Source organism: Catalinimonas locisalis (genome assembly GCF_038039535.1).
Lineage (GTDB): Bacteria > Bacteroidota > Bacteroidia > Cytophagales > Cyclobacteriaceae > Catalinimonas.
In genome coordinates, this window is the sequence record NZ_JBBPHP010000010.1 from 1 (window position 1) to 115,343 (window position 115,343).

Annotated in this window: 102 protein-coding genes (1 of these 102 running past the window's edge); 31 read left to right on the forward strand and 71 right to left on the reverse strand. The window is 41.5% G+C overall.

Annotation, left to right across the window (positions count from 1 at the left end; genetic code table 11):
- Positions 1-105: 105 nt before the first annotated feature.
- Positions 106-1,497: an alanine/glycine:cation symporter family protein gene (locus tag WJR50_RS14480; protein WP_445223466.1), complete on the forward strand. Its 1,392-nt coding sequence runs from the start codon at positions 106-108 to the stop codon at positions 1,495-1,497.
- Between the two features lie 159 nt (positions 1,498-1,656).
- Here WJR50_RS14480 and WJR50_RS14485 read toward each other — a convergent pair whose 3' ends face one another.
- Positions 1,657-2,229: a TlpA family protein disulfide reductase gene (locus WJR50_RS14485; protein ID WP_341294013.1), complete on the reverse strand. Its 573-nt coding sequence runs from the start codon at positions 2,227-2,229 to the stop codon at positions 1,657-1,659.
- Positions 2,230-2,324: 95 nt separating this feature from the next.
- Between WJR50_RS14485 and WJR50_RS14490 the strand changes: the two genes are divergently transcribed.
- Positions 2,325-3,965 (forward strand): M1 family metallopeptidase, encoded by a 1,641-nt coding sequence (locus WJR50_RS14490; protein WP_341294014.1) that lies wholly within the window; start codon positions 2,325-2,327, stop codon positions 3,963-3,965.
- Here the strand turns inward: WJR50_RS14490 and WJR50_RS14495 are convergent.
- The gene (locus tag WJR50_RS14495; RefSeq protein WP_341294015.1) at positions 3,952-4,668 is read right to left on the reverse strand and encodes a DUF92 domain-containing protein; all 717 of its coding nucleotides are present in this window, start codon (positions 4,666-4,668) and stop codon (positions 3,952-3,954) included. The genes WJR50_RS14490 and WJR50_RS14495 overlap by 14 nt on opposite strands.
- Positions 4,669-4,887: 219 nt before the next feature.
- Here WJR50_RS14495 and WJR50_RS14500 point away from each other — a divergent pair, with 219 nt between their 5' ends.
- Complete coding sequence (locus tag WJR50_RS14500) at positions 4,888-5,706, forward strand: Calx-beta domain-containing protein (protein ID WP_341294016.1); 819 nt, start codon at positions 4,888-4,890, stop codon at positions 5,704-5,706.
- Between the two features lie 46 nt (positions 5,707-5,752).
- Here WJR50_RS14500 and WJR50_RS14505 read toward each other — a convergent pair whose 3' ends face one another.
- Both WJR50_RS14505 and WJR50_RS14510 read right to left on the reverse strand, forming a co-directional pair.
- The gene (locus tag WJR50_RS14505; RefSeq protein ID WP_341294017.1) at positions 5,753-6,691 is read right to left on the reverse strand and encodes a hydroxypyruvate isomerase family protein; all 939 of its coding nucleotides are present in this window, start codon (positions 6,689-6,691) and stop codon (positions 5,753-5,755) included.
- A 119-nt stretch (positions 6,692-6,810) separates the two neighbouring features.
- Complete coding sequence (locus tag WJR50_RS14510; protein ID WP_341294018.1) at positions 6,811-8,424, reverse strand: S8 family peptidase; 1,614 nt, start codon at positions 8,422-8,424, stop codon at positions 6,811-6,813.
- Between the two features lie 133 nt (positions 8,425-8,557).
- On the opposite strand from WJR50_RS14510, the gene WJR50_RS14515 reads away from it, so the two are divergent.
- A complete protein-coding gene (locus tag WJR50_RS14515; protein ID WP_341294019.1) occupies positions 8,558-10,792 on the forward strand; it encodes a S9 family peptidase in 2,235 nt (744 codons plus the stop codon).
- Positions 10,793-10,795: 3 nt separating this feature from the next.
- Here WJR50_RS14515 and WJR50_RS14520 read toward each other — a convergent pair whose 3' ends face one another.
- On the reverse strand, positions 10,796-12,211 hold the full coding sequence (locus WJR50_RS14520) for a high affinity choline transporter 1 (protein ID WP_341294020.1): 1,416 nt from the start codon (positions 12,209-12,211) through the stop codon (positions 10,796-10,798).
- 270 nt (positions 12,212-12,481) lie between these two features.
- Between WJR50_RS14520 and WJR50_RS14525 the strand changes: the two genes are divergently transcribed.
- Both WJR50_RS14525 and ggt read left to right on the forward strand, forming a co-directional pair.
- On the forward strand, positions 12,482-12,667 hold the full coding sequence (locus WJR50_RS14525) for a hypothetical protein (RefSeq protein ID WP_341294021.1): 186 nt from the start codon (positions 12,482-12,484) through the stop codon (positions 12,665-12,667).
- Between the two features lie 99 nt (positions 12,668-12,766).
- On the forward strand, positions 12,767-14,452 hold the full coding sequence (gene ggt / locus WJR50_RS14530; RefSeq protein ID WP_341294022.1) for a gamma-glutamyltransferase: 1,686 nt from the start codon (positions 12,767-12,769) through the stop codon (positions 14,450-14,452).
- 40 nt (positions 14,453-14,492) lie between these two features.
- Here ggt and WJR50_RS14535 read toward each other — a convergent pair whose 3' ends face one another.
- The 3 genes from WJR50_RS14535 to WJR50_RS14545 form a co-directional block, all read right to left on the reverse strand.
- Positions 14,493-15,413, reverse strand: a complete 921-nt coding sequence (locus tag WJR50_RS14535; protein WP_341294023.1) for a YihY/virulence factor BrkB family protein — start codon at positions 15,411-15,413, stop codon at positions 14,493-14,495.
- Positions 15,414-15,510: 97 nt separating this feature from the next.
- A complete protein-coding gene (locus WJR50_RS14540; RefSeq protein ID WP_341294024.1) occupies positions 15,511-15,684 on the reverse strand; it encodes a Lacal_2735 family protein in 174 nt (57 codons plus the stop codon).
- Between the two features lie 25 nt (positions 15,685-15,709).
- Entirely contained in the window at positions 15,710-16,444 is a 735-nt protein-coding gene (locus WJR50_RS14545) for a tetratricopeptide repeat protein (RefSeq protein ID WP_341294025.1), read from the reverse strand.
- A 54-nt stretch (positions 16,445-16,498) separates the two neighbouring features.
- Here WJR50_RS14545 and WJR50_RS14550 point away from each other — a divergent pair, with 54 nt between their 5' ends.
- Positions 16,499-17,329 carry a CvfB family protein gene (locus WJR50_RS14550; protein WP_341294026.1) on the forward strand — a complete coding sequence of 277 codons (831 nt, stop codon included), beginning with the start codon at positions 16,499-16,501 and terminating at the stop codon, positions 17,327-17,329.
- Positions 17,330-17,364: 35 nt separating this feature from the next.
- On the opposite strand, the gene WJR50_RS14555 is transcribed toward WJR50_RS14550, so the two are convergent.
- From WJR50_RS14555 to WJR50_RS14580, 6 genes are all read right to left on the reverse strand, one after another.
- Positions 17,365-18,198: an ion transporter gene (locus WJR50_RS14555; protein ID WP_341294027.1), complete on the reverse strand. Its 834-nt coding sequence runs from the start codon at positions 18,196-18,198 to the stop codon at positions 17,365-17,367.
- Positions 18,199-18,213: 15 nt separating this feature from the next.
- Positions 18,214-19,308: a mechanosensitive ion channel family protein gene (locus WJR50_RS14560; protein ID WP_341294028.1), complete on the reverse strand. Its 1,095-nt coding sequence runs from the start codon at positions 19,306-19,308 to the stop codon at positions 18,214-18,216.
- 63 nt (positions 19,309-19,371) lie between these two features.
- Positions 19,372-20,520, reverse strand: a complete 1,149-nt coding sequence (locus WJR50_RS14565; protein WP_341294029.1) for an amidohydrolase — start codon at positions 20,518-20,520, stop codon at positions 19,372-19,374.
- A 100-nt stretch (positions 20,521-20,620) separates the two neighbouring features.
- On the reverse strand, positions 20,621-21,691 hold the full coding sequence (locus WJR50_RS14570; RefSeq protein ID WP_341294030.1) for an alanine racemase: 1,071 nt from the start codon (positions 21,689-21,691) through the stop codon (positions 20,621-20,623).
- A gap of 6 nt (positions 21,692-21,697) precedes the next feature.
- Positions 21,698-22,138 carry a GNAT family N-acetyltransferase gene (locus WJR50_RS14575; protein WP_341294031.1) on the reverse strand — a complete coding sequence of 147 codons (441 nt, stop codon included), beginning with the start codon at positions 22,136-22,138 and terminating at the stop codon, positions 21,698-21,700.
- 3 nt (positions 22,139-22,141) lie between these two features.
- Positions 22,142-23,608, reverse strand: a complete 1,467-nt coding sequence (locus WJR50_RS14580) for a sodium:solute symporter family protein (protein WP_341294032.1) — start codon at positions 23,606-23,608, stop codon at positions 22,142-22,144.
- Between the two features lie 147 nt (positions 23,609-23,755).
- Here WJR50_RS14580 and WJR50_RS14585 point away from each other — a divergent pair, with 147 nt between their 5' ends.
- Together WJR50_RS14585 and WJR50_RS14590 are read left to right on the forward strand one after the other, a co-directional pair.
- Positions 23,756-24,736, forward strand: a complete 981-nt coding sequence (locus tag WJR50_RS14585) for a YheT family hydrolase (protein WP_341294033.1) — start codon at positions 23,756-23,758, stop codon at positions 24,734-24,736.
- Positions 24,737-24,868: 132 nt separating this feature from the next.
- A complete protein-coding gene (locus WJR50_RS14590; protein ID WP_341294034.1) occupies positions 24,869-26,023 on the forward strand; it encodes a pyridoxal phosphate-dependent aminotransferase in 1,155 nt (384 codons plus the stop codon).
- A 157-nt stretch (positions 26,024-26,180) separates the two neighbouring features.
- Here WJR50_RS14590 and WJR50_RS14595 read toward each other — a convergent pair whose 3' ends face one another.
- The 4 genes from WJR50_RS14595 to WJR50_RS14610 form a co-directional block, all read right to left on the reverse strand.
- Positions 26,181-28,895 (reverse strand): S9 family peptidase, encoded by a 2,715-nt coding sequence (locus tag WJR50_RS14595; RefSeq protein ID WP_341294035.1) that lies wholly within the window; start codon positions 28,893-28,895, stop codon positions 26,181-26,183.
- A gap of 143 nt (positions 28,896-29,038) precedes the next feature.
- The gene (locus WJR50_RS14600; protein ID WP_341294036.1) at positions 29,039-30,358 is read right to left on the reverse strand and encodes an amidohydrolase; all 1,320 of its coding nucleotides are present in this window, start codon (positions 30,356-30,358) and stop codon (positions 29,039-29,041) included.
- Between the two features lie 153 nt (positions 30,359-30,511).
- The gene (locus WJR50_RS14605; RefSeq protein WP_341294037.1) at positions 30,512-30,967 is read right to left on the reverse strand and encodes an RES family NAD+ phosphorylase; all 456 of its coding nucleotides are present in this window, start codon (positions 30,965-30,967) and stop codon (positions 30,512-30,514) included.
- The gene (locus tag WJR50_RS14610; RefSeq protein ID WP_341294038.1) at positions 30,967-31,392 is read right to left on the reverse strand and encodes an Xre family toxin-antitoxin system antitoxin; all 426 of its coding nucleotides are present in this window, start codon (positions 31,390-31,392) and stop codon (positions 30,967-30,969) included. The genes WJR50_RS14605 and WJR50_RS14610 overlap by 1 nt, the downstream gene beginning before the upstream one ends.
- 169 nt (positions 31,393-31,561) lie before the next feature.
- Between WJR50_RS14610 and WJR50_RS14615 the strand changes: the two genes are divergently transcribed.
- Together WJR50_RS14615 and WJR50_RS14620 are read left to right on the forward strand one after the other, a co-directional pair.
- On the forward strand, positions 31,562-31,951 hold the full coding sequence (locus WJR50_RS14615) for a hypothetical protein (protein ID WP_341294039.1): 390 nt from the start codon (positions 31,562-31,564) through the stop codon (positions 31,949-31,951).
- A gap of 101 nt (positions 31,952-32,052) precedes the next feature.
- Positions 32,053-34,260, forward strand: a complete 2,208-nt coding sequence (locus WJR50_RS14620) for a M28 family metallopeptidase (protein WP_341294040.1) — start codon at positions 32,053-32,055, stop codon at positions 34,258-34,260.
- Positions 34,261-34,310: 50 nt separating this feature from the next.
- On the opposite strand, the gene WJR50_RS14625 is transcribed toward WJR50_RS14620, so the two are convergent.
- The 6 genes from WJR50_RS14625 to WJR50_RS14650 all read right to left on the reverse strand — a co-directional run bounded on the left by WJR50_RS14625 (position 34,311) and on the right by WJR50_RS14650 (position 41,040).
- A complete protein-coding gene (locus tag WJR50_RS14625; protein ID WP_341294041.1) occupies positions 34,311-35,111 on the reverse strand; it encodes a YoaK family protein in 801 nt (266 codons plus the stop codon).
- Between the two features lie 3 nt (positions 35,112-35,114).
- Complete coding sequence (locus tag WJR50_RS14630) at positions 35,115-35,570, reverse strand: hypothetical protein (protein WP_341294042.1); 456 nt, start codon at positions 35,568-35,570, stop codon at positions 35,115-35,117.
- Positions 35,567-36,088: a hypothetical protein gene (locus tag WJR50_RS14635; protein WP_341294043.1), complete on the reverse strand. Its 522-nt coding sequence runs from the start codon at positions 36,086-36,088 to the stop codon at positions 35,567-35,569. The genes WJR50_RS14630 and WJR50_RS14635 overlap by 4 nt, the downstream gene beginning before the upstream one ends.
- A gap of 327 nt (positions 36,089-36,415) precedes the next feature.
- Positions 36,416-37,780: a HAMP domain-containing sensor histidine kinase gene (locus WJR50_RS14640; protein WP_341294044.1), complete on the reverse strand. Its 1,365-nt coding sequence runs from the start codon at positions 37,778-37,780 to the stop codon at positions 36,416-36,418.
- A 39-nt stretch (positions 37,781-37,819) separates the two neighbouring features.
- Positions 37,820-38,518, reverse strand: coding sequence for a response regulator transcription factor (locus WJR50_RS14645; RefSeq protein WP_341294045.1), 699 nt, complete (start codon positions 38,516-38,518; stop codon positions 37,820-37,822).
- 344 nt (positions 38,519-38,862) lie between these two features.
- Entirely contained in the window at positions 38,863-41,040 is a 2,178-nt protein-coding gene (locus WJR50_RS14650) for a DUF5916 domain-containing protein (protein ID WP_341294046.1), read from the reverse strand.
- Positions 41,041-41,241: 201 nt separating this feature from the next.
- On the opposite strand from WJR50_RS14650, the gene WJR50_RS14655 reads away from it, so the two are divergent.
- From WJR50_RS14655 to WJR50_RS14665, 3 genes are all read left to right on the forward strand, one after another.
- Positions 41,242-42,126, forward strand: coding sequence for a hypothetical protein (locus tag WJR50_RS14655; RefSeq protein ID WP_341294047.1), 885 nt, complete (start codon positions 41,242-41,244; stop codon positions 42,124-42,126).
- Between the two features lie 150 nt (positions 42,127-42,276).
- Positions 42,277-42,822, forward strand: a complete 546-nt coding sequence (locus WJR50_RS14660; protein ID WP_341294048.1) for a hypothetical protein — start codon at positions 42,277-42,279, stop codon at positions 42,820-42,822.
- 271 nt (positions 42,823-43,093) lie between these two features.
- Positions 43,094-44,215: a transporter gene (locus WJR50_RS14665; protein ID WP_341294049.1), complete on the forward strand. Its 1,122-nt coding sequence runs from the start codon at positions 43,094-43,096 to the stop codon at positions 44,213-44,215.
- A gap of 162 nt (positions 44,216-44,377) precedes the next feature.
- Here WJR50_RS14665 and WJR50_RS14670 read toward each other — a convergent pair whose 3' ends face one another.
- Complete coding sequence (locus WJR50_RS14670) at positions 44,378-44,578, reverse strand: DUF1059 domain-containing protein (RefSeq protein WP_341294050.1); 201 nt, start codon at positions 44,576-44,578, stop codon at positions 44,378-44,380.
- A 431-nt stretch (positions 44,579-45,009) separates the two neighbouring features.
- Between WJR50_RS14670 and WJR50_RS14675 the strand changes: the two genes are divergently transcribed.
- Together WJR50_RS14675 and WJR50_RS14680 are read left to right on the forward strand one after the other, a co-directional pair.
- A complete protein-coding gene (locus tag WJR50_RS14675) occupies positions 45,010-45,678 on the forward strand; it encodes a DUF6090 family protein (protein WP_341294051.1) in 669 nt (222 codons plus the stop codon).
- A gap of 96 nt (positions 45,679-45,774) precedes the next feature.
- A complete protein-coding gene (locus WJR50_RS14680) occupies positions 45,775-46,302 on the forward strand; it encodes a DUF4943 family protein (protein ID WP_341294052.1) in 528 nt (175 codons plus the stop codon).
- A 370-nt stretch (positions 46,303-46,672) separates the two neighbouring features.
- On the opposite strand, the gene WJR50_RS14685 is transcribed toward WJR50_RS14680, so the two are convergent.
- On the reverse strand, positions 46,673-47,311 hold the full coding sequence (locus WJR50_RS14685; protein WP_341294053.1) for a PQLLE family protein: 639 nt from the start codon (positions 47,309-47,311) through the stop codon (positions 46,673-46,675).
- A gap of 908 nt (positions 47,312-48,219) precedes the next feature.
- Here WJR50_RS14685 and WJR50_RS14690 point away from each other — a divergent pair.
- The 8 genes from WJR50_RS14690 (at position 48,220) to WJR50_RS14725 (ending at position 54,958) form a co-directional block, all read left to right on the forward strand.
- Positions 48,220-49,359: an ATP-binding protein gene (locus tag WJR50_RS14690; RefSeq protein ID WP_341294054.1), complete on the forward strand. Its 1,140-nt coding sequence runs from the start codon at positions 48,220-48,222 to the stop codon at positions 49,357-49,359.
- Positions 49,360-49,448: 89 nt separating this feature from the next.
- Complete coding sequence (locus tag WJR50_RS14695) at positions 49,449-50,561, forward strand: hypothetical protein (protein WP_341294055.1); 1,113 nt, start codon at positions 49,449-49,451, stop codon at positions 50,559-50,561.
- A 250-nt stretch (positions 50,562-50,811) separates the two neighbouring features.
- Positions 50,812-51,171 (forward strand): hypothetical protein, encoded by a 360-nt coding sequence (locus tag WJR50_RS14700; RefSeq protein WP_341294056.1) that lies wholly within the window; start codon positions 50,812-50,814, stop codon positions 51,169-51,171.
- Between the two features lie 108 nt (positions 51,172-51,279).
- Complete coding sequence (locus WJR50_RS14705) at positions 51,280-51,810, forward strand: leucine-rich repeat domain-containing protein (RefSeq protein ID WP_341294057.1); 531 nt, start codon at positions 51,280-51,282, stop codon at positions 51,808-51,810.
- Positions 51,811-51,916: 106 nt separating this feature from the next.
- Positions 51,917-52,951 carry a hypothetical protein gene (locus WJR50_RS14710; protein WP_341294058.1) on the forward strand — a complete coding sequence of 345 codons (1,035 nt, stop codon included), beginning with the start codon at positions 51,917-51,919 and terminating at the stop codon, positions 52,949-52,951.
- A 44-nt stretch (positions 52,952-52,995) separates the two neighbouring features.
- Positions 52,996-53,463 (forward strand): hypothetical protein, encoded by a 468-nt coding sequence (locus tag WJR50_RS14715; protein ID WP_341294059.1) that lies wholly within the window; start codon positions 52,996-52,998, stop codon positions 53,461-53,463.
- 288 nt (positions 53,464-53,751) lie between these two features.
- Positions 53,752-53,964: a hypothetical protein gene (locus tag WJR50_RS14720; protein WP_341294060.1), complete on the forward strand. Its 213-nt coding sequence runs from the start codon at positions 53,752-53,754 to the stop codon at positions 53,962-53,964.
- Between the two features lie 166 nt (positions 53,965-54,130).
- On the forward strand, positions 54,131-54,958 hold the full coding sequence (locus WJR50_RS14725) for a copper resistance protein NlpE N-terminal domain-containing protein (RefSeq protein WP_341294061.1): 828 nt from the start codon (positions 54,131-54,133) through the stop codon (positions 54,956-54,958).
- Positions 54,959-55,020: 62 nt separating this feature from the next.
- On the opposite strand, the gene WJR50_RS14730 is transcribed toward WJR50_RS14725, so the two are convergent.
- The 6 genes from WJR50_RS14730 to WJR50_RS14755 form a co-directional block, all read right to left on the reverse strand.
- Positions 55,021-55,662: a PQLLE family protein gene (locus WJR50_RS14730; RefSeq protein ID WP_341294062.1), complete on the reverse strand. Its 642-nt coding sequence runs from the start codon at positions 55,660-55,662 to the stop codon at positions 55,021-55,023.
- Between the two features lie 611 nt (positions 55,663-56,273).
- Positions 56,274-57,230, reverse strand: a complete 957-nt coding sequence (locus tag WJR50_RS14735; protein ID WP_341294063.1) for an NAD-dependent epimerase/dehydratase family protein — start codon at positions 57,228-57,230, stop codon at positions 56,274-56,276.
- A gap of 265 nt (positions 57,231-57,495) precedes the next feature.
- Positions 57,496-57,900 (reverse strand): nuclear transport factor 2 family protein, encoded by a 405-nt coding sequence (locus WJR50_RS14740; protein ID WP_341294064.1) that lies wholly within the window; start codon positions 57,898-57,900, stop codon positions 57,496-57,498.
- Positions 57,901-58,063: 163 nt separating this feature from the next.
- On the reverse strand, positions 58,064-58,945 hold the full coding sequence (locus tag WJR50_RS14745; RefSeq protein ID WP_341294065.1) for a helix-turn-helix domain-containing protein: 882 nt from the start codon (positions 58,943-58,945) through the stop codon (positions 58,064-58,066).
- Positions 58,946-59,090: 145 nt separating this feature from the next.
- On the reverse strand, positions 59,091-59,498 hold the full coding sequence (locus WJR50_RS14750; RefSeq protein ID WP_341294066.1) for a nuclear transport factor 2 family protein: 408 nt from the start codon (positions 59,496-59,498) through the stop codon (positions 59,091-59,093).
- 79 nt (positions 59,499-59,577) lie between these two features.
- Positions 59,578-60,456 carry a helix-turn-helix transcriptional regulator gene (locus WJR50_RS14755; protein ID WP_341294067.1) on the reverse strand — a complete coding sequence of 293 codons (879 nt, stop codon included), beginning with the start codon at positions 60,454-60,456 and terminating at the stop codon, positions 59,578-59,580.
- A gap of 298 nt (positions 60,457-60,754) precedes the next feature.
- On the opposite strand from WJR50_RS14755, the gene WJR50_RS14760 reads away from it, so the two are divergent.
- The 4 genes from WJR50_RS14760 to WJR50_RS14775 all read left to right on the forward strand — a co-directional run bounded on the left by WJR50_RS14760 (position 60,755) and on the right by WJR50_RS14775 (position 67,074).
- Entirely contained in the window at positions 60,755-63,139 is a 2,385-nt protein-coding gene (locus WJR50_RS14760) for an ABC transporter permease (RefSeq protein ID WP_341294068.1), read from the forward strand.
- Between the two features lie 44 nt (positions 63,140-63,183).
- Complete coding sequence (locus WJR50_RS14765) at positions 63,184-63,909, forward strand: CPBP family intramembrane glutamic endopeptidase (RefSeq protein WP_341294069.1); 726 nt, start codon at positions 63,184-63,186, stop codon at positions 63,907-63,909.
- A 142-nt stretch (positions 63,910-64,051) separates the two neighbouring features.
- Positions 64,052-64,402 carry a PadR family transcriptional regulator gene (locus tag WJR50_RS14770; RefSeq protein ID WP_341294070.1) on the forward strand — a complete coding sequence of 117 codons (351 nt, stop codon included), beginning with the start codon at positions 64,052-64,054 and terminating at the stop codon, positions 64,400-64,402.
- Positions 64,345-67,074: an ABC transporter permease gene (locus tag WJR50_RS14775; RefSeq protein WP_341294071.1), complete on the forward strand. Its 2,730-nt coding sequence runs from the start codon at positions 64,345-64,347 to the stop codon at positions 67,072-67,074. Before WJR50_RS14770 ends, WJR50_RS14775 begins: the two co-directional genes overlap by 58 nt.
- 239 nt (positions 67,075-67,313) lie before the next feature.
- Here the strand turns inward: WJR50_RS14775 and WJR50_RS14780 are convergent, their stop codons facing one another.
- A complete protein-coding gene (locus WJR50_RS14780; RefSeq protein ID WP_341294072.1) occupies positions 67,314-67,946 on the reverse strand; it encodes a PQLLE family protein in 633 nt (210 codons plus the stop codon).
- A 742-nt stretch (positions 67,947-68,688) separates the two neighbouring features.
- The gene (locus WJR50_RS14785; RefSeq protein WP_341294073.1) at positions 68,689-69,096 is read right to left on the reverse strand and encodes a hypothetical protein; all 408 of its coding nucleotides are present in this window, start codon (positions 69,094-69,096) and stop codon (positions 68,689-68,691) included.
- Positions 69,097-69,240: 144 nt separating this feature from the next.
- Here WJR50_RS14785 and WJR50_RS14790 point away from each other — a divergent pair, with 144 nt between their 5' ends.
- Positions 69,241-69,810 carry a Crp/Fnr family transcriptional regulator gene (locus tag WJR50_RS14790; RefSeq protein ID WP_341294074.1) on the forward strand — a complete coding sequence of 190 codons (570 nt, stop codon included), beginning with the start codon at positions 69,241-69,243 and terminating at the stop codon, positions 69,808-69,810.
- 61 nt (positions 69,811-69,871) lie between these two features.
- Here WJR50_RS14790 and WJR50_RS14795 read toward each other — a convergent pair whose 3' ends face one another.
- The 6 genes from WJR50_RS14795 to WJR50_RS14820 form a co-directional block, all read right to left on the reverse strand.
- Entirely contained in the window at positions 69,872-71,278 is a 1,407-nt protein-coding gene (locus tag WJR50_RS14795; RefSeq protein ID WP_341294075.1) for a carboxylesterase family protein, read from the reverse strand.
- Between the two features lie 50 nt (positions 71,279-71,328).
- Complete coding sequence (locus tag WJR50_RS14800; RefSeq protein ID WP_341294076.1) at positions 71,329-71,553, reverse strand: hypothetical protein; 225 nt, start codon at positions 71,551-71,553, stop codon at positions 71,329-71,331.
- Between the two features lie 68 nt (positions 71,554-71,621).
- A complete protein-coding gene (locus tag WJR50_RS14805) occupies positions 71,622-71,861 on the reverse strand; it encodes a hypothetical protein (protein ID WP_341294077.1) in 240 nt (79 codons plus the stop codon).
- Between the two features lie 12 nt (positions 71,862-71,873).
- Positions 71,874-72,125, reverse strand: coding sequence for a hypothetical protein (locus tag WJR50_RS14810; RefSeq protein ID WP_341294078.1), 252 nt, complete (start codon positions 72,123-72,125; stop codon positions 71,874-71,876).
- Between the two features lie 216 nt (positions 72,126-72,341).
- Complete coding sequence (locus WJR50_RS14815; protein ID WP_341294079.1) at positions 72,342-72,557, reverse strand: hypothetical protein; 216 nt, start codon at positions 72,555-72,557, stop codon at positions 72,342-72,344.
- Between the two features lie 106 nt (positions 72,558-72,663).
- Positions 72,664-74,118: a Gfo/Idh/MocA family protein gene (locus WJR50_RS14820; protein WP_341294080.1), complete on the reverse strand. Its 1,455-nt coding sequence runs from the start codon at positions 74,116-74,118 to the stop codon at positions 72,664-72,666.
- 355 nt (positions 74,119-74,473) lie between these two features.
- On the opposite strand from WJR50_RS14820, the gene WJR50_RS14825 reads away from it, so the two are divergent.
- Positions 74,474-76,039 carry an alpha-N-arabinofuranosidase gene (locus tag WJR50_RS14825; RefSeq protein WP_341294081.1) on the forward strand — a complete coding sequence of 522 codons (1,566 nt, stop codon included), beginning with the start codon at positions 74,474-74,476 and terminating at the stop codon, positions 76,037-76,039.
- Positions 76,040-76,055: 16 nt separating this feature from the next.
- Here WJR50_RS14825 and WJR50_RS14830 read toward each other — a convergent pair whose 3' ends face one another.
- Together WJR50_RS14830 and WJR50_RS14835 are read right to left on the reverse strand one after the other, a co-directional pair.
- Positions 76,056-77,099 carry a toll/interleukin-1 receptor domain-containing protein gene (locus tag WJR50_RS14830; protein WP_341294082.1) on the reverse strand — a complete coding sequence of 348 codons (1,044 nt, stop codon included), beginning with the start codon at positions 77,097-77,099 and terminating at the stop codon, positions 76,056-76,058.
- A 323-nt stretch (positions 77,100-77,422) separates the two neighbouring features.
- Positions 77,423-77,818: a hypothetical protein gene (locus WJR50_RS14835; RefSeq protein ID WP_341294083.1), complete on the reverse strand. Its 396-nt coding sequence runs from the start codon at positions 77,816-77,818 to the stop codon at positions 77,423-77,425.
- A 115-nt stretch (positions 77,819-77,933) separates the two neighbouring features.
- On the opposite strand from WJR50_RS14835, the gene WJR50_RS14840 reads away from it, so the two are divergent.
- Positions 77,934-78,944: an alcohol dehydrogenase gene (locus tag WJR50_RS14840; RefSeq protein WP_341294084.1), complete on the forward strand. Its 1,011-nt coding sequence runs from the start codon at positions 77,934-77,936 to the stop codon at positions 78,942-78,944.
- Positions 78,945-79,061: 117 nt separating this feature from the next.
- Here WJR50_RS14840 and WJR50_RS14845 read toward each other — a convergent pair whose 3' ends face one another.
- The 29 genes from WJR50_RS14845 to WJR50_RS14985 all read right to left on the reverse strand — a co-directional run.
- Complete coding sequence (locus WJR50_RS14845; RefSeq protein WP_341294085.1) at positions 79,062-80,381, reverse strand: enolase C-terminal domain-like protein; 1,320 nt, start codon at positions 80,379-80,381, stop codon at positions 79,062-79,064.
- Positions 80,382-80,456: 75 nt separating this feature from the next.
- On the reverse strand, positions 80,457-81,380 hold the full coding sequence (locus WJR50_RS14850) for an amidohydrolase family protein (protein ID WP_341294086.1): 924 nt from the start codon (positions 81,378-81,380) through the stop codon (positions 80,457-80,459).
- A 159-nt stretch (positions 81,381-81,539) separates the two neighbouring features.
- Positions 81,540-81,818 (reverse strand): nuclear transport factor 2 family protein, encoded by a 279-nt coding sequence (locus WJR50_RS14855; protein ID WP_341294087.1) that lies wholly within the window; start codon positions 81,816-81,818, stop codon positions 81,540-81,542.
- Between the two features lie 38 nt (positions 81,819-81,856).
- Positions 81,857-82,984: a mannonate dehydratase gene (locus tag WJR50_RS14860; protein WP_341294088.1), complete on the reverse strand. Its 1,128-nt coding sequence runs from the start codon at positions 82,982-82,984 to the stop codon at positions 81,857-81,859.
- Positions 82,985-83,002: 18 nt separating this feature from the next.
- On the reverse strand, positions 83,003-83,881 hold the full coding sequence (locus tag WJR50_RS14865; protein ID WP_341294089.1) for a 2-hydroxy-3-oxopropionate reductase: 879 nt from the start codon (positions 83,879-83,881) through the stop codon (positions 83,003-83,005).
- Positions 83,882-83,936: 55 nt separating this feature from the next.
- Positions 83,937-85,367 (reverse strand): GntP family permease, encoded by a 1,431-nt coding sequence (locus WJR50_RS14870; protein WP_341294210.1) that lies wholly within the window; start codon positions 85,365-85,367, stop codon positions 83,937-83,939.
- Positions 85,368-85,369: 2 nt separating this feature from the next.
- Entirely contained in the window at positions 85,370-86,155 is a 786-nt protein-coding gene (locus tag WJR50_RS14875) for an HpcH/HpaI aldolase family protein (RefSeq protein WP_341294090.1), read from the reverse strand.
- Positions 86,156-86,244: 89 nt separating this feature from the next.
- Positions 86,245-87,774, reverse strand: coding sequence for a SusD/RagB family nutrient-binding outer membrane lipoprotein (locus tag WJR50_RS14880; protein WP_341294091.1), 1,530 nt, complete (start codon positions 87,772-87,774; stop codon positions 86,245-86,247).
- Positions 87,775-87,798: 24 nt separating this feature from the next.
- Positions 87,799-91,356 carry a SusC/RagA family TonB-linked outer membrane protein gene (locus WJR50_RS14885; protein WP_341294092.1) on the reverse strand — a complete coding sequence of 1,186 codons (3,558 nt, stop codon included), beginning with the start codon at positions 91,354-91,356 and terminating at the stop codon, positions 87,799-87,801.
- A gap of 76 nt (positions 91,357-91,432) precedes the next feature.
- Positions 91,433-92,476: a FecR family protein gene (locus WJR50_RS14890; RefSeq protein ID WP_341294093.1), complete on the reverse strand. Its 1,044-nt coding sequence runs from the start codon at positions 92,474-92,476 to the stop codon at positions 91,433-91,435.
- A 76-nt stretch (positions 92,477-92,552) separates the two neighbouring features.
- On the reverse strand, positions 92,553-93,137 hold the full coding sequence (locus tag WJR50_RS14895) for an RNA polymerase sigma factor (protein ID WP_341294094.1): 585 nt from the start codon (positions 93,135-93,137) through the stop codon (positions 92,553-92,555).
- A gap of 270 nt (positions 93,138-93,407) precedes the next feature.
- Positions 93,408-95,066 (reverse strand): sulfatase family protein, encoded by a 1,659-nt coding sequence (locus tag WJR50_RS14900; RefSeq protein ID WP_341294095.1) that lies wholly within the window; start codon positions 95,064-95,066, stop codon positions 93,408-93,410.
- Between the two features lie 92 nt (positions 95,067-95,158).
- Entirely contained in the window at positions 95,159-96,625 is a 1,467-nt protein-coding gene (locus tag WJR50_RS14905) for a sulfatase family protein (RefSeq protein ID WP_341294096.1), read from the reverse strand.
- A 68-nt stretch (positions 96,626-96,693) separates the two neighbouring features.
- The gene (locus WJR50_RS14910) at positions 96,694-98,187 is read right to left on the reverse strand and encodes a RagB/SusD family nutrient uptake outer membrane protein (RefSeq protein ID WP_341294097.1); all 1,494 of its coding nucleotides are present in this window, start codon (positions 98,185-98,187) and stop codon (positions 96,694-96,696) included.
- 16 nt (positions 98,188-98,203) lie between these two features.
- Complete coding sequence (locus WJR50_RS14915; protein ID WP_341294098.1) at positions 98,204-101,635, reverse strand: TonB-dependent receptor; 3,432 nt, start codon at positions 101,633-101,635, stop codon at positions 98,204-98,206.
- A gap of 134 nt (positions 101,636-101,769) precedes the next feature.
- The gene (locus WJR50_RS14920) at positions 101,770-102,795 is read right to left on the reverse strand and encodes a FecR family protein (RefSeq protein WP_341294099.1); all 1,026 of its coding nucleotides are present in this window, start codon (positions 102,793-102,795) and stop codon (positions 101,770-101,772) included.
- A gap of 145 nt (positions 102,796-102,940) precedes the next feature.
- Positions 102,941-103,555 carry an RNA polymerase sigma-70 factor gene (locus tag WJR50_RS14925; RefSeq protein WP_341294100.1) on the reverse strand — a complete coding sequence of 205 codons (615 nt, stop codon included), beginning with the start codon at positions 103,553-103,555 and terminating at the stop codon, positions 102,941-102,943.
- 195 nt (positions 103,556-103,750) lie between these two features.
- Positions 103,751-103,885 (reverse strand): hypothetical protein, encoded by a 135-nt coding sequence (locus tag WJR50_RS14930; RefSeq protein ID WP_341294101.1) that lies wholly within the window; start codon positions 103,883-103,885, stop codon positions 103,751-103,753.
- The gene (locus tag WJR50_RS14935) at positions 103,879-104,382 is read right to left on the reverse strand and encodes a PQLLE family protein (protein WP_341294102.1); all 504 of its coding nucleotides are present in this window, start codon (positions 104,380-104,382) and stop codon (positions 103,879-103,881) included. Before WJR50_RS14935 ends, WJR50_RS14930 begins: the two co-directional genes overlap by 7 nt.
- Positions 104,383-104,893: 511 nt before the next feature.
- A complete protein-coding gene (locus WJR50_RS14940) occupies positions 104,894-105,109 on the reverse strand; it encodes a hypothetical protein (protein WP_341294103.1) in 216 nt (71 codons plus the stop codon).
- 107 nt (positions 105,110-105,216) lie between these two features.
- Positions 105,217-105,441, reverse strand: coding sequence for a DUF433 domain-containing protein (locus WJR50_RS14945; RefSeq protein WP_341294104.1), 225 nt, complete (start codon positions 105,439-105,441; stop codon positions 105,217-105,219).
- Positions 105,442-105,610: 169 nt separating this feature from the next.
- Positions 105,611-107,422 (reverse strand): sodium:solute symporter family protein, encoded by a 1,812-nt coding sequence (locus WJR50_RS14950; protein WP_341294105.1) that lies wholly within the window; start codon positions 107,420-107,422, stop codon positions 105,611-105,613.
- Positions 107,423-107,550: 128 nt separating this feature from the next.
- Entirely contained in the window at positions 107,551-108,720 is a 1,170-nt protein-coding gene (locus WJR50_RS14955) for a phosphotransferase enzyme family protein (RefSeq protein WP_341294106.1), read from the reverse strand.
- 8 nt (positions 108,721-108,728) lie between these two features.
- Positions 108,729-109,646: a nucleotidyltransferase family protein gene (locus tag WJR50_RS14960; RefSeq protein WP_341294107.1), complete on the reverse strand. Its 918-nt coding sequence runs from the start codon at positions 109,644-109,646 to the stop codon at positions 108,729-108,731.
- A 78-nt stretch (positions 109,647-109,724) separates the two neighbouring features.
- On the reverse strand, positions 109,725-111,302 hold the full coding sequence (locus WJR50_RS14965; protein ID WP_341294108.1) for an arylsulfatase: 1,578 nt from the start codon (positions 111,300-111,302) through the stop codon (positions 109,725-109,727).
- Positions 111,303-111,383: 81 nt separating this feature from the next.
- Entirely contained in the window at positions 111,384-112,838 is a 1,455-nt protein-coding gene (locus WJR50_RS14970) for a hybrid sensor histidine kinase/response regulator (RefSeq protein ID WP_341294109.1), read from the reverse strand.
- Positions 112,839-112,847: 9 nt separating this feature from the next.
- The gene (locus WJR50_RS14975) at positions 112,848-113,306 is read right to left on the reverse strand and encodes a response regulator (RefSeq protein ID WP_445223467.1); all 459 of its coding nucleotides are present in this window, start codon (positions 113,304-113,306) and stop codon (positions 112,848-112,850) included.
- 12 nt (positions 113,307-113,318) lie between these two features.
- Entirely contained in the window at positions 113,319-114,800 is a 1,482-nt protein-coding gene (locus WJR50_RS14980; protein WP_341294110.1) for an ATP-binding protein, read from the reverse strand.
- A 28-nt stretch (positions 114,801-114,828) separates the two neighbouring features.
- A protein-coding gene (locus WJR50_RS14985) for a sigma-54-dependent transcriptional regulator (protein ID WP_341294111.1) crosses the window boundary here: on the reverse strand, positions 114,829-115,343 show its final stretch. Its footprint extends 844 nt past the window's final position; only the last 515 of its 1,359 coding nucleotides appear in the window; its start codon lies off the right edge, out of view; it ends in the stop codon at positions 114,829-114,831.

A 115,343-nucleotide genomic window follows, 5' to 3' on the forward strand; every position in this document is an offset into this window, starting at 1 on the left:
AGCTATTAAAACTGCCTTTGCCTATTTGAATGATATAAAGCAAGGATTAGGTATCAGCTTAGTTGCGTAACTTCAGTTATTAATTCTTTACTAAAAAAGTCCGAATTGAAATTTATAGAGCTATCCCTTTCAAAATTCAGTGAATATGCCTGGGGAACACATTTATTGGTTCTCCTTTTAGGTGGAGGTCTTTTTTTTATGCTCTATTCACGGTTTTTACCTTTCCGCTATTTGGGTCATGCAATTAATGTATTGAGAGGGAAATACGATGACCCAAATGAACCGGGAGAAATCAACCATTTTGAAGCTTTATCCAGTGCATTAGCAGCTACTGTCGGTATGGGTAATATCGGAGGAGTTGCTGTTGCCATTACCATGGGTGGTCCTGGGGCATTATTCTGGATGTGGGTAAGTGCTTTTTTAGGAATGGCAACCAAGTTTTTTACCTGTTCTCTAGCTATTATGTACCGCGGCCATGACAGCGCAGGAAAATTACAGGGAGGGCCGATGTATGTGATAGAAGAAGGCTTGGGCAAGAAATGGAAGCCTCTTGCTATATTTTTTGCTATTGCTGGACTTTTCGGTCCTCTACCGGTATTCCAGGCAAACCAGCTAACACAAATTTTTCGTGACGTTGTACTGATTCCCAACAATATCATAGCGGAAGAAACTTTCATTGTCAATCTCATTTGTGGACTTATCATAGCCGCAGTCGTGTCTGTAGTAATTTTTGGAGGGATAAAAAGAATAGCCAGAGTCGCCAGTCAGATGGTTCCAAGCATGGTTGTTATATATGTACTCTCTGTAGTGTATATTATATTTACTAATGTAGAAGCTGTGCCTGAATGTTTTGCATTAATCTTTACTGATGCATTTTCTGGAAAAGCAGTTCTGGGCGGATCTTTAGGAGCTGTCATAGTGATTGGTGCTCGCCGAGCAGCTTTTTCTAACGAAGCCGGTATAGGAACTGCTCCGCTTGCACATGGTGCTGCAAAAACTAACGAACCAGTACGAGAAGGCCTGGTGGCTATGCTTGGACCAGCCATAGATACATTGATTGTATGTACGATGACTGCTCTTGCCATTCTTATTACTGATGTATGGAGGACCACAGATGCTGATGGGGTTACCCTAACAGTCAATGCGTTTAACAAAGCTTTGCCAACCAATAATTTAGGCGGTTACTTGTTGGTACTCAGTGTATTAACATTTTCTTTGTCTTCACTTTTTACCTTATCATATTATGGTACTAAGTGCTTCTCCTACATTGCAGGAGCGCATAGAGCACATTATTTCAACTATTTTTATGTTTTCTCTATAGTACTGGGTTCAGTAGCTTCTATTTCTGCCATAATTAATCTTGTAGATGGAATGTATGGGTTAATGGCAATTCCAACTATGATCTCAGCACTTCTTCTGGCTCCCAAGGTAAGAGAAGCAGCTAAGAAATATTTTGACGATGTAGATCACCCAACACAAAAGAAGGTAACCAAATAAGACTTACTATTGCTCAAGCCAAAGTATATCTAAGTGCTATCTTGGCCTAAATGAAGCACGTGAATTCTTTGGAAAAGTAATTCAATCATCATTTAATATAATGCGGAGCAAGCCTGAAGTGTCTTACAAATAATCATATAGTTTGTATTTCAACACGAATTAGAGTTCTTCCAGGAAAGTTTTGAACTCTTCGGTATCATAATTGGCCATTCCTTCATGTTGATATACAATATTTCCTTCTGGAGAAATTACAAATGTGGAAGGTATGGACTGATGTGAAAATTCAGTAGGCAATTCCGAAGTTAGAAAGTATAGAGGAAGCTGAATTGATTGTTTTCCCATATATTTTACTGCTTTCTGCTCATCCTCATCCTGAGATATTGTCAGAAAAAGGATATTAGGGTTCTGCATTAATTTAGAATATAACGCTTGAATACTAGGCATCTCAGCCCGGCAGGGAGGACACCAGGTTGCCCAGAAATTGATAAAAATTGTTTTTCCTTCATAATCCTTTATCTGAATTTTATTCCCTTTTTCATCTGATAAGGTGAAGTTAAGATTTGCAGCGACATTCTCGTTTTCTTCATTTTCCCCACTGGCGTTAAACAGGCCTGTAACAAGTATTCCTCTTTGGATAAAGCCAAATACTTCAGCCTGCCATCCTCCTAAGTAAATTATAGAGATAAAGCTGATCAATACTACCCAGTCTATATTTTTTCTCAATTTCTTCAAAAGCATTGCAGTTGTAATTTTAGCGTCTCTATCAAACAAAATTCATTCTTTATGAAAAGGATTAATGCTTAACTTGAAGTCAAATTTATCTATTTGTGTTAAGTAAAAAACTACTATCATTATTCCTTATTGTTACTATTGGATCTTTTGCTTCCCTGGCTCAAGAATTAAATAGTTTAAATAAGATAGATGCCCTTCATTATACCTTTGAAGTAGAAATATCGGACTTCAATAATCAAATATCTGGTAATACTGACATACTGTTTAAAGTCAAACAAGCCAAAATTGACTCCATTATTTTAGACCTCATTCGTTCAGAACCAAATGGAGAAGGTATGAAAGTGCTTGAGGTTTACCTGAATGAAAGACCGTTAAACTACCGTCAGGATAATGAACACTTAATCATATTGTTAGAAGAGCCTCTTGATAAAGATTATACTGGTACAATGCACATTGGTTACCAGGGGATTCCCAAAGATGGACTTATCATTTCTGAAAATGAATACGGAGAACGCACATTCTTTGGAGATAATTGGCCCAATCGTGCTAGGAACTGGCTACCGGTAATAGACCATCCTTCTGACAAAGCTACCAGTGAATTTAAAGTAATTGCCCCTGCTCATTATAAAATTATAGCGAATGGATTATTAAGAGAAGAGTCCTCACTCGGAAGTTTTCATAAAGAACAGAAGAATATTACCCATTGGGTAAATGATAAGCCTATTCCTACCAAAGTGATGGTTTTTGGTGCAGCAAGATTTGCAGTTTCATATGATCATCCTGTACAGGGCATCCCTATCCAACACTGGGTTTATGCTGATAATCGTGAAATAGGTTTTGATGATTTTGAGGCAACTGCTAATGTTTTACACTATATGATCACTACCATAGGTGAGTATCCTTTTCAAAAACTTGCCAATGTAGAGTCAAAAACCAAATATGGAGGTATGGAAAATGCATCCAATATTTTTTACAATGAGCTGGTGGTAGATGGTAATAAAAACATAGAAAGTCTTATTGCACATGAAGTAGCTCATCAATGGTTTGGAAACGCAGTTTCTGAAAAAAACTGGGAACATATCTGGCTAAGTGAAGGCTTTTCAACCTATCTATCTCACATGTATATTGAGCATACTTACGGACCTGATAGTATGAAAAGTATGCTTAAAACTGACCAAAACAGAATCTTTTCATATTACAGAAAGTCACCAGACTCACCGATTGTGAATCCGGAACAAAGCAATCTATTTCAGCATTTGAACGCAAATTCTTATCAAAAAGCCTCCTGGGTACTGCATATGCTTAGGCAAAAAGTGGGAGATGAAACTTTTAAAAAGGGTTTGCGAGCCTTTTTTATAAAATATTGTAACAGAAGCGCAGAAACAGACGATTTCAAACAAATAATGGAACAAATTTCTGGAATTGAACTGGATCATTTTTTTCAAACTTGGATTTATTCAGCTGGTCACCCGATCATTGAAGGTGAGTGGAAGTATTCTACTTTTGGTAAAAAACTGAAATTTGAACTAAAGCAGTTACAGGAAAATAATATAATTTACAACCTTCCGATTGAGGTGGGTGTTTATTTTGCAGAAAACCAAAACCCTGAAATTTTTCACATAAACTTGAATAAAAAACAAGAGAACTTTGAGTTTAAGTTAAAATCTAGTCCGCTAAGTGTGGTTTTAGATCCTAATGTAAAAGTTTTAATGGATACTCATTTTACCAATAAATAGTACAGCCCAATGCGAATAATGCGGCTAATAATACACTCAGAAAGTTTACCGAATGATTATTTAGCCAACCTTTTCTCTGCAGTCCAGCTCCAAGCAAAGAATCTGTTAGGTTTCCAAAAATGCCTGAAAAGAAAATAATTACTGTGTAACTCATGTCTTGCTGAAAAATAAAGTAAAGTAGGGCAATGATCAGGCTTCCTAACATACCGTACATACTTCCTTCCCAGCTGATTACACCGTCTTCTCCTCTCACACCTTTTCTAAATGACAAGATATTAATAAAGCTTGTACCATATACATTTCCTAATTCAGATGAAAAAGTGTCTGATAAGGCTGATGCAAAACTAGCTGTAGCCATAGCCAATAATAAATCGGATAACTCTGGAATTATTAGTGCTAGTGTTGCAATCAAACCTGCTACTCCAGCATTACCCAAAACATTAGTGAAGTCTCTTTTGCCTTCATTCTTTTCTTCTAATTTGTTTCTCTTCTTATCATGATTTTTCCACATTGATGCAGCAGTACCAAATAGAAAAAATGTTGCGATATCAGCTACCCCGATTAATCCAAATGCTGTCCATAAAATTAAAGTGATAACCCCTCCTACAATTGCTCCCCTGATGGTGATTTTTTTTGTGAGAATAGCAAAGATCGTAATTAAAACAACCAGCAGTAAACGAATAATAAAATGATTTTTGTCCATCTAAATTCTGATCATTTAAATAAGGACTTATCTAAAATGAAATAAACTTCATTAGCAGGTAAAATAAATTGTAAGTAAATCTCATCAGAGATTAAATACATTCTCAAATAGCCAATTAAAGTTTGAAGTATTTATTACATATACTCATTGAGCAATAAATTTACTTGAATAGTATAATTTTTTATTTGAATTTTACAAAAAATGATAATCACTATTACCATGACTAAATATCGTTTTGTAAGATTCTTCTGCATAGGACTATATTTACTTCTGTTTCTTCCTGCTTGCCAAGAAGAAGATGTAGCTACGGGTGAACCATCACAGGTATCATTTCAACAAAGTGCAGGGTATAGCAATGAAAATGATGGAATCATAAAAATTCCTATTCAATTGGATATGCCTCAAAATGCTGAAACTCTGGTTCATTTTTCATTGGGTGGTAATGCAATACTAGCCAATCTAAATGTGCAGAATCCTGACTTTGAATTACTAACTGAGTCTCCTTTGACAATCAAGAAAGGCGAAAGTATAGCTTTTGTTGAAATAAAAATACTTGATGACAGTCAATTTGAGCAAGATTATGAAAACATAAATTTACAGCTTGAGAGAATTGTAAGTGGAAATGCAGTACTAAGTAATGATGTGAATCAATTAACTTACAATCATGAAATAGTTGAAAATGATTACAAACTCTATTTAGAGTGGGATGCTGCACAAACCGTAGACCTGAACATGTTCATTGAATTACCCAATAAAGAATTAATTTCGGCAAACAATACTAGCGGTTTTGAAGAAGTAACCGTAATCAATGTCAAAGACCAGGAACAATATTTTGTTGATATTTGGTACCAGGGTGAAGAAACACTGGTTAGCTTTGAATTGAAAGGCTTAAATGCAGGAGAGACAGAGAAAAAGTTATTATTAAATGGAAGTTTTAATAGTGACCTCAATAGTAAAAGCACACAAAATAAGAATGAGACTAATTATCAGAATTATCTAATGATTAAAGAAGGACATAATTTAAAAATTCTTTATTAAATTTTTGATGGTATAATAAGGGTTGTCATTGCTGACAACCCTTTTTTTATGCATTAAAACTATCAACTTCAACGTAAGCATTAATCAATTTCTGTTCACCTTCTTTACCCGGCATTGAGTTGCCATGTTCCATACCCATGATTCCGCGATATCCTTTATCGTAAATGTGTTTGAAAACATTTTTATAGTTAATCTCTCCCGTAGTTGGCTCTTTACGCCCCGGGTTATCCCCTATTTGGAAATATGCAATTTCATCCCAGGTTAAATCAATATTACGGATGATATGCCCCTCATTCTTTTGCATGTGATAAATATCATAAAGTATTTTACAGGAAGGACTATTAACAGCTTTACAGATGAGGTAAGTTTGATCTGAAGTACGAAGGTAGAGATCCGGCGTATCACTTAGAGGTTCAAGCACCATAACCAGACCGTGCGGTTCAAATATCTCAGCCCCTCTACGAAGAGCCTCGACTACATTAGCTGTTTGGATACCAATAGGTAAATTACGTTGAAAATTTCCCGGAACTACAGTCATCCATTTTGCATTCACACGCTTTGCCACATCAACGGCCCTTCGGCAACCCTCCAGAAATATGTCTAAATACTCTTGTTTGCCTTCAGTAAGAGAATTTTGAGAATTTCCACCTTTATCAATCACAAATACTCCCATGTCCATTCCGAGATTGGACATCTTCTCACCAATTTTGGTTTGCATCTCGGGAGTTCTTCCCATCATTCCATTATCCTCTAGGGCAGTAAAACCCGTGTCGGCCATAAACTGAAGCTGATCAAGTGGATCGTCTCCAGCATGGCTTTTGAACATACCAAAATGAGGGGCATATTTTAGTTTAAAGTCATGCTTTTCTGCTGGTGAAAAAGCTGAATTTCCCAATCGGGAGAATGAAGTAGCTGCTGCTGCAGTTCCGCTAGAAACAGCGGTTCCAAATGCTAAGCCAGATTTGACAAAATCTCTACGCTTCATAGGTTGTGTATCTATTATGTTTTGTAATTATTCAAAAACCTAAATATAGGGGATTTTGATAAAAGAAAAAGCCACCCCCTTCTCGGGAGTGGCTTAGTGTTAAATCATCAGTGTGGCTTTTATTTTCCTTCCATTTTGATCTGGTAAGATTCTGCTAGTTTAACAGCCTCATAAGCATTTACTACTCCACCTGTTGAACTCAAACTATCAAAACTTACAAGCTTACCTTCTTCACCAGGACGATTCACTTTTAGCTTATCAAATTTGACAGTAGAATCCAGGATAATTTTTCTGATTTGCTCTGCATCAAGATCTGGATAGTAAGAAATTAGTAGTGCAGCAATGCCAGCAGTCACTGGTGAAGCCATACTAGTACCACTGTTACTTTCATATTTCTGATTAGGAGTGGTTGAGTATAAATCAACACCGGGAGCAAATACATCTACACTTTTCTTTCCGTAATTTGAAAAGTCTGCTACAAATTGTTCCTCGCCCTTCCAGGAAGAAGCCCCTACCTCTATCCAGTTCTTGGCTTCTTTCTTAGATTCTGCATACTGACGCGTTGGAAAATTAGATACTTCGTCAATGTTATCACTGCTATTACCAGCAGCATGGATTAATAATACACCTTTAGACTCAGCATATTTCACGGCTTTATCTACCGCTTCTTTCTGAGGAGAGAATGATTTACCAAAACTCATGTTAATAACTTTGGCCCCATTGTCCACTGCATAATAGATTGCATTAGCTATATCTTTATCTCTTTCGTCACCATTAGGAACTGCACGGATTGGCATGATTACCACATTCTCAGCAATTCCTTCCATTCCTAACTTATTATCACGATTAGCGGCAATGATACCCGCTACATGAGTGCCGTGATTTGAATCAGGACCATCTACATCATTATTACCGTAGAACCTTTCATTTACATCATCATAATTATCTCCTACTATATGTCTAGGATCAAAGTCAGTGTTGTAACCATACTCAAGTGCGCTCAGGTAATACTCTTCATATTCTTCAAGTTGCTCTTTTGTAAAACCCATTGACAAGGCATATTCCATGATAGAAATGGAAGTTTGAACGACTTCGTCCTCTGTACTAATATCTTTCAACATATCAGCAGTAACTTCCTCAACATCAAGGTAGGCTTCCAGTAATTTGGAGGAGCGCAAATAGCTGTCTGCAAAAAATTCAAACCCAGAATACTGCTGCTCCATCTCTGCTCTTTTTTGCTCATAAGCATTCATGATCTCCTCGTAGTAAGCCAACTCTTTCTTAGGAATGTCTTCCAAAGCAATATCTGCATACTTTTCCTTAAGCCTTACATATTCGCGGGTAACTTCATAGGTATCATGGTCCACATTGGTGCCGTCTGTACCTCCGATGAAGTTCCACCCGTGCACATCATCCACATATCCGTTTCCATCATCATCTTTTCCATTTCCAGGAATCTCATCCTCGTTGATCCAGATTTTGCCTTGTAAATCTTCATGTTCAATGTCCACACCAGAATCAATTACTGCAACTACTACTTTTTCAGATTTACGTCCTTTCAAAAACTCATAAGCCTTTTCAGTGCTTACACCCTGCACATAATAATTTTCAGCATCCAGATTAAACCAATTAGTAGGTGCTGCTTCGAGTGAGTCTGTGACAGGATCAGTAGCTTGTGCAAAATAGGTTGTGAAGCTTAATACTGATACCAGAAATAAATGCTTGATCTTCATTCTTATAAATATTTTTTAATGCACAAAGTAAATAAAAAATTCGTCATTTTTTTTCAGCATGAAATTTTTGCCAGTAATTCTAAGTTTTTGGAATTAGCTTAGCAATTTACATGATGATAAAAGTGATCAACGCATGGTTAACATAAAAAAATATAAAAAGCTCTTAACTTACCTAATTATTTTTTTTCTGATCAGCCAGGAAAACCTGTTTGCTCAGAAAAAAAATTATCAAAATATCAGAGAAGCACTCTTCTCATCTACTCAACTCACTGGTGATAGTGGCCCCAAAAGTGTCAACTGGCTGGAGGGTGGAGAACGTTTTTCTTTTATTGAAACCACTCAGGATGGACATCAGTTAATCAAAACGTATGACCCTAAAAGTGGTGAAGAAGAAATTGTTTTTAATGCTTCCAACCTCATGTTTCCGGGAAGTAACGAAGCTTTTACTTACCGCTCTTTTCAGTGGACAGAAGATGCAAAATATATCCTGTTTCAAACGAAATTTAGGCCCATCTGGAGAAATTCCGGAAATGCTGACTACTATTATTACTCAATAGAAGATAAAAGCCTGAAACTGGTGGCAGAGGATGCTTTTACGGCTGAAGTATCACCCGATGGTAAGAAAGTAGCTTATGGACATGAAGGTAATCTATTTGTATATGACTTTGCTACAAATAAAGATACTCAACTCACATTTGATGCTGAAGGTCAAATCTTCAACGGCCGTTTTGGCTGGGTTTACGAAGAAGAATTTGGCCTTGTACAGGCCTGGAAATGGTCGCCGGATAGCCGCTTTATCGCCTACTGGCAATCTGATGAGTCTGAGGTTCCGATTTATCAGATATCAGATTATAGTGATCAACACCCTGAATACGATAAAATACCTTATCCTAAAGTAGGTGATCTAAATCCCATTGTAAAAGTAGGGGTAATTGACCTGCAGGATGATAGTCAGAAGTGGATGAAAGTTGACCTGGACGGAGGCTATATTCCCAGGCTGTACTGGACTGCTAATACCGGACAGTTAGCGCTTGTACATTTGAATCGTGCACAAAACCACCTAAAACTTTTCTTTCACGATGCCATCACTGGTGAAGGCAAATTAATTATGGAAGAAAAGTCAGAAGCTTGGATAGATGTCTTTGATTTCTTTGCTGGAATTATGGATCTCTTCTTTTTTCCAAAAGATGATGATGAATTTTTCTGGATATCAGATCGTGACGGATGGAGCCATTTGTACCGCTACGACTATGATGGAAATCTAATTAATCAGGTCACCCAGGGAGAATGGGAAGTAGTTTTGGTGCATGCTGTAGATAGCAAGTCTAAAAAGATTTACTACTCATCTACTGAAGATTCTCCCTTGCAGAGGCAGCTTTATGCGATCAACTTTAATAGTAAGAAGAAGCAAAAATTAACCAAAGTAAAGGGGAGACATAAGATTGATATGGCTCCCAATGGAAAGTATTATCTGGATACATATTCTAACGTGGATAGTCCTACCAAAATAGGCTTGTATAATCATGATGGTGAGCTGATCAAACCAATTGTTGATAATGCCACAGTTGAAGCTTTTGTCAAAAATCATTTCTATAGTCCCAGAGAGTTATTCAGTTTCACTACTGAAGAAGGAGTTAATTTGGATGGCTATATCGTGAAACCCAAAGACTTTGATGAAAGCAAAACTTATCCCCTGGTACTGAATATTTATGGTGGTCCCGGAGCACAATCTGTTTATGATGAGTGGGCAACCAATGGCTGGGAACAATACCTCGCCCAACATGGATATGTAGTTGCCAGCGTGAATAACCGTGGAAGCGGAGGCTATGGGAGTGCATTTGAAAAGGGTGTGTATAAACAACTTGGTAAACTTGAAAGTGCAGACTTTGTAGCAACTGCCAATTACCTGGCCCAAAAGCCCTGGATTGACGAAAGTAATATGGCGATTCGGGGTCATAGTTATGGTGGCTATATGGCTAGCTTTACCTCGGTGTACCGTCCGGGAGTATTCAAAGCAGCCATTATTGGTGCTCCGGTTACCGATTGGCGTTTGTATGACAGCATATATACTGAGCGTTATATGGGACTGTTGAGTGATAATGAGGATAATTATATCAGTAGTTCGTCAACCACATATGCTGCGGATGCCGAAGCCAAATTATTCATTGCCCATTCTATGATGGATGAAAATGTTCATACACAGAACACCTTTCAATTTGTGAAAGCACTTATTGATGCTGGAATTGATCATGAGCTTAGAATTTATCCTCCTGGAGCCCATGGTGTAGCTTATAATGGAGAAAGTTATGTTTTGCTATATCAGCAATACACTGACTTCTTGGATAAACATCTGAAACCTAAAATGTAAATTTTATGATCTCCGGACCTGCTCCGGAGATTTTTTTTCTTTATGCTGAAGGTAAATGATCAGATTGCCTAGAATCATACCTATGATACTTGCGATAAGTCCGGATAACAGACTGGGAAATTCAGTTCCGGCTATTTCAAAACAAATCCATATGCCCATCCCACCTACAATGGAAAGTATTGCTCCCAACTCAGACGCTTGCTTCCAGTACAATCCTGCCATAAGTGGCACAAATAAGGACACCAAACTTAAGGCAGAAGATTGAGCTACCAAATCATATATATTAGTTTGAATATTTGCCATGATAGTAGCAGCAATAGCTACAAGAATTACTGAAAACCTAAGTAACCTTAATAAATTCTGATCGCTCTGGTCATTGATATAGGGCCTAATCAAGTTTTCTGCTAAAATAGTGGCTGGTGCGAGTATTGCCCCACTGGTGGTACTCATAATCGCAGATAAGAGCGCTCCAAAGAAAAGTACTTGTATACCTACACCGGCATGCTTCAGGACTACCATGGGTATAAATAGCTGCATATCATTGATTTCATTCACCACCTCAGGATACACCTGAATAGCAGTCAGGCCGATTAGTAAAGGAATAAAACCAATGCTTAGATAAAGTAAAGCGGATAAATAAGAAGCTTTTACTGCTACCCTCTCACTTTTGGCAGCCATCACTCGCTGGAATACATCCTGCTGAGCGATTGATCCCAGCCCTATGGTAATCCAAGCAGCAAAATATTCTACGGATGCATGAAAATCAGGCGCTGGTAAGAAGCGGAAAAAACCATCGGGCGTTCTATTCAGTACTCTTTCTAAGCCTCCGGCTTCAACAGTCAGATCAAAAGCCAAGAAAAGCAATCCACCGATAATGATTATTGATTGAATAAAATCAGTAATAGAAATTGCCCACATACCGCCAATGTATGTGTATATTACTACTACTACTGCCCCTATCAGTATGCCTGCTGAAATTGAAATGCCGGAAATAGCATTGAAAATAATTCCTAAAGCTACCAGTTGTGCAGCTATCCAACCAAAATAGGAGGGCACCATGCACAGACTTGACAATATTTCTGTACGTTTTCCAAATCGGTCTCGGTAAAAATCACAAAAGGTTAGAATATTTAGCTTGTATAGCGGGCGGGCCACCAGCAGCCCTACCAGCAGTAAACATAAGGCCGCTCCGAATGGGTCTTCTACCACTCCTATCAATCCATGTTCAACAAACTCTGAAGAAGCCCCTAATACTGTCTCTGAACCAAACCAGGTAGCAAAAAGCGCGGATGTGGCGAGAACTAAAGGCAACTTTCTCCCTGCCAGCACAAAATCACTGGATGAGCGTATAAAGCGAGATGTAATAATTCCTACAACAAGGGTGAGCCCTATGTAGATGATAATAGAAGTTAGCAGCAATTGAAAGTATTATGTAGTGTATCCCAAATTATATAATAGCCCTTCAGGTTAGGAGCAAATAAAATTAAATAATCCTAAGTCTCATAATTCAGACTTTCACAAATCAACTTTCCTGTTCATCTCTGCACATTAATTGTTCGTTTTTGAACACCAGACTCAATTAAAAACCCTCAAAACGTTCATATTTAGCTTTTTTTTACTTTGGCACTGCACTTGTCAATAGTATTTATGAAACAACATTGACTTTTTTAACCCTAAAATTTATTAGCCATGACAACATTATCACAAACCATAGATCATTTGCTTATTGATGTAGAGAACATTAGAATCAAACTAAGTGATGAAAGCCTGCAAATCAATCAAATGAACATTCAGAGAAGTACTCAGCCTTTTTCTGATCTCAAAAATGGAAAATTTCGCCGCCTTTTCAACCGGCACAGTATTATTGAAAGATAAGCAATGAGCAGCACCCGCCACAAGCGGGTGTTTTTGTTTTTCATTTGTTCTTGCCTTTTCCTTTATTGCTTAACTTATGGACAAAAAAAGTTAAGCATCATGAAAAAACTACTACCTTATCTATTTTTAATATTTCCTTTGGGTTTATTCGCCCAGGACAGAATTACCGGCCATAATTTTGCTACTCGTTCTGAAGTTATTGCTCAGCATGGTATGGCTGCTACCAGCCAGCCTCTGGCTACTCAGGTTGCATTAGACATTCTCAAACAGGGTGGAAATGCTATTGATGCAGCAATAGCTGCCAATGCAGTGTTAGGACTTACCGAACCTACTGGCAATGGCATAGGCGGTGATCTTTTTGCGATCATCTGGGATGCAGAAAACAAAGAACTCGTCGGACTTAATGCCAGTGGCCGTTCTCCCTATAATTTGACACTAGATTATTTCAAAGAAAACGGATATAACAAAATACCCTCCCATGGTCCATTACCTGTATCTGTTCCCGGATGTGTAAGTGGCTGGTTTAGCATGCACGATAAATATGGCAGCCTGCCCATGACAACCATTCTCCAACCTGCTATTCAATATGCAAGGGACGGATTTCCTCTTACTGAAGTGATTGCATATTATTGGGGAAGAGGTGCCGAGTTCCTGAAAAAATATGATGGCTTTGCAGAAGTATATATGCCCAATGGAAAAGCTCCCAAAAAAGGTGAGATTTTTAAGAATCCATACCTTGCCAATACCCTGGAAACTATTGCGAAAGATGGTAGAGATGCATTCTACAAAGGGGATATCGCCCGAACAATTGCTGACTACATTAAGGAGCAGGGAGGTTTCCTCTCATATCAGGATTTTACTGATCATACGGATACCTGGGTGGAGCCAATATCAACCAATTACAGAGGATATGATGTGTACGAGCTTCCTCCCAATGGACAGGGTACCGCAGTTTTACAAATGCTGAATATTCTGGAAGGATATGATATTGCAGGTATGGGATTTGGAAGCACTGAATACATCCACACATTTGTTGAGGCTAAAAAACTCGCTTTTGAAGATCGGGCCAAGTACTATGCTGACCCTGAATTTGTTGATATTCCCTTGGATCAGCTCATCTCCAAAACTTACGCTGAAGAACGCAGAAAGCTTATTGACCCCGAGCAGGCTGGTATGGAATATCCCGCGGGTGAATTGGAGCAGGGAAATACAATTTATATGACCGTAGCAGATGATGCTGGAAATATGGTGTCATTAATTCAAAGTAATTACCGTGGCATGGGTTCTGGCATGACTCCTCCTGGACTAGGATTCGTCTTGCAGGATCGTGGAGAACTGTTTAGTCTGGAAGAAGGGCACAACAATGTCTATGAACCACACAAAAGACCTTTTCATACTATTATTCCGGCATTCATCATGAAGGATAATAAACCACTTATCAGTTTTGGGCTTATGGGTGGGGCAATGCAACCTCAAGGTCATACGCAAATCGTAGTTAACCTTGTTGATTTTGGCATGAATCTGCAGGAAGCAGGCGATGCGCCTCGTATTCATCATAGCAGTCCTTCTCAACCTACGGGAGGTAAGATGACAGAAGGCGGGGTACTCAATCTGGAATCAGGCTTTTCTGATGAAACGGTGATAGAACTGCTTCGTATGGGGCATAAAATTGAGCCTACCATTGGACCATTTGGAGGCTATCAGGCAATCATGTATGATGAAAAAAACGATGTGTATTATGGCGCATCAGAATCCCGAAAAGATGGTCAGGCTGCAGGGTACTAATGTAAATACAAAGGTCAGCCAATGAGCTGACCTTCTTATACTATTCTCCAGCTGTTACTTTTTCGTTCTTCCAGCGATATTCAGCAGTGCGCTGGGCATGGCTAGAAACTTTTACCGGATGATTGTGCCTCTGAGCGTAGACCTTAGTGAATTCTGCCCCGAAGAGAAAAATTAATCCTGAATAATTAACCCAAAGCAGAATCAGAATAAGAGATCCTGCCGCACCGAAGGCAGAGGCAGGATCAGCCTGTCCGAAGTATAAACCTAATGCAAATTTACCTAGTGTGAATAACAGAGCTGTTACAAAAGCCCCTATCCACACTGTTTTCCATACAAGTTGTACATCGGGTAAGATTTTATAAATCAGTGCAAATAAAACGGTAATGATACCTAGTGCTACAATCTCATTTGCAAAATAAAATACATAAAGTAAAAACTCGGGCAACATCTGACTTATCCAATCTCTTAACACTCCGATCAGCGCAGTGAGTAATAATGATACGATCATCAAAAAGCCAATTGCTAGTATCATACCAAGAGAAGTAGCGCGATCAATTACAATTTTTTTTATGCCTGCTTTTGGGTTGGCCTCTACATCCCAAACTGTATTTAATGACAACTGCAACTGGTAAAACAATCCGGTAGCACCAAATATCAAGGTAGCAATACCTGCAATGATGGCAAAGGTAGAATTGCCCTGCTGTGTACTGTTTTCCACTATGGTTTGAACCTGCTGTGCTGACTCTGGTCCGACAAATGAACTGATCTGACTGGAAATTTCTCCTCTGACTTTTTCCTGCTCATAAAAAAGGCCGGCAACATTCACGATGATGATGATTAATCCCGGCAGTGAGAAAATAGAATAATATGCAATTACCGCACTCTGACGGAATGCATCATCATTTTGCCACTCCAGATATGATTCTTTCAGATAAGAAAATAAGCTTTTAAGCCTGTTCATAGTTAAAAAAATTTAAAGTACTCATGATTAACCTTTTGAAGATCAAAAGGTTAATTTGTACAGTAATTTATTGTATGAATTGATATTCCAAATTTGCTTACTGCTGACTCCTTAACTTCTCAATTTTCTGAGCTACCTCTTCAGCATCTGCCATTTTCTGGTCACCTGCTTTACGGTCTCTTTGAGACAAGCTATGAGCTTCAGCCAGGAGTTTTTTATACTTATCCTGTAGTTTTTCTAATTCTGATTTCTTCTTGAATAGATTGAACATATTGAATATGATTTATTATTTCTAATCAATTACTTCTTCTGAACCTATTTCCCACATAGTCCATAAACTCTTTCCAGCCTTCTTTACTGGAAAACACAGAGCCAATTACTTTTACATATTCTTTAAACGCAGGTTTTCTATCTTCACCAGGAGACTCAATAATGATATTCGGGGATGAATCATGGTTTGCTTTCGCAGTTTTGGTAGTAGCCTCTAAAGCCTGTTTATGGGCTATCTCTTCTCTGGAAGGTATGGATAGTTCATCAGCGCGTTTGAAGTTTTTCTTCGCATTTTCCTGATAGCCAAGTTTCTCTTCCACCAGCCCACGGTTATTGTATGCTATCGCATCTTCGGGGTCCAGTTCTATGGCTTTGGTATAGTCATCAATGGCTCCCTGATAATCTTTCATCTGGTCTTTCACATAAGCTCTGCTTGAATAGCGATAAGGGTTTTCAGGCTCCAGCGCTACAGCTTTGTTAAAACTAATGATGGCTTTTTCATTTTGTCCTGAAAGGTGTAATGCTACCGCCCGTTCGCTCCAGAAGGTTGCATTGTCAGGTACCTGTATCACCAGTTGGTCAAAGTCACTGAGGGCTTTATCAAATTCTGAGCGTTTGAAATAACTCATCGCACGACCATACAGACTATTCATATCCTGCTCGTTTTCTTCCAGCGCAGACTGGAAGCATCTTAGAGCTTCTACATAATTTTCCTGATCAAAGTGATTTTTTCCTTGTCTATAGAATTTTTCTGCCGACATTGGGTTTGTAATGTTTACAATAGAACCCCAAAAGGCCCATAGAGTTTTTAAATAATGACAAATCTTAATATCGGCGAATATAATGAACTGGAAGCCACCAGAGTATCTCCCCATGGAATGTATCTTCAATCCTCTAAAGGGGAAATTCTATTACCCAACCGTTATGTAGGCGAGTTGAAGCCAGGAGATCACATCAGGGTATTTGTCTATACAGATTCTGAAGATCGCCTTGTTGCTATAACTGAACAGCCTAAAGCTACCGCTGGTGAATTCGCTAGTCTGTTGGTAAAGGATGTTACTACTGTGGGAGCGTTTCTGGACTGGGGGATCAACAAGGACCTGCTTCTACCCTACCGCGAACAATTACATCCTGTAAAAATCGGTGACCATGTGATTGTCAGGGTGATTACTGATCCGAGAACTGAAAGAGTTATAGCAATCTCCAAAATACAGGCTTTTATTGAGAAAGGTTTAGATGATCTTAGCGAAGGTCAGCAAGTGGAACTGATGGTCTATGATCAGACTCCCCTTGGATATAAAGTACTCATCAATCGTAAAAATGAAGGTTTACTTTATAAGAATGAGCTTTTTCAGGAAATTCAGTTAGGAGAAATCACTACTGGATTCGTCAAAAAAATACGTGAAGATGATAAGGTTGATGTAAGCCTTCAACAACAAGGCGTAAAAGGGATGAAAAATGCCAGAACCGATTTACTGGAAGCCTTACAGCAAGCCGGTGGTTTTCTGCCGATTCATGACAAAAGTAGTCCGGAAGAAGTACAGGCAGCTTTGCAAATGAGTAAAAAAGCCTTCAAAAAAGCTGCTGGCAACCTCCTCAAAGAAAAGAAGATAGAATTCACTGAAAAGGGAATAAAATTACTGTAGAAATATCCTGTTCAATTTTAGTCAACAGGTAAACTTTATTTATGCCGGGGTTCTATGGTTTTCCATACCAATCTTTGAGGGGTACATGCTTTTCTATCTGCCTTTACAAGTTTTACTTTACTTTTTTGCTTACGCATTTTAGTATCAGCTTTTGATATTTCTACGGATACTATGCCGGTTGGCACAGCAATAATGCCATAGCCTAAGATCATTACCACAGAAGCTAGTGTTTGACCGGCAATGGTCTGGGGAGCAATATCTCCGTAGCCCACTGTTGTCAGTGTAACAATTGCCCAGTAAATGCTTACCGGTATGCTGGTAAAACCATTTTCAGGTCCTTCAATCAGATACATTAAAGAACCCACAATAAAGATAAGAGTAACCACGGTGCCGATGAAAACTATGATTTTGGCAGCACTCTGGCGCAAGGCTTTCCCCAGAACTTCTGCTTCTCCTAAAAAATGATAAAGCTTCAGGACCCTGAATACCCTGAGCAAACGTAGTATGCGTATCATGAGGACATACTGGGTGCCAACTACTATCAAACTCAGATAGGTGGGTATGATGGAAATCAGATCCACAATGCCATAAAAGCTCCTGATATATCCGATACGGTTGCGGGCGCAGTAAATTCTTAAAAAATATTCAATGGTAAACATTACCGTAAATACCCATTCCAGTGTCCGTATGGTTGTTCCGTACTCACTGACTATACTGCTCACACTTTCCAGCATTACAGTAAGAACGCTGAGCAGAATGGCAATCAGCAAGGCTACATCAAAGGCTTTCCCAGGAGTTGTATCTGACTCAAAAATGACATGATACAGACGCTCTTTGGTGGTCAGCCCAGGTGGTAAATCTTTATTCAACTGACGATAATTATTTTATGATGATTTTTCTAACATAAACATCCGGTGCATAGGCAAAGCTTCAGGATATTTTTCTCTTACGAAATTTATTAATTTTTCTCTTACTATGCATCGCAAATCAAAAGCAGTAGGTGCATCTTTTGCACTAACAAGTACTCTTACCACTATACATTTTTCAGTGGTCTCTACTACCTGTATTACCTTAACCTTTCTATCCCAGAGTTTCTCCTTGGCAAGTATTCTATCTAATTCATTGCGTAATTCCTCTAATGGTAAGGTATAATCCAAATATAGCATCACTGGTCCCAGAAGTTCGGAAGAAGTACGCGTCCAGTTTTGGAAGGGCTTTTCAATAAAATAGTTGATAGGCAATACCAAGCGCCTCTTATCCCAAACCTTCACCACTACATAAGTAAGTGTAATTTCCTCTATCCAGCCCCATTCTCCCTCTACAATCACCGAGTCATCAATTTTGATGGGCTGAGTAATAGCAATTTGAAGCCCTGCCAGAAAATTAGCGATTGACTTTTGCGCTGCAAAACCAACGATAATACCTGCGACCCCGGCTGAAGTTAGCAGTGTAGCTCCGATATTTCGCACAGAATCAAATGTCAGTAATATTGCTGATAATACCAGCACTATGATGATCACCACCAAAACTCGCCTGATAAATTGGAGCTGTGTCTGTATTTTCCTGCTTTTGAAACTATCTCCTCTTTGTACACTGTAGTGTTCAAAAACCACTTCTTCCACTACTCTGACCAAACTCAACAGTACCCAACCAAAACCCAATATCAGCATAGCCTGAGAAACTTTCCTTATGATAAGGTCTGTAGTTTCATCTGGAAGTGTAATAAATAGTTGAGCAATATAGAACACCAGCAAGGGGAAGAAGACTTTTGTTCGGCTCGTCAGATTTCTTAATAAGGACTCAATCACCACACTGGGCTTAAGGCGATTGTAATTTTTAAGGAAACGAATAAATACCCACCGTATGGCTAAGCCCGCCAGTATAGATGCAAAAAAGACAATAACTACTGACCAATAAGGACGAAGACTGATATAGTCAAAAAGGACTTGTTTGAGATTAAGAAAAAAGTGTTCAGGCATAGCAATAACGGTTAAGAGAAGGCTCAATAATCTCACTTACTTAATGAAAACTTAGGATAAAATTTAACCTAAGATATTTCTGACTATGGCTGTAAAAACCTGAAGTCCGGTTTCAATAATTTCGTCTGGAAAATCGTAATTTTCATGGTGTAGGTCAGGTTTATTCTGTCCTGAGCCTAAACCAAAAAAACAAGTCTTACAGTCTCGGGTATAATATCCGAAGTCTTCAGACCAGCGAAAAGGAGTATCCAGCACCTGCCTGCTGACATTAAGACTATCCAAAGAGTCGCTCAAAATCTGGTAGGCTTCAGGGTGATTAATTGTAGCGGGAAAGACTTCCGAATATTGAAAATCATAGGATAAGCCTGCTGCCCTGGCTCTGTTTGCAATCACTTCCTCCGCCCAATGCTGGAGGGTTGACATATCCTCGTTTCTAAAGCTTCTTAAGGTAGCCCTCAACTCAGCTAATCCAGGTGTAATGCCAAAACTCGGTGTGCCTAATAAAGCATGGACTACCGTTAATAAAACAAAGTCATCATAGAATACATCGGCAGACTTGAACTCATGCAAATCCTGTATGATGTGACTTAGGGCCAAAGCAGGGCTTTTTGCCTGTTCTGGTCGCGCAGCGTGTGCAGTTGTGCCCCTTAGTGTTGCCTTCATGCCTTGTGATGCAGCAGCAAATATTCCGGGCTTTATCAATACTTTTTTTGCAGGAAAACCCGGCAGGTTATGGAGCGCAAACAAATAATCAGGCTGATTCTCTTGCCAGGCATCACTTTCAATCACCTGTAATCCACCTTCCCCTGTCTCTTCAGCAGGCTGAAAAAGCAGGCTTACCTTACCTTTGGCAGGTTTGAGCTCAGCAAAATAATAGCCTAAGCCTGCTAATATAGACATGTGCCCATCATGTCCACACAGATGTCCTCTTTCAGGATAGCGGGACCTGTAAGGTATTTCGTTTCTTTCTTCAATTCTCAAAGCATCCAGTTCTGCCCTGAACATCACATGAGGACCTGGCTTACCACTCTCATAAGTCATAATTACGCCATGCCCTCCTACGTTGGTATGAATCTTATCAGGCTGAGTGGGTTCCAGAAATTTCAGGATTGCATCCGCAGTGTTAATTTCCTGGCCGGATAGTTCCGGATGCTCATGTAACTCATGACGAAGTGGAATGACTTTATCAACAATTGGAGATAATTTCTCCATAAACATCAAATTATTTTATCAGATTTGCTCTTTTAAGGAAGGCTAAATCAATGAAAAAAATAGTAGAATGGCTAAAACCACTCTACATATTTTTTGGAATTTATTCTATACGTTTTTCAATATAATCCGAGTTTAAGAGCTGCAATGCCCCCATATACTTAAGACGAAAGCGTAACATATCTCCAACTTTTAACTTGGATTTATTTTTCTGTAAGTCAAGCACCAGCATATCAGAACTAGCTCCGACTACTTCAAAGTTTTCTTTGATTGGAATAATATATTTTGGATCAAGGTCCAGCAATCCTACATCCAGAATCGCACGATAATGTGTCTGCCCGTAAAGCGCTGAATCCACTTCCATCACATCACCCTGGGGATTCGCTCCCAGTTCTCCGATAGGTAACATAGGTTTCTCGGTGATTTCAATGATTTGCGCACCGAACTCAAAAACATCTTCTTTCATTCCTGGAATAAGCTTTTCTTCAAAAAGGTTAACCCCAAAATAAAGCGTCTCCCCTACCCTGAAATGATTCACCCCTTTGGGAATCTGCTTATTCATGATCAGGGGGATGGTTACTGATGTTCCGCCAGAAATCCAGGGAATCTGGCGGTTAAATTTGAGTTCAATAATCTGTTTGTACAAGCTTAGCTGAATCAGTTTATCCTGCGAAGGCATCACACCATGCAAACAATTCAGATTAGTACCTATCCCTATGATTTCAATGTTGGGTAATTCAAAAACCTTGGAGTAAAAATCAATCAGATGTTCACCCATTACCCCTTCTCTCAGGTCACCGGTCTCTATCATGATGATGACCTTATGCGTTTTGTTTTGCTTTACAGCCTCATCAGAAAGCCACTTGAGGGTATAGTACTCAGTATTCATGCTGACATCAGCATAGCTGATAATATCTTCAACTGCTTCTTTAGCCGGAGGCTTGATATAGACGGTTTGCACCTCCGAATTGATATTTTTTATTTTTTTTAGGTTACTGATACGGGAATCGTGAATTTCTCTCACTCCCATGTTGATCAGTTCTTTAAGAAAGAGCTCGTTACCGCACAATAATTTTGAAACCACTCCCCAATGCAATTTATTTGAATCAAACAAATCTTTCAGGAAATGGAAATTATGCCTGAGACTTTCTCGCTTCATTTTTATGTAAGCCATGATTTTTTATTTCTTCTCTAGTCTCATTTCTAAATACTTGTTAGTAAACCCTAGCTTTTCATACAATATCTTGGCAGGATTGTTTGGTTCTACATGCAGAGCAATGTTACCCTTAGCCATATCTATGGCTTTTTGCATGAGCTGTTTACCCAGGCCTTTCCCACGGTGTTCTTTGTGCACAGCAATGTAAACCAGCAGATTCTCAGGCACATAGCCTTCCATTCCTGTCTGACACATGATCACCGCACCAACAATTTGATCTTTTTCTTTTGCCAGTAAAGCAAATCCTCCCTGATGGGGGTAATTGCTGAGTGCATAATCCAGACATTTTTTGATATCCAGAATATTATCCCCGAACTCATCTAAATGGTTGTAAAGAAACTCAGCGATTTCATTCTTGACCAATATGGTAGCTCGGTCTATTGCTGTTATAAATTTAAATTCCATGAGTTATGAATATTTCAATGATTTATTTTCTGTTTTCTTATTAGGAACAACGTACGAAAGTATTACAAAGATTAGCACCGCACAGAATATTCCGAATACGTTTCCGTCCAGTCCCCATGGCATCTGCTCCTCAGGTATTGCCAACGATAAGCCAACGGTAACACATCCCCCCGTAATCATAGAGAAAAAAGCAGCTGTGGAGTTACCTCTTTTCCAGAACAAAGCGCCTAGCACCGGCACCAACAGGCCAGATACCAGAAAGGCATAGGAATACAACATCAGATTTAGAACGTTTGTCATTTTCCAGGCAAGTCCTACTGCCAGAACACCTAATATGAATGTAGTCACCTGAGAAATCAGCAAAAATGATTTACCTTCCTCGTTGATGTTAAATATCCGGCAAAGCAAATCTGAAACGATATTACCGGAGGCAGCCATCAGACAGCTATCGGCAGTGGAGAGTACTGCGGAAAAATACGCGGACATCACCAATCCCATAAGCCCCACCGGCAATACTGTTCTAAGCAGCATAGGTAAGCCAGTCTCGGGATCAGTTGCAGAAACATTTTCAGCTCCCAGATAATCAAACATCCCCTGATCTGCTCCCACTTTGGCAAGCAGGCCTAAAGCCACGCCCATAAAAGCCATAATAGGCCACTCAAACAATCCCGCTAAAAACCAGGCTTTACGTGCCGTCTTCTCATCTCGGGAAGCATAAATACGCTGGTACAAGGTCATAGCGACAAACCAAATAGGTATGATAGTGACTCCCCAGTTAACCAGATCCTGCCAGGTAATATTGGTGAAGCTAAGCATTTCTGGAGCTACTGTAGCAGTGATGGCTTCCCACCCTCCTACCGCAGTATAGGCGATTGGTAAGGCGATAAAGATTAATCCCGACATCAAGATGATCCATTGTACGGTATCTGTGTAAATCACTGCTTTGATACCGCCTAATACTGTATACACTACTGCTACTGCTCCCATGATCCAGAGCGCCATATTCATGTCCAGATCAACAAAGGTCCCTGAAGCCAATTTGGCCCCCGCCAGAATCTGAGAACTGGTGAAACCTGTATACCCTACAGCAGAGATCAATCCTGCCAGCAGGGCGGTTTTTTTATCGTAGAAATAGCCAAAAATCTGGGGGAAGGTGTAGAATTTTGCAAATGCTGGATTTCCCTTAATCAAAGGAATCAAAAAAACCGCTGCCAGCCAAGCTCCAATCAGTCCGGTGAATAACATCCAGGCTCCTGATAATCCCATTACAAAACCAAGGCCTCCCAGTCCAACAGAAAAACCACCTCCCACGTCGGTAGCCACTACTGACAACCCAATGTGCCAGCTACTCATATTTCTCCCTCCTACATAATAATCATCTGTGCCTTCGTTTTTGGAAAAAAAGAAAAAACCCACGCCCAACATGGCCACCATGTAGACTACAAAAATAAGGATATCTATAATGTGCATGCTTAATAATTAACAGGAAGCAGAAGTTAAGGTTTGGTTAAATTGAACTATTCAACCGATTAAAAATACTTACCTTGGCTATAATTTTTAAAAGCACAAAGTTATAAAACATTCTCTTTATCTGAAAAAGCATCAATTTCACCTAGCATGCCCTGGATTCAACACTCTGATTACCAAGCCCCTTACTGGCTTTTTAATGGTCATTTGCAAACCATAATTCCTTCTCAGTTTAGAAAAGTGCCGGATGTTTATTACCAAAGAGAGCGCTTTGCTACCCCCGACAATGATTTTCTTTTGCTGGATTGGTCGGAGGTTCAGTCCGATAAACTAGTCATTATCTCTCATGGCTTAGAAGGTGATAGTCATCGTCCCTACATTAAAGGGATGGTGAGGGCTTTTAACCGTTCTGGGTGGGATGCCCTGGCCTGGAACTTTCGGGGTTGCGGTGGAGAAATTAACCATACCTTACGGTTTTATCATAGCGGTGCCACCGATGATCTGGACCTTGTAATCTCGCACGTTCTAAATAACAAAAGGTATCGTAATATTGTGCTGGTAGGATTTAGCCTGGGAGGCAACCTTACGCTCAAATACCTGGGAGAATCAGGCCATCAATTACGACCCGATATCAAAGCAGGGATTGTATTTTCTGCACCTCTGGATTTACATTCAAGCGCTCAACAAATCAGCGAGCCTGCCAACTTCATTTATAATCGTCGTTTTCTGCGTAATCTTAAACTCAAAGTCAGTCAGAAAGTAGTCAACATGCCGGATGATATCTCCACCGAGCATTTTGATAAGATCAGAACGCTCAAAGATTTTGATGATTTTTATACTGCACCTCTACATGGGTTTAAAAATGCAATTGACTATTACAGCCGTTGTAGTAGCCTTTACTATCTGAATGACATCAGTATTCCTACGCTTATCGTCAATGCTCAGAATGATCCATTTTTATCAAACAAGTGCTATCCTACTGAGATGCTTTCTTCACATGAGCATGTTTTCCTGGAAGCACCTTCCAGTGGTGGGCATGTGGGGTTTATGCCCAGAGGGGTGCAGGCAAACGACAATTACTGGTCTGAAAAGCGTGCCGTTTCATTTGCCACTGAGTCAATATCGGCTTGAAACTATTGAAGATCATCAAATTTATTATTTTTTATTCTAAAATTATTTTCATTTACCAAATATTATTTTTCTATTTGTAATAACATCTTGATGATTAATTAATATTTACTTTCACCACCAAATTTCTTCACTATGTCAACCAATATTAACCGCCGTCACTGGTTGAAATCTAGTGCACTTATGGCCGGAGCATTTTTAGGTAATCCGTTTGAGTTTACACAACCTGCCAATGCTGCTTCTGTAAGTAAGCTTGCTCCTCCCAATGCATCTCCCTGGGATTTTGAAAACATGAAGGCACGACTAACATCCAACGAAAACCCTTTTGGGCCTTCACCCAAAGCTCAGAAGGTAATGATGGATGCGATAAAAGATAGCTGGATGTATGCCAAGTTGGGTAAAGACGAGCTGAAGAAAATGATCGCGGATATGTGGGGCGTCAGCGAAGATCATGTTATCCTTGGCGCTGGTTCTACTGAGCTTTTAATGGCTGCCGCTCAATATTATGGAAAGAAAGGCAACAAAATATTAGGGGCTGATCTGACTTATATGTCGCTGATTCGTCGTGCCTGTAATGATTACGGAGCTGAGTTGGTCACTGCTCCTCTTGACAGAGATCTTGACTATGATTTTAATCGCATGATGGATCAGGTGAGAGACGATATCAACCTGGTATACATCTGCAATCCTAATAATCCTACCGGTAGATTGACAGATACCGCTGCGCTCAAATCTTTCTGTACTGAAGCATCCAAAAAGAAGCCGATCTTTATTGATGAGGCTTATATTGATTACCAGAAAGACGCACCCGCAAAATCTATGATCAGCCTGGTAAAAGAAGGTAAAGATGTATTTGTAGCCAGAACTTTCTCCAAAGTACATGCCATGGCTGGTTTACGCATTGGTTACTGTATCGCCACACCTGAAAATATCAAAAAGCTTGAACTCTATGCGACTGATGGAAATGGCTTAGCTCGTCCTTCCGCTTATGGCGCGATTGAGACTTTGAAAGATGAAGCTTTCATGGATTACAGCCGTAAGATGAACGCTGAGTCAAAAGACATGCTTTATAAAACATTAACTGATGCCGGATACGAATATATTCCGTCAGATACCAACTTTGTGCTTTTTCCTATCCGTATGGATGGTGATCGTTTTGTAATGGAAATGATGAAAAGAGGGGTTGGACTGAAACGGGTTCACTTCCGCAATCAGCATTATTGCCGGGTAAGTATCGGGACCAAAGAAAATATGGAATTATTTGCAAACGCATTCAGCGAACTCTCTTGATATCAGACTGACTAAACTTTCTTACTCATTTTTTTCAGAAGAACCTGCTAAGATTTTGGCAGGTTCTTTTTTATAGAGGCTATAAAAAATAAAACCAATCAACCACTTGGTCAATTGGCTTTACGACACATAACATAACCCTAGATTGAGTCATGCATTATTGAGCTTCTTTTACGATTCTGAAACCGCAATTTTTTTGATCTGAATCTACCTTCGTATTGTTAGGATCTGCATAATCATATGCGCTATATCCGTAGGTATTTCCATCTGAATTATATTCAGACACATTTCCCCCAAGGTCATAAACTTCTGCTTTCTCCAGTTTGAGAGGAGGATGGCTTCCTACTGCCTTAAGCAATGAGGACTGTACTTGATCAATTTTTTGCTGAAGTTGCGTAACTTCTTCAAGCGTAATGTCAAAACCCGCCCAAAAGTTCAATGTGTTTTCTTTATCTGCTTCTTTTCGCACCAGTTCATGCCACTTTGTCGCCTCTTTGACATTTGGAAGACGATAAAGCTCGCCTGTCCATTCGCTAAGCCATTTCAGATATTCTGCTGCCTGCTCTTTACTTACGTTGTGAACAGGATAGTTGGATTCCATAGGATCAAATTTATGCTGAGTCTGATAAGCCTGGTACTGCGCATTGGTCACTTCAAAACGACCTACAGCAATGGTATCTTCACCCAATGCTACAACCTCAGGAACCAACTTACCTCTGTGCGTTTTACCATAAAGAGTACCTTCTTTTGCTACTTTATCCCTTTTTATAAGCATAGCCAATGGGCTTTCTTTCTTAAGTGCTACATTCTCCTGCTCATAAGTTTTGAAGAGATATTGATCAAACCAATCCAGTTCTTCGTTCATCTTCCTCAGCTGATGCGTGATCTTCTGTAAGCCGTGGGGCTGACCGGGAAACCAGACAAAGCGTACCGGAGCCTGATCATTCTGCTGCAAGGCACGATAATATTCCCATCCCTGATCACGTGGCACCGCACGGTCCTCACTTCCATGAAAAATGATGGTTGGCGTTTTCACCTTTTCCATTTCAAAAAGAGGGGACTTGATGATATAATTTTCATTGTAAAATTTACCATTCATATCGTCCCATGGTGCTCCACCAAAATAGCTTTGGTCAAAAGAAACGCCGAAGCGGCAGGTGCCAAAGTCAGAGGTCCAGTTTACATCACCGGCTCCGGGAGCGGCTACTTTGAACTTATCAGGGTAGCGAACGGTCAGCATGGTAGTAAGAATGGCTCCGTTGGACCAGCCCATAACTCCGAGTTTTTCTTCGTCCACCATTCCTTTCTCCACCAACTCATCTACTGCATTCATGATGTCCACCAGTTCAGGCTCATAATAATTCTTTTTGATAGACTCTACGAATTCCAGCCCATGATTGGAAGAACCATGATAATTGGGTTTGAGTACAAAAGCACCTCGCTGCGACATGATATTTGGATAAGTAGACCAGCGCTCGGTCCACAAATCCAGGTCTACACCAGAGGGGCCACCATGAATGGAAAGCACCAGTGGATATTTTTTACCTTCTTCATAATTTTCCGGATAGATCAGTAATCCATTAACCTCATCATCATTGTAACCTTTCCAGTGGTATACTTCTGCGCGGGCGATAGGCTTTTTCTGTAGTTTCTGGTTGAGTTGAACCAACTCATTGCGGTTAGCAAATACCGGATTATTCCTTTTGATCTGAATGTCAGCTACAAAGTATTTAGGCAATTGTGATGCTGTAGAATAATCAAATACCCATTTCTTACCGTCTTTTGAAGTTTCAAAAAAGCTCAGATGTTCTTCCATTCCATCAAGTGTGATCAACTGCTGGCTCCAGCTATTACCATCCTTCTGATAATAAGCCAGTTTGCGGGTAACACCATTGGCCAGATGAGCCAGCAATCCGTCAGAAGTCAAAGCATAATCACCCCCTAAACCCCATTCCCAATCTAAGTTTACTTTATCAAATGCCTGCTTATCCAATGAGTAGTAATACAATTCTGAAATGCCTGCTCCATTCCATTCAGGATCACTGGAATAATCGGCAGTAAAATAGAAGCCCTGATGATCAGGCGTAAATTTAAAATTACCAGGCGTCTGCAAACCTTCCAGGACTTTGGTCCTTTCTCCACTTTCCAAATCATAGAGACAATACTCTCCTTTGGGATGGGCATCAGCCGCGTAGTGCGGACTCATGAGCAGGCCAGTGATGAGCCAGCGTCCATCCCTGGACACTGCATATTGGCTTACCGGATGTTCATTGTCGGTTAGCCTCTTGATGCTCTTATCTTTCAGGTTGAAAGCATAAACTTTCTCCGTTGTCCAGTGCACTGTATCTTCCACGATGACTGTATTGTCTTTCTTTTCTTCCAGCTTTTGTTCGTGCAGCGTTTTGCCATCGTTTGAGATAAAAGCCAGTGTGCTGTCATTCAACCACTGAAGGTTAGAAATTCCATTCTCAAATTGATGCACCTCCTTGGGTTCACCACCATAGATACTCATGGACCATAGCTTTTTCCCTTCGTCCCGAGAAGAAAGAAAATAGAGCGTTTCACTGTCCGAAGAGAAGACTGGAGAGTGATCATTTTCCTCTCCATTGGTCATCGGTATGGTAAGGTATTTTCCATCCTTTCGTACATCCAATCGGGTGAGGTATATGTCGCTGACGAACTTATCTTTTTCTTCAACTCCTTTCTCTTTAGTCCAGACCACCAATTGGTTATCAGGAGAGATCTGTACCTCCTGCATACGTTCCGTATTGATAATGTCTTCGGGAGTCCAGCGATCTTCATCTGGCTCACTTTTTTGTGCCCACAGCCATCCCGCCGTAAAGCACAGCATCAGCGCTAATGTGTATTTCATTGAAGTGTAGTATGTTGATTTTAGGGGTTTGGGATTAGAGGTTAATGAGTATGTTAAGGTGTTAAAGAAACACTACTTTAAAAAGGGTACAGGATTTTGGTTCTAGAAATCATCTTATTATGTATTAAGTACCATAACACCCTTTAGTCTAGTAATTCCAAGGCTGCTGCGCTCATGGCTTTGATACCGGTTTTGATGGTTGGTTCAGGCAAGGGTGCAAAATTAGGCGAGTGCAGAGAAGGAAGAGATGTGCCATTTTCCTTCGCTGCTTTTACTTTTGCAGGATCAACTGCTCCTAACCAAAACATGCAGATCGGTACTTTCTGCTCCTGCAAACCAAAACGACTGAAATCCTCTCCTACCATATTGGGAGCTGTCTCCACCACATTTTCTTCTCCAAAATTCTGTCTGAAGACATTCACTAATCTTTCCGTAAGTTCCGGATCGTTGATGGTTGCAGGCGTCTGAGGGTCACGTATGCTTATTTCAGGATATTTGTCTTCAGGCAAACCTGCCATACTGGCCATATTTTTTGTGATGCGATGCAAAGCTGCTACCGTCTGATCTCTTACTTCCTGTGAATAAGAACGTAGTGTCAACTGCATTTTCACCTGGTCGGGAATGATGTTATGCACTGTACCTCCATGGATAGAACCTACGGTAACTACCGCTGGCTCAATGGGGTTAATCTCCCGGCTGACGATGGTCTGGAAGGCGTTGATCATCTCAGCACTGAGCACAATGGGGTCTTTGGTGGTATGGGGTGCGGCTCCATGTCCCCCTTCACCATGTACTGTGATATCCACCATATCCACACTGGCCATAAAATTTCCCGCACGATAACCTATGGTCCCCGCAGGTAAAGAAGCATTATCATGCAGGGCAATTGCATAATCCGGCAAAGGAATTTTATCATACAGATTAGCTTTGAAGAGCGCATCAGCACCAAAGCCGGTCTCTTCTGCCGACTGTGCTACCATTACCAGCGTTCCTTTCCACTGTTCTTTCATTTCAACCAACGCACGAGCGGTTCCAATAAAAACCGTCATGTGAATATCATGACCACAGGCATGCATCACTGATACCTTTTCTCCTGCCGGGTTGATGCCTTTTGCTGTGCTGGCATACGGCAGTCCGGTCTTCTCCTCCAGCGGCAGGGCATCCATATCCGCTCTGATCAGTACAGTTGGTCCTTCACCATTTTTGAACACACCGGCCAAATTGTGCATCCCTAACTTTTCCTGTACTTTAAATCCAAGGCTTTTGAGTTCTTCTGCAATCAATGCTGAAGTTTTCTCTTCTTTAGACGACAATTCAGGATTTTGGTGTAAGTGTTTGTAAAGCTGATCCAATGAGGCATAGTTTTCAGCCGTAAATTCTTCTACCTGAGCCACTGTTGATTTTTGTGCCTGGGTAGTGTGAATCAGGAATGTTATTAAGATTAGGGAATATAGCTTTCTCATAACAGAGATTAAAAATTACAAACGGTCGCCGCCGATTTTGCAGGGTTGCGATTTCAAATTTTTATAGACTTATTCTTGAGGAGGGGCAATCGCTCTCCGAAGTATTATTCATCATTTACTCTTCATTCATCATTATTCATTCACCATCATTTTTTACCGCATTAGTCGGTGGTCAAAACCAAAAGCTTTTTGCTCCACTACTTTTATTTTTCCAAATTCAGGATGACGGGGATTGAGCAGATAATTAAACTCGTCAGGTATATGCACCGATGGAACTTTAAAAATACAGCTTTCCGCTTTGTTCAGCCATTCTTCTCCCAGGCGGGCCACACTTTGTGGAGCAGGAAATTCCCACCATCCTTTGGGCAATTTTTTCACCTCAATAGTCTCTTTTTTAAGGTCATCAGGTACTTCAATTGTAAGCATTGTCAGCTCTCCCAGCTGCCGGTGATGCTCTACTCCCACCAAAAATTCCAGAGCTGCCAGGGCTCTGTTTTCCGCTGTATAGACTACAGCTTTGCCCGGTAAGTTCCAGCGCCCACCATACAAAAATGCTCCATATCCATCCAGGACGGTAAACTGCGCTTTACACAATCTATAGATATACATCAACGATATACTCCGTGTTCAATCTGTCCTAAAAGTTGTAATAATAACTCGGCACCCTGCCGGGTATCCAATAGATCGGCAGGTTTCACATTGCCCAACGCACGATTGGAGGTTTGCATCCAATGTTGAAAGACGGAAGGGCTGGCAAAAACTGATCTGCCAAAGAGCGCTACCTGCGCCCATTGTATAATCTGTTCGCTGACATGAGAAGGCAAATACTGCTGATCTTTATAACGCTGTAAGGTACGTTCACCGATAGGAAGTTTGGGAATCAACTCCTTGAGGGAGACACCCAATACCTGGCTTACAGTCTTGAGGGTATTACGGGTCACACCTCTCCGTGCCAGACGTACCAGATCGTAGGGGCTTTCAATCTTAGCCAGTTCGTCTAATTCAACAATAGAACTTAAGTCTTGTGCATACATAACTGTATATATAAAATAATACGCCAATTTACAAAATAAAAACGAAAAATGGCATATATAGTTAAAATCCTTATCCAAGCCTACTCATTTGTAGTTTTTGAATGGGATTGTAGACAATCATTTGGGGAAAAACTATATTGGAATTTCGTCTGAAGATAATCCTCTAACTATGAAAAATATTTTTCTACCCATCATATGCCTTTCATTAATTTTTACTTCCGGCTGTAACAACGATAATTATGATCCGCTTGGAGACTTAATTGTAAATCTGGTAAGATCTTCTTCGGTACCTCCAAACCCAGTATTCAATGAATTAAACATAGGTATATTCCCATCAGAAACGCTACTGACCAATGAGTTTACACCTGATTCTGCCTTCAAACAAGCAACCATAGATTTAGATGTAGACGAGGGTGAAACCCCCACCGCTGTGATCACTAATATTCTTCCCGGCACTTATGTACTGGCTTTAATAGGTTTTCCTTCTTCCGAAAACGTACCCAAACAAGTGATACAAATAACCGCTGATGATGTTACTGTAGTGGATTTTAATTTATAGCACTAAATATTTTAAAAAGACCTTCACGCAAAATATTTTTACTTCATTATCACTTACATTTTATTTTTATTGCTGCAATTCCCACAACTAACCAAATCATTATGGAGAAGAAATTTCTACTATGGATAGCTGCGATGCTATCAGTAAATACTTTATTGGCTCAACAGGAACCACTTATGGGTTTTACGACCGAAAGTGCAAAAGAGCAGTATGCTCTGGAAGAAAAATTTGACAGTTACCTGAATGCGCAAAACCTGGACGATTGGATGAAGCGTCTGGCCGCTCGTCCTCACCATGTAGGTTCGCCTTATGGAAAGGAAAATGCGGAATTTATGGTCGCTAAATTCAGAGAATGGGGCTTTGATGCCGAACTGGCAGAATATCAGGTGCTCTTTCCCACTCCTAGAATCAGGCTGCTGGAGATGACTTCACCCACCCGCTACAAGGCCAAATTGGAAGAGCCTGCACTAAAAGAAGATGCGACTTCTGGACAAAAGAAAGAACAGCTTCCACCATACAATAGCTTTTCGGCAGATGGAGATGTCACTGCCGAGCTGGTTTTTGTGAATTATGGAATTCCATCCGATTATGATGAACTGGAAAGATTAGGCGTGGATGTAGAAGGTAAGATTGTAATCGCCAAATACGGAGGTTCATGGAGAGGTATCAAACCCAAACTGGCTGCTGAAAAAGGTGCCATTGGCTGTATCATCTACTCCGACCCCAAAGACGATGGCTTTTACCGGGGCGATGTGTATCCGGAAGGACCTTTTAAAAATGAGCATGGAGTGCAAAGAGGCTCTGTGCTGGACATGCCACTCTATCCCGGTGATCCCTTAACTCCCGGTTATGCTGCCACAGAAGATGCTGAAAGACTAGACCGCAGCGAGGCTCCTACCCTGATGAAAATTCCTGTTCTACCGATTTCTTATGGCGATGCCCAACCTTTATTAGCAGCTCTTGAAGGTCCGGTAGCTCCTGAGGAATGGAAAGGTGCCTTGCCCATCACTTATCATATAGGTCCGGGGCCCGCCGAGGTACACCTCAAACTTGAATTTGACTGGCAGCTACAGCCCGCATACAATGTCATTGCTAAAATGGAAGGCAGCGAATATCCTGATGAATGGATCATACGGGGAAACCATCATGATGCCTGGGTGAACGGAGCAAATGATCCTATCAGTGGTATGGTAGCGGTGATGGAAGAAGCCCGAGCCGTAGGAGAACTGGTCAAAATCGGCTGGAAGCCTAAAAGAACATTGATTTACTGCGGCTGGGATGCCGAAGAACCGGGTTTGTTAGGTTCAACAGAATGGGTAGAAGATCATCTGAGTGAATTGAAAGAAAAGGCAGTAGCTTACATCAATTCCGATTCCAATGGCCGAGGCTTCCTATACGCAGGTGGCTCACATACCCTGGAAAAGTTCTTTGGAGCAGTAGCCCAGGATGTAGATGATCCGCAAACAGATCTAACAGTAGCAGGGAGAAGAAATGCCCGCCTCATGACCCAGGGAGGCGATGAAAGCGATGGCATAAAATTATCAGCACTAGGTTCAGGTTCTGATTACACTCCATTTATTCAACATGCGGGTATTGCTTCACTTAACATTGGCTTTGGAGGCGAAAATGCCGGAGGTGAATATCACTCCATCTATGATTCTTACGATCACTACACCCGATTCAAAGACCCGGATTTCACTTATGGAGTAGCCCTGGTAAAAATTGCAGGCAGAACCTCACTCCGACTGGCTAATGCGGAAATACTGCCCTTCAACTTTACGCACTTCTATAACACCGTGGAAAGCTATGCAAAAGAAGTGATGAAACTGGCCGACGATATGCGGGAAGAAACAGCTAAAGAAAATAAGCTGGCTGAAGAAGGCGTATATACCGCAGCAGCAGATCCTAAAAAACCTTTTGTGGCTCCTGGACCTAAAGAGACAGTTCCGCACTTCAACTTTGCACCACTGATGAATGAGTTGGAACAACTGGAAAAGCTGAGTATGCAATTAAAAGATATCCATCCCGATGATGTTGATGATGGCGAATTAAAACAGCTTAATGAACTGTTGTATTCCAGTGAGAGAAAACTGACCAGGGAGGAAGGCTTACCGGGACGAGACTGGTTTCGCCACCAGATTTATGCACCTGGCTTTTATACCGGCTATGGCGTTAAGACATTACCTCAGGTGCGGGAAGCCATAGAGCAGAGAGAGTGGGACAAGGTAGATCAGCAAATAGAAGTGCTGGCCAAAGTCCTTCAGGGTTTCAACCAGCACTTAGAAAAAATAGCAGAACTAGTACACTAGAAAGATCGCTCTATAATCAAGCTTTAATTAAAGAGGTAGATCACTCAATCTTAAGAGACAGGTGCTTCTACTTCTTCTTTTTGTTTGCTTCTTGTACTAAGAGATAAACGATTATTTGTCAATTTGATTTTACTCATATTAAGATAACGTACCAGCCTGAGCTTGTAGAAATCATAAAATATTACGATGACCAGGAAAAAACATACGATATAAAACATCTTAAAACCAATCTGTAGGTATACGAAACCAGCGCTAACTCCTCCGCTCAGGTAAGCTATTGCAATAGAAGTAGTCAGAAGTACCTTACTTCTTATCTCCGGATTTTCACGAAATTCTTTTTTGGTAAACATAGAATAAAGAATCCCCAGATCAGTTGTGGCACCAGTAAGGTGTGTTGTCTTTACTTTAGAGTTAGAAATACTCGCAGTTAGTCCATTTTGTAAGCCCATGGCATAGAGCATTAGTGCTACTAGAACCTCAGATTCTGTTAGCGTCTCTTTATAATAATACTCTCCGTAAACACCGACCGTTAACAGACAAAGAATCTCCAGTACCAACGGAAATGCATGAGCCAGATAGGCATTACGATGATTAAAATGAATCACTACCAAATTAGAGGTAAAACACCCTAAAAAGAAAAGGAATATCCAGCCGAATACAATGCCGACCTGATACCAGTTTCCTCTGGCAATTTCCGCTGCAAGAATTGCATAATGTCCGGTGACATTGGATGCAAAAGCAAAAAATATCATGAGAGAAGCAATGTTGACCATACCGGCAGAATAGGCAGTCAGTACTCCAAGTCTTAAATTATCTTTCAGCGTTCTACTATTACTGTACTTCCTAAGCATTCCTTATATTTTTTCAAAAGTTAGTTTAGCGATTCCCCTCACCTGCATATCTGAGTCAAAATTCAACACCATGTTTTGCTTATCTAGTCCAGTGATATCGTAATATTCTACTGCATCATTATCATGTCTGAGTTCCAGAATATGACCTCTTCCTTTGATGCTCCAGTTGACAATTTCTTCGCTATTTTCACTACTCAACTTGAGTTTCCCATTATCCAGAAAAGTCCAGGTTTCTGCCTGATGAATAATCAGATGTTGGCCCATAGTCTGCTTCACGAAGTCAGAAATATGTCTGTATCTCGCCACTCTTTCAGTTACATCTACCTTTTCATATTCCCAGATCACTTCTTTCCATTCTCCCAGAATTTGCTGCTCAGGGCTTACCCTATCAGCAATCAGGGTACAAAAAAGTAATACCACAGAAGCCAGGGCAGATAGGTATATCAGCCAGATTTTCATATGCTTTCTGTTTGGGTTAAGCTAGTGGAAATCGTATTGGCAAAAATTACTGCAAGCTTACCCTTTTCGGATACTCTGGTTTCTATCCTCAGGTCTACCTGATCCACCATAAGGTTACTTCTCTTAATGAATGGAATTAGATCAAAGGAATTTTTTCTGCTCATCTGCAAATCATAGGTGCTTGAGATAAAAGCTTTATCTACCTGATTCTTTTCCAGATAATTTTCAAAAGCAGCCTGTGTAAATCCTGTAAAAATATCTTTCCTGATGGAGTTGATTTGCGATGAAAACTTATTCTTAATTACATGACATGCCTCATCAAAGTGAGGATTAGAAAGTTTTCTTATCATTTCAGAATGTGAAAAGAAAAGTAGTTCCGTTATGGAGGTAGTTAGATGTACTCCGTGCAGGAAGATGATATCAAATTTTTCCTCCCTACTTGTCATGCTTAGAATTGTCTTGACCACATGCAGAGACTCTATACTGAAGTCTGTAGGGACGATTACTGTCTTTTTCATTTCTCTGTTGATTTGGTGTGTACATAAAATATGTACGAGAGGGCCAATTAGAGAAAGCTAAAATTCATATTATAATGCTATTAGAATTTAAAAGAAAGATTAAAATGAGATTAGAATGTTAGTCAGAATTATATTTTAGTAACCCTGAATTATGACAACTTATATCTTGTCAATAAAGCCTGAAGAGTCAGCTTCTAGTTGTCTTAAAGAGCGTAGACTGATTTTTCTCAGAATAGAGGTCTATTTTTTACCAGGAAATTACTCTTAGATTGAGATGCCATAAATCTACCAAGATGGAATGCGGTCTTAATTTGTCAGTAAGTAATATCAGAATTGACCGATGGGAAGGTTGATCTGCACTGTAGTACCGCTATTCAGAAGTGAAGAGACAATGATTTCTCCATTGTGCATTCTAATAATGTTCCTGGTCAGCGGTAGCCCAATCCCGTAGCCCTCATAATTCTTGGTATTGGAAGCTCTAAAAAATGGATCATAAATGAGCTTCAATTCCTCTTCAGGTATCCCGATACCTTTATCTCTCACTACTATAAATACATTGTGGTCTGAAGCGCCAATAGATACCTCCACTACCTGATAATCAGAATATTTGCAGCCATTGTTGATGATATTTGTCAGAGCAAGATGCAATAGTTGTTCGTTGCCCTTTACTTTGAGCTTTGCAGGGTTTTCAGGCATCAGACTGGTATCAGCATGAATTTTACTTTTGGAATTGATCTTTTCCAAAGTCTCTTTTACATCCCAAAGCAGCTGGTCAATTCTGACCTCACAAAACTTCTGATTGGTACCGTTAAAGCCTGTTTGGGCCAAAAACAACAGTGCCTTGGTTTTTTTGTCCAAAAGCTCCGCCTCGTCCAGTACAATCTTAATGGTTTCTATATACTCGTCTGCTGACCTTACTTTTGATAATGCAACATCTGCCTCTCCAATGATGGCAGTGAGGGGTGTACGTAGCTCATGTGAGGCATTGCTGATAAAATTATTCTGCGTTTCAAATGATGTTGAGATACGGTCCAGCATATCGTTGAACGTACGGGAAAGTTCGTTTAACTCATCATTGCTATTTTTAAGATCCAGGCGAAGGTGAAGGTTTTCTGAACTGATCTGTTTTACCCTTTCAGTAATTTTGGTCAGGGGCCTGAATACATACTTAGAAAAGTAAAAAGAAATGACCACTGAAAACAAAACTGAGGCGATAATGGCAAAAAATAATGTCCTTTTCAGATAAATAGAGTGATGCAACTCAAAGTAGTTTTCTGCCGAAGCAATGACGATATATTGACCTTTATCACTTTTATACTTGATGCCTTTATAATAAAAATGCCCTCGCTCATATTCAGCATCCCCATCTCTGAGAATTTCCTCCATAAAATCAATAGGTACATCTAATGCATTCGCCTCTTCTTCATAGGTTTTCTCTGGAATGATTGCAAAAAAATGATCTCGCTCATGAGGCAATTTCTCAAACAGATTATCAGAATTATTGCTGACCAATGAATCAGGTGCAAAATCTAATTGCGACTTTGCCACTGTCATTGCCCTGACTTTCAAAAGGTTATAAAAATCTTCATGGGAATAATTAGAAATAGAATAGTAGATGAACCCACTAAATAAACTAATAATGCTAATGAATGGAGCGAGCAGCAATAGGGTAGTAATCGTACGAGTTCTCATCTGATTCTATTCAAATCTTATTAATGATGTTTGTATCTTTTAGCTTTCTTTAAGCACATAGCCCATTCCGATTACTGTATGTATAAATTTGTTTGCATACGGGCTGTCTATCTTTTTGCGCAGGTAGTTGACATAAACATCTACAACATTGGTACCCAAATCAAAATCCACACCCCAGACTTCTTCCAGAATGTCTTTGCGGGAGAGCACTTTATTTTTTTTCTGAAGAAAATAGAGCAGTAAGCGATATTCAGTAGTCGTTAAGGATATAGCCGCACCATTACGGCTTACGCTTTTGGTGTAATCATTCAGCAGAAGGTCTCCTATTCTATAAATGTAATCTTCATGAGGATCAGTCACTATTCCATTACTAATTTCAGCTCTCCTTAACAGAGTTTTGATGCGAGCCACCAGTTCAATAAATTTAAAAGGCTTCACCAGATAATCATCAGCTCCAGTTTCAAGTCCCAGTACAATATTCTCGGGTGTACCCAGGGCTGTTAAAAATAAAATTGGTATAGTAGTGTTTGCTTCTCTTATGAATTTGCACACTTCCAGGCCATTAATTTCAGGAAGCATGATATCCAGGATCACAATGTCAAAAGTATTATTTTGAAAAACCTGCAAGCCGGTTTTTCCATCAAAGGCTACGCTCACTTCAAATTCTTCTTCTGTTAAACCTTTTTTGATAAATGAAATCACATGAGCCTCATCCTCAATAAGTAATACCTTTTTCATTGAACTTTTGCAGAAATATTTACAAATGGTTTTTTTCGGCTGATTAACATATAAAAAGCTGAGTTTGAGTTTTCAAAGCCTGATATTACTCAAAAACTCCCTTACAATTACAAAAAGATAAACTTTACATCTGGTAAAGTTAATTAGCTCAAGCTCAATACAGCCAAAAAAACTTGTTTAATAAGAGGTCTTTTTATTTTCCACAAAACGTATACGTATACACCTTTGGTTGCATCTGTGTGCTAATAACACAGATTTTAATTCTATTTTAATATGTAATACCAAGGTAGAATGACCTCTTTATGAAAAGAAAGTTGGTATAATGTGTACACTTTTCTGTCAGCTTATACATTCCACCAATAGGTCAGCTTCAAAACTAAAGCGCGATTTCTAACGCCTAAAGGTTCAGGAAAATAATTGTCCGTATAGACTATGAACAAATCAGAGGCTGGCTGGTAACGCCACTGCAGACGTGTGTTCAGATTAATATTATCCAACTGCTGATTGTATTGCAAAAAGGCTGTTATAAATAGCTTGTTGGTCATCGTTACATCCAGTCTCGGCCCCAGCAACCAAAATTCATTACGATTCCAGGGTTCAGGCAATAGGATATTGTTATAACTCGCCCGCAACGCAATGCTTACATAAGGCTGAAAGCGATAGCCCATCTCGGTGGTAAGGTTAAGGCGAGTTCCTTCTGCATAATACCCACCGTAACGCGTTGAAAAGGAATAGGTAAACAGACTGTTGGGCGTAGAAACATATTCTGTTCCCCAGGAGTCCCAGCGGTGCTCTGACCAGGTAGCTAATGTATCTCCGGAAGTATTCGTTGGATCAAAAGCCTGCAATAATTGTACGTAGTTATGCGCCACCCAGGCGCTTACGGTAGAGCGATTCTGAAATCCGACATTGTAAGATAGATAGGATTCATTGTCTGTCTGCTCAAAAGAATGATTGAAGAAGTAGGTAGAACTTATAGAAGGACCGTGACTTACAATAGCGCTATTTTTAGGAAAGAAACGGTACTCTACTTCAGGATTAATCTTGATGTAGTTTCTACGGGGCACATATCCGACTTCTGCTGTATAGCCCTCCCCCACATACTCATGCTGCCAGCGGAGAGATAGCTTCCTGCTTTCATAATTCAGGTTGGCAGCATGCACCATATTATTATCTTTATCCTCAGGGCTGAACGAACGAAGATAAAGTGCTTTCCCAGTCCAAAGATTATTGGAAGAAGCCAGATTGTATTCTATTCCAAGGTTACGGTTATATTGTGAATAAATAGGCATTTGTGGATCATCACTGGGAGTATAGTTCAGTGATTCTTTATCCACCATGATCAGTCCGATGTTGGAGCGGGCAAACACTCTTCTCTGTACTGCAGCTACTGCAAAATTCTGTGCAGGCAAATCAGTTTCCTCAACCTTACCGGTCTGCATATTCATTACTCCTATCCTCCAGTTCTTATTCACTTTACCGCTAAGCCGGGCGCCAAAACGAATGGGGACGCCCAGGCCAATTCTTCTGGAGAAAAAAGGGCGAATGTTTTGATAGCCGAAATTGGCAAAGAGGTCCCCGTTTTCAAGAAAAAACTGTCTTCTTTCGGGGAAGAAAAGCTCAAAGCGGTCCAGATTGGTTACTTGCTGATCAACTTCTACCTGGGAGAAGTCTGGGTTTACCGTCATGTCTAGGTTCAGAGATGAAGTGATGGCTACTTTGGCATCCACGCCAACTTCACCTCTGTATTCTGTATCTAAGTCATTTTCAAAATCGCGGCTCACCCCACCGAGTGCGTAAGGAATAATGGATACGTTTCCTCCTACCGTAGGTGGGGGCTGATCCCAGACCAGCGTTCCCGTATAGGCAAGTGAAGCGGAAGGAAACTGGCGAGGTACCGGTGTCCAGGAAGATTTTTCGGCTGCTTTCAGATCCAGCCTGCTGAAATTGATGCCCCACTCAGTAATCCCTTTTTTATAGCGGATGGTCTTGAAAGGTATTGCTGCTTCAAAAACCCAACGGTCCTCATAATTTTTAACTTCCGATGTCCATTTGTTATCCCAGCTCAGATCCACACTGCCACCATCATACATCAGACCATCCCACTGAGCACCGGCAGCATTGGCACCAAAGGAAAAACCATTGGTCTGGTCATCAAAAGGGTCCATGAAAAGCAAAAAATTATCATTCTTGCCAAAAGAGAAATCTCTACGCAATGATTCTACGATATATGGGCCGGGTTCTGAATGATAACACACCGCGATAAGGTATAAGAAATTATCATCGTAAGTCATCCTCACCTCTGTTTTGACTTGTGCCAGACTGGTGTCCATTGGCAGGATCATATAAAAATCTTTGGCTACTTCAGCCTCCTGCCAAGCGGGATCATTAATGCTACCGTCAATACTGATGGCGGTGTTTGATTTTTTGAGATAAAGGCGGTAATCAGCATTTTTTTTCTGAGCTAATAGAGGAATGTTAATGAGTAATAGATTGATGATTAGCAGCTGAAAAGCTTTCAATGGCTTGGGGTTTAGTAAGGATCAAACAAGTAGCAAATCTAGTCTTTTTTACAAGTTCAGCAACGTTGAAATATAACCGAAGGATAGTAAAATCACACCTTAACCTTAATCTTTTTTGTCACTCAGTAATTAAGAAAAATAAATTTATGATGAATAAGTATTAACCTTTATAAATGATTTACTTTTTGAGTATTATTGTTTATGAAAAAATCAATAAAAATTACTTTCATAATAGCTTTTTTGAGCCTGATGCTTTATCAGCCTGAAAATGTGCAGGCGCAGGAACAAACTGGGGAATTACTTTGGCAGGTGGAGACCAAGGATGGCAATGTATATTATGGAAAAATTCTTTCACAATCTCAGGAAATCCTAAGGCTAGAGACTGAAAACCTGGGAATACTCAATATTCCGGTAGAAAATATCCGTAGTGTGCGTGAGCTTAATGAGAATGAAGTGAAAGCTGGGGATATATGGCCGGAAAATGCTCAGGCAACCCGTTATTTTTTTGCTCCTAATGGTTATGGGCTTCGGAAGGGAGAAAGCTATTATCAAAACGTGTGGATTTTCTTTAATCAGGTCAGCGTAGGGGTTAGCGATAACTTCTCACTTGGCTTAGGTATGGTACCTCTTTTTTTATTTGCTGGTGCTCCTACTCCGGTTTGGATCACTCCTAAGTTTTCTGTTCCCGTCAAAAAAGATAAGCTTAACGTTGGAGCAGGTGCGTTGATTGGTACCGTCATCGGTGAAGGCAGCACTGGCTTTGGCCTGGCATATGGGGTGATAACCGTTGGCGACCGTAATAAAAACCTTAATGTGGGCATTGGTTATGGATTTGCAGATGGAGAATGGGCTGATATTCCTCTTATTAACCTCGGAGGTATGTTACGGCTGAGTCCTAAGGGCTATCTGCTGACCGAGAACTATTTTGTAGTAGTTGATGGCAGCGCATTTGGAACTCTTTCTTTGGGAGGAAGAACCGTTTGGAACCGCTTCTCTCTTGATTATGGAGGATTTATTCCTTTCAACGCTGGTGATCGCCTCACCATTATTCCCTGGTTAGGCTTTGTAGTTCCCCTGGGAAAGTAATGAGCACTTCAATTGTAAAAGCATGAACCAAAGCTTAGAATTGGTCAAAAAAACAAATAGCTTGCATTCAGAGACTAGGTAAAACACATGTAAAAACTTTCATTATTTAGTCAAAAAACCTTACATTTCGGTTAATATTGAATTTTAGGTATGCGAAGGTTTGCCGCCATATTATTACTCCTTGTATTTTTCCTGTATCATTTGGGATACTATGGTTTTTATCTGGCCATCAGTCATCAGTTGGATCAGCAGTGGAATGCCAAGGTATACGATGATCATTTGATGGACGAAGACTTACTGCATACTTCAATTCCACTCTCCATCCCTTATCAACCTGACCAGCAGGAATATGAACCTCACAGTGGAAAGCTGGAAATTGATGGTAATTATTACCGTATTGTCAAACAAAGGTATGCGCAGGATACACTGCACATCGTTTATGTTAACGATACGCTGCAAACAGAGCTTGATGCCTCTGTCAATGAGTGGTTAGCTTCCATCATTCAGCAACCTGTCAATTCGGATAGCACAGGTTTTCAGTTGTGGAAAGTACTTGCCAAAGATTTTATTATAGATGAGTTCTGGGTTTTAGTACAACCCGAACGTTTATTGGCAGCTCAGCCGTACAGACAGTCTATGATTATCCCTTATGACAACAGCTTGGCTGTTCCTACACCCCCTCCGCAGTATTCTTAAGTTACTTCCCGGCAGATCTTTCTGCCAACACTCAAGTCAAACCATCATAGGATAGGTGTACGCCATACCATGAGGCATTGCTGTAATATCTCCTTTCTGGAGATTAAACATTTGCTTCTTGTATGGATGATGTATCCTGCTTCCTCATGTATTTGGCTTGCTTACTCAATCAATTATGCTGTTCTGTCTCCCGAATGACTTGCTCAGTCCATCGTTTATGTCTGAGCTTTTAGGATTCGGCAGAGCAACCCAATCATTTAATCATACTACGATGAAAAAATATTTATCTGTTCTACTTATTACTATTGCAACAACTTTAACCACTACATATCTCCAAGCACAAGGCTGTGTAGCCATCCGCCACTTTTCCACCTGTAATGCCATCAACGATGGATCAAACGTAGCCTTCCAGGATGGGCAGTGGCAAATAGCCGCTTCTTATCGTTATTACAAATCTGACCGTCATTTTAGGGGTAAACACGAAGAAGTTGACCGTCAGGTGAATAATACTGAAGTGATCAATATCGCAAACGCAGTAGATTTAACTTTGACATATGCTCTCAATCCACGACTTAGCCTCAACCTGATTCTTCCCTATGTGCACTACAGCCGCTCTTCCTTATATGAGCATGGTTTGGTCAACGGCGAATATGTAAAGGAGGAAAGACGCATGACCTATGCCTCCGGACTGGCAGATATGAGGCTTTCGGCCAATTACTGGCTGCTGGATTTTGACGAAAATCCCGGGGGAAACATTTCGCTGGGCCTGGGGGTCAAATTACCCACTGGTAACTATGGCGCTGAAGACCTTTTCTATAATGTAGGACCAGATGGCGGCAATGAAATCCGTACTGTTGATCAGTCTATACAACCTGGTGACGGTGGTTTTGGCTTCACTGTGGAGTTTAATGCTTATAAAGAGCTTTTCAGCCATACTTACTTCTACGCGGCAGGTTTTTACCTCATTAATCCCCGTGAAACCAATGGCACCCGCACCTATCGCGAGACTTTGGTAGCCAATGTATTGGACAATGAGGCGATTATGAGCGTTCCTGATCAGTATTCGCTTCGTGCCGGAATTAGTCGTAGCATTCTGCGGGTTCCCGGACTGTCTGTTTCACTTGGTGGGCGCTTTGAAGGAGTGCCTGTGGAGGACCTGATTGGGGGTAGTGAGGGTTTCAGAAGGCCCGGCTATGTCATTTCCCTTGAACCAGGTATCAATTATATGAAAGGCAAAAATAATATTAACCTTAGCGTGCCTTTCGCATTGGAGAGAAACAGGCTGCAAAGTGTGACCGACATGGAAACAGAAGAAAACCTGGGCATTCCACGGCATGGTGACGCTGCTTTCGCTGATTATCTTATCTCACTCTCCTATTCCAGAAGGTTTTAAATTTGTGTAAATAAGTAAAATAGACCAAAAGCCCCAGCCACTAGTGCCGGGGCCTTTGTTTTTTGATTTTTTTGACTGTTACCAATCATGTTTGAGCAAGCATACAAATTCTTCTGAGCCAATTTACTGCTCATTCTGCTTGATATTCATTTCATGGAGCATTTATCGCATAAGCAAAGTAGCCGTATGCTCTTCCCGAATCACAGCTTTTAATTTTGCCTCTACTTCCGGAGTTACATCTCCCAGTCCGTGAGCTTTCTGCGCATGATCAGCGGCCATTTGCAGGGCTTCTTTCTCCGTTTGGGCACGGATGATACCATCGCAGTCAAAGCCCAGGTCGCGGCAGTGGATGACCTTTTTCATAGCGTTATAGGTTTAAGTTGTACATATGAATTGTGTAGTCATTTTATACTTTTTATCACTTTTTTCTCTAGCTACGCTTCTATCTCACTGGCTATCATAAAGTTAAACTTTTTTTTAAATAATAAAACCTTCCTCCTCAGCTTTGTTGGGGAGAAGAATTTAACTCTTTAGAACTTCATCAGGTAGCAGATTTCATTATTCAGCTTCATTTTCTTACCCCCATGCTCTCTGTTCTCACAGGATTGTTTGAAATAAAGTTTAATCTGACCTTTATGTATTGCTGAATATGAGGAAACCATCAAAGGAATAAGTGAATTTTGCACATTTCTCTTTGCTCATTGCTTCGCTTATGTTTATTTAGCTAAGGTGAGTCATTGTATATGCTTTGCAAGAAGCACAGATGTATCCCAACACCTAAAATTATTGCACCCATGCTGAAATTTTTGAAATCCGTACACTGGGCCGACAAGCTGGTGGATGTATTCGTGGTCGTCTTGAGTATTTCCATTGCTTTCTGGCTCAACAACTGGCGGGAAAACAGTAGTAATACCCTTAAAGAAAAGAAGTATCTGCTAAATCTAAGCGAAGATCTGGCAAAAGATTCTATTGAACTAGCTTTCAAGCAGAAGAACATTAAGGATGTTTTTGAAAAGATTCAAAGAATACAATACTTAACATCCATTCAAAGTAAAGTAGATAGCATCCCAATTTATATGGGTTACGCATTGAATTATGACTATTTTATTTTTCATCCTGAAGACTATACTTACAAGACATTGCAACAAAGTGGGGATATCAGTTTGATCAAAAGTGATACAATACGCCAAACCTTGTCTCATTTGTATGACAATTATCAAATGATGGATCTCCTCAAAGACGCTGGTTATTTTTATCAAACTGATTTGATTTTACCTTTCAATAATAATTATGACTTGAGGACCGGGAAAATTATTGATCCCAAAGTTTATCAATCACCTGAGTTCTTTAACATGATAATCTACTATAGAAATACCTTTGGAAACTATGTAGATGTAACCAATAACACATTCAATAAAGTTTGCAGCCTTAAAAAACTAATTCGTGAAGAACTTGAGGAATAATCAATACTCATCGCGCTAATTTCTTTATCATACAACCATTCAACTCTCTACTGTGTCTTTACACTATATATTGCTAAGCTTTAATCTATCCTGGCTATGAAAACATTTTACTCCCTGCTCCTTCTATCCTGCATGTGCGTCTTTTTTTCCAGCTGTGAGGAAGATGAAAGTGAACAGCTCAAAAACGAGGTTGAGCAATATATGGCGGATCTTCAGGCAGGTAAATTAGACAATGCGATAGAATTGCCTCCTTTCACCCTGGAAGCCATCCCTACCCTGCTCCAATACAGTGAGAATAAATTAGTGATTACCAGATTTCCCCGTAACCCTATTTCTTCATCCATCACTCCCGAGTGTACAGTAGGTTTATACGCCCTCTGGATTGTTGAATCCATACGACTCAGGTATGCGCAGCCTGATGAGCCTTTGGTGGGCAGATTTCCTTCACTCAATCCTAATCTTGCAAGGAGTAGCACATTTGTTTTTAACCCTGAAGAACGTGAAATGGCGCAAGATACCGCAGCAGCAGCCTATCAGGCCTGGTGGCAGCGCTCACAAACCCTGGATTACAGTAGTCTGATGGAGATTGACCCGCTGCAAAACTCCGACTTCTACTGGTTTTAAAACATTTTGTCTGCTCTATAACCAATATTCAGCTTATTACCTGCCCCTGCACTTACTTTTTTTGGTGATAATGGGAGAACATCATGAATGATGCTCCAACATTTCTTATTATAACATAGGCTCAGAGTAAAAAACTCTCTTTTAAGCTCTATAGGGGAAAGTTTGCTGTTTGAGCGTAGCGAGTTTCAAACTTTCCTAGATTTTTTGCATACTTTTTTATCGATGAAAAAAGTATGAGCCCGCCCGGCTTGAGGGCAAATGTTTGAATATCATAAACTATGAGTTTTGATAATAAATGATAAAGCCACCCTCAAGTTAATATAAAGAGCGTTTACATCTATGAACCCCTTAGTTGCACAAATGAGGGATATTAAGCCTTTGCCTTCACCACTACTCCCACTGCTTCCAGCTGTTGGGGGTTGTCTTCAAATGCAAGACGGGCGAGCTTGATGAATTTGGCGTACCATTGACGGACTACCTCATAAGCTTGCTGCTTTTGCTGGGAGATTACCTGCTCCTGGCTTTGCGCCTGCTTCTGCAGACTGAGTAGTTCCATCATTTGTCTGAGCATTTCCTGATTATCTTCCAGCTCCTGCCGGAATATACCGTATTGCTCCAGGGCATCAGCATAAGAAAGGGCAAAATAGTAATAGTTTTGCGCCTGTTTGAGCCATCCGGTAAAGTCCATTCTCCGCTTGCTGTCTAGTCCGAGCAATTCCAGTTCTTCCGGCTTATCTCTAAAAGCTATTCTGGATAAGGTGATGTGGCGACTGTAGACTTCATGAATTTGTTTACGGCTACTCCTGATCGTTTGCGTAGCAGTCTTGGCTTTGGTATGGGCTTCAAACTGCCGCTGACTCAGCTGCTCAAAATTATCACACAGATCCTGCCATGCCTTCACCTTTTTACTGTCAAAGGTATAGTTTTTCATACCATTCTGGATATCAATACTGATACGATAAGCTTCAATCGCAAGTCTTGACTTGTACAATACAGTTTGCTGTTTCATTTTTTTTACAAAATTTAAATACTTCTCTTCTCCCAGGGTCTGATACCTTAATTACTCTTATTTAAGCAGAGGCACCACCCGTTAACTACTTAATGTACAGCGAATTTACTTCCATCATTTACACTTAAACATGGCAAGATTGAGCGGAAAACTACCTTGTATAATTTTTCAGCAGCCTTCAGAAATTTCAAACAGTCTTTATGCACTAAAATGAGTGCTTTTACCTCATCGGAAGGCAAAACAGGGATTAACGGAATAATATTGGGAGGTACGGAGGGCAAATAAAGGCTTCATCGGCCAATATCTATACTTATATTGAGTAATGAAGGCCTGAATTACTTAATGTGAGTATACACGGAGACCAGATGAAGATCATTTTGCTCAATATTCAATGATCAATAGCCCGAATTACGGTTTTTATGTATTAAAAGGCATTGAAGATAGGGTTCCGCAAAACTTTTAGAGACATCATTTATTATATAAATAATGTTTTCCTACTTAGTTAATATCAATTTTATAAATGAAAGCAACCAAAAGGCTGGTAAATATTACTGACGAGATTTATGTATTGCCGAAATCAGCGATTTCGGAAGAGCTAAACTTCTTCAAATAATGGAGGGCATATAAGTTAGCTTATGATAATTTACCTTAAGTCAAATTTACTAGCAATATGTAAGTAAATTGACTCATAAATCTCTATATGAGGCTGCTCAAAGCATAAAAACGGTAGAGATATTTATTTTTTACATATATTGAAAGGCTATAAAGTTGATGAATATTTAATTTTGATGGGCAAAACTTAGGTTAATCATTGTCTTAGAATCCATTCCATGTATAGTAGTTTAATTTACAACAACCTTTGACTCTTAAACTGAATATTCTCAAAACTAATAACTTCACAACCCCCGATGAAAGCCGCCTCAATTATTGGCAATAACAAAGAGATTATTATTGACCGTTGGACCTCAGCTGTAAGAGATAAAATTCCTGATGCCAAAACGCAGAAACTCCCGGTGCTAAAGAATAATATTCCCAATTTGCTCAATGCATTGGTAAAAGCACTTGAATCTGATGATGCCCGTAATACGGTGTTCAAAAGCGAGTCCCACGGAAGAGAAAGGGCCCATAAAACCCAGTATACCATCTTGCATATCATCAAGGAGTATCACATGCTCAAAGAAGTCATATTTGATGTAATTGATGAACATAGCAATGAAATTGAAATCAGAGAACGGGATGGTATTATGTACGCCATTGACCAGGCAATAGAGCAGGCATGTGAAGTTTTTTACCAGATTCGTACAGATGAAAGAGAGAAAGCCATGTATAAGGCTCAAGGGCTATTGACTGATCTGGAAGAACAGGGCGTAATGCGGGATAATTTCATCGCCAGTCTTTCTCATGATCTAAGAGGCCCCCTTAACAATACCGTTCAACTGGTAGAACTACTGGAAGAGCATCTTTCTACTGCTTCTACTGATAAATTTATCGGGCAAATCCTGGATGGTATTAGAAAAAGCACGGCTAAGGGCAATGAATTGATCAGCAATTTATTGGATGTTAACCTTATTCAGGCAGGTAACCCCATTCCTGTTCAACCGCAGGAAAGTGATCTGCTTCAGGAAGTTAAAAACTCTATTGACACCCTCAAGCCACAAATCAAAGAGCGGATCGTGATCAAGTGTCCTCACGATAAACTTATTGGCGAATGGGATGTAAGTGTTTTATGTCGTGCTATAGACAATCTGATCTCTAATGCTTTCAAATATGGTGATAATAGCAGGCCAATTAATCTGATATTAGAACAAAACAACGAACACACATACGTATCTGTACATAATGAAGGCAATCCCATTCCAGAGGATCAGCTCAATAAGCTCTTTGACCTGTACTTCAGGGCCGAACATACAAAAATCAAAGGCTGGGGGCTGGGACTTACCTTAGTCAAAGGAATTACTGAAGCGCATCATGGACAACTCAAAGTGAAAAGTAATACCGAGCATGGCACTACCTTCAGCATGATTATTCCTAATATGGTGAACAATTAAACCTTTATTTTCATTACAAAACTTAAGCTATTATATATACAACATATAGCATTTTTTAAATAAGCGGAAAGGCTGAACCCATTTTTTTGATGCAAAATATCTACAAAGAGATTGTTAATACCATTCCAGTGTTTTTCTTTCTGTGGGACAGGGATGAGAAAGAAACTACCTTTATCAGCGAGCAATTTTATGACTATAGATCTGGCTCTTATTTTTCCAGCAAAGACGACCGCGCAGACCTGAGGCAGTATATTCATCCTGATTTTCAGGAGGTTTATGACAACTTCTTTACAGAATTGAGCGAGGATAACAACTTTCACAATAAGGTTGACCTGAAAGCCGCCGATAATCTTCCCAAGATTCAGTGGGTACAGCTTAGTAGTTACCCCATCGTAAATAATGGGCAGAGGATTAAGTATATTTCGGGCCATATACGGGATATTACTTCTGAGAAAGCAAAGTATCAGGTATTGGAAGACCAGGTGAAAGGGCTGGACACCGTGCTTTTCCTCATGGCTCATGAACTGAGTGCGCCTACTGCCAATATCATGGGCCTGAGCGATATGCTGAAGCTGAAAGTTGATCATGAGGCAAATCAAGAGTATCTGCATTTCTATGATACCATCACCGATCTGGCAGGAGAAATACAGACCATCACCCGCGGCCTCATCGGTTTGATTGAGATGCAATCCAGCCAGGATCAGATCAACTCTTCTTCACATTGGCTGTTTACTTTGCTGGAAAAGGCTGTCAAGGGTTTGATGTACAATAAAACGCATAGTCCTGAAAAAATTGATTTTCAGTCTGTTTTACCTGAGGTCAGGGTCTATGTGCAGGAGGATCAGTTTATCAGGGCGATGGAAGAACTCTTATTGTACATGCAAAAATACAATCAGCAGCACTATACGGTAAAGATCCATACCCAGGAAAATCAAAATGAGCAGCAAGTAGATATTATTGTGGCTACAGAAGACATCATGTTACCTATGGAATCTATCAAACGGGTACTGGAGCATAAGGGCAGGCTGGAATTAAAGGATGTAAAGGGCCATCGTTTTCGGGGAGCACTGGAGTTGATCATTGCCAAAGAGATCATAGAAAAGCACAAGGGTTGCCTTGTTCCGTTTGAGGATAAAAAGCAAAAGGGCTTCTGTATTAGTCTTCCCATTGACGAGGATGTACAGTGTAATAGTCAAAAATAAACGCATTTGCATGCATAATGCACAAACATTCAGGTGCCAATCACAATAAAACTTCTTATCTTACGTGAGATATAAGTAAAAAAGCAATAAACAGGTGTTTTTTTAAAGCTTGACGACGAAGCCATAAGTCTGCAACTACTCCAGGCATGCTCAATAGCCGAAGTGGTACCGGAAAAACTATTTTTTCCATTTTGTATATCTTATTAGGGCTTCTGCATAAGCTGGTTTTAAAACTTAAATTCATTGCAGTATGAAAAATACCTGTTTTTTGATGCCACTCTTCTTCTTTTTTTGCTGTAGCGAACCATCCGATGAGCAGCAAATCATGTCCGATGCCCTTATTGGTAGCTGGAAAAACGTGGAGACGCATCATTCCATCTCCTTTGATGCCCAGCATACCTATACGCTGAGGTTTAATGAGGAGCATGCTTTCTCCATGCCTTACTATCTGGAGCAGTTGGAGGGACAAACACGCTTTGTGCTTCATGATTCGCTGATGCACAGAGTATACGCCTACGAGTTTATGAAAGATAACAGGTTGAGGGTGTCATTCATTCACCCTGATACCCATGCAGCGCTGGAATATGGTGTATTTGCCCGCATGAAATAGTTAGGCAAATCATATTTGATGTGAAAAAGCAGTAGAATGGATTTAACATACGTTTTTATAGCCTGCTCATTACCCAATTTTGAACACTCATACCTCTCAAACTAGCCTATGAAGTATTTATCTATCCTGATCCTCTGTGTTTTCACATCATGTCAGCCCGATACTGAGCCTCAGTATTTTTCTCACTTACAGGACGAAGAGAAAGTGATGCTCGCGATGAGTAATTATGGGCTGGAAGAAGTACCACCCCAGATCAGGGAGCTGAAAAATGTGAAAGATTTGACGATTAGTCAGACTGAGCCGGGTGGATGGGTATTTTATCCCCCTCTCAACAGACTTGTCATCAAAGATTTTGACCCTCCCTACCGTGAACTGCCCGAAGAAATACTTTCCCTTAGCCAACTCAGGCATCTTAGCCTTTCCGGTATGGATTTGCATTGTCTACCGAAGGATTTGCATAAGCTGGAGCAACTGGAAACCCTTAATCTTGCTTTCAATAAGCTCAATATTAGTGCTGAATTACCCAAACTCAAAGCTCTACCTAATCTGAGGGAGCTGAATGTGCTGGTCAACAACTTTGATTCCCTCGCCCTGAAACAATGGATGCAAGAAAGGCCGGGGCTAAAGATTATTTACTAAACCCATAGACCATAAAATTAAATGCAAGCCTCATAAAAACATAACTTAGCTGTACGAATTATCTCAAGCCTGGCTGATTAACCTTTAACAACAAGCCCTAAAAACAATGAGCAATTACAAAATTACTGCACTGGCCTCTATCCTATTGACTATCATTTTATTTTCCTGTAATGAAGATAAGGAAAATGAAGCCTATCCCGACCTGCGCTTGTATCTGGACCGCTTTGAGGAGGAGGCAAGGCAGCGAGGCTATGACCTGGACCTGTCAGGAGTTGAGACAGCTTATGTAGATGATATTCCGGTAGGAGAATTCACTGCCTGTGGTATAGGTTATGTCAATTATCAGGGAACAGGGGTGAGAAGAATTGAAATATCCAGAGAAGAGCGTTGCTGGGCCGGCAGAAATGAGACAGAAAGAGAAAACCTTTTCTTTCATGAAATAGGACATGCCTTTCTTAATCGCAATCATGATGAAACCAAGCTATGTGATGGTGCACCGGCAAGCATGATGGCGGGAAAATTCAATACTTTTAATTTCTATGATGGATCGCAAAGCGAAAAAAGAGCCTATTATATCTCAGAACTACTTGACAGGCTGGTCGCAGTAGACCAATGTATTCAACCCCTGAAAGACTGGAGTACTGACCCGGTGTTTTATAGCCTGCAGCGTCAGGACACTGCCTGGTACTTCCATTCCGATGAGGGGAATTATGCGGGCGGAAGAAGCCCTGACCTCAATGATACCCCTGATTTTCTCACCATAGCTTCGGAAGCAGGTAGTAGCACACAAAATTCGGCTTACTGGCTGAGGCAATTCAATGTTCCTAATATTCCTGAGTGCGCGGAGATAAAACTGAAGGTCAGCATGAATGCAGAAGAACTCAGCGCTCCCGGAGCAGCGGTGGCTATCAGGGCTTATGAATCTGTGCTACAGCAAAATGGAGCAATCACAGAAGAGTACTTGTTTGTTGGCACTGAAGATAATCCGGTTTCAGGGAAATTAACTGATCATACTGAAGAATTTGTTATTCCATGCTTCTCCCGTAAGACCACTTATCTCATCATCTTTGCTGTAATGATGCCGGGCACCGAAGGCGAAGTCCGTTTTGACGACATACAACTTACGGTTAATGAAAAATAATAAATATATTAGTATTCGCTAAAGCTTTGTTTACTAATCAGATCATGAAAAACAGCATTGACATCAAAACCCATGATTATTTTCCTTTTCACATGATCGTCATTGGCGTCGCTTTCCTCCTAATGGCAGTGATCATCAGTACAATGTACCCATTCATTGCCTTTCTTCTGCTCCTCATGGGTATCGTAATTGTCAGCACGCATTATCGGGTATCTATTGATCCGGAAAAGAAAGAATACCGGGAATACCTCTGGATACTGGGCTTCAGGAGAGGAAATATTCAGCCATACAGTCGCCTGCATGACATTTATATTCGGCAACATACACAAAATATTGAGTATGGTTTTGTCTCCCGGGTAAGTGGCCGAAAAAAAGTATACTCCGCTGCGCTGGAGCTGGATGATGACAGCAATGTATTCATAGGCGAGCATGCCAATGAAAGTAAATTGCTGAAAAAAGTAAACAAGCTTGCACAAAAATTACAGGCCAGTATCATAAAATCTTACGAATAGCAGAGCAAACATTGGGAAACACTACAATTGAAGCTTCAAAGCACATATAATTAATACTAAATCAAAACAATAATTACTGATGAGTCCTCCTTTTCCGCTAATGGGTACACTTAGAGATATTCGTTTAACAAAATAGATACCAATCCTAAATATGATCGTTCACAAACGTACAGGCGCTGTCCGAATGAGTACGATTTTTACTTAAAGCAAAACACTTACACTTCTCAATATCAAGGCTTTATGGCTTTGGTCAGTCATTTGTAGTTTAAACTGATAAACGATACTGAAATGAAATCATTGATAGCAATTATACTCTGGTTTATTTTACTGGCGATCTGCTGGCCACTGGCTTTAGTTATGCTGATCCTGTTTCCCCTGATCTGGCTGATCCTCTTGCCTTTCAGAATTGTAGGCTTAACCCTTGATGTGCTTTTTAGCTTCATCAAAGCAGTGCTATTATTCCCTTTCCGTATTTTCAAAACAAATGAAAGGGCTGTCTGATTGACTTTTTTGTAATCTCTATGTTGTTCAATATGAACATTTGGTAATAATTTAGCTTTCCCGGCTAAACTTTTTGGTCAGATATGAGTTAACTCCTGAGAATTTATGGATTGAAACATCCATTGCCTCATTCATTACCATCAGTCAACCTCAAAAAAACTGCCCCATGAAGACCTTCTTTTTACCATCAGGATTATTGGCGGTTACTCTTTGTTTTTACGCCTGCAATTCCCAGAAATCCTCGGCCAGTGAAGAAGAAAATGCTTCATCAGCAATGGCTCCTGATACACATAACAGTCAGAATGCCCTGGATTGGTTTGGCAATTATATGGGTACGCTTCCCTGTGCCGATTGTGCAGGCATTAAAACGACGATTACACTCAATCAGGATCAAACCTATCAGTTGACACGCGTATATCAGGGAGAGAGTGAGGATACATTTGAAGAAGATGGGCAATTTGAATGGAACAATGAAGGAAATACCATTACACTCAGGGGAATAGAAGACGGACCTAATCAATACTTTGTGGGTGAAAACTTCCTGAGGCAATTGGACATGCAAGGGGAAAGGATAAGTGGAGAGCTTGCTGAAAATTACATACTGATGAAAAGCAATCAGGCACAAACTACTATGGATACAGTATCTGCAATTACCAATGTCCGCTGGAGACTGGTAGAACTGATGGGTAAATCTGTTGACAGTACCATCAATAATAGAGAGCCCTTTCTTTTGCTCAATACTGAAGAACAAAGAGTAAACGCCAATGCTGGATGCAACAACATCATGGGCACTTATGAGCTGATGGAAGGTAATCGTATCCGTTTTTCCAGAATGGCTTCTACCCAAATGGCTTGCCCTGATATGGAAATAGAAGATCAGTTCTTAAAAGTATTTGAATCCGTTGACAATTACAGTATCAGTGAAGGCCAGCTTAGCCTCAACCGTGCCCGTATGGCCCCCCTCGCCCGTTTTGTAGCAGTGGCAGGAGAATAAGACATGATCATCTAGTTGAATCTGACGCTCGTTTGGTTTTAAACCGGGTAACCTTAAGACTCCTAGCGTGGCGTAGGCACGAGGATGCCCAGTACTTCTAACAATTGCGGTTCCTCCCGAAGCGCGAAGCGGGCAGCCATGCGAAAGTCTTTCATCCAGGCTTTATAAGCCTTCAGTGCCTCATTACGCTTTTGTGTAGCATGCTGAGCCTCACCCTTTCGGCTTACCTGATGGTTACGTTTGTCCAGTAATGCCTGTACCATCGCTGCCATCTGTTGCAGTTCTTCCAACGATACCCCATACTTTACAATCATCGCACTGTCTTTGAGCAGTTCCTGATAAAAAGAACCTGCCTGAAAGAGCCATTTCTCAAGCGCAAACATACGTTTATCCAGTTGGAGCACACTTATTTTTTCCTTATTGCCTTCGTATACAATTCTTGCCAGCTTACGATGCTTGCTGAAGCTGGCCTTTGTTTTTCTGATATCATCATAAAGCGCCTGGGTAGCGCCAAACTGGTTACTATACTTTTCTATTTTTGCCTTTTGAAATATTTCTACCTGATTCATTATTCCCCACCCTCTTTGCAGCTCCCTCATATCATAATTGAGCTTGCTAAGCTTTTTCATAATTTCCGTATTGCTCATGGCATTACTCAGCGAAATACGGCCTTCGGCCAATTGTTCTTCCAGTGAATTCTTCATCGTCTTTTTTAAACCAAAGCTAGCAGTTCTTTTTCAGACTCACTTTTCTTAGGGCGGGCAGAACCTACAAAGGTAGGATTTGTATCTAAAAAGCAGAGGCTCAGTAAAATAGGGTTTTATCTGCATCCCGTTGAGATAGCAAGGCTTGTGCTTTGGTTAAAAATCCCTCACCGCAGCGGCTACTTACTGATTGGTAAAAATAAATCGTTTACCGCTCTGGTAACTTACATTTAAGTAGGTGAACAATCGCTTACCGGGGCGGTAAGTCATTCTTACTTACTTTTCAATGGTTTACCGGAGTGGTAACTTATTTTTTGGTACTGATCAGTGGTTTACCGCATAGGGTAAACATAATTCTCTACCGAAAAATATTTACCGCTTAGGATAGCCTGTACTTGATCTTTTTCTGGTCTCCTGACAGTCTGCTTAGTGAGGGTTTAGGCATTCCTGATTATTTGCTATAGCAATCACCTTATCAAAACGGACATGCCGACTTCAACCTTATATCATCTACCCAAACTGCTGTATGTAAATGTTTTGCCCTGCATGGGTCTATAATTTCAGCAAGCAGATAAGCAGGCCCGTTTAATAATAATCTTATTCTAATATTATCATACCATCAACTCACTGTATTTTTTCAGGGCTAGATGGGCCGGACTAAAGTGAATACCCAGTTCATCTATCGCAGGCTGGCTATTGTACTGAATTCTGAAAGCTCCTTCAGGATTGTTTCCATTAAGCATCGCATGAATATCAGAAGCACACCAGGTCTCGTGACTAATAAAATACTTTTTACCATGCAGATTTGGAAGTATTGCAGACTGATATATTGCCTCAGCAACATCTTCAACCGCTACCATCGCAAAATCAATGTCGTACTGGTACACCATTTCCATCATGGGATTGGGGGCAAGTTTGTTTTTCAACAGATAAAGCATGCCCGCTGAAGTAGAATCTCTAAGCTCAGACATAGGCTTGCCAATGATGAGTCCCGGATAGAGACTGATGATTTCAAAATGTAAAGCAGGATGTTCCTGTATAAAGTTTCTTAGCCATTGATCTGTCCGGTACTTAGCCTGATTATAAGGGGGATGCTCGGGATGCGTTACCGGCTCATCCTTGATTGTAAAAATATGCTCTCGGCCCTTTGCCGGATCAAATGAAGGAACAAACCCATTGATAGCGGCTACGGAAGAGATAATGATCAGCTTTTTGACGCTTTCCGATTCCTGACAAGCGCTCACAATATTCTTCGTCCCTTCCAGTGTAGGCCGATACATCAGTTCTTCGGCTGCTTCGTGCGAGATGTCAAACCGGAAAGGCGTCCCGCAATGCACTACCACCTCACTATCTTTGATAAATTCAGCTACTGAATTCATATCAAGCACATTGATTTCACAGATTTCCAGGGCATCCCCTTCATGCATCTGAAGCAAATGCTGGTAGTGTTCAGGCTGTCCTTTATCACGGGTAGACACTTTGACCTGATGATTGGTTTCCAAAAACTTTTGCACTACGTAGCTTCCCAGAAAGCCGCTTCCACCAATTACTGAGATCTTTGTTTTCATAGTCTAGTTGTATGTATGTGACAGCTTACAAGATATAGGCTCTTACCGCATTATGCTTGTAAAAATGCGACAACAGGAAAATATATAATCGTTACTGCTACTCGGGTTAGCTGTGGATTAAGCCCCGCACTATTCTTATAAAACTTTATCAACCTTTACGGAAAGACATAAAAAAAGGCTGGCGTCACTACCAGCCTTCAGACAAAACAGATTTCCTGATTTACAATTTATTCAGCCCCATCAACAATTATCCGGGAGGCTATTATCAGTGCCAGTGGAACAATTTCTGTGAGATCTTCCATCCATTCTCAGTCTTGATCAGGTTAAAAAGATCAGACATATGTACGCCTGAACCGGCCAGTTTCCCTGACCACTGTTTTACTTCCAGACGAACGACTGCAATCGTGTTGAGAATTTCAATGCTGGCAAAATCAGGCTCAATATCCGGTGCAGGACCATTACCATCAATCCAATCGTACAAGGCCTGTATGGGGTGGAATAAAAGCCCATCAGCTACATAACCTACCATGCTGGCATTTTCATGAAAGCCGGGACGCATAAGCTCACTTTTACCGGCCCTTGAGCCGTCTATGTAGTGCTGCATGACCTGGACGATAGCTTCATAGTCGGCAAGATGTTTTTCGGTGGTGGGATGATGCAAAGTTTCCATAGTTTAGGTATTTAGGTGGTTCAATAAGATATATGATGCGTGAATACTTAGACTCCGATGTTCTTTAAAGTCCTGAGAACAGAAGCAACAAGATGTACTGTATTGATTAAACCCATATAAATCAATAACAAAAACTGCTATTTGTATTGTATAAAAACGACAGCTAAAAAACATACAATTTCTGGAGATCAGTAAGTGTGTCTGCTAAAGCGTACAGGGGATATTGATCTTCTTCATCTTTAAGAAAATGCAATACCTTTTCCTGTTCATCAAAAAACCGGCCGGGGCTGGTGCCAAAAACCTTTTTAAAGTGGTGAACAAAATGAGGCTGATCATAATAACCCGCTTCGCTGACCACATCCAGCACATGTTTTTTGTAAAGCATACATTGTTTAAAAGCATAGTTAAAACGGATGATATTCCCATAAACTTTGGGGGAAATACCTACCGCTTGCAGAAACCTTCTCTGCAATGTCCTGGGGCTTACTCTCAGTGAATCTGCCAGAGACGGAATATCTAAGTTGCCATTGCTCTGGCGTAACAGGTAAATCGCTTCGGCAATCATTGCATTCTCTTTCCAGTCTTTAGAAATAATTCTCTGGCAGAGAAAACGTTCTATCAAAGCAAACTGCTTAGCAGGATCAGTTTCTTCTATAACCTGACGATAAAGCAGAGAAGCTTTGGTAGACCAGGTATCTTCCAGTTGAGGTACCATGCCGGTAAATTCATATTGAGGAACGCCAAAAAACTGATAGATAGCATCTGGAGTCAGCTCTATACCAATGATATTCACTTCTCCTTCTTGCACACAATGGTTGGCTACCTCAAGCTGTTGACCAGATACACACAGATTGCGATATTCAGTTCTTTCAAAAGCGTTTGGTTTTCTTGTGATACTTGTTCCATCGCCCCACGCAAATATCAAAAACACATTTCCTGTAGGTATGGCAGTCATAGAATCCAAACTTCCCGGGCTTAATGTAAAAGCATAAGCTTGCTTGACGATAGGGCGTAAAAGTGGATGTTTGACTTGATAGCTGTACATGACTATAATCTGAAGACATTTATGTTATAATGCATAATCATTATTTTAGCTATAAACCCACTTCCATTGGTTACCTGAATTATCTTCTATATCAATAAGAAAGCACTATGCTCATACACTTAGGATGCAGCATGTAGCTGTGGATTTATTTTATCGCTTCTATAAGCTTTGCCGTATCGGTATAATGCCGCAAGCCTGTGACTTTACCCTCTTCGTTGAAAGTCCATAAATGAATCTCTTCGTCACGGTAATGCTTACCACTGGAAGGAACAACCGCTTCAAAAATAAACTCTGCTGCTACTTTTGTCTCATTGGCCATGATTGAGAGCACCTGAAAATCTCTGACTTCTAACTCCCCTACTCTTTTAAAGAATTCCATTACACCCTCTTTTCCACGCTGGGGCTGCATCCAGGGCACGCCTGCTTTCTGCGCTGAATTATCAGTCCATTGTTCCCACTGTACCTGATCAGCCAGGAAATCCAGAATGGTGGGAATATCTCCTCTCCCAAAAGCCTCATAAATACGCTTTACAGTATCTACATTTCTGTTCATGATAAGTCACTAAAAGTGTATAGTATGTTAGCAACAATTAAGCAAAAACACTGATCTTATGATTGTAAAAAAGCGACAGCTAGAACAAACACAATTTGTACATGCTGCTAAGCGTATTAGCTAGGTCATCTACACCTTCGTGCCACGCTTCCTGCTTAAAAAAATATAAAAAGCGTTCCTGTTCTTCTACCAATTGGCTGGGGCTTTTACCTGCTACTTTTTGAAAGTGATGAATCATATGCGATTGATCGTAGTAACCTGCTTCGGACACGATATCCTGTATGTTTTTTTGGTAGGTAATAAGCTGACTAAAGGCATTGTTGAATCTGATGACATTGCAATAAGCTTTGGGTGAGATACCCACTGCTTCTAAAAATTTTCTCTGAATTGTTCGGCTACTTACTCTCAGTTTTGCTGACAAATCCGACATACTTATATTCCCTTTACTTATCCTGATAAGAAAGATCGCTTCATCTATGGTACTATTTACTTTCATCTGGCAGGACATCATTTTCTTACTGAGAAAGTGTTCTACCATGTTTAGCTGTGAAGCAGGATTTGTTTGCTCTTCCAGTTGCTGGCATAAACTTTCAACGTCTTTACCCCAGAAGTCTTCCAGTAGAAAAATTTTGCCAGTTACTTCTTCCTGAGAGATACCCAAAAGTTGATACAATGCATGGGGAGGTAATTTTATTCCTATAACTCTCATTTCGCCATCCTCCACATTTAAGTAGGCCATCTCCAGCTGGCGACTGGCGACGTAGGCTTTACCTTTGATGACTTCATAATAGCTTTTGCTCTGATAGGTGCACTGCGCATTACCAACAAATATTGAGATGAAAACGTCACCGGTTGGCATATCAACAATAGAGGACAGTCCGCCTTTTCGCAATGTCATGCTCACCATATGGCCGACATATGATTTCAGAAGAATATTTTGTGGTTGATAGATAATCATATGTGTACAGTAAGAAATTTGATTACTAAGAAGCGTTAATTTCTGAAATACTCATCCCTCCAACCTTATGTATATGTGATGACTTAAGGTAAGTTAAGCAAACTCAAAAAAAATCTTATTCCGTATGACGAAAAAAAAATATCATCTGTCATACTGCCCGATTACGTGCAGGATATGACCGTTAATGAACATATTTATTTGAAGCAAAAGTGTATTATGTCTCTTTAAGCCTTCTTTTCCATATGGCACCGCATTTGAAAACCATCATATCAATCTTGATTTGCTTAACCCTTTATCTATGTTTCGCCATCACCTACTACTGACTTACCGTAACTTTCAACGCTTCAGGAGCACATTTATCATCAACCTGATCGGCCTGTCTACCGGGCTTTGCTGTGTATTCCTGATTTATCTCTGGGTGAATGACGAACTTCAGGTGGATAAATTTCATGAGAAAGACAGTCAGTTGTACCAGGTAATGGAAAACCAGGATCATGCCGGTGATATCAATACTTCACCCAATACCCCTGATCTACTGGCACAAAGCATGTTAGAAGATTTTCCGGAAATAGAAGAGGCCGTGACCGTTTATCCGGCAGAATGGTTCGGAAATTTCAGATTATCCACTGACAATTCAGATGGAAATAAAAGCATTGAAGCAGAAGGGCAATTTGTTAGTCCGGCTTTCTTTGATCTCTTCTCCTATAAGCTGCTTCAGGGAAATGAAGCACAGGTGCTAAAGGATAAAAAAGGCATTGTGATCTCCGAAGAGCTGGCCATTAGTTTATTTGGTACTACTGAAAATGTTGTAGGAAAGTCATTGGAGTGGCATTTATTGCAATTTAGTCAGCCGGCCATAGTCTCTGGTATATTTGCCGGTACGCCCCGGCAATCTTCCGCTCAGTTTGATTTTGTACTTACCTTTGAAGCCTTTAATGACATTCGTCCCTGGGACATGAACTGGGGCAATACAGGGCCGCTAACTTACCTTAGTTTGCAGAAGAATACTGATCTATCTGCGTTTAATGACAAGATTGAGCAATATATCCATAACAAAGACGAAAGCATTAAATACCGTACGCTCTTTGTACGTCCATATGCGGATGCTTATCTCTATGGCAACTATAAAAATGGGAAACAGGCTGGCGGACGTATTGAGTACGTTAGGCTTTTTTCTATCATTGCTATTTTTATTCTCATCATTGCCTGCATCAATTTCATGAATCTGTCAACTGCCAAAGCATCGCGCAGGGTAAAAGAAGTAGGGATAAAAAAAGCAATTGGGGCAGGCCGATCAACATTGGTTTTCCAGTATCTGAGCGAATCTATCTTCATGACCTTACTCTCTCTCTTACTGGCAATTTTACTTGCCACACTATTGATGCCCCAATTCAATTTGATCACGGGCAAACACTTATCATTTGACTTTAGCATGCCGATGCTTATTTCCATGCTGGCGATTACACTGATTACCGGATTAATTGCAGGAAGCTATCCTGCCTTATATCTGTCAGGTTTTAAGCCAGCGGTTGTGTTAAAAGGTAAACTCAATAGTTCTGTTGGAGAAGTTTGGGCTCGTAAAGGACTGGTAGTATTTCAGTTTAGCCTTTCTGTCATTCTGATTGTATCCGTATGGGTGGTGTATCAGCAAATAACCTTCGTTCAAAATAAAAACCTGGGATTTGATAAGGATAATTTGCTTTCATTCCCGGTAGAAGGTGAAGTGGCGAACAACATCGGCACTTTTGTAGACGAACTCAAACGTATCCCTGGTGTGATCAACGCTTCCAGCATGCGACAGAATGTGATTGGTAACCAATCTTCTACCGTTGGTTTGAGTTGGCCGGGTAAAGATCCTGAAGAGGTGGTCTGGTTTCAAAATTTTAGCGTAAACTACGATATGATTGAAACACTCGGGCTCAAATTAGTTGATGGACGTAGTTTCAGGCCTGCTTCTATTGCTGATACCTCTGCCATCATCTTTAATGAAACTGCTATCAAAATGATGGGCCTGGAAAATCCTGTTGGATCTACCGTCAACCTATGGGGTGAAGACCGGCAGATCATAGGAGTAGTGCAGGATTTTCACTACGAATCTTTGCACGAGAAAGTAAAGCCTATCTTCTTCAAGCTTAACCAAACTGAAATGATGACTGTGATTGTGAGGTTAAAGGCTGGTGAAGAACAACAAACATTAGCTCAGGTTCAGGAATTCTATAAGAGTTTTAATCCAGCTTATACTTTTGATTATCAATTTGTGGACACTGATTATCAGGCCTTGTATGAAGCTGAACAAAGAGTATCAACCTTATCTAAATATTTTGCCGGCTTGGCCATACTTATCTCCTGCCTGGGCTTATTTGGACTGGCTGCATTCACTGCTGAAAGAAGGTTGAAAGAGATTGGCATCAGGAAAATTCTGGGGTCAAATAACTTTGGTATTGTATACCTTTTATCAACAGATTTTACCAAAATGGTGCTTACTGCCGTTGCAATTGCCTTACCCCTCAGCTACTACATTACTCAACGATGGCTGCAAAGTTTCGCATTTCAGATTGAACTGGCGTGGTGGATTTTTGCAGGAGCAGGATTAATCGCATTGCTCATTGCCTGGTTTACTGTAGGCATACAGACCATCAAAGCAGCACGGGTAAATCCAGTGCAGTGTCTTAAAGATGAATGAGGAGGCAAACTTCTACAGCTTTTTAAACCAACTTACAGCAGGCAATGTCAGAAGTAATTACAAAAACAAAAACAGTGTCAAGAGGCAAAAGCCTTCTATTATTTATCCTTACCAACATTGGTGGATTTGTACTATTTATCTTCCCTAATCTTTTATTAGGCATCAGCAAATGGAATGGAGGACTAAGCGGTATTAATCTGCTCTTCATGGCCCTTTTTCAGTTTTTCAGTGTCTGCACTTTGATTTACTTTTCCCTTAAGATTATGGGTAAAGATTTCCGCTTTATTGGCCTGAGCAGCAATTACTGGAAAGTAGATAGTGTATTAGGGCTACTTACGGGATTAAGCTGGACAGCGTTGCAAGTTCTTTGGATCATTCCTTCCACTGGTGGATCAGAGAGAAATGATATAGCTCAAATACTTGAAACTATGGATGGAACTGCCCTTGGCTTGATTTCATATATTGCGCTGGGTGTAATTGGTGGTGGCATTACGGAAGAGATTTTCAACCGTGGGTATTTCATCAATGTATTGAAGAGCACATTTAAGAACCAGCAGTTTGGACTATGGATAGCCGCTATTTTGTCCATCCTCTTCTTTGCAGCCGGACATTTGCCTTCAAATACCATTGAGTGGTTTGATATTTTGCCTCCTACCCTGGCTTATACACTCTTGTTCATTTACACTCGCAGACTTACTGCATCTATAGTAGCACATGCAGTTTACAATGCTACTGCTATTCTAAGCGTCTATTATCTGTATTATCAATAAACTCATTTAAAGATTTCTTTCTAAAATGTATAACAAACTAAAATCTATGCTTATATTAGTTCTACAATTTAGTATCATATAACTTACCTCTTAGGAATTTATTCTTCCTAAGGAGATAGAACGTTATTAATCATTAATTCTGATGAAAGAAACACGTTTAGGAGACTTTGAAGAAGTAGTACTTCTACTGGTAGGCATTTTAGGTGAAGAAGCCTATGCCCTCAATATCTCTGAGGAGTTTGAAGCACAAACTGAAAGGTCTGTTTCCATCGGTGCAGTACACTCAACCCTTAGCAGGCTGGAAGATAAAGGCTTCTTGACCTCTGAAATGGGAGCATCTACTGCTGAAAGGGGTGGAAGAAGAAAGCGAATCTATACGATTACTGCCTACGGTCGCAGAGCACTGGAAATATCCAGAGACTTCAAAGTTTCCTTATGGAAGCAGTACCCGGCATTCGCACCCGACTTCCTGAATTTTGGTGGTCAGATTTAAACATCATTATTTTGAAAGTTAAGCAACATATGCCTCCCCAACTGGCCCGGCGCTTCCTTCTTTGGTTCCTGAGAGAGGAGCTACAGGAAGAGGTGCAGGGTGACCTGGAAGAAAAGTTTTATATCAGCCTGAAAGAAAACTCTCCTTTCAGCGCCAAGCTCAGTTACTGGTATCAGGTGTTCCAATACCTGCGGCCTTTTGCCATCAGAAAAACAACATTTACCCTAAATCACTACGCTATGTACCAAAGTTATTTCAAAATAGGCTGGAGAAATTTAAGCAAACAAAAAATGTATTCCTCAATAAAAATCGGAGGATTGGCACTGGGCATTGCTGCCTGTATGTTGATTGCTTTGTTTATCAAACATGAACTTAGTTATGACCAGCATATCCCTGATGTGGAGCGCATATATAGAGTCATTGCGGCATATAATCAGAATGGCGAGTTGCTTAGAGGCATACATTTTCCTGCCCCTATGGCCGATGCCCTTGAAGAGGACTTTCCCGAGGTTGAAACTTCAGGACGTTTTCTCAATAGCGAACTTTTTGGAGCAGGAAGTAAAGAAGTAAGGCCAGCCGATAAATCAGACAATACCCATGAAGAAGTTATCATTTATGCAGATCAGGAGCTTTTAGAAATATTTCAACCCCAGGTAGTAAATGGTGACTTGTCTCACGCACTTGATCAACCTAACACTATCGCTATTTCTAAAAGCAAAGCCGATCAATATTTTCCTTACGAAGATCCTCTGGGAAAAACACTGATCTTCAATGATGACGAAAGCAATCCTTACAAAATAGGCGCAGTGTATGAGGACTTTCCTTCCACCTCCCACTTTCAGTATGATTTTCTGTTGACGATGAAGGGCGTTGAGTTCTGGCCGGGAGAGCAAACCTACTGGGGAGCAAATAATTATTATACCTATGTCAAGGTAATTCCTGGTACAGATCCTAAAGCCTTGGAAGATAAATTTACCCAGGGAATCGTAAAAAAATATATTCTTGAGACAATGCTTAGATCTGGCAGGACTGATGCAAAAGAATTTATTGATAAAGTAAAAATAGAACTTCAGCCGGTTGCAGATACGCATTTGTATTCTGTAGGGATACAGGACAGACTGAGTCACGGTGATATACGTTTTGTCTGGCTATTTGGTGCCATCGCAGCATTTATTCTGATTTTGGCTTGTATCAACTTTGTCAATTTATCTACTGCAAAGTCAGCCAACCGGGCTATGGAAGTAGGTTTAAGAAAAGTTGTGGGTTCCAGACGATCCAACCTGATCAGACAGTTTCTCACCGAATCATTGTTATTCAGCCTGCTGGCTTTTTTCCTTAGCATATTGCTTGCTCAGGGCGCCTTACCTTTCTTTAATGAACTGTCTGGAAAGCCCTTATCTATTCCCTGGGAAGCATGGTGGCTGTTTCCTCTGCTCATCTCTGCTGCTTTTCTGGTCGGATTGCTGGCGGGAATCTACCCCTCATTCTACCTCTCTCAGTTTAAGCCTCTACAAGTAATCAAGGGAGGACTAAGCAGGGGAAGCAAAAGCTCTAAAATGCGCAGTGCACTGGTCATTTTTCAGTTCACTACCTCCATTGTGCTGATCATAGGAACTTTCATCATCTATCGGCAGATGGATTTTATTCTGAATAAAGAAGTGGGCTATGATAAAGAACAAATCATACTCCTGGAAGGGGCTAATACTCTGGGTGAACAGGTGTATACCTTAAAAGAAGAGCTTTTGAAATTGTCAGAAGTAGAGAAGGTAGCCATCAGCGATTACCTGCCGATCCAGGGGACTAAAAGAAACCAGAACCCTTTCTGGCAAAAAGGAAGACAGGCAGAAGATAATGCAGTAGGAGCCCAGATATGGCGGGTGGATGCTGATTATATCCAAACCATGGGCATGAAAATCACCGAAGGCAGAGACTTCAATCCGCAAATGCCTACTGACTCCCAGGCGGTCATCATCAACCAGAGAATGATGCAGGAATTGGGCTTAGATGACCCTATCGGAAAGCAGATCATTAATAATGGTGGCGAGACCTTTGACGTCATAGGGGTGGTGGACAATTTTAATTTTGAAACCCTGAAAGAAGATGTCAGACCTTTGTGTCTGGTATTAGGCAACAGTACTTCTATCGTATCGCTGAAGGTAAACAGCGAGGATATGCAGGGGCTAATTGATAAGCTATCTCAGGTCTGGAATCAGTTTTCCCCCAACCAAAGTATTCGCTATGCCTTTCTGAATGAAAGTTTTGCCATGATGTACTCCGATGTGCAACGGATGGGACGCATTTTTACCAGTTTTGCCATACTGGCGATCATAGTCGCCTGCCTGGGCTTGTTCGCACTTTCCGCCTTTATGGTAGAGCAGCGCAGCAAGGAGATCAGCATACGCCTGGTATTGGGTGCTTCGCTCAACAGTATCTTCAAGCTTTTGACACAGAATTTCCTCCTAATGATACTGATATCATTGGTGCTGGCCATCCCTATCGCCTGGTATATGATGCAGCAATGGCTACAGGATTACGAATACAGAATAGAAATCGGCTGGGATATATTTCTGCTGGCTGGTCTCATAGCAGTGTTGATCGCTTTGCTAACCATCAGCTACCAATCTATCAAAGCGGCGCTGATCAATCCGGCAGATAGTTTAAGGTCAGAGTAAATTAATTGAATAAAGGTTTAAAAACACCTTCTTTAGTCTTTGCTTTTGCCCTTTATGCTTCAAGTTTTACGAAAGTTTTACTTGAAGCAATACTTTTATCATCTAAAAAAAAACAGTCATTCAGGAGGAAACCTTATAAGGCTGAGCAGAAAATCTGCTACCCTGGAATTAATTCAGGGAGGCAGGACTTCTGCACCATAAGTTATTGTTTGCAATGGCTTATCAGGTAGAACACAGCCTCACCCTTTTACCACTACACCCAAAGCTTCCAGTTGCTGGGGTTGTTCTTCCAGGGCAATACGGGCTACTTTGATGAATTTTCTGTACCATTTCTCCAGTGCTGCTCCTACCTCCATCTTCTTTTGAGTCAGCACCTGCGCCTGGCTCTGGGCAGCTTTTTGCCTGGCATACAACTGATTCACTTGCTCCAGTAATGCCTGCATTTCTTCTATCTCTGAAGAAGGGATATTGTATTTTTCAAATAGGGCTGCATAGGCAGCTGCATGATAATAAAAACGCTGACACTGCTTCAGCCACTTATCCATCCGCTGCATACGTTTTCCTTTCAATCCTAACTCCTCAAACGCTTTCTGATCATTAGCAAATATCAGTCGGGTCAAGGATAAATGCTTCTGATACTTTTGCTGCATCAGCTGACGGGTATCCTGCAAAGTTCTGGTCATTTCTTTGGCCGCAAAGTGCGCATCTTCCTGCTGCATAATCAGCTCCCGAAATAGATGATATAACTTTTCTGCCGACTCTATGGCCTTAAGATCATAAGACAACTTACTGAGCTGACGTAAAATATCCTTATCTTCTTTTACATTCGTAATGACCAAAGAGACATTTTGCAACAACTTTAACTGGTTCATATGCATTTGCATTTTATGGATGACGAAGATATAACTTTCTCATTTTCAGAAAGCTGTAATATTTTATAGAATTCACACCTCGTAATAAAATGACATAAGACTAAGAATTTCATTCAGAGAAAAAGTGGTCAAATGGGCAAGTTGAAGTGTTTTTGGGGCATTTGACCTGGTCGGAACGACAAGTTGAAACCGTTTTGCCTTTCCGACCTGGTCGGAAGCGCAAGTCAGACTTTTCTGAAGACATTTGACCCGGTCGGAAACGCCGGAAAAAAATTTCCTGGGGTTCCGACCAGGTCAAATGTGTCAGGATGGACTCATTTTGTCATTCCGACCGGATAAAATATGGCAGAAACAAATTATTCAGTATATTATTCTGCGTCAAATATGTCAAAATAAGCCACCTGAAGCAGCTAAATTCTAGATTTACAGATGAAATCTAAATATTTATGTCTGAAATTACATTTTTTGCATATTCTGAATGCTAATCTCACTTCTTCCTATAAGGTTTGATTTGAAATACTACTTTATGATTCCCCTCCCAATAGCTTCAAATGTATCTAAAACTAATTATTAAAATATCAGGCTTACAGCCTACGGAAGGAACTTTGAAGGTTGAGCAGAAGGGGTGTTCTGTTTACTTAAGCAGTGTATGATACACAAATATTAGTAGAGAAGGTATGCCAATTTCCCAAAATTGAGTGGAGAGCCGAGCATATGTTCGGCCCTACTCTTTAGGGAATGATTATGTCATTGCTGCTGGAATAGCTCTCTTTCGGTCTTCAAAAATACCCCAAGCTGTCCAGAGTGCTGCCAGCATATCTCCCAGGCAAAGCATAAGAATGCTACCCGGAGCCAGGCCCTGTAGGTAAAAAGTAGTCATGATGATGATACCAGCTATATGACCAATAATTTTCCAGGTGTAAAAAGGAAGGAAGTGATACCTTCCCATTTGCACATAATAATACCCCAGGACCAACGCCAGAAGTCCTGCCATACGAATCCATATTTCTACCGTCGGTTCAAAACCCATTGTTTCCAACATACTGTTGGGTTGAATAATCATGCTTATTCCATTCAGGATCATGTAAACGCCCCAGCATAGGGAGCTAAGTGCCGCATGACTTCTGTGTTTGAAAATTTGTGTTTTCATGTTTATTAAGATTAATGGTGAAATGACAGCCCCAAAACTGCACGATATTTTTATGCAGAATTATTGTTGACTGACTGTTACAAAGTAATCGCCAGCAAATGTTATCTTTCTTGACCTGGATCAAGGAATTTTATCTAAATCACCATGGGGGAAGAATTACAAACCTATCTTCAACAGCTTGTACCACATGATGAAGCAAGCTGGTTGGCTATGCAAAGCATTCTCAAACCAAAAAAGCTTGCCCGGCATGAACATTTTCTGGTACAGGGACAGGTGTGTCGCCAATTGGGTTTTATTACCCGGGGATATGTGCGGCTATATTATCTGTTGGGTGATGAGGAGGTGACCAAAGATTTTAATTTTGAAAACGAATTCTGTGGCTCCTATGCCAGCTTTATTTCTGCGCAACCTGCTCTTTTCAATGTAATAGCCATGGAGCCCGTGAGCCTGTATACCTTCTCCAGAGAGAAGCTAATGTCGCTCTATGAGCAATACCCCTGCTGGCAAAAATTGGGAAGGATAAGCATGGAAAAGATGTTTGTAAGAAAAGAACTGCGAGAGGCGTCATTCCTGCTGGATAGCCCGGAAGAACGCTATCAAAAACTGGTGAAGGATGCCCCTCACTTCGTACAGCGTATTCCTCTAAAGTACTTGGCTTCTTATCTGGGCATGGCCCCGGAAACTTTAAGCAGAATCAGAAAGCAACGTAAATGATGTGCCTGACATAAACAAGGGGAAATTAAGAGGTTTTGATTTTCGCTCTTGTCATTAGTATTTATTCTCTCTCCTGCGCAAAGAGCCAGTCCAGTACACCATCGGTTTTTTCCACATGTGGCCAGACGTGGTGGGCTACCTCGGGAAATTCGGTGTATTTGGGATCACCCCCTGCTTCTTTAATAGCAGCAATCATATTGCGGGAACCGCTTACCGGCACATTTTTGTCTTCGCTTCCATGAAAGGCCCAGATGGGAATATCCGCCATATTCTCTGCCAATGTAGTATCTCCCGCCCCACACATAGGAATGGCAGCGGCAAACAGTTCAGGGCGTGTACCCAGCAGATACCAACTGCCATAGCCTCCCATGGAAATGCCCGTTAGGTAAATTCTGTCTTCGTCTATGGCATACTCTTTCTTTAACTCCCTGATGGACGAAATGAGAAGCGTGTCTATGGCTTGAGCATAAGGTATACCGCCCCAACTCCTGGCGGGAGGGGCCTGGGGCACGAAAAGAAAGGCAGGGTATTTTGCCCGATTACTACTGTCTGATAGCAGAGGCGCAGGCTGAGTCACAAGCATTCTCTCGGTCTTTACGGATTGAGGCCCGCCGTGCAGACAAATTACCAGAGGATACTTTTGGGTGGAATCATAGTTCAGCGGCTTCAAAAAAAGGTATTCCAGTGTATTGCCTTTACTACCTTCATAGGTTTTGTTTTCAAAGCGATTGACCAAAGCTTTTTCTTCCGGGGAAATATAAGTACTCCAATAAGTTTGTGTACCCATGCTGAACCCTCCCACCAGTCCGGCCATCACGATTATCCCCAGTATTGCGAATAATAAATCTTTATATTTAAAATTGACTTCTACGCTTTGTGATGAAGCGCTTAGTTGATGTTCCTGATAAAAAAGTATGATCAATGGAATAGATGTCAGACTGCCGAAGAGGTTGAGCCATTGCTGCACTAATTCTACATTGCCCTGGTTTTGCCAACCCATCCAATTTAGATTCCATATCATCATCAGGCCGGAAGCCAGTCCCACAATAAAAAGTAACACACCATTTGTCTTCAGCCAGATGTTCTTTCCTGCCCTGGAGAACATCAGGCTGGTGGCATAGAACAAAATTGTGAGAATAAAAAATACATTGGTAATGATTTGGATATTCATGAATTCCCGCATCATCAACACCACCACCAGGTAGGTGGTAAAGTACATGCCTATGCTGGCTATGATGGTGATGATCGTAGCGATATAGGTTAAGCGATATGCTTTATATCGGTAATAGTTGAGCATGATGAAAGCAGTGGTAAGCGACAAGCCTACTTCAACCCAAAACCAGGTGGAATAAGCATCTAAATAGTAGATGCGATATCCGATCTGGAAAAATAAGATACTCATAAATAAAGCAGCCAGGCAGGCCAGTGCCAGAAAAAAGACGCCAAAGAAGTAGAAACTCTTATGCATTGTGAGTTAGTTTAGGGTTAATGTAAGAACACTTATTATTAATCTTTAGGTCACTCTTTTTTGTCCTGAGCTTCATAGTCCCTACCCTGTATCCCCCTACTATAACCCCAAAAGAAAAAAAGGCTGACAATGAAGAAAATTACGATCGCTGAGATCTGAAATGCTTCATCAAATATCAATATGTAAAGCAGATAGGTCACGGCATAGAAGGCTGTAGCGATGACAGCGGTCTTGAGGCTTTTATTTTTTCGGAGGACATTCAAAATCTTTTTCATCTATGATTTTCTTATGCTACTGTTTTGGATAACTGATTCATTTCAAAGCCATTCTAAGGATGTCGCTTTTAGCTTCCGCTATGCTGTTGTGCCATGATGGACCTTACTTGTGAAACCACTTCATCAAGACTTTTCTTGTTGATCGTTACGCCATACCTGACAAAGTTTTTGTCTTTGAAAAAGATTTCAAGCTTAGCCTTATTGTATATGTTGGGCATAAATCCCAGAACAGGTGTCTTTTGAGATACTGTTCCACTACTTTTTATGGCTTCAATATCAGAAATTGTATATGCTTTACTACTACTCAAATAAGGAAGTAATTACTTTCTGATGTAGTATAGCTGATCATGGTCCAGCGCCAGTTCGTCCTGAGGACGTAGAAAAATGTAAACTGCCATTAGCCCAGCATATATGTATCCCAACCAAAGAATATCTGCTCCCTGCTCAAATTCCTTCAAGTCTATCCAGTAAACAAAGAAGAATGCCAGCAAGGCCGCGAAAACTCTTTTTACCCAGCTAAAAGGCTTATTGAAATTATTGGTTTCAAAGATATACTGGTTTTGCATTTCCATACGGTCTGACGTTAAAAAAATGAGGTTTGAAGATGATCAGATTTTACCACCTATTTAATTAATGCTTTAACCCTTAATATAAGTGTGATTTTCACACTTTACAAGCTTTGGCAGGAATGTTTACATTTTGTCAAGTAGAATCCACAGGATCATAAAGCTTTGGCCAGTGACTACTCCAGTATAGTAGTAGCCTCATAGGCAGGTGTATGCCTACGATTAGTTATCTTCTGACTTTGCATTTAAGCCTCTGATCTGCTTGAGGGTAATCAGGCCAAAGGCGAGTGCACCGAGTATGGCGATCATAGAAGCAAACAGCTTCCACCCAGCCCCGCTTTGCCATGCATCAACCAGAGTGTATACATTGACGAAGAAAATGATCAGGCTCACAAGTACAGCAGCCCAGCGTTTGATTAATTCCTTTTGATTTTTCATCCGGCAAAAATAACAGTCAGCAGGCAGTATAAAAAGCAAGGCTCGCCAACACGCTGAGAGCGCTAAGCGAGCCTGCTATTACGAGTTTGAGAATTGTTTTAGAAACCTACACCTCCCAGCCTTTTCGGTATTCTCTACCCACAAACTGGTTGGCCTCTTTGAGGTTGGTGATTTCCATGTTCTCACCATCCCAAAGCAGCTTTTTGCGACCGAAGTAGTCATTCTCTCCTTTGCGCAGCATATATGAGCGTATCGCCAGATTACCCATCAGTACAGTTTCTGTCATTGGGCCGGCATAATCAAAGGAAGAAGTAAGTGCCTTATGTTCCGGACTGTCAAAACCAGCTTTGCAGGCATCTACCCACATGCGCTGATGTCCGTATTCCGGCTCTTCATTGTCTTCGGTTTCCGGGCCAAACTCAGTAGTACCATCATTGAGATACAGCTTCGGCATGAGCGGAGAGCTGTCATTGATATTGGTAGAGATCAGTCCTTTGTCACCAATGATCAGTACCCCATTGGCACTATTGGCACCTCCAATGTCATGGTCAGCGGGAATAATCTCCGGATGCGAAGGACGAAGACCGCCATCGCTCCAGGTCATTTCTATGGGAGCTTTGCTCTTATTAGTAGCATCAAAATGGAGGGTAATGAACGATGAGGGAGGGCAACCCTTAGGATGATAATCAGGTGTCCACATCTGCGAGTAAGTAGAACTTACACTACACTCTGCATCGGTAGGGTATTTGAGCCCTAAAGTTCTGAAGGGAATATCAATCAGGTGGCAGCCTACATCCCCCAGCGCTCCGGTACCATAATCCCACCAGCCTCTCCAGTTGAATGGATGAAGGTTTGGCGTATAAGGCATATATTCAGCGGGGCCTAACCAAAGATCCCAATCCAGATCTTTGGGTTTCTGACTGGGATCGGGTTTAGGCATTTCACCACCTTGCGGCCACACCGGACGATTGGTCCAGATCTGCACCTTAGTGATGTTACCCAGCTTACCGGAATCTACCCATTGCTGCACCATGCCCAGCAGAGGATTGGAGCCCCCCTGATTACCCATCTGGCTGACGATTTTGTTATCTCTGGCCATTTGGGTGAGCATACGCGCTTCACGAATATTATGCGTCATTGGCTTTTGCACATACACATGCTTACCTCTTTCCATCGCATAAGCTGCCGCTGGTCCATGCACATGGTCAGGAGTAGAAATGGTAACCGCGTCTATGTCTGTTTCAGTGTCCAGCATTTCGCGATAATCAGCGTAGCGTTTGGCCTTTGGAAACGCTTTGACAGATGCCGAGGCTGAGCCGGAGAAATCCACATCACAAAGCGCTACTACTCTTTCTCTACCTTTTACAGAGGCATTGAGGATATCACTTCTGCCTTTACCTCCAGCACCAATGGCAGACAGGTTGAGCTGATCACTGGGGGCGGTAAAACCTACACCCCCCAGCACATGGCGGGGTACCAAAAAAAAGGATGAGGCAGCAGCACTCTGCTTGATGAATGTTCTGCGGGAGTTAGCAGACTGCTTGGATTTTCTTTTATTCATGATTTTAGTTTTAGGTTATGCATTTACGTTTGTCAATCTTAATTTTTACAGATCAAAAATTACTAAAAACTGTAGAGGTTTTAGTAAACTTTTGAATATAAACATCATGGCTTAAGAATACTATTTTAAGCGCTTTACAACTTCAATAAGTTTGAAATAATTGGGATAGACAATTCCTCTGTATCTTTCTTTGTCATTCATAATCATTTTTTGCAAGTTCAAGTCCTTATCTGAATTACTATTCAAACACAATACTGGAAAAACATAAATATTGAAGCATGCCTTTACTTCTGCTGCTTGTAAAGGAAAATAGATTTATGTAAACTAGATTTTATTTTCTACAACCTAATTATACATGATGAATCTTAAGTTTACTATCTCTGTATTTTTCATTCCTTTACTGGTTTCTACCATTGGCATTGGACAGAATGGGACCGTTGACAATAAGCTAGTCATCAATGCGGATTTGGGTAAATATACCATCAGCCGTCATATTTACGGTCAGTTTAGTGAGCACCTCGGCAGAGGAATTTATGAAGGTATCTGGGTGGGTGAGGACAGCGATATCCCTAATACCCGAGGCATCCGAAATGATGTGGTGCAAGCCCTCAGGCAATTGAATGTGCCGAATCTTCGCTGGCCGGGAGGCTGCTTCGCTGACGAGTATCACTGGATGGATGGCATCGGTGACCCTGAAAACCGGCCAACTATGATTAATACGCATTGGGGAGGTGTTACGGAAGATAATAGCTTTGGTACGCATGAGTTTCTTGATCTTTGCGAGCAATTGAACACCGAACCCTACATCACTGCAAATGTGGGAAGCGGGACGGTGGAGGAAATGGCTAACTGGGTAGAGTACCTAACCTTTGATGGGGTTAGTCCTATGGCCGAACTCCGGGCAGAAAATGGTCATCCGGAAGCCTGGGACATCAAATACTGGGGAGTAGGCAATGAAAGCTGGGGCTGTGGCGGTAATATGCGCCCCGAGTATTATGCCGATCTGTACAATCGCTTCGCTACCTATTCGCGTAATTATGGTGACAACCAGCTCTACCGTATTGCCGGAGGCTCCAGCGATGAAGATTACAACTGGACCGAAGTGATCATGAAAAATGTAAAACACAGCCTGATGGATGGTGTATCCATGCACTTTTATACCATCAACCGTGACTGGGATGACAAAGTATCAGCCACTGATTTTGACGAAGCCAGCTATTTTGAAGTAGTCAACAAATCTCTGCTGTTAGACAAATATATCAGCGGACATGCGAACATCATGGATAAGTACGATCCCGAAAAAAATATCGGACTCATCGTAGATGAATGGGGTACCTGGCACAGCGAAGAACCAGGAACAAAGAGCGGCTTCCTGTACCAGCAGAACACACTAAGGGATGCATTTGTAGCCGCACTATCGCTCAATATTTTTCATAAGCATGCAGACCGGGTACATATGGCGAATATTGCCCAGACCATCAATGTATTACAGGCCATGATACTCACCCAGGAAGAAAAAATGATCCTCACCCCTACCTATCATGTTTTTGATATGTATAAAGTACATCAGGATGCTACCTTACTTCCTCACGACCTGAGCACGCCCAAATACTCCCATGAGGGTAAAGAAATGGATGCGCTGTATGCTTCCAGTTCAAGAGCAGAAGATGGCTCATTGAATATAAGTCTGGTAAATATTCATCCTGAGCAAAGTATGACTATTGAATGTGAAATCAGGGGTTTTGAAGCGGATGAGGTTTCTGGAAAGTTACTGACGGCTGATGCGCTCAATGCACATAATACTTTTGAAAACCCTGACAATGTTACAAGTACAGCGTTTGAAGGCGCACGTATCAGGAATGGTCAACTGCAAATTAATATGCCCGCCAAGTCAATTGTAGTGCTAAAGGTTACAGAATAGAAGGTATAAACTTTACTTAATATCGTGTATAAAAAAGTGGCATCACTGTGCCGGTAGAGCTTTCAGTGATTTTGCCACTCAATTCTTCTCCATCCGAAGATAGTGTTAGTTTGATGGTGGCATTCAACCCCATTAATGAATTATAATAATCAAGGTTTACTTCTTGACCAATAACATTGCCGGTAGCTGAGCCCACTTCAACTTGATAAGCATTGTATTCGGTTAAGCTTACCCTGTTATTTTGCTGATCTATGATAAAATAACTTCCTGAATTCTCATACCAGGCTCCAGCCACACTGGCATAGCCAGCTTCATAAGTTGTATTTTTGGACTCACTTTCTGCTGGTATTTCGTCATCAAAATTGGTTGGCTGTGATTCTTCTGTGCTACTTACGACATCAGAAGTTCCGGATTTAACCACAGCTTCCTCACCGAAGCCACCAACGGGTTCATAGGTATCTTCTTCTCCGGCAAATTCTATGATGACCGCAATGACAAACACAAGTCCTCCAATAATCATCAAGGGCACTTTGTAGCTTTTCTTCTGTTTGACTGGCTTTGGAGCTTGTGGTTTGGATGTATTAATTTTAGAAGGGCCAATAACTTTCTCCAGGATTTTGAGAAGCTGTTGTACATCATAGCTCCAGCGGGTGTTGCTGATTTCGTGAGCGTTTCTGCGGGATAAGGTGGCAAGATCAGCAGGTAGCTGCTCTCTGGTGGGCATTTTAGCACCATCTACCAGTACCGGAATCACACGAATATTTCTCTTGAGTGCAGTCGCTATTTCCAAACGAATAAAGTCATTTTCATCATCCAGCCTACGATTTCCTTGCGCATCAGTAATGTTGACCCAGTCTGGGCCGATAATCGCCAGCAATACTTCACAGGAACTTACCCCTCGGTTGATCACATCTACAAAGTCAACACCCGGCTCTATGGTATCAATATCCATAAAAATCTGGCTGGGGTCATAATGCTGTTTCAGGCTATCTGCCAGCCTTCCTGATTCACCGGCAGTATCCTGTCTGCGATAGCTGATAAATATTTTTTTGTCGGCCATGACATGAGAGGTTTAAGCTGTGTATTTTCTGTTGTTGAACAATCATAGATCAATCATTAATAGCAACCCTTCAAGCCCCCTTCACTTCTTGTATTCATTTTTTTAAAATTCGGCCCTTAGCATGATGCTTTATTAATTTAAGGGATAATATGCAGTTTATCAACGTAGAAGACTTGTAGTTTGCCCATGCGCATATCGTTCAATAAGAACTATTCAATGACAGATATTCTATCAATTGTTAGTCAACGTAGTAGTAGAAAGGTAACTTATTGGCTATCTGTTAAATCGCAGAGGCTCAATACTTATTCACAATAATCACAATCCTACATAGTAAAATCACTAAATGCAGCCTCGGGATGAAATGAAAATGAGAGTTTAATTTCTTTTAATTCTCCATCATGTATGGTAAACACATTCGTTTTGGCGTAATGCGTAAATTGATTTTTTCTTAGTGGGTCCTGATCTGTAGATTCTACCTCCATAAAGTAGCTTCCACTTTCCAGGAGTAACTTATCCATACCTTGACTGCCATACTTCCATTTTTTTACCAATTCTCCAGATTGATCATAAAGCTTCACCATCAGTTCCTGACCTTCGGCATGAAAATTTTCATCAGAATTTTCAAAATTAATACTCAAGCTTAACTCCCCTTGCTTGGCTAGATCGTCAGCCGGATTACAGGCTAGCAGGAGAAAGAAAAAAACACTCAGCTTTTTCATAGGATCTGTTTTAAGGTATCAGCCATCATTTCATAACAATTAAGATCAGGCACAGTTAAAAATGGTCATGAAGTGTCACTCCTAAATTGTATCATAATTTAAATAAATATTAAGTATGATGAAAGCTATGATCATTAATGAGCCGGGAGGCTCATTTGAATCGGTAGAACGAGAAGTTCCTCAACCTAAGGACAATGAAGTGCTGATCAAAGTACAGGCCTGCGGTATCTGCCACAGTGATATGTTTGTCAAAGAAGGTGGGTTTCCTGGTTTGGAGTATCCCCGTATTCCCGGTCATGAAGTGATTGGCATAATTGAAACCGTTGGAAGTGATGTAACCCAGTGGAAAAAAGGCGAACGCGTGGGGGTAGGTTGGCATGGTGGTCACTGTTTCCAGTGTGAACCTTGTCGTAGAGGTGATTTTATCAATTGTCAAAATGCCAAGGTTGCTGGCATCTCTTATGATGGAGGTTATGCAACGCATATGACTGCTCCTCATGAGGCTCTGGCTCGTATTCCAGAATCTCTGGATTCGGCAGAGGCTGCTCCTATCCTTTGCGCAGGAATTACCGTGTTTAATGCCATGAAAAACTCTGGCGCACTGGCGGGTGATTTGGTAGCGGTACTTGGCGTAGGTGGATTAGGCCACTTAGCGATTCAGTATGCTGCTAAAATGGGTATGCATACTGTGGCAATCTCTTCAGGTGATGACAAAAAAGAACTGGCAAAAAAACTAGGTGCCCATGATTATATTAATGGAAAAGCGGTAGATACCGCTGAAGCCCTGCAAAAAATGGGTGGCGCCAAGCTCATTCTGGCTACCGCACCTAATAGCAAGCTCATATCTTCAGTAGTAGATGGATTAGGTCCTAACGGCAAGCTGATGGTAGTAGGAGCAGATGCTACACCTATGGAAATCAGCCCTTTCCAACTGATCATGGGTAGAAAATCAGTAGCGGGTTGGGCCAGCGGTACCGCCATGGACTCTGAAGATACGCTGAATTTCAGCGCGCTTACCAACAGCGTACCTATGATAGAAAAGTATCCATTAGAAAAAGCCAATGAAGCCTACGACAGAATGATCAACAATGAAGCCCGTTTCAGGGTAGTGCTCACCATGGATTAAGATATGTGAAAAAGCAGGAATATTCCTGCTTTTCTCTTTTACTCAATGATAAGCTCAAAGTACAGTTCATAATCTTTTTAAGCTTTTGTGATTGTAGGATTACGATAAATCAGTCTATCACCATCGTACTGCCTTAAACTCCCAGCCAGGCACTACTTTTTGCATTTCTACCTGATCATCTCTTTTGGTGAGACCGCAATCCAGAAAGTTCTGATGCAGTTTTGCCAATGCCTCTTTGTCAAGCGCTACACCTAAGCCCGGTTCGCTGGGTACCTGAACAGCTCCTTCCTCAAATTTGAACCTACCTCCTACAATCACCTCATCTGACTGCCAGGGATAATGGGTATCCAGTGGGTAAGGGGGTTTGGGCAGGGAAGCGCCCAGATGTACCATCGCCGCCAGAGAAATACCCAGATGGCTGTTGGAGTGCATGGACAAATCCCTGCCGAAAGTTTCACAGATTTTTGCCAGTTCCATACTGGCGCGTAAGCCACCCCAGAAATGATGATCGCTTAGAATAATATCTTCGGAACCCAGGACTATGCTGGAAGGGATGTCATCAAAAGAAGTAGTGCACATATTGGTTGCCAAGGGTGTCTTCAGCACTTTTCTCACCTTCGCCATATTCTCCTGACCCCGGACCGGATCTTCCAGATACTCCAGAATGCCTTCCATTTTGCGCCCGTATTCAATACCCGTTTCCAATTTCCAGATGGCATTGGGGTCAAAGCGAAGGGGCACATTTTCTCCGAATGCTTCTCTTAAGGCAAACATGGCATCTACTTCCTGCTGAGGTTCAAACGCCCCACCTTTTAGCTTGATGGACTGAAAGCCAAATTCATTACACATCACTTCGGCCTGGGCAACGATACCGGCCGGGTCTAAGGCCGCTTCCTGCCTTGCCGCGGCCCATCCGCTAGCCTTAGGGTCTTTTTTGAATTCCAGCTTCCCTCCTGCGCCTTCATATTTATAAAAGAGATAGGCGGCAAAGGGAACACGATCCCGCATTTTACCACCCAGCAAATCCACTACCGGACGTCCTGTTACCTTACCCATGATGTCCAGGCAGGCGACTTCCATCGCACTAAAGATATGCACCAGTTTTCGCTGGTCCCAGGGGGCATCGCCCCTTAGTTTGGCAGACTCCTTGCCAAAGTGGTTTTCCAGCTCATGTTTCATACGGTTAAGCTGAAAAGGATCTCTACCTATGAGTAATCTTTTGGCTTCTTCCAGATCGGCATTGATGCTGGTATTTCCGGGAATCTCACTGATACCACTAATATTATCATCAGTAATGAGTTCTACGATGGTACGCAGGGCATAGGGAGCATGCAATCCGGCAGCATTGAGCAGGGGAGGATCAACTACCGCAATAGGAGTAATGTTAATCTCTTTGATTTTTGGACCTTTCTTATTTGAATATTTTTGGCTAGTCATAGGATGTTGTAATAGCTTAAGTGACGTTCAAATTAAGGTTTTCTTACAAAATATGCTGCTTAGAGAAATATTTGTTTACCAGTTTAACAGTTTGCTTAGATTCCCCCCTTTCACTTTTGCTATGTCTGTCTTACTATAGCCTTTCATATGCGCGTCAACAATCTGCGGTGTACCACTGCCCCATACCATTCTTTCCGGTCCAAATTCTTTGATGACACGGGATGTAAATGGCAAAGCACTTTCATAAAGCGGTTCATCTTCTGCAAAATGATTCAGCCCGGAAAGTTTCATATAGACACCGGGATATTTTGCAAGTTCTAACACATCAGCAAATTCAACTCCTGTGCCCATATCAGGTTCGGCAAGATGGTCTATGAGTACTATGCTGCCCGGAAATGCATTAATAGCCTCACCTGCCTGCTTTGCGTAGTTAGGTCCGATATGCAGTTCAATGATTACCCCTAAATCTACTGCCTGTTTCCAGAGTGCCCGTACGCCTGCGTCGGCAAAGCTATCCAGATAGTTTTCTTTGCCCCGGTGCGCATGGAAGCGGGTGGCGACAATATGTGGCTCCTGTTTTACCAAGTCCCTTAGCTTACGAGGGGCGTCAGTATCTTTGGGATAAAAAAGGCTGGTGCCACGCAAACGATCAGGTTCGCGTTTCAGACAGTCAAGCATCAAGCTATGATCGTCGCCATAGGGTTCAGGATGAACAATAACCGCTTTATCAATACCTTCTTCGTCCAGTCTATCCAGATAAGCGGCCAGCGGGTCATCGGGCTGCTTTGACACATCGGGCTGATAAGTGGCTTTAGGATGAAAAGGGTATTTCTGTACGTCCGGACTAAAGATATGGGCATTCCATTCTATGACTTCTTCCTTTTTTCTCATATTGTTCAACAGTATGTTATGTTTGCCTTCAGAGTGCTTCCGGTCTACTGCCAAAGCTCCAAGTGTAGCAGTAGTTATCACCTTTACAAAAGCTCTTCTTTCCAACATGAAAATGATTGTTAAATGATCTTATAAGATTGCCAACTTACCATTTTCCACTTCCCTTTTTGCTTCACATACACATTGGTGTAGCGAAGCCTACTTTGCCTGGGGCTTCCATCAGGATTTTTCTGTTAAAAATCACATAAGCCATTGATGATCGCAGTCTTATCGTAAATCCTGACTTTTACTTTCTTCCAGCTTAATATCATCATATGAGGTTTTCCCTTCTCTGATGGCATTAATGAATGAATCTTTGCTATCTACATTACCATTTGAATGGATGTAAACAAGCTGATCGTCAATTATATTTTCTAAGAAATCAAAATCCTCATTGATCATCGCCAGAAAACGACTCTTCTCTGCTTCCAGTACTTCGTCATCAGCCTGAGCAAAGCAGCAATGTACAGGCAGCATGAAAATGATGATATACAATATTTTTTTCATCTCAATCTTAAACAGAAAGTTAGTTTTGAAATAAATATTTACTCAATGGCTTCGGCAGCTATCGCCTGTAGGAGTGCTTTGTTGTAACCAAAGGCAAAGGCATGTCCCTGAAGGCCGCTGGCAGGATCTTCATGCTGAGGAATATGGTCGGGCATGAGCATACCGTCATAACCTACATCTCTCAAAGCTCTTACCACCTGAACAAAATCCATGTCTCCGTTATCAGGATATACTTCCTGGAAGTTATTCCAGCCTCCCTTGATATTGCGTAAGTGGATATTGAAGATCTGGTTGCGTTCCCCTACCCATTTGATGATCGGAATGATCTCGGTTTTAGGATCTCTGAGCCCCTCAGCCGTTGAGCCGAGACAAAGGTTAAATCCATGAGAAGGGCTGTCATACAATTGGGCAAAACGTTTTATTCCGGCAAATACATCGGGACTATTCCAGCGGGTAACGCCACGGTAAGCCACCGGTGCGGGAGGATCAGCGATATGATTTCCCAGTTTTACATTATACTCCTCAGCTACCGGCAGTACTCTGTCCAGGAAGTAAGTGATTCTTTCATAAATTTCATCAATGTCAGCGCCCCCACCGGTAATAGGTTCTTTATCCAGTCCTTGCTTTACGGCCTCCTCATAATTCCAGGTACTGTAGGACGCATTGCCCCGGCTGGGATCTACTGTTCTGCCGGTACGTAATATGGGGAGTATTATGGTGTTGTAAAGCAGCAGTCGCACTCCTGTTTTACCGGCTACTTCTATCATCTGCTGTATCATTTCTATCTCACGGTCACGTTCCGGGCTTTTGCCCAACATGATGTTTGGAGTTGATATTCTGTCAATTCCCGCTGAGGAAAGAGGCAAATGATAAGCTGCCAGGGTAATGCCGTACTTTTCGCAGGCTTCCTTTTTAGCCATTGAATCATCCAGGTCCCATCCTACTCCTTCTATCTCTCTAGGAGAGCCGCCGTCTATGTGAAAAACGCCATGACGGGCAAGGAATTCCAGGTTCTCTTTAGTAGTACCGCCGTGCTGGCAGCCTACTTTCATCAGTACTTCTTTCCTGGGATTGGAAGTAGCGGCAGCTTGGTTTTTCTGTGTGCTTAATCCTAAAGCACCTACAGAACCAGTTGCAGTGACTTTAACAAAATTTCTGCGTTTCATGATGATCACCTCCTTTGGTTATGATTCGTGAATTGATAATTGTTCCATAAACATGGCGATGGCACTGTGGTCCAGTTCTCCATTGCCCTGGGCTAAAATGGCATCCATATGCGCGGCTACCTGGGCTGATCCATAGAGAGGAACGGAAAACTCCCTACTCGCCTGCAAAGCTATATTCATGTCTTTGCGATGCAGCTTGATTTTAAAACCCGGTTGAAAATTCTGGTCAATGATTCTTTGTCCGTGTAAATCCAGAATTCTGCTTTGTGCAAAGCCTCCCAGTAAAGCTTCTCTCATCTTAGCGAGGTCCACCCCTGCTTTTTTGGCCAGTGTAAAAGCTTCAGCCACCGCCTGTATGGTCATGCCTACGATGATCTGGTTACAGGCTTTGGTAGTTTGTCCGGCTCCCGCCTCACCAATTCTGACCACATTTTTTCCCATCACTTCAAAGAGGGGTTTTGCCCTTTGAAACGCCTCTTCACTCCCGCCTACCATAAAGGACACCGTACCTGACTCAGCGCCTACCTGTCCGCCGGAAACGGGGGCATCCAGCGCTTCTACGCCTTTTTCCTTCATTAGGGCATATATTTCTTGGGCAGCAGAGGGAGCGATAGTAGACATATCAATAAAAAGTGAACCTTTCCTGATGCCTTCTAAAACGCCACCTTCACTCAAAACCACTTCTTTTACTTCAGGAGAATCAGGAAGCATAGTGATGATGATATCATTTTCCTGAGCAAGTTCTTTTGAAGACGCACAGGTTTTTGCACCGGCTTCCTTCAAAGCATTAGCGGCATTACTTTGTTTCAAAACCGACAGCGCATAGCCCGCTTTAATTAAATTCAACGCCATCGGCTTCCCCATAATACCAAGTCCAATAAATCCGATTTTTTCCATTTGTCTTTTGTTTTCTTTCAATCCTTAGTTTTTATTTCAAGTTTTAGTAAATCCATCATATCAGCGGAAAAAGTTTTGCGGCTATGAGAATGACGATCAGCCCGCTAATCCCCATGATGGTGAGTAAGGGAGAGAATGTTTTCAGGGCTTCCTGCTCCGTAAGGTTGCTCATCTTACACACGATCCAGAAACCGCTATCATTCATCCAGGGAATGAGTTTGGAACCACAGGCAATAGCCAATCCTAAATACAGCTGATGATACTCCAGTACGGTAGTATCTGCCATTCCAGCTAGAATTCCTGATGCGGTAATCATGGCTACCGTAGCAGAACCCTGAGCGGTACGTACCACTGCACTAATGAAAAAAGCCAATGGCAGCAAGGCCATTTGAAAATTCTGGGTTAATGCGCCAATGCGGGCACTGATGCCGGTTTGTTGCAGCATACCGCCAAAGGCTCCACCCGCAGAAGTAATCAGGATGATCATACCAGCGGTCATTAATGCGCCTTGCACGGAAGTAAAAACTGCTTTTTTATCACCTCTTTTTTGCATAGCCAGCATGACCAATGCGGCTAATCCACCAGCTACTAAGGCTAAGTTTTTCTCTCCCAAAAATTGGATAATGCTTTCAATAAAAGAATAGCCCCCATCTTCATTCGTTTCAGATAAGTCTATAATGGCTTTGGCGCTAATAAATACCAGAGGAATTAATATTGGGAGGAGTGCAAACCAAAGCGATGGTAGTTGTTTATCCTCTTTACTGCCCAATGATTTGATCTCTTTTAAAGGCGCATCGGCTGCATCACGCAAGGGAATGGGCCATTTACGATTTGCCCATGCCGCATAAAAATAGCCTACAATTATCGTTACCAATCCTACCAGAAAACCACCAATCATCATCATGCCAATGGGAATATTCATCTCACTGATCAGAAATAGCGGGCCGGGAGTTGGGGGAACGAGGGAGTTAGCCATTGCTGCGCCAGCGGTGATACAAAGTACCAACAGCAAGTAATTTTTACCAATGCGTATTGCCATTGCTTTAGCCAGTGGAATCATCAGGTAAAAAACAGTATCAAAAAAGACCGGTATGCCGAGAAAAAAACTACTACCTAAAAATGTGAGTGGTGCTCTTTTGATGCCACTTAGCTTAAGTGTAGAACGTACAATTCTCTCAGCAGCGCCACTTTCCAGCATACATTTGCCGATGATGGATGCCATGGCGATCAGAATCCCAATTTTGCCGGCAGTGCTTCCAAACTGAAGTGCTATTCTTTCTCCAATGTCCCGATTGGCTAACTGCTGGGCTGCCGCTGTCGATGTACCGGTATCCAGGGCATATTGCTCAATGGCAGCGGCTGGTGTCATCATCGCTACGACAAATGCCCCTAACAGTAGTGCAAGAAATGGATGTAAGCGTAATCCGATGATGCCACCGACTACAATCAATATGCCTATCAGCAGGATAAAAAGAGGATCTTCCATCATCATTTTGCAGACTTGTTATCACTTCCTCTCATACGATTGAGTTGGGCAGCCATTTGCTTCGCGCCATTGGCTACAAAAGTAGCATCAGCACCACAGGCGATCATTTTTATTCCCATATCATGATAAGTTGTATAGTCTTCAGGGTTAAATAAGAGTATTCCGGTGGTTTTACCTGCCTTTTGAGCAGCATTTACCGTTGCTTTCAAAGCATCTTTAAAGGTGGGGTGATCAAACTGCCCGAATATGCCCAATGCCATAGAGAGGTCTGCCGGACCAATAAATAATACATCTATGCCATCCAATGAAGCAATGGCATCCAGATGATCCAGCGCCTCCAGGGTTTCTATTTGCAGTACACCCAGAATATTCTCTTTTGCTCCGCTATGATAGGCATCAAAATCTTTCCCAAAATTGGTGGCTCTTACCATTTTCGCTACACCGCGACTACCTTCAGGAGGATAGCGTAAGGCTTTCACCACCAGCTTTGCTTCTTCCAGATTGTTAATTCTCGGGCACATCACCCCTTCCGCCCCCATATCCAGTACCCGGTGAAAACGCTGCCGCTCAAAACTTTCTACCCTTACAATCGGGGCAGCGGAAGTATGTTCCAATGCCTGTAGCTGATGCAGAACATCTTTCTCACCACCCGCCCCATGTTCCAGGTCAATCAGCACCCAGTCAAATCCTGACAGACCCACAATTTCTGCAGTCACGGCACTTCCCAGATTAAGCCAGCAGCCATTAAGTATTTCTCCTTGTTTGAGTCGTTGCTTTAGGTTTTTCATTTACAATAGTTTGGTTCTGTTGTACTAGTAAAAAGTCGGAAGACGGAAGTCAGAAGTTTACTTCAGACTTCCGTCTTCCGACCAGATTTTTACTCCCTATCCCACCATACTCTGGTATCCAGAATATCAGGTCCCTGTCTATTGCTTGCTTCGTCAACGTGTTCTTTATTGACTGTAAGCTCAGAGTCAGGGTAGGTTAGCCGGCGAATAAATTCCTCTGTCCTGAGATCACTTCCCGGATAGGGATTCGGACTTACTACTGGAAAGCCGCTACGACGGAAATTGGCCCAGGCTTCCGGCCCATTAAGCAATGAAGCCACCCAATACTGGGAATTGATCTGTTCTAACTCACTCCCACTTTCTAATGGATGAGCCTGAATATAGGCATTAATCTCACTGAGTTCAATATCAGTATCACCCGGCCAGCTACCCAGTTGGTTCATATGTGCACGTATCCCCTGATGAAACAAAGCCTCAGCATCTCCGGATACCCAGCCTCTTACTACAGCTTCTGCATGGAGTAAAGATGTCTGAGCATAGGTAACCAGATAACTGGGTGCTTCTGGGTTGCCTAACCGAGTACGGTCAAGCTGACTATAGGCAAATAAGCTGGCTACTCCATCAGCTATGGCAACCGGGGGAATGGTAGTATTATCATATCCCTGGGGCATGCCTATCTGTGCCTCAAAAGACCTGTCGGCTACCTCCTCTGTCTGCTCACCACCACTTTCTGCTCCTACATAGCGGACGGCAATCACTTCCAGCCGGGGGTCCTCATTTTCCTTCAAATATTCTACAAACTCTTTGTCCAGATAGTAAAAAGGAGCCTGTCCACCATTAAGGTTAGTACCTACCGCATTTCTGAAATTGGCGTTGTGTCGGACAACTGCATTTCCCATATTTGACTGCATAAGTCCTCCGGCTACTGCCTTAGCAGTATATTCCTCAGCCAATCCCGGGTTCACTTTGGTAAGCCGCATAGCTGCCCTCAGCAAGAGTGAGTTTCCCAGCCTTCTCCACCGGTCGGTATCACCATTAAAAAGTATATCCTGAGTAGCAATAGGTTTGGAAGCATCCAGCGCTGTGGAAGCAGTTTCCAGTTCGTTCAGAATATCCATATAAATGTCCTCCTGACGATCATAAGCCGGAAAGACAATACCTTCAAGAAAAGCCAGACCAGCTTCTCTATAAGGAATATCACCATAGGTATCAGTCAATACCATAAAAGCATATGCCCGCCAGATTCTGGCCATATTGTAAAGATTAGATTTTTCCGGATCTTCTTCAGTTCTCTCCACGACATCAATTAGGTTTTTGATGATGTTCCGGTAATACCTTTGCCAGTTTGCCTGTGTGGCAGAACGGTTATCCTGGTTTAAGTTTCCACCCGTTCCTACTCCGGTAAAGGGAGTAATCATCTGCCTGACTATGGTGGTTTCGTAGGTAAGATTACCATATTCCAGTGAACTTTCTATGATGGCGTAATTCAACTGGAAGGCGGGCTCTACGGTAGTCAGTCGGACTGGATTTGTATTAAGTTCATCAAATCCATCATCACAGGCGGTGAGCAAGGCGAAAACCATGAACCAGCGTAAGAAGTAGATATTTTTATTTTTCATTTTCTTGATGCTTTTGGTAATGGATTAAAATTTGATATTCAGGTTAAACCCTATACTGCGGGTGATTGGTAATCCAGTAGCTTCCAAACCAACCAGATTATCGGAGATCAACCCATTCTGATCAGGGTGAATGTGGGGAACCCATTTTTTGATTACTGCCACATTATTCGCTACCAGACTCAATCGTGCACCCTGAATAAAATCTACAGAAGAAAGCAGGCTACTAAAATCATAACCTACCGTAATCTGCCGCAACTGCCACGAGCCGGCATCAAAGACTGACTGTTCGGACATTCTTCCGGATCGTATGGTTTCGTAAAAAGGCTGAATTTCTGCCCGGGCGGTATTGGTTACATAGTTTCCCTCCTCGTCTTCCATCACGCCATCGCCAATGACATAACCCTGATCTCTTCCTACCAGGGTAGCCTTGTCCAGACCGTGACGGTAAGCATTGGTATGGGTACCTGAGATCATTTTATGTCCAAGTTTGAAATCTATCAGAAACGAAAGGCTGGCATTTTTATAGCGGAAACTATTTGTAAAACCACCAATCCAGATGGGAATAGCCGTACCAAAATTTAACTGTTCGTTAGAACGTAGGGGGCGTCCGCTTTCCGAATCAAACACTTGACGACCCTGTGGGTCCCTAAACCAGCCCCAACCATAGAGCTGTGCCATGGGCTTACCTACCTCCTGACGTAGTTCTCCATGAAAATCAGCAGTTCCAACGGTAATAAAGGTGCCTACTGAATCTTCTCCTAAGCTAAGCACTTCCGAAACATTATATGAGGCGTTTACACTGGTATTCCATTCAAAATTCCCTGTTTTGACAGGAGAAACCGCAGCATACATTTCTATACCTTTGTTCACACTTTCTCCTACATTTATCAATTGTCTTTGAAATCCTGAACCGTCGGATACTTGTGCCTCTAATATTTGATCAGAGGATAATTTATCATAAAGTGAAATTTCAAATCTAAGGTTATCAAACAACTGCATTTCAAGTCCTATTTCCTTTTCGGTAACCCGCATAGGACGTAAGTTATCGTTGGGGACCAGCGAACCGCTGATGCTGGCTACAGGCTGTGCTGTTCCGTTTTCGTCAGGAAACTGTTGGGTGTTTACGCTATAGAAAAGATTATCAGCATAAGGCTGTACATCAGTATCGCTACCTACTTCAGCGTAGGCAGCCCTCACCTTACCGAAAGACAACCAGTTGGGTAAATTGGCAAAGGCTTGCGAAAACACAAAACTACCGGTAACTGAGGGATAAAGAATACTCCGGTTTGCGGGAGACAAGGTAGAAAACCAATCATTTCTGACTGTAGCATTCAGATAGGCAAAGCCCTTATATGAAATCTCGGAAGCAGCATACAGAGAGTTTACCTGTCTTTCTGAAATGCTGTACTGAGGACTCACTTTACTGGCATTTTCAATGGTATATTTGTCACGGGTGTAAAACAGTTCGGCCAATACATTATTTCTATCAGATCGCCGATACATCTGGTTTCCGCCCAAATTGACGTTCAATCCAATGTCACCAAAGGTGCGGTCAAAGCCCAGCAAAAAGTCAGCGTTGATTTCCCGAAATCGTAACTGGTCTTGCACATATTCTCCGTTGACTAAGCCAGGAGGAGGCGAGGATTGTCTTTGCGAACCAGTAGGAAGATTATACTCCTGGTCACGCGAAAAATAATCCTGGCCTACCCTTCCCTGCAAATACAGCCAATCCGTAAAGTTATAGCGGGCTGTAATATTGCCATAAATACGGTCCTTCACGTTATTTTCAAAGCGTGAAAGTGCAAAATAAGGATTGGTACGATTGGTAAACCTTGAATAAGGGAACTCATCCCCATTTTCATCAAAAGCATATTCTTCCAGCAGGTCTAAAGGCATAGAAGTAGCCAGTGTATAGATCACTACCGGGCTATAATCCTGTTCAGCGATATTTGGCGGATTTTTCCGGTCTTCTTTGGAGTAATTTATATTGCCTGATATGGTCAACTTATCCGCCAGGGTTTGGGTAAACCCGAGGTTCACTGTTTTCCGGTTGTAATGAGAACCGGGCAAAATGGCTTCGCTATCCATATTAGACAGCGAAAGGCTGAACCCTCCGTACTCTCCTCCGGAAGAAATGGTTACTGTATTAGAAAAGGTAGAACCATTCTGATAATAATCCCTGACTTTGTTTGGCTGAGGTACATAAGGCACTTCTATTCCATCAAATAGGATCTGAGTCATGCCCGGCTCAAACTTCTCTCCAAAACTCCACACCCCGGAAACCGGACGGGGTGAAGTAGGGCGTTCACCACCTTCTCCCTGCCCATATTCATATTGGTAATCGGTATAATCTAGGGGTGTATCAAAAGTATAGTTAGTATTATATTCCAGTTGAATGCCCCTTCCTTCAGCACGGTTACGGGTAGTGATCATGATGACTCCATCTTTGGCACGTGAACCATACAAGGCTGAGGCCGCTGCCCCTTTCAGTATATTCATGGAGGTGATGTCATCAGGATTGATACTGCTTAAACCATCTCCACTATCTGAGGTACGGTTACTTCCCCGTTCAGAGATTTCGCCACGTGCCCCTGCATTGGTATTATCAATTGGGACTCCATTGACTACGATCAGGGGTGAATTATCACCTCCAAAAGATGAGATGCCTCGTATACGGATTTTGCTGCTACCTTGAGGTCCTGAGCCAAGACCCGTTATGTTTACCCCGGGCACTTTACCCTGAAGGGCATTGGCAAAATTAGGTGTGCGGTTTACATTAAATTCTTCGGGCTTGACTTTAGCCGTGGCATAACCTAGTGATTTGGCTTCCTTTTTGATACCTAAGGCGGTAACTACCACCTCGGTGAGCGCCTGAACACCAGGTGACAATGATATATTGATCGTAGACTGACCATTGATAGGCACTTCCTCAGTACTATACCCAACAGAAGAAAAAACAAGTGCAGTCACATCATCTTCTACAGTAATCTGGTAATTTCCACTGATATCAGTAACTGTACCGGTCAGCGTACCTTTAGCCAATACATTCACCCCAGGCAAAGGGTCATTACTATCCCTATCAGTTACCTTACCGCTGATAGTTTTTTCCAGCATTTCCTTATGATGATCTGTGACGAAACTTTGTAAAGAAGCCATCGCTTGTAAGGCATGCTGATTATTATAATTATTTTGCGAGGCAGGCTTTTTATTTACTTTTTCGGGTAGAATTGTATCATCTTTTTTAAATACATAGTAGTAGTCTTTCTGCACTTTTTTAAAATCCAGTGCATAGGCATGAAGTAAATTCTCAAGCGTTTTCTCCAGGTCATCGTATAAAAGCAACTGGATTTCGTCTTCTACATACTTATTCTCAACATCTCCCACCTGATAATAAAAGCTTACATGATAATTTTCCTCTAATTCTTTAAGCACTGAAGCCAGACTTTTTTCACCCTGATGATCATCACTGCGCTGGATGTGCGTGGCAGTTAGGGCAAGATTTTGTGCAGTCGCAAAGTGACTTAACCAAGGACTGAAAATGATCACCAGAGCCCAATAGATTAGATAGTTATTTTTTTTCATGGCGTTGTAATTAGTAGTAATAATTCTTTTGTCTTTTGCCTGCAATCTTCAGGGCCCTAGAAGAGAGGCAATAAGCTTACTGATACATGATGGTATTTTCTTTTTTCTTCATAGTGGTATGGGTTACATTAGCAATAGCTTCCAGGAGAATTTCAATATTATCAGAGGGAAATGTTCCTCTCAGGTTGATTTGTTGTGCTACCTCATCCTTAGGAAAGTGCAGTTCCAATCCGTAATTATCTTTTAACATACTACTAATCTCTTCGTAATCAGCACCTTCAAAATTGATCACCCCTTCTTTCCAACCAGTATAATTCAGCGTTTCTACAATTTTCTGACTAATTAACATTTCCCCTCTTTTAACTTCTACCAGCTCATCAGGCTGCATCAAAAGTGAATCTTTATGTTCGTCTATCTCCAGTTGTATACTTCCCTTCTCAAGTACTACCTGCGTTCTTTCATGCCTTGCCTTCACATTGAAGCGTGTTCCCAGCACTTTTATTGACAGATTGTCGGTATGAACAATAAATTTAACGGGCCTTTTATTACCTGATTCAAGTTGGTGATCCAGGTGGCTGACATCAAAAAAACCTTCTCCTTCCAACCATACCTCGCGTAGCTTTTCGTCTATATTTTGATAATGAAACTTAATGGAAGAGTTACCATTGAGGGTAACCCTGCTGCTATCAGGCAGGATATAGGTTTTTATCTCTCCATAAGCTGTTGCATACTGAACTTCTTCAGAAGACTGCTCCCTCAATTGATGATATCCCCAGACAAAAGTAACCAGTAGGACAACTGCTGCTGCTATTCCCGGCCAAAATAGCCAATGTCGCCTTTCAATGCTTTCACTATCCTTAAGAATGATTTCATCAGGATTATTTTGCGTTAGTCTGATAATACTTCTGCGTAGTGCACTTTTCTTCTCTTCCGGTAACTGATACTTTTCTTTTTTCAATCCCCAGATAATCTTCTTAGACTGTTCAAGCTCTTTTACATGTTCAGGATGCTCACTTATCCATTTTTCCCAAATCACAGCATTCTCCTGTCCATGAGATATGACCCAGGCCTGAAATGAATCGTCCATTAACAATTCGGCTACCTTATTATGTTTATCCATCAGACTTTTTCTTGAACACTATTAATAGAAGCAACTCAGAAAAAAATCTACTGTATTTTTTAAAAAAAATTTTTGGCTAGTATATCACTACAACAGAAATACAGAATAAAGCTAACATTACGAATAAATAAAGAATAGTGTGACGCCTTTCAGGTTTCATCACTTTACTCAGCTTTAGAATAGCTTCATGTAAAAGGTTGTACAGGCTCTGTTTCTTTACATTCATAATTTCAGCTATTTCATCATAGGTAAGGTTTTCAGAGTACCTGAGCATGATGGCTTCTCTCTGCTTGGGGCTTAACGTAGCGAGGGCTTTTTCAAGCTGTAATTTAAAGCTTTGCACCTGATCAGAATTTTCATCCTGCTGGAAATTGGGGACTTCGTCACAATAAACAAGCTGGGTATAATCTTCCAGATAGCTGATTCTTTTGTATTTGGAAAGTTGTCTGAGTAGTTTTTGCCGAAATGCCTTCAGGAGATATGCTTTAATGGAAGTTGGTTGGCTAAGCTTTTCTTTTTTTACCCAGATCTCGGTAAGTAAATCCTGTATCGCATCTTCTATGATTTCCGACTTGTTGGTAAACTTTCTGCCATAATTGGAAAGCAAATCTACGTGAAGGTCATAAAGCTGCACCAAAGCCTGGCCATTGCCCTGTTTCATCTGTAACCAAATTGTTTGGTTTTCTATATGATGATGTTTAGCCTGCAAAGTTTTGATTCATTTATAGTAAGAATACATCTTTTCAAGCTAATTATCAAATTTTTACATTTTTTGGCCTTACAATTAAATATTTTGTAAGCCTACTGATAAGTCCATCTAACCCATCGCTCTGTTTCTATAATTTTACTAAAAAAAATAGAGCTATGGCTTAAGTTCTTACTTTCGCCATAGCCCTTTTTATACTAATGATTACTAAAACTCCTAACTTATTTAATTATTTCTCCTTCTTTCCATTACCTCCAAGTAATCATTCAAAAATCTCTGATCATTTTCATCACTATCACCGTAATAGCTTCTCAGTTCATCAAACTTTTGGTGCATCATTTCCTGCACCTCAGCATATTCAGGGTCATCGTAAATATTGTTCATCTCATTGGGATCTTCCTGAAGATCGTACATTTCCCACTCATCAATATCATAGTAGAAATGCATCAGTTTATAGCGATCAGTAGCTACTCCATGATGACGCTTCACCATATGCACTGAAGGGTATTCGTAATAAGTGTAATATACTGCATCCCTCCACTCATCGGTTTCTCCATTTACCAGCTTACGGAAAGATTCTCCCTGCATTTCTTCAGGTGCTTCTATGCCTGCGTAATCCAGCAAGGTAGGCGCGAAGTCCAGGTTTTGTACCAGCTTATCAATCTTGGTACCTGGCTCAATTTCTTTAGGATAACGAACCAGGAGCGGTGTACGGAAAGACTGCTCGTACATGAAGCGTTTGTCAAACCAGCCATGCTCTCCCAGGTAAAAACCCTGATCAGAAGTATAAACCACGATGGTATTGTCTGCCAGTCCGTTTTCTTCTAGGTAATCCAGTACCTCACCTACTCCATCATCCACTGACTTGATCGTGCGCAGATAATCTTTGATATAACGGTTAAATTTCCAGATGGCAATCTCTTTTTCCTTTTCTTTAGCCTGATCGTTGGTAAAATTCAACTCACTTGTCGGTGCATAAGCTTTTTTGAAAGCCTCATTTTTCGGTTCATAAGCCGCATTCCATTGCTGCAGTTGTTCTTCGTTAAAGCGAGCCAGTTCCCGATCAAAACCAGTACTGTCACCATTAGGATCAACAATCATTTTAAAATCATGTCCCCATCTGGCATGACCATCCACTTCCATTTCCTGCTCTTTAGCAGCAGTACCTCTACCCTCATAGTTAGTCAAATCATCAAAATAGTTTGAGGGTGGATCAAAAGTTTTGTCATCGTACAAGGTCAGATATTCAGGAGCAGGCTTCCAGTTACGGTGAGGAGCTTTCTGGTGATACATCATCATGAAAGGCTTGTCCTGATCACGCTTGTTTTTGAGCCAGTCCAGCGCTGCATCGGTAGTAATATCAGTAACATAGCCTTCAAAACGTTGCCTTTCTCCGTCCACCAAAAAGTCTGGATTATAGTAATGCCCCTGCCCGGGCAGTACCATGGAATAATCAAAACCCTGAGGCAAGCCATCCAGGTGTATCTTTCCAATCAAAGCTGTCTGGTAACCGTTGGCCTGAAGTAACTTGGCATAATTGGGCTGATCCCAGTTGAAAGGCTGTACGTTGTCTACTTTTCCATTGATAAAGCTATGTTTACCAGTGAGCACTACTGCTCTGCTAGGGGCACAAATTGAGTTGGTGACCGTAGCCCTGGTAAAAATTGCGCCTTCCTTAGCAATTCTATCAATATTAGGGGTTTCGTTGAGGTTGTGACCATAAGCACTGATCGCCTGGTAAGCATGATCGTCACTCATGATAAAAACAATATTAGGAGGCCCCTCATTTTCTTCTGTCTGTTGAGCCTCATTGCTACAGGAAGCCGTGAATAGCCCCACAAAAAACAGAGAAGCCCAATAGAGGTAATCTTTGGTTGATTTCATAGTTTAATAAATTGTTTATCAGTCATTTATGTATTTTACTAACTCAAAACTCAGCTAAATATTCTTAGCATTCTTTATTACCTTAGATCTACTCAAGGATTAGCAATTCGTCCTGGCTCGCGCACATTTTTTCCTTCAATATTCTGCAGGTCATCACCAAGATCCTGACGAGCTTCATCAGCGATTTTTTGTAATTCAGCTACAATTTCAGGATAAGTATTCTGCACATCATAGCGCTCTCCCGGATCACGACGCAGGTCATAGAGTGCCAGCGCTGTTTGGGCCTGCCCGGTAGGTCCGTTTACACCATCCTGACCAGGTTCTAACCCTTCGTAAGTACGATGCTCATGCGGAAACACCAGCTTCCAATGGTCTCTTCTAACTGCCTCCAAAGCATTTCCCTGATAATAGTAATAGAAAATTTTGCGTGGCTTTGCGCCTTTTTCTGCTTTCATCAACGGCAATATACTCACCCCATCAATTTTCTTTTCGGGTAAATCTACCGCTAGTATGTCTGCAAAAGTAGGCAGGAAATCTATAGTAGATGCCAGTTGATTGCATACACTTCCTGCGGGAATCTGTGCAGGCCATTTCATAAGACAAGGTACACGTTGCCCACCTTCAAAGCTGGTGCCCTTTCCTTCCCGCAAGCCTCCGGTGGAACCGGCATGCTCCCCAAAGTTTAGCCAGGGGCCATTGTCGGAAGTAAAAATCACCAGGGTATTTTCTGTTAAGCCATGTTTCTCCAGTGCTTTCATGATCTCCCCGACAGACCAGTCTATTTCCATAATCACATCGCCATACAAGCCCTGCTCACTTTTCCCTTTAAACTTATCTGATACTGCCAAAGGAACATGTGGCATAGAATGCGGTACGCACAGCAGAAAAGGTTGATCTTTGTTTTTGTTGATAAATTCAACAGCACGTTCAGTGTAAATGGTAGTCAGCTCTGCCTGATCGTCCAGATCTTCTATGGTTTTGAAAACGGTATCTCCCGCCATCAAAGGAAGCTCAGGATAGCTGGCTTTTCGGGCATGGGTTTCTTCAGTCGCCAGTTGCATATCGTAGGTCCACTTCCACATATCATTAGAATAGGGTACGCCAACATAATCATCAAAGCCTTGCTGTGATGGCAAAAATGGTTTCAAATGCCCCAGATGCCACTTACCATACATCGCAGTAGCATAATTTCCTGCACGTTTTACCAATTCAGCAATGGTTTCTTCCTCAGGATTCAAACCAATTTTGGCGTGAGGATTTAAGGCTCCTCCTATGCCTACTCTGTTGGAATAACATCCGGTAAGAATCGCTGCTCTTGAAGCAGAACATACTGCCTGAGCTACTTCAAAATTAGTAAAGCGCATGCCTTCAGCAGCGAGTTTATCCAGATTGGGCGTTTGATATTGCAAAGCGCCGTAAGTTCCTAAGTCCCCATAACCCAGATCATCTGCATAGATCAGTACAATATTGGGTTGGTTATCTGAGCTTGATTGAGCTTGAAGCTGACTCAAGGAAATTAAGAAAAGTGAAAGCAATAAAAGTTGTTTGTAAAAGTTCATGCACACCAAATTTATCTAAAAAAAGGAAAGTACTGCTAAACCGCAGACTTTCCTTTTCAGTTTACCTCTTAGTAACCTGGGTTTTGTTGTAAATCTCCATTGAGGTCTACCTCCCGCTGAGGTATTGGCATCAGCACCATATAATCTTTGATATTCTGTGCAATTTCTACCTTATTGCTTTCTGCTACTGAAGCTTCATAGGCAGCATGCTCAATCATCCGTTCAATAAACCTGCCGGTGCGTACCAGGTCAAACCAGCGGTGCCCTTCCATAGCCAGTTCCAGTCTACGCTCCAGCCATACAGCTGTTCTGAAATCCTCCGCAGAAAGCCCTACATAGTTATGCTCAGTATCATTGAATGCACGTTCTCTTACCCGGTTCAGGTAAGTCAGGGCTTTTGGCGTCTGACCTATCTCATTAAGCGCTTCAGCATACATCAACAGAGCATCAGCGTAACGAATAACGTGCATATTGGCATCACTATTGGCGGGATTGTTCTCACCCTCTTCCCAATATTTGGTGAAGATCGGAATACTGGAAGTATGCACCGAGCCATCTATCAGGCTTACAAAATCAGTGGTAAAAGTGGCAGCTTTTCTCTCATCATCATCTGAAAAGCGATCATAGAGGTCACGGGTTGGAATATCGGCTTCATTAGAGTTGGTAAGCCCTAGCACACCGAAACCACCAGGCAAAGAGTATTTAGGGCCTTGGAGAATCATGGCTGAATTACCGTTGCCGGGAGGATCCATAAACTCAATGGAAAAGACCATCTCCATGCCATTTTCAGTAGATGGTTCCCAGTTGTCTCCGAAGTTATCGTGCAAAGCATAGCCATAGGTTCCTTCGTTTTCTACCACTTCTGCCAGTTTATCAGCTGCTTGCTGATATTCATGCATGGTCAGGTATACTTTTCCCAGCAAAATTTTTGCTGCCCCTTTTGTAGCTCGTCCGGTTTCAGAATCACCATAGGATATCGGCAATACGGTTTCCGCCTCCATCAGGTCCTGAATGATTTGCTCGTATATTTGTGCAGCGGGCATACGTTCACCCATAGCATCTTCCACTGTTTCAAGCTTAAGGATTAAAGGTACATCGCCATAGAAACGAACCAAGTTGAAATAATACAGAGCACGAAGAAACTTAGCTTCACCTACAAGCCTGGCCCTCAAAGTTTCATCCATATTGATATTTGGAATATTAATGATGGCCGTATTGGCTCGGGAGATTCCGGAATAGTTTCTCTGCCACATTTCGCGCGTGAACTGATTTTCTGACGTATAGCGCATATACTCCAGATTCTGCAAAAATTGATTAGGCATTCCCAATCCATTTTTCTCATCATCAGCGGGCAAAGCATTGAGTAAAAAAATATGCCTTTCGTAAATGCTGTAAAGCTGCTCATATACAGCAGCTACCGCTGCTTCTGCATCGGTACGACTGCTGTAAAAATTGTCAATAACAAAACGGTCTTCTGGTGATTCTTTCAGAAATTCTTCATTACAGGAAAATAAAAAGCCTGTTCCCAGAATTATGATGAATGATATATATATCTTTTTCATGCTTGTTGCAATTTTATTATTGTAAGTTCATCTTCACACCTAACATAAATGTCCGCGACTGTGGGTACCCTCCAAAGTCTTCACCCATCTGAAGGTTAGTTGCCCCACGGTAGCTTACTTCGGGATCATAACCAGTGTAATCGGTAAAGGTAAGTAGGTTTTGCGCGGTGGCGTAAACCTTAAGCCCGCTTAACTTATCACTTACCAGATTAGGGAAAGTATAAGCCAGGGTAAGGGTTTTCACTTTCAGGAAAGAACCATCTTCCATATACGCATCGCTAAATACCGCTGAACGATTGGTAGTAGCTACCGGATACCTGTCACTGGGGTTTTCTGGTGTCCAGCGATTGACCATATCGGCATACACATTTTGCCCTCCGGAAGGCAATTCAAGCTCCATCGCGTTGTAGTTGAAGATATCATTGCCATAGGAGTACTGCATAAAAACATTAAGCTCTACTCCTCTGTAAGAAAAGTTATTGGTGAATCCACCAAAGAAGTCCGGGTTAGGGTCACCGATCACAGTTCTGTCATAAGTGGCATTTACATTACCGTCAGGAACACCTTCAGGTCCACCAAGATCAAGGTAACGACGTCCTCCTATCCAGTTGGTAGGGCTGGTCGGACCGGCATTCAGTTCAGCCTGGTCCTGGAAAATTCCATCAAAAACATAACCGTAGAATAAACCAATAGGCTCACCAACGATCAGCCTGTGTATAGGCCCCGTCTTCAGGTGACCATCTCCTCCTCCAACGTCCTTATAATCTTCTCCACCCAGTTCCAATACCTTATTCCGGTTGAATGAAATATTAAATGCTGTTGTCCAGCTGAAATCACCACGAGTAAAGATGTCGCTCTCAATGGAAAGTTCCACGCCTTTGTTTTCTATGCTTCCGATATTTTGCAGCGAAGATGCAAAGCCTGATACATAAGGCACTGCCACATCATAGATCAGATCAGTGGTCTTTTTGTAATAGTAGTCTGCGGTAAACCTTAATCTTTCCTGAAAGAAACCAAAATCTAAACCCAGGTCAAACTGAGAGGTTTTTTCCCATTGCAGATCAGGGTTAGGGATTTTATTAGGATAGAATCCTGTAACCAGTGATCTGCCTAAGGTGTAGGTGGTGTTGGTCAAAGTTGGCAAAGACTCATACAATCCTATTTCCTGGTTACCGGTTACTCCGTAACTAGCTCTTATTTTCAGATTTGAGAAGAGGTCCAAATCCTGAATAAAATCTTCCTCAATCAATCGCCAGGCTACAGCACCTGATGGGAAAAATGCATATTTGTTATTGGCACCGAAGCGGGAAGAACCATCCACACGAGCGTTGAAGGATATCAAGTACTTTTCATTGATATTGTAATTTACTCTTCCCAGATATGATAAAAGGCTCCACTCTGTTCTGGATGACCCTGGCTGATTATAAATCGCACCGGCACCGAGTGAGTTTTCTTCCAGCACATTGTTCACAAAATCCTGAGACGAAGCTTCCAGACTTTCAAATAAATTTTGCTGAAATGTGATACCCCCCAGCACGGAAAGTGAATGTCCGGGCATAATTTCAGTATCCCAGCGTAAGGTATTTTCATTCAGCCAGTTGGTGGTATATCCTCCATTAACTGTTGCCGTGGCTACTCCGCCTGACTCAAAGATGTTGGAAGGCACAAAGGTATCAAATTTGGTATTGACCAGGTCAGTACCGAAGGACACTTTGGCAGTAAGCCCCTCAAGAAATTCCCACTCACCGTAGATATTTCCCAAGAGGCGAAGCATGGTACTTTCTCTTACCTGCTCTCTGGCAGTAGCAACCGGATTAGCCAGAATGATTCCGGGTGTGTTTACCGGGGTATACTCTCCCAAAGCTTCGTTTTGGTAAACCGGTTGTATAGGATTAAACTTCATCGCGGTGGTAACCACTCCTGCGGTTCCACCCGCATCAGTACGTACCGCATTTGAATTGGTCCTGCTCAGATTTAAGCTGGTACCAATTCTGAAATTATCCTGTAGATTACGTGAGATGTTGATCCTTCCGGAATATCTTTTGAAACCGGAATTGATGATAACCCCCTGCTGATCAAAATAATTAGCAGAAATAGAATAGTTAGTTTTCTTATCCCCTCCGGAGAATGTTAGCTGATAATTCTGGATAGGGGCTGATCTGAAAACTTCATCCTGCCAGTCGGTTCCTTCGGGATTGTTATTGATCTCTGCCAGTTGATCAGCATCATATACCGGAGCCAGCCCATCATTAGTATATGCTTCATTGACCAGGTCAGCGTACTGAGCAGCATTCATCACATCAATTTTTCTGACCACATTTTGTGTACCGTAGTAGGCATCAAAAGTGATCTGGTCTCTTCCTTCTTTCCCACTTTTGGTGGTGATGAGTACTACACCATTAGCCGCTCTGGCTCCATAAATAGCGGTAGCTGATGCATCTTTCAGGATTTCAATAGACTCAATATCAGCGGGATTAATGGTTGCGAGACCACTCATCCGGGCATTACCGCCAGTATTGCCATATCCACCTCCATTATATACCGGAAAGCCATCAATGACATAAAGAGGTTCGTTACCTCCCTGTAGCGAGCTGCTTCCCCTGATGCGGATGGAGGCTACCGCTCCCGGCATCCCTGAGGTTTGGGTGACCATCACACCTGCGGCTCTACCTACCAGGCCCTGATCAATAGAAGTGAAAGGGGCTTCCTGTATTTCTTCTGCTTTTACTGAAGATACGGCTCCTGTAAGGTTGCTTTTCTTCTGGGTGCCGTAACCTACCACCACAATTTCTTCTAATGACTGTACATCAGATGTCATGGTAACATCAATTTCGGTACGGTCACCCACAACTACTTCCTGACTAACAAAGCCAATGGAGCTAAAAACCAATACGCTTTCTGAATCCGGTACGTCTATTCTATAGTTACCATCCACATCGGTCACGGTACCGGTAGTGGTACCTTTTACCAGTACGTTAACTCCCGGAAGGCCTTGTCCATCTTCATCTGAAGTTACTTTACCGGTTACACTGATCAGCATACTGACGATTTTCTCTTCCACACTTTTCTTTTCGTTCCGCTCAAGCTTACCGACATGTATGTATTCATTGACGCGCTTAAATTTGAGGTCGGCCAGGCGGGAGATTTCTCTTAATACATCGGCCAGGGAAGTATTTCTGGCTTCAAAACTGACCGTTTGACTGAGGTCAATCAATTTTTCATTATAAGCGAAAGAAAAGCCAGTTTCGCGCTTAATTGATCGGAAGATTTCTATCAGAGTTTGATCCTCCACTTCTAGAGAGAGATAGATATCTTCTATGCTTCTTTTTTCGCGCTGGGCATGCAGATCGTTGGCTACAAGCATGCACGAGAGTACAGATTGTAAGATCAGTCCCAACAAAATATGTCGGGAAAACCTGACCAGTAGAGAGTAGTAAATTGTTTTCATTGCTTAGGTTGTCTTGAATGAATAATAAGTTAAAGAGGCTTACTATGTATTTTTTGTATTAGTAGTGGCTTAGTAAACCTTAGTGTGATGAGTTGATGCTAGCTGCTGTCGTATTTCATGGTTGATTTGTTTGATTATTGAATAATGACGGTATCTCCTTCTATGACATAGGTAAAATCGGATGAATAGCTCATGCCTTCCAGCACCACTTTCAGGCTTGGATTATTATAGCGCCCCGTAAATCCATCGGTGACCGGCATGCTTCTCTTGATGATAAAGTCCACTCCGTACCAGCGTTCCAGCTTATGGATAATGTCTTCAAATGAATCTTTCTGGAATACCAGAACTCCTTCTTTCCAGGCAAGGATTTCATCAGGATCAAAGCTGCTCACTTCAAAATCTCCACGTTTATGGTTGACTCTCACCATTTCCAGCGGATGGAGCTGGCTCATTTTACGGGCAGCACCATTGCCTTTCTTCTCTACTTCCACCAGTCCGCTTTCCACCGCTACGCTCATTTCTTCTTCAAAGGGAAAAGCCTGTACATTGAAAGAAGTACCTAACACCGTTACTTTTATATCTCCGCTGGTTACAGTAAAGGGATGCACAGTATCCCTTTTTACCTCAAAAAAAGCTTCTCCCACTAACTTTATGTCTCTGGATGTTGTAAAATCCTGCGGATATTCCAGATAGCTCTCCGCATTGAGCCTTACCTCACTCCCATCAGGTAATTGAATGATGGATTTTTGTCCACGAGGATTACTTTTTGTGATCTTTACGACTGACTTATTCTCAGCGGTGGACGTTGCTTCAGGAGATGGGTTGGTAGACTTCCATACAAAAAACAGCGTAGCGCCAAGCATCAGGAATACCACAGCAGCAGCACGAAGCCACACTTTTCCAAAGCCTTTAGACTTGTGATTTGGGATAGAATTTTCCTCTTCATGAGTTATTCCTAATTGATCTGCTATCCTTGCGTAGGTTTGCTCCTGCCCATTGACCCGGGTCACAAATTTCCCTTTGTGCCATACGTCTTCCAACCTGCGGAAAAGCAGCTCATTCTCTGAAGATGCATTGATCCAAAGCTGAAGAATTTCATCCTCTTCAGGATTGATCTCTCCGGAAAGTTTTTTGGCAATCAGTTGAAGATACAGGTTCACTTTGAAGGCTTTTTGTACAGATAGACTTCCATAAAGAAGACTACCCCCAAAAGAGAAGAGAAAAAATTTAAAAAAAATACAAAAAAGCAACTACAAAGCTAATATGAACCATTTATCAAATACTTTATTAACAAATCGGTAATTATTAGTTTGCAATGATATCCATAAGGATGAGGAGATATCCTAATGAAATATGTGATGAATCTGATTTTGAGTGTTGGTAGGTAATCAGTGTAGCTTTCAGTTTCCTGATGGCAATGCCCATTTGATTCTCTACCGTTTTAGGAGAAATTTCCAGTAAGGCCGCTACTTCCTTATAAGACATACCTTCTTCCCGAACTAATCTGAAGATCATCTCACATTTATCAGGTAAATCACTTATTGCCTCTTCAATCTTTACTGCCAGTTCTCTGGCAATCAGGATGCTCTCCGGTTCATTGTATTCAATCCGCTGGCTTTTGAGCATAGTGAGATCAGCAATTGGAAGCTGGGCTTCCTTTTTCAGATAAGTGAACGATTGGTTTTTGACGGACTGATAGAGATAGAAATCCAGTTTTTGTATCTCAGGAAGCTTCTGCCGGTTGTTCCAGAGCTTCATAAAAATATCAGAGACAAGTTCTTCACTCAATACATCTGACCTGACATAGTAGAAGGCAAGGCGATACATTTGGGGATATAGCTTATCAAAGAATAGCTTGAAAGCCTTGCTATCCCCTTGGGCAATTTTCTTTACCAGATGACTAATTTCATTTTCTTCCAATCCCTACCTTCTTTGATTAGAAAAATAAAGTAGCGCTAATATTTATTATTTGCAATCTCAAAGATACAAGTATAGGAAGGAAGATAAAAGACAGAAGTCAGGAGTCGGGAGACAGAAGTTGGAAGATGGGAGTTGGAAGTCGGAAGACTGAAGTTTTAACTTCCAGCTTCTAACTCCTAACTCTCAACTCCCCTTTCAGGCTTTCACTACTACGCCTAATACTTCCAGTTGCTGGGGCTGCTCATCCAGGGCAATGCGGGCTACTTTGATAAATTTACGATACCATTGTTCCACCACTATTCCCATCTCCTGCTTTTGCTGGGTCAGCACCTGTGCCTTTCCATGGGCCTGCTTCTGATGGGTATACAAGTTGATAATCTCACCCAATAAGGTCTGCATTGCTGTGATTTCGTTTCCGCTGATATTGTATTTTCCAGAACATCCAGGTGTGCCGGAGCGTGGTAATAGAAGTCCTTACACTGCTTCAGGCATTTGTCCAGTGCTTTTTTTCGTAGTCCATCTAATCCTAGCTCTTCCCGATATTCCGGCTGGTCCTTAAAAATAATACGACTCTGGCTCACATGCCTCATATAGGTGTGCTGCAACTCCTGTTGTGCACTGTGCAAGTTTCGGGTCGCTGCTTTAGCCCCGCGCTGTGCTTCTTCCTGCTTCTGCATAAGCTCACCAAAAGCATTGCCTAATTTTTCTCCTTCACGGAGCATCCTGGCATCATAGCCTAGCTTTGCTAACTGACGCAGAATGTCACTGTCCTGTAATGCAGTCCGGATGGCTGTCAACAGTAAATGTAATAATGTAATCTTGCTCATTGACCTCTCTTGTTAAGTTAAATATGAGGCATTTTATGCCTTTGCCGGTATTTAAATTCTGACAAAATCTCAGCAATTTTACTTTGCAATAAAATTTAAATAATACAATAATATATAAATATAATTATATAATAACCTGGGCATATTCTGCCGTTTTAGACACCCAGAAGCTGATTCCCTGGACAAAAGTTTTAGGGGCAGGGAAGCAGACTCCCTGGCCTGAAAAAAAAGTTTTAGCAGCAGGGAAGGGCTTCCCGATGTCTGAAACAAAAGTTTTAACCTTCGGTAAGCCTTTAATTGAGGTTAAAACAGTTTTTCGCAGTATAATATTCTGAAGTTTTGTCAGTAAAACTTTTGCTTTAACCACAGGGTTTTGGTCAATTAAGGGGTATTCTTTTCAACTTTTGTTAGAAAAAGCACCGAATGGTAGTATTTTTTTCGCAACAAGGGTATCCATTGCACTCAATCGCATTGCAGGTGGACGAAGATTCTTTACTTAAAGAGAGTATCATCATTGATCCCAAATCTGTATTTCCTGATAGCTGCCTGATTTCGCTTCTTCTATTGCTGACTGAATATTATGAAGCTTGCTGCGAATGCGGGGCCAGGAGGTTGATATCAAGACAAGTACTGAAAGCTGTCTGCCAGTAAGGTTCTGTTGATAGCGGAGGTTTTTATCTGTTGTGATTAGGATATGATATCCTTCTTTTTCTGCTCTACTGAGCAAATCTCAATTCTTAAGATCGCTCCATCCTTTTTCAAAAGCAGTATCCACCTTATGATTATTGAGATATTTGCGCAAGGGGACAGGCGTGCCCTGATCAAATAATACCCTCATGAATGACCATCAGTCAATGATATGACCTCATGATTTAATACCGCCTCCACTTGAGAGCGATTTACGCCCGGAAACCATTCCAAAAATTGCTCAATAGTAGCTCCATCTCTCAGGTTTTCAAAGAGAGCAGCTACCGGTACCCGGGTTCCACGAAATACCCATCTCCCGCTTACCTTATCAGGATCTTGTTCTACTGCATCTAAAGCTTCCCAGATTTTCATAAACCCTTTATATTATTGATTATCACAATATAACATTATATCTCTGGAAAGTCTATCTATCAGTCCACACTCAATCATCTTCAGCGTTCCCGAAGCGTTGGCCGCTTTCAGGTAACGCTGAGGGAAGCAAAGCATTGCCGATAAGGATGAGGGGGGAAACTGCAGTGGCTTATTTTGCCAATACTCCCTTGGACTTACGGTTCATTCTTCCCCATACTTTGAATAGTAAATATGAGGAGACAATGGAGAGTCCGGTAAAAAATAAGGCAAGCCCAAGATTGGCATACAACCACTGACCAGTAGCGAACAGCGCACTATAGACAGCGATTACACCCAGAATCATACAGACAATACCCAGGGGTACATCCCAGCCTTTTTGGTTTTGATCCAGCTCAATACCCTCCTTTTCTGCTTCTTCTACCACTTTTTTCCAGCCGGGACCTCCGGGATATACTCTTTTGTAAAAGCTTCTTAATGTCTCAGTATCTGTAGGTCGGGTCAGGAAAGTAACTACCAACCAGCCTATGGTCGTTACTCCTACTCCCAGCAAGAGCTTACCTCCTGTACTGGGCAGTTCCATTCCGGTAAAAGGATGTAAAAATTCAAGATAGAGCGCGACCAGGAAGGAAATCACCATAGCAGCCAGTTCGCTGTAGGCATTGATTCTCCACCAGAACCAGCGGAGGATGAAAATTAAACCAGTACCGGCACCTACTTGTAACAAAATATCAAAGGCCTGTAATGCATTTCTTAAAAGCAGCGCAAACAAACCGGTAACGATCAGTAAAAGCACAGTGGAAATCCTACCTACATTTACCTGTTGTTTTTCAGTGGCTTCAGGATTCACAAATCGTTTGTAAAAGTCATTGACCACATAGGAAGACCCCCAGTTGATTTGCGTAGAAATGGTGGACATAAATGCCGCGATCAAAGAAGCTACTACCAAACCCAAAAAGCCAGTGGGCAAATAGCTGAGCATGGCAGGGTAGGCAAAGTCATTTTGAATAATATCCGGATTAATATTGGGGAAAGCTTCCCTCATGCTTTCTATGGTAGGGAAAACGATCAGAGAAGCGAGGGCAACCAAAATCCAGGGCCAGGGACGCAAAGCATAGTGAGCAGCATTGAAAAACAGCGTAGCACCTACAGCCTCTTTTTCATTCTTGGCAGACAACATACGCTGGGCGATATACCCCCCACCTCCCGGTTCTGCCCCCGGATACCACACACTCCACCACTGTACCGCTATTGGAAGCACCAGTAAAGTGATTACCATATCCATATTAGAAAAATCTGGTAGGATATTGGTTTTAGGAGCCACATTCTCGTGGTTGACCAGTGTTTCCAGACTACCGATCTCTGGCAGATTCACCAAAATCATCGCGGCACCGATAGTACCTACCATGGAGATGGCAAATTGGAAAAAGTCGGTAAGCAAAATACCTTTCAGGCCACCAATTGTACTATACAATCCGGTGATACTCAATAGAACCAAAAGCGTTTGCCAGGCAGGCCAGTTGAGCATCACCGCACCAATCTTAATTACAGCGAGGGATACCGAGGCCATTACCATGATATTAAAAAACACACCCAGGTAAAGTGCACGAAATCCCCTGAGGAAAGCCGCCATTTTGCCACTGTATCTTAGTTCATAGAATTCCAGGTCGGTCGTTACATCGGAGCGGCGCCACAGTTTTGCGTAGACAAACACGGTGAGCATACCTGTGAGCAGAAAAGCCCACCATGCCCAGTTACCTGCCACACCATTCTGTCGTACAATATCGGTTACCAGGTTGGGTGTATCGCAGGAAAAGGTAGTAGCCACCATGGATACTCCCAATAACCACCAGGGCATATTTCGCCCGGAAAGGAAGTAGTCAGCGACGCTTTGGCCAGCCGTGCGTGAAGCATATAAACCAATAAGTAAAGAGATGATAAAGAAACCTATGATAATGGTCCAGTCAAGTGTGCCTAAAATCATTATATCGTTGTTGTGGTAATTTAGATTCTACAAATAAAGGTTTTTTAATTTGATATGCATCAATCAGAACTCATCTTTTCTTGTGAATGGGCGATCTGAGAAATTTTCGTTCACATCTTTATGTAGCCTTATACTTTGGATGAAGAAGCCTGGTCTTGATAATGATGAAAGGTCTGCCACACTATGTCTTGCATCTCTTCGGCTTTCTTTTCCATCCTGCTGACCAGGCGAAACTGGGCTCTGACTCGCTGCAAATTCTGCTGCTTATGTTTGATTTTGTAGTACACATCACCGGAGATGTAATCCGTTAAAAAGCGTAAGCCCATGATGAAGGTCATGTACTGAGATGAAAATGCCAGTTGATCTACTTCCAAGGTCGTGAGAAAAGGAGCAGTCTCTTGGAGATATCCCTGAGTAAATGCCCTGAAATACGACATATCCACCTCAATCTTATCTACATCCGCTTCGTCTTCCTCGGCAGTATTGACGATTGTGCGGATTGAATCCCCGAAGTCGTACCAGGCTACTCCCGGCATCACCGTATCTAGATCTATGATGCAAATTGCTTTTTGCGTTTCCTGGTCCAGTAGTACATTATTAAACTTAGTGTCGTTATGGGTAATTCTGATAGGTACATCTCCACTCCTGACTTTTTTATACAGGCTTTCCAAGCTTTCCTTTCTCTGCATGGCAAAATTGATTTCATCCGTTACGGAAGTTTTTCTACCGGCCACATCTTGTTGTATTGCTTTTTCCAGATTGCTGAACCTATACTCCATGTTATGGAAGTCGGGAATGGTTTCTTTTAAACTGCTGACATCCATGTCGCTAAGCAATAGCTGAAACATTCCGAAAGCATAACCTGCTTCATAAGCTTGCTTTTCGGAGGCAACTGTATCATAGCTGATGCTATTGGGAATAAAAGTCTGTATTCTCCAGTAATTACCCTGGTCATCTCTATAATACAGCTTTCCCTGATAGGTAGTAATGATACTTACGGTAGTAAAGATTTCTTGCTTAGCAAGGCTTAGTTTTTCTTTAAGCTCAGAAGTCACCAAATGCATATTTTGCATCAGTCCTTCTACATCTTTAAAAACTTCGTGGTTAATTCTTTGCAAAAGAAATTTATCCTGAAATCCAGCATCTTTAGAAGCCGATTCAGCTTTGTCGCTATAAATGAGATATGTATCGTTGATATGGCCGGAGCCGAATGGCTTATAAGAATAAATACCATCCCCAATGCTAAACTGGCTGATGATCTTACGGATATTATCCGCTTCGCTGCTTTTCTGACTCATATGCACGTCTACCTTTCTTTACCTGAGGACCACAACTTCTCAGGATAAACTCCCGCCTTGACCAACTCCTGAAGTTTTTGCTGGGCAATGAGCTTGTCTTCCTGATAAGTGACTCCAAACCATTTATCAGTGGTATTCAATACTTTTACTTTGGCATCCCCGGTCTTGATAATCTCATTGACCACTGTAGGCAGGTAAAATTCTTTCTTCAGTTCACCGGCATTTTCTTTGATAAAAGCTTTAAATGAAACTTCAAACTGTGCAAAAGCAGCAGGTGCAAAGCCCATAAGATTCATAGAAGCGACTTCTTCCCCGGTTAAATCTACTTCCTCTCCATCTTCCTCATAAACTACCTTTTGATCAGGCTTGATATAGATATGGGTTCTTTCAGTGACACTGCTCAGATAACCTTCTCCATCCACTTCGCAGATACCCCGTGACACATAACCATGCTCTGATAAAGTGTTACGCAAGCGGTAACCCACCAGAGCATGCTCTTCTTTTTGTATCTGGGACAAAAAAACAGCCATCAGTTGAAGTGCCTGTTGACCATAGTAGTCATCGGCATTGATCACTGCGAAAGGTTCCTGAATTTTGTCAGCGGCTACCAGCACGGCATGTCCGGTTCCCCAAGGCTTTACCCGTTCAGCAGGTACCTTAATGCCTTCCGGCACCCGGTTCAGCTCCTGCAAAACATAATCTATTTTTATTTTATCGGAGAATTTGCCGTAGAAAATCTCTTTAAATTCTGCTTCTATGGATTCGCGAATGACAAAGACTACTTTGCCAAAACCTGCCCGAATCGCATCATAAATGGAATAGTCAATGATGGTTTCACCGGAAGGGCCAAAGCGATCTATCTGCTTGAGACTACCGTAACGGCTTCCCATCCCAGCGGCCATGACTAATAATGTGGGTTTATTCATTGTGGTTTTATTCTAATTTCTTGGTGCGCTAAGTTCAGCAAAGATTATGCTTAGCACAAATAAAATCGTCCTGAGCCATTATATCTCTCCCACCTGGCCTGCCTCCAATGCAGGGATTCTAAATTTGTCTATGGCCGGAGTAGTATGTTCTTGCTTAAAGATGGCCTTTGCTTTTTCTATCAGTTCAGGATGCTGATCGGCCACATTGTTCGTTTCCTGAGGATCAGTAGCCAGATCATACAATTCAAGTGTAGGTTCTTCATTCAAATTTTGCTGAATAAATTTCCAGTCACCCATTCTGATAGCAAGCTGCCCCCCATAAGCAGGGAATTCCCAATATAAGAACTCATGATCCTGCTGCTTTGCTTCTTCTCCTTTCAGTACTGGTAAAAAGCTGATACCATCACTATCTTCGGGTGTTGCAACGCCTGCTACTTCACAGAGAGTGGGCATCACATCATAGAAAGCAGAGATATGATCTGAGGTAGTTCCGGGCTGGATTTGAGCGGGCCAGCTGGCAATCATAGGTACCCGGATGCCTCCTTCGTACACAAAACCTTTACCTCTGCCCTTTTCACTGGCGAATGGTCCGGCACTGTTAAACCAGGGTGATTCTGTTCCTCCGTTGAATGAGGGGCCATTATCGGAAGTAAAAATGATCAGCGTATTTTCGTAAAGTCCCAGGTCTTTTAACTGCTGTACCAGTTTACCTACATTTTCATCCAGATAAGATACCATAGCAGCGTAAGCTGCTTTGGGGTGCATATGAGGATAGTATGATCTTTCGCCCAGGTAAGGCTCTTCCTTACCAAACTTTTCTACATAATAGTCTACCCAACGCTGAGGAGCCTGCAAAGGCATGTGGGGAATGGGACTGGCCCAGTAAAAGAAAAAAGGCTCATCCTGATGCTGATCTACAAATTTTGTGATCTGATTGAACATCAGTTCGGGGGCATATTCGTTTAGGGTAAACTTGCTGTAAGAAGATGGATCATTAGGATCAGCACTTTCTGCCAGACCAACACTAGGAGGAACGGTATCATTGTTCAGCAGCACCCGGTGCTCATTCTCATAAAGATGCAGCGGATAATAGGTATGAGCCTGTCGCTGACAATTGTAACCAAAAAAGAAATCAAAGCCTCTGTTTGTGGGTATGGATGAGGTATTGGGTGCCCCCAGCCCCCACTTTCCAGTCATTCCTGTAGCATAGCCTGCTTCTTTGAGTAATGCTGGTAATGTGGTGGTTGTATCAGGTAAAGGACGTTGACCTTCCAGTGTGGAATCCTCAAACATGGCTACATAGTCCCAGACTTCACCTCTTTCACCCCACTCATCATTTCCCCGAATATAGGCATGTCCCATATGTTTTCCGGTGAGCAGTACACATCGGGAAGGTGCACATACCGGAGCACCGGCATAGTGCTGGGTAAATCGCATTCCATTTTCAGCGAGCGCATCAATGTTAGGCGTTTCAATCTTTTCCTGTCCATACACCCCGAGATCACCATAGCCCAGGTCGTCAGCCAGGATAAAAATGATGTTGGGTGGTTGTACTTCTTGTCCTGCAACTTCCTCTTGCTGCTTATTCTGGCAGGCATTTAAAAGAATTATTGCTAAAAAAAAGTTAAGGATGTAGCTCAAGGTAGAATTATCCATTTGCTTTGGTCAGGTTTTTTCTCAAAATAGCGAGTGTATTGTACCGATCAAAATTCAAGTAAATAATGCTACCTCATTAGCTCAAACAGAGGGCTGCGTCTCGTTAAATATGAGGGTGAAACAAGAACCTTTTCCCGGTGTGCTATCTACTGAAATTTTTGCTCCGTGGGCATGAACGATATTCTGAGTTGAGGTAAGTCCCAGTCCCATTCCACCCTTCTTACCAGTATGAAAAGCATCAAAGAGCTTCCCAACTTCTTCGGCTTCAATGCCCAATCCGTTATCACATATCTGAACTACTTGCTTGGAGCCACTTTTGGCTGTTTTAAGGGTAACTACCCCTTTTTTGGGTTCCACAGCTTCAATGGCATTGGTAATGATATTCAGAAATGCCATGCTAAGCTTCTCTTCATCCAGTGAGATATTACCCAACTCCTGATCATACAACTTCACTACCTTGATCTCCTGCAACTTCAGCCGGTCATTGGCATGTTTGAGAGCCATTTCCAGCACTTCGTTAATGGAAGTGGTTTTGAGATTTAGGTTGGAAGGTTTGGAAGACTTCAGCATCTGAGTGATCAATTGGTTGATACGCTTGGTATTTCTTTTGATAATCTCCAGATAAACTTCAAAGGTATCATCATCCAGATCATCAAAAGAGAACTGTTCCAACGCAAGGTTAATGTTTGTCAGCGGATTGCGTACCTCATGAGCAATACTCCGGGCGATATTACCTGTCATAATCAGCTTTTCTAGTTGAATCAGCTCCAACTGTACTTTTTTTCTTTCCGAGATATCTTCAATAATGCCCTGATAGCCCATCAGAAGGTTATCCGGTCCCAATAGCCGGGTTACAGAAATATTGCAGATGTGTTCCTTATTTTTTTTGTCTTTTAATAACACCTCCATATCTCGGACGTGGCCTTCGTGTTTCACTTTTGTCTGAAATGCTGCATATGCCTCATCTTTTACGAACAAGTCGCTTAAGCTGCTTTGAAGAATTTCATCTTTCTGATACCCAAAAAGAGCTATCATAGCGGGATTAGCATCTACCAGAGCCTGAGATTCATCTGTAATGAAGATAGCATTTAGAGATTGTTGAAAAAGTACTCTATATTTTTTCTCCTGTTCGTATAACTTTCTTACTGCAGTGGCATTGCTAAGCGCATACCTAATGCTTCTCTCCAGGCTTTGTGAGTCAATAGCATCTTTTACCAGATAATCAGCTGCTCCAATTTGCATGGCCTGAAAGTCAATTTCCGGCTCTCCCTGTCCGGTGAGCATAATCACCGGCTTTCCGGGTTTAAATTTTACTGCTTCTTTGAGGAGTTCCAGGCCATTTTTTTCACCAAGGCGGTAGTCAATCAGGTAGATATCAGAATTCTGGTTCTGAATAGCTTTGAGCCCTTGCTGATAGTTTGCTTCCCACCTGACAGAAAATTGATTGGTTTTAATATCAGAGAGCAAGTCTTTGACTATCACAAAATCGTCTTCATCATCATCTATTACCAAGATCTCAATTACTTCACTTAACATTGCTATCGCTTAATCTTTATCATTGGGTAAAACCACTATACCAAACCAGTAATTGCCAATGGCTTTGGCTACCTCTACAAGGTCATCAAAGGTAACAGGTTTGGTAATGAACGAGCTTATACCTAGGTCATAGGTTTTTAAAATATCTTCTTCTGCCTTGGAAGTTGTCAAAACAATAATTGGAATACGCCTCAGACTCGGATCAGCTTTTATTTCAGTAAGTGCTTCACGGCCATCTTTTTTGGGCATATTGAGATCCAACAAGATTAGTCCTGGCTTTGGTGCATTATCATCATTATACTTTCCTCTTTTCAGCAGGTAATCCATTAGTTCTTCTCCATCTTCCACAAAATGCAGATCGTTCGCCAGCTTATTCTCCATAAGCGCTTCTTTAGTAAGCATCCTGTCGTCAGGATCATCATCTGCCATCAGAATTGTGATCGTCTTTGCCTGATCGTTTCTCATCATTTATAAATGTTATTATTTATCTGTTTCGGGTAGGGTCACAATAAATGTAGCCCCTTTACCCGGTTTTGATGTTGCGGTGATGCTGCCTCCATGTATTTCAGTGATTTTTCTGCATATGGCTAAGCCAATCCCTGTACCAGCATATTCGTTTCGTCCATGCAGGCGTTGAAAAATATTGAAGATTTTATCCAGATACTTTTCATCAAAACCAATTCCATTATCCTTTACAAAAATCCTGTATACTACCTCTCCCTCTTCTTCAACTTTTTCAGCCCATATTTTAATTTCCGACGAGGTTTCTTCTTTTTTGAACTTGAGCGCATTGGTTAGTAGATTGGTAAATAACTGCTCCAAAGTGCTGGTATCTCCAAATACAGTAGGTAACTCACTTACCTCTATTTTTGCATCGTTTTCTTCAATTCTTTCTTCCAGGTTTTCAACAATATTGCTTATCAGTTCATCAAGATTTACTTCCTGAAAAGGGTCCTGAAACCTCCCTATCCGTGAATATTTCAGCAGGTCGTCTATAAGTTTCTGCATCCTGCTGGCAGCATTCTGCATTCTTTTGATATAATCCTGCGCGGTATCATCCAATTGTTCCTGATATTTGGTTTGTAATCTATCACCAAATGCTCTGATTTTTCTTAAAGGTTCCTGTAGATCGTGCGATGCTACATAGGCAAATTGCTCCAGGCTTTGGTTGGCATTTTCCAGCTCATAAATTTTATTTCTGAGCTCGTCATTAGAAAAATTAAAGATATTAATGTCTTCTGCCACAATCAGTACCGCGAATATTTTACGTTCATCGTCTTTTACAGGAATGAAATGCAAGCGGTATAGATCACCTTCATTTTCTATTTCCAGCTTCTTCATTTTTCCTTTTAGACAAGCTTTCACTACGGGTAGTATTTCTTCTTTTTCTTCACTGGAAAGTATATCAGCAAGATTTGTTTTTTCGGGAAGTGCCTCCTGATGACCAAAAGCTTTGAGTGCTGCTCCATCGGAAAGTAGCAGGTTCAACTCTTCGTCTACCAGTGCTACTTCTGCATGCGGTAGACTTTTGATCAAAGTTCTGTACAAATTTTCACTGCGGCTTTTTTCATTGATCAAAGCCATGAAGCCTGATATATCGTTAAACGTTACCAGAAGAATAGATTCGCATCTTTTGGCAATGATGTTATACCATTTATGCAGGCCTTCTTCTGTATAGTACTTTTCTGTACGAAACTCCTCCCCGCTTATAAATGCCTGCTTGTATGAGTCAAAAAGGTTGGAGTAGTTATGATCTTCATAAGTTTTAAGAATACTGGTATTCAGTAATGTTTCTCTATCTTTTCCTATAAGGTTCTCAGCAGCCCGGTTTACAAAAACGTACTTAAGATCAACGATCTCTTTTTGCTGGTCATAAATGGGAGAAAAAAGGATAATACCATCATCTGTATTATCCATAATAGTTTCTACGAGCTTGGTAGAATAGTCAAAAGTCTGATGCATAATCAGTAAGCCTCAATCAATCTATTAGTTAGAGATCTATATTATAAGATTTCATTTTATTATAAAGTGTCTTCCTGTCAATATTAAGGACATCAGCAGCTTTGGTTTTGTTATAACCAGTTTTTTCAAGCACACTGATGATTGCTTCTCTTTCAGCGATTTTAGAAACTGATTTTAAGTTTGAAGGTTCACCTTTCTCTTCCTGACTTACAGGTTCGCTTTGCTCAAAATATACCGGGGATTTGATCTCCTCAGGCAAACATTCTAATGTAATTTTATCGGTTTGTGCCAGCAAGACTGAACGTTTGACTACATTATAAAGCTCTCTTAAATTTCCATGCCAGTAGTAGTCTTTCATCTTTGCCAACACTTCAGGATCAAAATCCTTCACCTCTTTACCTAGTTCCTGATTGGCATTGTCCAGAAAGTAGCGGGCAAACACCTTGACATCGCTACTACGCTCACGAAGCGGAGCTAAATGGATCTTGAATTCGTTGAAACGGTGGTAAAGGTCTTCACGGAACTCTCCGTGTTTTACAGCTT

What these genes read in the sequence shown, in the direction of transcription:
- WJR50_RS14495 (WP_341294015.1), bottom strand. Translation starts at nt 4,668, where the DNA reads ATGGACAAAAATCATTTTATTATTCGTTTACTGCTGGTTGTTTTAATT.
- WJR50_RS14500 (WP_341294016.1), top strand. Translation starts at nt 4,888, where the DNA reads ATGACTAAATATCGTTTTGTAAGATTCTTCTGCATAGGACTATATTTA.
- WJR50_RS14505 (WP_341294017.1), bottom strand. Translation starts at nt 6,691, where the DNA reads ATGAAGCGTAGAGATTTTGTCAAATCTGGCTTAGCATTTGGAACCGCT.
- WJR50_RS14510 (WP_341294018.1), bottom strand. Translation starts at nt 8,424, where the DNA reads ATGAAGATCAAGCATTTATTTCTGGTATCAGTATTAAGCTTCACAACC.
- WJR50_RS14515 (WP_341294019.1), top strand. Translation starts at nt 8,558, where the DNA reads ATGGTTAACATAAAAAAATATAAAAAGCTCTTAACTTACCTAATTATT.
- WJR50_RS14525 (WP_341294021.1), top strand. Translation starts at nt 12,482, where the DNA reads ATGACAACATTATCACAAACCATAGATCATTTGCTTATTGATGTAGAG.
- ggt (WP_341294022.1), top strand. Translation starts at nt 12,767, where the DNA reads ATGAAAAAACTACTACCTTATCTATTTTTAATATTTCCTTTGGGTTTA.
- WJR50_RS14535 (WP_341294023.1), bottom strand. Translation starts at nt 15,413, where the DNA reads ATGAACAGGCTTAAAAGCTTATTTTCTTATCTGAAAGAATCATATCTG.
- WJR50_RS14540 (WP_341294024.1), bottom strand. Translation starts at nt 15,684, where the DNA reads ATGTTCAATCTATTCAAGAAGAAATCAGAATTAGAAAAACTACAGGAT.
- WJR50_RS14545 (WP_341294025.1), bottom strand. Translation starts at nt 16,444, where the DNA reads ATGTCGGCAGAAAAATTCTATAGACAAGGAAAAAATCACTTTGATCAG.
- WJR50_RS14550 (WP_341294026.1), top strand. Translation starts at nt 16,499, where the DNA reads ATGACAAATCTTAATATCGGCGAATATAATGAACTGGAAGCCACCAGA.
- WJR50_RS14560 (WP_341294028.1), bottom strand. Translation starts at nt 19,308, where the DNA reads ATGCCTGAACACTTTTTTCTTAATCTCAAACAAGTCCTTTTTGACTAT.
- WJR50_RS14565 (WP_341294029.1), bottom strand. Translation starts at nt 20,520, where the DNA reads ATGGAGAAATTATCTCCAATTGTTGATAAAGTCATTCCACTTCGTCAT.
- WJR50_RS14570 (WP_341294030.1), bottom strand. Translation starts at nt 21,691, where the DNA reads ATGGCTTACATAAAAATGAAGCGAGAAAGTCTCAGGCATAATTTCCAT.
- WJR50_RS14575 (WP_341294031.1), bottom strand. Translation starts at nt 22,138, where the DNA reads ATGGAATTTAAATTTATAACAGCAATAGACCGAGCTACCATATTGGTC.
- WJR50_RS14580 (WP_341294032.1), bottom strand. Translation starts at nt 23,608, where the DNA reads ATGCACATTATAGATATCCTTATTTTTGTAGTCTACATGGTGGCCATG.
- WJR50_RS14585 (WP_341294033.1), top strand. Translation starts at nt 23,756, where the DNA reads ATGCCCTGGATTCAACACTCTGATTACCAAGCCCCTTACTGGCTTTTT.
- WJR50_RS14590 (WP_341294034.1), top strand. Translation starts at nt 24,869, where the DNA reads ATGTCAACCAATATTAACCGCCGTCACTGGTTGAAATCTAGTGCACTT.
- WJR50_RS14595 (WP_341294035.1), bottom strand. Translation starts at nt 28,895, where the DNA reads ATGAAATACACATTAGCGCTGATGCTGTGCTTTACGGCGGGATGGCTG.
- WJR50_RS14600 (WP_341294036.1), bottom strand. Translation starts at nt 30,358, where the DNA reads ATGAGAAAGCTATATTCCCTAATCTTAATAACATTCCTGATTCACACT.
- WJR50_RS14605 (WP_341294037.1), bottom strand. Translation starts at nt 30,967, where the DNA reads ATGTATATCTATAGATTGTGTAAAGCGCAGTTTACCGTCCTGGATGGA.
- WJR50_RS14610 (WP_341294038.1), bottom strand. Translation starts at nt 31,392, where the DNA reads ATGTATGCACAAGACTTAAGTTCTATTGTTGAATTAGACGAACTGGCT.
- WJR50_RS14615 (WP_341294039.1), top strand. Translation starts at nt 31,562, where the DNA reads ATGAAAAATATTTTTCTACCCATCATATGCCTTTCATTAATTTTTACT.
- WJR50_RS14620 (WP_341294040.1), top strand. Translation starts at nt 32,053, where the DNA reads ATGGAGAAGAAATTTCTACTATGGATAGCTGCGATGCTATCAGTAAAT.
- WJR50_RS14625 (WP_341294041.1), bottom strand. Translation starts at nt 35,111, where the DNA reads ATGCTTAGGAAGTACAGTAATAGTAGAACGCTGAAAGATAATTTAAGA.
- WJR50_RS14630 (WP_341294042.1), bottom strand. Translation starts at nt 35,570, where the DNA reads ATGAAAATCTGGCTGATATACCTATCTGCCCTGGCTTCTGTGGTATTA.
- WJR50_RS14635 (WP_341294043.1), bottom strand. Translation starts at nt 36,088, where the DNA reads ATGAAAAAGACAGTAATCGTCCCTACAGACTTCAGTATAGAGTCTCTG.
- WJR50_RS14640 (WP_341294044.1), bottom strand. Translation starts at nt 37,780, where the DNA reads ATGAGAACTCGTACGATTACTACCCTATTGCTGCTCGCTCCATTCATT.
- WJR50_RS14645 (WP_341294045.1), bottom strand. Translation starts at nt 38,518, where the DNA reads ATGAAAAAGGTATTACTTATTGAGGATGAGGCTCATGTGATTTCATTT.
- WJR50_RS14655 (WP_341294047.1), top strand. Translation starts at nt 41,242, where the DNA reads ATGAAAAAATCAATAAAAATTACTTTCATAATAGCTTTTTTGAGCCTG.
- WJR50_RS14660 (WP_341294048.1), top strand. Translation starts at nt 42,277, where the DNA reads ATGCGAAGGTTTGCCGCCATATTATTACTCCTTGTATTTTTCCTGTAT.
- WJR50_RS14665 (WP_341294049.1), top strand. Translation starts at nt 43,094, where the DNA reads ATGAAAAAATATTTATCTGTTCTACTTATTACTATTGCAACAACTTTA.
- WJR50_RS14670 (WP_341294050.1), bottom strand. Translation starts at nt 44,578, where the DNA reads ATGAAAAAGGTCATCCACTGCCGCGACCTGGGCTTTGACTGCGATGGT.
- WJR50_RS14675 (WP_341294051.1), top strand. Translation starts at nt 45,010, where the DNA reads ATGCTGAAATTTTTGAAATCCGTACACTGGGCCGACAAGCTGGTGGAT.
- WJR50_RS14680 (WP_341294052.1), top strand. Translation starts at nt 45,775, where the DNA reads ATGAAAACATTTTACTCCCTGCTCCTTCTATCCTGCATGTGCGTCTTT.
- WJR50_RS14685 (WP_341294053.1), bottom strand. Translation starts at nt 47,311, where the DNA reads ATGAAACAGCAAACTGTATTGTACAAGTCAAGACTTGCGATTGAAGCT.
- WJR50_RS14690 (WP_341294054.1), top strand. Translation starts at nt 48,220, where the DNA reads ATGAAAGCCGCCTCAATTATTGGCAATAACAAAGAGATTATTATTGAC.
- WJR50_RS14695 (WP_341294055.1), top strand. Translation starts at nt 49,449, where the DNA reads ATGCAAAATATCTACAAAGAGATTGTTAATACCATTCCAGTGTTTTTC.
- WJR50_RS14700 (WP_341294056.1), top strand. Translation starts at nt 50,812, where the DNA reads ATGAAAAATACCTGTTTTTTGATGCCACTCTTCTTCTTTTTTTGCTGT.
- WJR50_RS14705 (WP_341294057.1), top strand. Translation starts at nt 51,280, where the DNA reads ATGAAGTATTTATCTATCCTGATCCTCTGTGTTTTCACATCATGTCAG.
- WJR50_RS14710 (WP_341294058.1), top strand. Translation starts at nt 51,917, where the DNA reads ATGAGCAATTACAAAATTACTGCACTGGCCTCTATCCTATTGACTATC.
- WJR50_RS14715 (WP_341294059.1), top strand. Translation starts at nt 52,996, where the DNA reads ATGAAAAACAGCATTGACATCAAAACCCATGATTATTTTCCTTTTCAC.
- WJR50_RS14720 (WP_341294060.1), top strand. Translation starts at nt 53,752, where the DNA reads ATGAAATCATTGATAGCAATTATACTCTGGTTTATTTTACTGGCGATC.
- WJR50_RS14725 (WP_341294061.1), top strand. Translation starts at nt 54,131, where the DNA reads ATGAAGACCTTCTTTTTACCATCAGGATTATTGGCGGTTACTCTTTGT.
- WJR50_RS14730 (WP_341294062.1), bottom strand. Translation starts at nt 55,662, where the DNA reads ATGAAGAATTCACTGGAAGAACAATTGGCCGAAGGCCGTATTTCGCTG.
- WJR50_RS14735 (WP_341294063.1), bottom strand. Translation starts at nt 57,230, where the DNA reads ATGAAAACAAAGATCTCAGTAATTGGTGGAAGCGGCTTTCTGGGAAGC.
- WJR50_RS14740 (WP_341294064.1), bottom strand. Translation starts at nt 57,900, where the DNA reads ATGGAAACTTTGCATCATCCCACCACCGAAAAACATCTTGCCGACTAT.
- WJR50_RS14745 (WP_341294065.1), bottom strand. Translation starts at nt 58,945, where the DNA reads ATGTACAGCTATCAAGTCAAACATCCACTTTTACGCCCTATCGTCAAG.
- WJR50_RS14750 (WP_341294066.1), bottom strand. Translation starts at nt 59,498, where the DNA reads ATGAACAGAAATGTAGATACTGTAAAGCGTATTTATGAGGCTTTTGGG.
- WJR50_RS14755 (WP_341294067.1), bottom strand. Translation starts at nt 60,456, where the DNA reads ATGATTATCTATCAACCACAAAATATTCTTCTGAAATCATATGTCGGC.
- WJR50_RS14760 (WP_341294068.1), top strand. Translation starts at nt 60,755, where the DNA reads ATGTTTCGCCATCACCTACTACTGACTTACCGTAACTTTCAACGCTTC.
- WJR50_RS14765 (WP_341294069.1), top strand. Translation starts at nt 63,184, where the DNA reads ATGTCAGAAGTAATTACAAAAACAAAAACAGTGTCAAGAGGCAAAAGC.
- WJR50_RS14770 (WP_341294070.1), top strand. Translation starts at nt 64,052, where the DNA reads ATGAAAGAAACACGTTTAGGAGACTTTGAAGAAGTAGTACTTCTACTG.
- WJR50_RS14775 (WP_341294071.1), top strand. Translation starts at nt 64,345, where the DNA reads ATGGAAGCAGTACCCGGCATTCGCACCCGACTTCCTGAATTTTGGTGG.
- WJR50_RS14780 (WP_341294072.1), bottom strand. Translation starts at nt 67,946, where the DNA reads ATGAACCAGTTAAAGTTGTTGCAAAATGTCTCTTTGGTCATTACGAAT.
- WJR50_RS14785 (WP_341294073.1), bottom strand. Translation starts at nt 69,096, where the DNA reads ATGAAAACACAAATTTTCAAACACAGAAGTCATGCGGCACTTAGCTCC.
- WJR50_RS14790 (WP_341294074.1), top strand. Translation starts at nt 69,241, where the DNA reads ATGGGGGAAGAATTACAAACCTATCTTCAACAGCTTGTACCACATGAT.
- WJR50_RS14795 (WP_341294075.1), bottom strand. Translation starts at nt 71,278, where the DNA reads ATGCATAAGAGTTTCTACTTCTTTGGCGTCTTTTTTCTGGCACTGGCC.
- WJR50_RS14800 (WP_341294076.1), bottom strand. Translation starts at nt 71,553, where the DNA reads ATGAAAAAGATTTTGAATGTCCTCCGAAAAAATAAAAGCCTCAAGACC.
- WJR50_RS14810 (WP_341294078.1), bottom strand. Translation starts at nt 72,125, where the DNA reads ATGGAAATGCAAAACCAGTATATCTTTGAAACCAATAATTTCAATAAG.
- WJR50_RS14815 (WP_341294079.1), bottom strand. Translation starts at nt 72,557, where the DNA reads ATGAAAAATCAAAAGGAATTAATCAAACGCTGGGCTGCTGTACTTGTG.
- WJR50_RS14820 (WP_341294080.1), bottom strand. Translation starts at nt 74,118, where the DNA reads ATGAATAAAAGAAAATCCAAGCAGTCTGCTAACTCCCGCAGAACATTC.
- WJR50_RS14825 (WP_341294081.1), top strand. Translation starts at nt 74,474, where the DNA reads ATGATGAATCTTAAGTTTACTATCTCTGTATTTTTCATTCCTTTACTG.
- WJR50_RS14830 (WP_341294082.1), bottom strand. Translation starts at nt 77,099, where the DNA reads ATGGCCGACAAAAAAATATTTATCAGCTATCGCAGACAGGATACTGCC.
- WJR50_RS14835 (WP_341294083.1), bottom strand. Translation starts at nt 77,818, where the DNA reads ATGAAAAAGCTGAGTGTTTTTTTCTTTCTCCTGCTAGCCTGTAATCCG.
- WJR50_RS14840 (WP_341294084.1), top strand. Translation starts at nt 77,934, where the DNA reads ATGATGAAAGCTATGATCATTAATGAGCCGGGAGGCTCATTTGAATCG.
- WJR50_RS14845 (WP_341294085.1), bottom strand. Translation starts at nt 80,381, where the DNA reads ATGACTAGCCAAAAATATTCAAATAAGAAAGGTCCAAAAATCAAAGAG.
- WJR50_RS14850 (WP_341294086.1), bottom strand. Translation starts at nt 81,380, where the DNA reads ATGTTGGAAAGAAGAGCTTTTGTAAAGGTGATAACTACTGCTACACTT.
- WJR50_RS14855 (WP_341294087.1), bottom strand. Translation starts at nt 81,818, where the DNA reads ATGAAAAAAATATTGTATATCATCATTTTCATGCTGCCTGTACATTGC.
- WJR50_RS14860 (WP_341294088.1), bottom strand. Translation starts at nt 82,984, where the DNA reads ATGAAACGCAGAAATTTTGTTAAAGTCACTGCAACTGGTTCTGTAGGT.
- WJR50_RS14865 (WP_341294089.1), bottom strand. Translation starts at nt 83,881, where the DNA reads ATGGAAAAAATCGGATTTATTGGACTTGGTATTATGGGGAAGCCGATG.
- WJR50_RS14870 (WP_341294210.1), bottom strand. Translation starts at nt 85,367, where the DNA reads ATGGAAGATCCTCTTTTTATCCTGCTGATAGGCATATTGATTGTAGTC.
- WJR50_RS14875 (WP_341294090.1), bottom strand. Translation starts at nt 86,155, where the DNA reads ATGAAAAACCTAAAGCAACGACTCAAACAAGGAGAAATACTTAATGGC.
- WJR50_RS14880 (WP_341294091.1), bottom strand. Translation starts at nt 87,774, where the DNA reads ATGAAAAATAAAAATATCTACTTCTTACGCTGGTTCATGGTTTTCGCC.
- WJR50_RS14885 (WP_341294092.1), bottom strand. Translation starts at nt 91,356, where the DNA reads ATGAAAAAAAATAACTATCTAATCTATTGGGCTCTGGTGATCATTTTC.
- WJR50_RS14890 (WP_341294093.1), bottom strand. Translation starts at nt 92,476, where the DNA reads ATGGATAAACATAATAAGGTAGCCGAATTGTTAATGGACGATTCATTT.
- WJR50_RS14895 (WP_341294094.1), bottom strand. Translation starts at nt 93,137, where the DNA reads ATGAAACAGGGCAATGGCCAGGCTTTGGTGCAGCTTTATGACCTTCAC.
- WJR50_RS14900 (WP_341294095.1), bottom strand. Translation starts at nt 95,066, where the DNA reads ATGAAATCAACCAAAGATTACCTCTATTGGGCTTCTCTGTTTTTTGTG.
- WJR50_RS14905 (WP_341294096.1), bottom strand. Translation starts at nt 96,625, where the DNA reads ATGAACTTTTACAAACAACTTTTATTGCTTTCACTTTTCTTAATTTCC.
- WJR50_RS14910 (WP_341294097.1), bottom strand. Translation starts at nt 98,187, where the DNA reads ATGAAAAAGATATATATATCATTCATCATAATTCTGGGAACAGGCTTT.
- WJR50_RS14915 (WP_341294098.1), bottom strand. Translation starts at nt 101,635, where the DNA reads ATGAAAACAATTTACTACTCTCTACTGGTCAGGTTTTCCCGACATATT.
- WJR50_RS14935 (WP_341294102.1), bottom strand. Translation starts at nt 104,382, where the DNA reads ATGAGCAAGATTACATTATTACATTTACTGTTGACAGCCATCCGGACT.
- WJR50_RS14945 (WP_341294104.1), bottom strand. Translation starts at nt 105,441, where the DNA reads ATGAAAATCTGGGAAGCTTTAGATGCAGTAGAACAAGATCCTGATAAG.
- WJR50_RS14950 (WP_341294105.1), bottom strand. Translation starts at nt 107,422, where the DNA reads ATGATTTTAGGCACACTTGACTGGACCATTATCATAGGTTTCTTTATC.
- WJR50_RS14955 (WP_341294106.1), bottom strand. Translation starts at nt 108,720, where the DNA reads ATGAGTCAGAAAAGCAGCGAAGCGGATAATATCCGTAAGATCATCAGC.
- WJR50_RS14960 (WP_341294107.1), bottom strand. Translation starts at nt 109,646, where the DNA reads ATGAATAAACCCACATTATTAGTCATGGCCGCTGGGATGGGAAGCCGT.
- WJR50_RS14965 (WP_341294108.1), bottom strand. Translation starts at nt 111,302, where the DNA reads ATGGATAATTCTACCTTGAGCTACATCCTTAACTTTTTTTTAGCAATA.
- WJR50_RS14970 (WP_341294109.1), bottom strand. Translation starts at nt 112,838, where the DNA reads ATGTTAAGTGAAGTAATTGAGATCTTGGTAATAGATGATGATGAAGAC.
- WJR50_RS14975 (WP_445223467.1), bottom strand. Translation starts at nt 113,306, where the DNA reads ATGATGAGAAACGATCAGGCAAAGACGATCACAATTCTGATGGCAGAT.
- WJR50_RS14980 (WP_341294110.1), bottom strand. Translation starts at nt 114,800, where the DNA reads ATGCATCAGACTTTTGACTATTCTACCAAGCTCGTAGAAACTATTATG.